Below are 86,126 nucleotides of genomic sequence, written 5' to 3'. Positions count from 1 at the left end.
CCCCTGCCTCCCCTGCTCCCCCTGCCTCCCCTCCCCTCTCTTATGCGTCTTCCCTTCCCCACCTTCTCAACTGCTGCCCGTTCTCAACAACATATTGGTGAGGTAATTGAAACGGCGACGACGGAATATTTAGCCCAATGTTTGGAACCGGAGGATTTGAGTTTTCCGGTGATGCCTGCCTTTGGCAGTTGGGTGAAATCTAGGGATGAGGAGTCGGGAAATCAGGTTTATGGGGTGGTTTATCATGCTACGACTAGCCCGATTGATTCCGTACATCGGGCGAGGGCGTTAGGATTAAGTTTAGAGGAATTGCGAGAACAGCAACCCCAAATTTTTGCCATGTTAAAAACGGAATTTCGGGTGGCAATTGTGGGGTTTGAGTTGGCGAGTGAAGATAATAGTTCGCAACCGCAACGGGGCAAAATTTATCAATATATTCCGCCCCGTCCGCCTCAAATTCATCAAGCGGTGTATGAATGCGAACCGGATGAAATTGTGGATTTTAGTCAGGAATTAGATTTTTTAAGAACTTTATTAGATGTAGGTAATGCTCCGGTTGATTCTTTGGTAGCAGCAGCAATTCGAGAAGTTTATAAGTTTAAAACCTCAGATAGAGCTTGGTTAGTAGAAGCGGGACGAACCCTGAGTATTTTATTAAAAGATGACTATGATCGCTTGCGAGTAATTCTCAAGCAAATTCATCCTTGATTATCGGAGACTTAAATTGATCCAGCTTCTGTCACTTTCCGAATTAAGCAAGTATTAAATAAACTAATTTAGCCAAATGTTATAGCAAGAGGCAATAGGGAATAGGCAATCTCGCCATAGGTAAATACTTACTGTGAGCAGCTTTTAGCTTTCAAGAATGTCCTTATAGATGTGGCGACTGCTATATCATCTATAGGTTTGATTGGGTTAAATTTAACAAGTCTAAACAAGAACAGAAAATCTCAGTTTGTTGCTGAAAAATTTCTTCAGCCGTCAAATTTGATTGAGACTCAGAAATAAAATTAACTTGATCAGAAGCACTTTGATATGTTGTTTGAATTGTCAACATTAGTTTGATAAAATCATCCAAGTTATCTTTATCTTTGAGTGCAGGGATAATTACATTGCTGGGTAAAGACTCAAGTATTTTAATAAAATCGGCATCTTTTAAGTTTAAGAATGCAGCCCGAAGTTTCCTGTATTTTTGGTTAATCTCCATGGCATCATTGTGTCTATATTCATTAAGCCAATCAGGTTTTACTGACTGTTTTTTCTGAAGAATAGCCAGGTGATGTCCTGATTCAATAATTTCTATATTAAAACTATCAGGATATACTGACAACCAATTTTTTAAAATAATCTTTTCACTTTCTCGATTGAAATCATCCAAAATGACAATACCACCAATACGGAGTTGGTTATAGACTTGATATAAACAGGCTTCTCTTCCTCTTAAGGTATAGAATGGTGGCCCATCTATAATTACGCAGTCAAAACTAAGGTTGTTTAAGGAAGTATCTTGAGTATAAGCAAAAATCGTACCCAAACCATATTCTTGAAAACTCAAAGGCTGATATTTTAACTCAAAGAGAGATTCTGGTTGAAGAAATTCTTTAGCAAGCTCTTGAGTTTGATGATAACAGTCTAAATCTGCATCTATTGAGATTATTTTGGTTTGAGGAAAACTTAAAGCTAGACGGATGGAACTTGCACCGCTACCAAATTCTAAAATATAATTTGGCAAATTAACTTTCTCATTGATCAAGTCAACAATTTTCAGGAATCCTTCTTCCCCAATTCGCCAAGCCAAATTAAGATTTAACTGATGATTATCAAAATTCATTAATGTATGGGATCATTAGATCATAAATAATTGCTTAATTGTATACAAAAAACCTAAATCGGTAATTTTATGGCAATTTTGGCGACAAGCTTTGATTAAAGCTTCCATTATGTTAACATGGATTCGTCTATTTTGGATAAAAATCTTGAATATCCTGTGCTGTTAGTTGTTGTTCTCCGATTCACTTGGGGTGATCAGCATCTGTGGCTCAATACTTCTACCTTTTTCAAAGCCAAAGATAACTTTATTTCGATAGATTAAATCAAGTTCTTACCGATAACCAACAAATCAAATGCCATGAAAAATCCTTTAATTTCTATTATTACTCCCGCTTATAAGGCAGAAAACACTATCAAGAGAGCCGTGAGCAGTGTCATACATCAAGATTTTATGGATTGGGAAATGATTATTATTAGCGATGATTACCAAAATTATTCTCAAATTCTTAAAGAAGATCATATCGTGGATGAACGCTTACAATTTATTTCAACAAATAAATTTGGTTCGGGTTCAAGTAATGCCAGAAATAAAGGGTTAGAGGTTGCTAGAGGACAGTACATGGCAACCCTAGATGCGGACGATGAATTTAAACCTCAAAAATTATCAAAGATGATCCCTTTGGTTGAGAGGTATGGTGCGGCTATTTCTGATATTGAAATTCGAGATCATGATTCTGATCTTTTACTAGAAAAATTCAATAAGTTACCTAATTATGAGTTTCTTTCTCCAAAAGACTTACCATGGGTTTCTCTTCATAGCTCTAGTATTTATTTATATGATGCCACCAAAATACCCAATTTATATTATGATACTGATTTTCCCAGAATGCAGGATTTTGTTTTTTTAATGTCCTTTTTTAATGACATTGAGTGTATTGGTTTTGAACATGAGCCTTTGCATATTTACTATAAGCGTAAGGGATCTGCTTGTAACTCTGCCGATACCCATGAAACGTTTCATAAATCTAGAAATAAATTGCTTGAAAAAATAAATAATGGTCAAATATCTATTCAAAACAATTTAGCCAAAGCTGAGTGCATAAAAATCATAAATTTCATATCGGAAACAGATAATATTTACGATATGGAAATTCTGAAAAATCCCCAAACTGATTGGCTGGAAATTTTTAAAACTAAAATTCAAGATCGGGATTTTTTAGGATATGTAAATTTTTTGAGAAACGAGGTTTAAAAAAGGCACAAGAACGGTGAAAATCGTGTTTTTTTACATCAACTTGACACTATTACTTTACCATGATAACTTTAGCTTTGGTTGCAAATTCAGCACAATTTACTTTTTAAATGAGAAAAAATTCAATGATTAAAACCTATGTAAGTAATGCTTTCTTAAAAATTGAAGATTCCCAACTTTATGCTATTTTTGCTTGGAGTCAACGCACAGCAGAAATTATTACTAACAAATCCTGGTTAACAATATTAGAAATATTTGTTCACGAACATTCTTTAGAAAAAGCTTACCTAATCTTTGAACAAATTCAATCAGCTTCAGTCCTAGAGAAGACGGAGGAGCTAGAACAATATCAACATCTGCTGGAAAATGCCATCGTGTTTTTAGCCGATGGAAAAATTACAATTTTCGGTAAGGGATTTCGCAGCTTTATCGAAAAGGAAATGTTATTTGAACTGGGTGATATCAGTCAAAAAAGTTACCAATTTCTGACACAATTATTTTTTAACTATCAATTAAAAGATGATTTCCAATCCATTAATACCCTAGAAGAATTTCGTAATTTAGTGGAACATTTAGAAAAACTGGGGTTGCTATCTCCTGCTACAAATTCCATAAATTGGGGGGATTTAAAAAAGACTGTTCCTATTTGTCAAGCATTTGGTTTAACCAGAGGTACACCAGTAGATAGATACTATCTCAGCCAATATTTAAAAGAAATTCAAACGCAAATTTATGGTAATATCCTAGAAATAGGAGGCATACCCAAAGATAAAGACTTCTATGAAGTCAATCCTGGAACATCCTATCAAATTATGAATATAGAACCCGGTTTGGGAATAGATATAGTCGGTGATGCTCACGATCCATCTATAATTAAACCGGAATCCTTTGATTCCATCGTAATTTTTAATGTTCTGGAACACTGTTATGCACCTTGGCAAGTAGTAGAAAATATTTATACTTGGTTAAAACCAGGGGGTAAATGTTTTGCCATGGTTCCCAGTTCTATCAGACTCCATGCTACACCCATGGACTATTGGCGGCCTTTACCTGATGCTTTTGCTTGGATGTTTAGAAATTTCTCTGACCAAAAGCTCTATATTTATGGTAATCCTATTACTGTTATTGCTAGTTATCATGGCATCGCCACTGAAGAACTAACAACCGCAGAACTAGACGCATATCATCCAGATTATCCTGTGGCTACCTGTATCGTAGCCCAGAAATAAAATTCACTTTTTATAACTCTTTATCAATTGCCATGAGTCCGATTAATTTTGATATCCAACCCGAAGTTAGCATCATTTTATGTACATACAATCGAGCCCAATATTTAAGTCAATGTATTGATAGTGTTATCGGTCAAACTTTTAAAAATTGGGAATTGCTAGTTGTCGATGATGGCAGCAATGATCAGACTTTTGAAATTGTCAACCCCTATTTACAAAACACTCAAAATATCCGTTATTTGAAACATAAAAATCGCAAGTTAGCCTACTCTAAAAATGTCGGTATTCAAGCCTCATTTAGCTCCTATATTACATTTTTAGATAGTGATGATACCTATGCCCCTCATCATATAGAATCTCGTTTTAATTATCTAAAATCTCATCCTGAAATTGATTTAATACAAGGCGGATTTTTTTCTGAGGAAGATATTATAGTAGCTGATTATTATAAACCTGGGAAAACCATTAATTTAAAAGAATGTGTTTTAGGCCCTACCTTTTTTGGTAAACGTCAAGTATTTTTTGAATTAAAAGGATTTGATAATATCGCCTATGGTGAAGATACAGATTTTTGGCAACGAGCAGAAAAAGTATTCAAAACTCAAAACATTACCAAACCAGAAACCTATATTTACACAAGAGCAGAAACAAGTATTACTAAGAGTGTTTTAGCAAATATTTATTTACATGAAAATTAATACTTTGTTTTGCCAAATTAGCTAAAAGCTAATAACATAAATCAACGAATTTTACCATTTTCAAAGGTTTTTATATGAAAAATAGAGGAGTTATCTATTGTGCAACAGGAAATGTTTTATATCTGGAAGCAACTTTTGATTTCGGCTATTATACTTTTATTTTGTATTACTTTTTTATCTGGCTGTCAAGAATATGTAAATAAAAATAACGGGGTAATTCATCTGACACTATGGCAATCAATTAATCCCCCTAAAAACCGCGATGTTTTTGAAAGATTGGTAGAAAAATTCAATCAAAAACATACTGATATTCAGGTAGAATCTATTTACGCAGAAGGATTACCAAAAGTATTAACGGCTGTCGTTGGTAATGCCTCTCCAGATATTCTGTCATTTTATCCTCAACTTACGGGTCAGTTTGTCGAATTGGGCGCAATTGTTCCCCTAGAAGAATGGTTTGACCAATTACCCGGGAAATCTGAAATTATTCCTAACACATTGGAGGAATTAAAATTAGATGGTCACTTGTGGTCAATTCCTCTTTCTACAAGTAATCTGGCTATTTTTTATCGTCCTACACTTTTTGAAGCTGCGGGAATAAAAGAAACCCCGAAAACTTGGGAAGAATTACGCCAAGTTGCTAAAAAATTGACAATCGATAAAAATGGCGATCAACTACCCGAACAACATGGAATATTACTGCCTTTAGGTAAAGGAGAATGGACTGTTTTTAGTTGGTTTCCGTTTTTATTAAGTGCCCCCGGTGAAATAGTAACTAATGGCTATCCCAATTTAACTAATGCTGGAGCTATTACCGCTTTAAAATTCTGGCAAGACTTAATTAAAGATGGTTCAGCCATTCTTTCTAGTCCAGAACGGGGTTATGAGGAGGATAATTTTCTGGCGGGTCGTGTGGCAATGCAAATCACTGGCCCCTGGACTTATATTACTAAATCTAATGTTGATTATCAAGTATTTCCTATCCCTGCTAATATTAAGAAAGCTACGGTGATTGGGGGTGGAAATCTTTATGTGATGAAGACTAAGCCAGAAAGAGAGAAGGCAGCACTGAGGTTTTTAGAATTTGTTTTAAGTGAAGAATTTCAAACAGAATGGGCTATAGGGACTGGTTTTTTACCCGTTAATATTAATTCTGTTCAAAGTCCGGCCTATCAACAATTCCTCAACTCCCAACCTTGGTTAAAAGTGTTTGTAGACCAAATGCCTGTAGCCCGCGCTCGACCCATTATTGCTGGATATAATCGTTTATCTAATAGTTTGGGTCGAGCCATTGAGTCCACATTACTAGGTAAATCTTCTGCTGAGGAAGCACTCAAAGAAGCTCAAGCCCGTTTAGAACTAATTTGGAATAGTAATTAATTACTGACAAATTCCCGTGATCTTTTAATTCTTTGATTCAAAATCCTCACGATATGGTATATTGGAAAGGTTGTCTAAAAATCACACATCCAGGGATTCGGGTGTTTCTAGGGTTAAAACCCTTAGCTGATACGCCTGGATGGAGGATTAACCCGAATTAGGAGTTATAAAGAATGGGCGTTATTAGTTTGGCAGAAATGCTGGAGTCTGGAGTTCACTTTGGACATCAGACCCGCCGTTGGAATCCAAAAATGTCTCCCTATATCTACACGGAGCGTAACGGGGTTCATATTATTGATTTAGTTCAAACCGCAGAACTAATGGAGGAGGCCTATGATTATGTCAGAAGTTCCTCTGAAGATGGGAAGAAGTTTCTGTTTGTCGGTACTAAACGTCAAGCTGCTGGAATTATCGCCAGCGAAGCCGCCCGTTGCGGGGGATATTATGTCAACCAACGTTGGTTGGGGGGAATGCTGACCAACTGGGCGACGATTAAAACCCGGGTTGACCGTCTGAAAACTTTGGAAGACCGCGAGTCCAGTGGTTATTTTGATTATCTTCCTAAAAAAGAAGCTTCGGTTTTACGTCGAGAATTGACGAAATTACGGAAGTATTTAGGCGGAATTAAAGCCATGCGTCGTGTTCCTGATGTGGTGATTTTAGTTGACCAACGCCGGGAATATAATGCGGTGATGGAATGTCGGAAATTAGATATTCCCATTGTGTCTTTATTAGATACCAATTGTGATCCTGATTTGGCAGATATTCATATTCCAGCTAATGATGACGCTATTCGTTCAATTAAGTTGATTGTCGGTAAGTTAGCCGATGCAATTTATGAAGGACGTCATGGTCAAGGTGCAGAAGCACCCGAAGACTTTGAAGATTACGAAGCCGAGTATGAAGACGATGAAGAAGTTGAAGATATCGGCGATTTAGATTCTGATTCGGAGTCGGAAGAATAAAACCTAAAACAAGTTCTCAGGAGTCTTTTTTTTGGACGGGTTTAAACTAAATTATCCCCTCGGGACTCCTGGAATATTAATCTGGAAAAACGCTCTTATTCATTTGTTATACTGGTGGTTAACAGATGGATGATAGCTGTAGCAAACCTAGAATAAATCTGAGGAAAAGATGGCGGAAATCTCAGCAAAAGTTGTGAAGGAACTGCGCGATAAAACGGGCGCGGGGATGATGGACTGTAAAAAAGCCCTGATTGAAAATGATGGGGATATCACTAAGTCCATAGAATGGTTGCGTCAAAAGGGAATTAGTTCTGCGGATAAAAAGACCTCTCGCAGCGCTACCGAAGGCTTGGTGGGAAGTTATATTCACACTGGCGGACGGGTTGGAGTGATGGTGGAAGTCAACTGCGAAACAGACTTTGTGGCGCGTCGGGAGGAATTTAAGGCATTAGTGAATAATATTGCCATGCAAATTGCAGCTTGTCCTAATGTGGAATATGTTTCTATTGATGATATTCCCCCCAGCATTACCGCTAAGGAAAAAGAGATTGAAATGAAGCGGGATGATTTAGGAAATAAACCTGATAATATTAAGGAAAAAATTGTTCAAGGACGAATTGATAAGCGTCTTCAAGAGCTATCTTTAGTTGATCAACCTTACATTCGCAATCAAGATATTACGGTGGCGGAGTTGGTAAAACAAAGTATTGCTCTGTTAGGAGAAAACATTAAAATTCGTCGCTTTGCTCGTTTTGTTTTGGGCGAAGGGTTAGAGAAGGAAGAAAAGAATTTTGCGGATGAAGTGGCTGAACAAATGGGTAAAGCCTAGGTTACTTCTGAAGTTAATTGATAGTTGGAACTCCGATCTGATAGGAATTTAATTATGATCGGAGTTCATTAATTCGTAATTCGTAATTCGTAATTCCTTTATGGCTGGATCAATAAATCGCGTTGATCAGGATATCGCTGCTTTGGAAGAAGCGATCGCTAAAATTGCCCAAGAGTTTCATCAGGCTTATGAAGTCTATTTGGTAGCCCTGGGGCAAGGGGTACGTCAACAATTAATTTTGGCGAGTTATCATCTCTGTACTCAAACCTATCCTCAAGCATTTTTAGAGTTATCGGTTTCACAACGACAAAAATTACAACAGGAGCTAAGAAATTTAGCCCGACAAATGCAGACGGATTTGTGCGATTCTCTGCACATTCTAGTTTCGTTTGAACTTGTAGATGGAGAGGAGGAGGATTTTACCTCTGAGCAGGGGGAGGCACAGCCCGAGGAAAATTTGCAGGTTTCTCGGACTCCACAACCGTTGGATTTATTGGCTTGGCAAGAAGGGATTGAAACTGAAATTGTGCGGCTGTTGAAATTGCTATCTAAGGATGCTAACTTGCTGTTACAACGGTTTGGACTGTTACCGAAAAAATTACCGGAAGCGATTTTGGAAGTGGCTTCTAAAGCTCAAGCGTCGAGTGATATGGTGGCTGGGCCAGCGAATTTGCTCCAGATCATGATTGAGACGGAGGATGATGACGAGTCCCAAACCTCTATGATGACCAAGTTAACGGCTATTCATTTGCGCCTGGGGGAAATTGAGTTTGCGGATGCTAATGTGATGGCGCGACGTCACCAACTCCGCCATTTATCGGGACAGTTGAGTGGTATCCGTCGGGACTATCAAAAAAAGTTACGGGAGAGGGCTATACTTCAGGCGGAAGACGCTTGGCGAGCCAGTTGGTATGAGGATTAAAAAGGGTTGTAATACTTGTGGGTTAAGGTTTTAGGGGTTTTGATTGACTAAAAAATCAAGAGTAGGGACGAACGACCCCCAGTAGCATCTACTCAAATTATAGCACCCGAAAACTATTCGTGTCAACCTTCTTTAAAATTCGCTTTGATTTTCCCCGAAAATTGAGGGGTGGGGAAATTCGAAAAGTCTGTAAGGCTATGGATAAAGGCTTTTAAGATTTATTGCTTAAAAAATCAAGTGCAAGTCCACAACCCCGCCACTAGCATTTGCTAAAATTATAGCAAAATCGATTTGTTATTGTCAACCCCTCTGAAATTGGCGTTAATTCCTATTATTAAAAAGCCGAGTAGAGCGGTTAAAGAAAAGCAAAGAAAATCTCTGTTCTGCTGACAATACAATATATTATAATAGGCTGTGGTGAGTCACAAAGACAGGGTAATTAGGAACTGAGATTAAGATGAAATCTTATCAACCGGACTGGTGGAGATTTAGTAAAGCGTTGTGCGTGGAAGCAGAACGGGGTTTTACGAATTTACAGGGGAGTCAATATCAGTTCCATGAATTTTTTTATGTGAGTTTAAAGGAATTGTTTGAAAATGCACCGCCGGAGACCCAACAACGGTGTCAAGATTTGGCGGAGGAGTTTTTACGCTATCCTGAATTAGCCATAGAAGACCGACAACATTTAATTGCCGATACGAGACGTTTTTTATTGCAATTACAACGGTTATTTGACTGTAGAAATAAGGTATCGGATATTCGGGAAAAAGAACACAATCGAAACCCCCAGGCTCGTAGTGCTGGAATGGCGGAAAAAGCCAAAAGTGTTGAGATTTCCTTAGAACAATCCTTAGAAAAAATTATCGGGCCGAGAAATAGCGATCGCATCGCTAAATTAGGAATTTTAACCGTATTTGATTTACTGTATTATTATCCCCGGGATCATATTGACTACGCCCGACAGGTAAAAATCAAAGAACTCGAACCTGGGGAAACCGTAACCCTAATTGCTCAGGTAAAACGGTGTAGTTGTTTTAGTAGTCCGCGCAATAAAAAATTAACCATATTAGAATTAGTATTAAGCGATAATACCGGACAGCTTAAAATTAGTCGATTTTATGCCGGAAATCGATATAGTAGTAAAGGTTGGCAACATCAACAAAAAAATAATTATGCTCCCGGGGCGTTGATTGCCGCATCGGGTTTAGTCAAAAAAAATCAATATGGGATTACCTTAGATAACCCGGAATTAGAGGTTTTAGATGATGCCGATGGTCAAATTGAATCGATGAAAATTGGGCGACTTTTGCCCGTGTATCCGTTAGCAGATGGCATCGGGGCGGATGTGGTGAGAAAAGCGGTAATTGCAGCCTTACCGGCGGCGAAACAATTAAAAGATGCCTTACCCCAAGAAGTATTAAATCAATATCAATTAATTGGGTTAACTAATGCCATTGAGAATATCCATTTCCCTCCAGACCGAGATTGTTTATCGGCGGCTAGACGGCGGTTAGTTTTTGATGAATTTTTCTATTTACAGTTAGGATTATTAACCCGAAGACAACAGCAGAAACAAGTGGAAACCAGTGCAGTTTTAGCCCCAAAAGGCAAATTAATGGATGAATTTTATCAAATTCTACCCTTTCAATTAACCAATGCTCAAGATCGGGTAATTCAAGAAATTCTCCAAGATTTATATTCCCCTGAACCGATGAATCGATTAGTACAAGGAGATGTGGGAGCCGGAAAAACCGTGGTGGCGGTGGTGGCAATGTTAGCGGCAATTCAAGCCGGATATCAAGCCGCTTTAATGGCGCCAACGGAAGTTTTAGCCGAACAACATTATCGAAAATTAGTCAGTTGGTTTAATTTAATGCACCTGCCTGTAGAATTATTAACGGGTTCAACGAAAGTGGGAAAACGGCGTCAAATTCATGCCCATTTAGAAACGGGAGAATTGCCAGTTTTAGTCGGAACCCATGCCTTAATTCAAGATAAGGTAAATTTTCATCGTTTGGGATTGGTGGTGATAGATGAACAACATCGATTTGGGGTTCAACAACGGGCTAGATTACAACAAAAAGGCGAATCTCCCCATGTTTTAACCATGACCGCCACTCCCATTCCCCGCACCTTAGCCCTAACCTTACATGGGGATTTAGATGTGAGTCAAATTGATGAACTTCCCCCCGGTCGCCAACCCATTCAAACCACTATTTTAACCGGAAAACAACGACGGGATGCCTATGATTTAATTCAACGGGAGGTAGCCAAAGGTAGACAGGTTTATGTGGTATTACCCTTAATTGAAGAATCAGAAAAATTAGATGTTAAATCGGCGGTGGAGGAACATCAAAAATTACAGTCTAAGATTTTTCCCGAGTTTAAAATTGGGTTGCTCCATGGTCGAATGAGTAGCGCGGAAAAAGATGAAGCTATTACTCTATTTCGGGATAAAGAAACTCAGATTCTGGTGTCAACAACGGTGGTGGAAGTGGGGGTGGATGTTCCGAATGCCACGGTGATGTTAATTGAAAATGCCGAGCGGTTTGGATTATCTCAAGTGCATCAATTACGCGGTAGGGTGGGTCGAGGAAAGGATAAATCCTATTGTTTATTAATGTTAGGAGGTTCTACCCCTGAAGCGCGACAACGGTTACAGGTTTTAGAACAATCTCAGGATGGGTTTTTGATTGCCGAAATGGATTTACAATTGCGGGGGCCAGGACAGGTTTTAGGCACTCGTCAGTCAGGTTTACCGGATTTTGCTTTAGCCAGTTTAGTTGAGGATCAGGAGGTGTTACAATTAGCCAGGGATGCTGCCCAAAATGTATTAGAAAAAGATCCAAAGTTACAGGGTTTACCTTTAATGCGAGATGAATTAAATCGTCGTTATATTAAGATTATGGGAGGCAGTATTTTAACCTAGTTCTCATTACCTATCGCAGATTTAAACGGATTACGCAGATTAACACAGATTAAAATCCGTGAAATCCGTGAAATCCGTGAAATCCTCTTAAATCCGTGTTCCCTATTCCCTTAAAAAATGAAAATAGTATTAACAAATGATGATGGTATTGATGCACCAGGAATTAAAGCATTAGGGAAGGCAATTTCTGGGGAAAAAATTTTGATTGCTCCCCAAAAAGAATATTCTCAATGTGGACATCAAGTCACAACTAATCAAGGCATTCATGTTGAAAAACGTTCGGAAATAGAATATGCGATCGGGGGAACTCCCGCCGATTGTATTCGGTTAGCAGTATCCCATCTTTGTCCTGATTTAAGTTGGGTGATTTCGGGAATTAATCCGGGGGGAAATATGGGGGTTGATGTGTATATTTCCGGGACGGTGGCGGCGGTGAGGGAGGCGGCAATTCAGGGAATTCCGGGGATAGCTTTATCGCAATATCGCAAAAAAGGAAAACCCGTGAATTGGAAAAGGGCAACCCGTTGGGCAAATTTAGTGTTAAATGAATTAATGCAGCATCCTCCGCAACGGGGGTGTTTTTGGAATGTTAATTTTCCCGACTTGGAACCGGAAGATCCTGAGCCAGATCTGGTATTTTGTAAATTAGGAATTCAATCTTTGCCGATTAATTATAGAGTAGAAGGAGATTATTTTCATTATCATGGAAATTATAGCGATCGCACCTACGAAGTCGGAACGGATGTAGAGGTGTGTTTTCGGGGTAAAATAGCTGTGAGTTTAATTAGATTGTAGGTGAGGGGTCAAGATTAATTTAAACACCCAGACACCCAGACATAAAGAGGTTGTAAATATAACTAGCCGATTGGTGTCAGGGGTGGATGTGACAATTCTTAACACCATTTCTCATGAAATTAGTTTAGTATCAGGAATTAGGCGGTTTTTCTTGGTGCTGTGATTAGCAAGACGCCTATTGTTGAATTTAGCTTTGGGATTAAAACTTTAGTATGAGCGTTAACTTAGCAACCCAACTGCGAGAAGGCACAAAGAAGTCTCACACAATGGCGGAAAACGTTGGTTTTATTAAGTGCTTTTTAAAGGGTACAGTAGAAAAGACGTCTTACCGAAAATTGGCAGGAAATCTCTATTTTGTCTACTCCGCAATGGAAGAAGAAATGGAGCGCCACCGTAACCATCCAATTTTATCTAAATTGTATTTTCCTGAACTGAATCGCAAACAAAGTTTAGAGCAGGATTTATGCTTTTATCATGGTGCAAATTGGAAAGAAGAAGTACAACCTTCTGAAGCCACAAAAGCCTATGTTGCTCGAATTCGAGAAATCTCTAATTCTGAACCCGAATTGTTAATTGCCCATCTCTATACTCGCTATTTAGGGGATTTGTCCGGGGGGCAAATTCTGAAGGGAATTGCTCAAAACGCGATGAACTTACAGGATGGACAGGGAACTCAGTTTTACGAGTTTAATGATATTCCCGACGAAAAAGCATTTAAGGTCAATTATCGTCAACAAATGGATAGCGTTGATATTGACCAAGAAATGGCAACTCGCATTGTCGATGAAGCCAATGATGCCTTTGGGATGAACATGAAAATGTTCAATGAATTAGAAGGGAATTTAGTCAAAGCTATTGGTCAAATGTTGTTTAATACCTTAACTCGTCGCCGGACAAAGGGCGCAACGGAAGGGTTAGCAACCGCCGCCGAATAATCAGTTATAGCAGGCAACAGGTAACGTCAGGTTTGCGAGATCAGTCCTTGTGCTAACCTTTCTGGAAACTGCTATAAAATACTATAAAACAAATTAGTCCTGAATGCAAGGATTTGTCTTGTGTTCAGGATTTTGTATTTTTATAGGGGAATGAAAGATCCATAAGAGGGTTGGAAGACCCAACCCCTACGATATATAGCACTACGCATTACGGTTAGGACATTTTTAAACCCTGAAACCCTTTCAATTCTGTTCCCTGTTCCGGTGTTCCCTTGCGCGTAGCGCTATGCTATTTAGGATTGCTATATTGGCTTACTGACTAACCACTTGCTGGGCGTTTTTTTGTCGATGGAGGGCATAGAGTTGGAAGAACACAATCATCCCTACAATAAAACTACCCGTCACAGCAATAGCTGTATTGATGGGTAAATTATTTTTGAATACTGCTAGTAAAACAATCACCAATAAAAGCACCGTTGGTACTTCATTTAGACTGCGGAATTGTTGACTGGTGAACATCACCTTATGGGTAGCTAATTGTCGCATAATCCGACCACAATAAAAATGATAGGCGACTAAAACCGCAACTAATCCTAATTTAATATGCAGCCACATATCTTGTAACAGGCTGGGTTGTGTAATTAAAAGGGCGATCGCCATTACCACCGTCACCACCATTCCTGGGGTTGTGATGATGCCATAAAGACGCTTTTCCATCAATTCATATTGTTCTTTTAAAATGCTACGGGCGGGTTCGGGTTTTTCTTCGGCTTCGGCGTGATAAACAAATAATCTCACCAGATAAAATAAACCTGCAAACCAGACAACCATTCCGATGATATGAAAGGATTTAAACCAAAAATAAGTCATAGATCCAATAAAATCCTCAACAATAAAGGTGGTATAAACCACCTTACTGGATTCTGGACAATCTGGCAATTAAATCGCCCTTGATAATCTTTGTTCCTGTTGGGCTAGAGTATGGGTATCAAATAAAAAGGCAATATTTCTCACTAAGAGTCTGCCTAAATTGGTGACGACAATAGAATCATAATTAGACTGAACTAACCCATCAGCGATTAAAGGACGCATGGCGATTAATTCCGGGGCAAAGTAACTGTCAAAATCGAGATGATATTTAGCTTCGATTTGAGATTTATCTAAGTAGAAACTAGACATAATTTGCATAATCACATCTCGTCTGAGAATATCATCCTTACTCAATTTAAACCCTTTACTTACGGGTAAAATTCCCTGATCAATGGCTTGATAATACTCTTTTAATCGCTTATGGTTTTGAGCGTAGGTATCTTCTAACATACTAATAGAGGTTAACCCAAAGCCATAAAGTTCGGCTTCCGGTTGGGTTGTATACCCTTGAAAATTTCGTTTTAAGGATGAATTTCGTTGGGCGATCGCTAATTCATCATTGGGTTTTGCAAAGTGATCCATGCCAATAAAAACATAGCCATTATCGGTCAATTCTTGGATTGACATTTGCCAAATTTCTAACTTTTCATGGGGTTGGGGTAGGGCAGATTCGGGAATATTTTTCTGGACTGGTTTCATCCAGGGAACATAGGCAAAGTTAAAAATAGCAATCCGATCAGGATCGAGTTTAATCGTCTTTTTAATGGTTTCTTTAAAGCTAGACAAAGTTTGATAGGGTAAGCCATAAATTAAGTCCACATTCACACTTTCAAATCCGGCTTCTTTAATCCAATCCATTACATCAAATAACAGAGCTTCCGGCTGGACTCTATTAACCGCTTCTTGCACCTGGGGATTAAAGTCTTGAATCCCAAAACTAATCCGATTAAACCCCATTTGTTTCAGGAAAAAGATATAGTTTCTATCGACGTATCGGGGATTAATTTCTATGGAAATTTCGGCTTTATCATCAAAGATAAACTGTTTATTAATGGTTTCCCATAAATAATCAACCTGTTCTAAGGATAAGTAATTCGGCGTACCACCGCCCCAATGCAGTTGGGTAACGGGGCGTCGAGTATCAATAAAACCAGAAGTGAATTCAATTTCTTTTGACAAATATTCGACATAAGTTTTAGCTGCATTTTTATTATTAGAAACAATCACATTACAGCCGCAGAAATAGCAAGCTGTTTGGCAAAAGGGGATATGGAAATAGAGAGATAAGGGAGATTGGCGTCGATTCGATTCAGTCAGGGAAAATTCCCAATCTAAAGGGGTAAATTCATCTTTTAATTCTGTGGCTGGTGGATAACTGGTATAACGAGGAACTGCATTACCGTATTTTTCAATTAAATCAAAATCAAACGCCACATTGGCAACTGAAAAAACCATTGATTTGTTCTCCCTAATCAGTTATAATTGTAGATAATAAATAGACAAAATTAAACCGTAGCTGGAGTTGGGGCTTCTCCCAAATCTCGCAACATAGCAATATTCAGGACAAAAGCGTTATTGGCTTCGGCAACAATTTGATCTTGGAGTTGTTCACTGAGGACTAATTCATTCAATCTTTGACGATAGAGATTTTTAAATTCATTGACATCTAAGATTTGATCGAATTCATAAAAACAAATTCCTTGATGTTCTTCTAAATGAAATACAGATTGGACAATTTTTTTCAAACTTTGTCCTCCCGATAAATCACCCATATAGCGAGTATAGGAGTGAGCAATTAATAAGGTGGGTTCGGTAGCAGAAAGTTCGTGAAGTCGAGAAACATAAGCTTGGGCGGCGGGAGAAGCGGTAATATTATCTGGCCAATGTTCTCCATAATAAAAGTTTAAGTCTTTCTCTAAATTGGCTTTTCGGTTGAGTTCGGGGAAATAAATTTTGCTAATATTGGGATGGGTTTGATGGGCTTGTAATTCTGCTTCTAATTGGCTATAAACAAAATATAAATTACTCAGAAGTTGACAAAAAGATTCTCTACTGATACCCCCGGATAAAAAGTTTCTCATAAATCCGGTATGTTCGGCATTACTATGAGATTGTTGGGTTCCGATTTTGAGTTTTTCAGCTAAGTTTGTCATAATTTTAGAGATGAATTAAGATTAAATTTTTCCTCAGACTAAAAACAGGGGAAATAGCAAGCCCGAGGTTCGGTTTTTCCTACTCGAATGAATCTATCACTATATCGCTGGTTAGTTATATAGTTGTTACAATTCTTTACTAACGCAGGAAATTTAGGGGAACCCCTAGACAAAATAAAAATTATATAGTTCAATAACTAGATAGTAATATTTAAGGAATCGCAGCGATGGTAAACACTATCCAAAACCCCGAAACTCAAGGACTGCGGCCCGGGATTAAAAATCCGGTTCAAGAGACATTGCTGACCCCTCGCTTCTACACAACGGACTTTGACGCGATGGCGAATATCAATTTATCCACTTGTGAGGAGGAATTTTCGGCGGTTTTACAGGAGTTGCGGGCGGACTATAACCGCCATCATTTTGTACGGGATGAACAATTTGACCAAAGTTGGGAACAAATTGATGAGAGAACCCGCTTGGCGTTTGTTGACTTTTTAGAACGGTCTTGTACTTCTGAATTTTCTGGATTTTTATTATTTAAAGAGTTATCACGTCAACTGAAAAATCGCAACCCTTTATTATCAGAAGCGTTTCATTTATTAGCCAGAGATGAAGCCCGTCATGCGGGGTTTATTAATAAGGCGATGTCAGATTTTAATTTATCGTTAGACTTAGGCTATTTAACTAAAAACCGGACTTATACTTTCTTCAAACCCGAGTGGATTATTTTCGCGGTTTATTTATCGGAAAAAATTGGGTATTGGCGTTATATTACGGTGTTTCGTCATTTAGAAAAACATCCCGAACATGAATATTATCCTTTATTCCGTTATTTTGAAAATTGGTGTCAGGATGAAAACCGTCATGGTGATTTCTTTAAGGTTTTATTGCGATCGCAGCCCAATATGTGGCAAAGTTGGAAAGGTAGACTGTGGGCACGGTTTTTCCTATTAACGGTGTTTGCTACCCATACTTTAACCGTTAATGAAAGAGAAGATTTCTATGAAACCTTGGGGTTAGATGCTAAGGAATATAATCGTCATGTGGTGAGGAAAACTAATGAAACTTCTTTAAGAGCATTTCCCGAAGTTTTAGATACAGAACACCCAGACTTTTTCCGTCGTTTAGAACAATGTTCTGAGAATAATGTCAAGAATCAAAAAATTGATGCTACCGAAAAACCAAAATGGGTTAAATTCCTATTAAAATTGCCCACAAATTGTTCAACTTTGTGGCATTTACTAAGAATTTATTTAGCTAAACCTATTGATGCAGAAGCATTACGGGCGGAAGTTCATTAATATTTTTGTATAAAAACGGGGTTTTACAATAATTTATAAAACCCTGTTTTTTAATTATAAATTAATCATGAATTGTGCCATCGGGCATCACCGCCCCATGAAGATTAGCGTGGGTTAAAATTGTCCGAGTTAAGTCCGCCCCTTGTAAATTAGCTCTGGATAAATTCGCCCCACTAAAATCGGCATAACTTAAATCGGCATCTTTGAAATTTACGCCACTGAGGTTAGTCTTATAGCTTTGTTCAGAGCTTAAAACCCCTAACCCTGAAACTCCAAAAATGGCATGACAGAGTTTAGCTTTTTCAAAGTTAGCCTGTTCTAAAATTGCTCCACTAAAATTAGCATAACTCAAATCAGCTTCCACTAGAATTGCATCAGTTAAATCCGTTTGTTGATTCTGGTTAGGGCGAAAATTAGCTTCAAAAATAATAGCTTGGGAAAGGTTGGCATTTTTTAAATTACATCCCGATAAACACGCTTTGATGAGTTTAGTTTCTTCTAAGGATGTGTGAATCAGTTTTGCTCCGGTTAAATCGGCTTCTCGTAACTGAGCTTGATATAAATTCGCTTCGCTTAAATCAGCCCCCCAAAGAATGGTTTCACTGAGGTTAGCATGAAATAAATTAGCTTGAGAAAGCTTAGCTTTTCCTAATCTTGCTTCTCGCAAATCGGCATAACTTAAATTGGCTCGGGTTAGGTTTAAATTAACTAAATTCGCTTCTTGTAAATCAACATAAGATAGGTCAATATCGGGAAAATTCCGCTCGGCGGCGGCATATCTGCGGAGAAATTCATCAACATTCATGATAATATTAAGTTAAATCAAGGATTAAAAAATAAACTAAACAGCAGATTTAACCGCTCGAAGTTGTTCTAACTGTTGGTTTTGTTGCTGCATTTGAACCACTAAAGATTCACAGACTAAATCACAAACTTCAAATAAAAGGGGATTAGCAATTTCATAGTAAACGCTGACACCTTGTTGGGTGCGGGTAACAATTCCTGCCTGGGCTAGTAGTTTTAAATGTTTAGAAACATTCGCCTGTCCTAACCCGGTGGCTTCAATAATTTGGGTGACATTTTTAGCCCCAGATTTTAAGCAGCAAATAATTTGTAATCGACTGACTTCTGATAATACTTTAAAAAAGTCTGCCATTAATGCTAGGGCGGCGGGAGATAATTGTAAATAATCGCAGTTTGAAGTCGATTGCATGGATTTTAGACTGGGGTGGGTGATGGGCAGTAGGACTGAATCGGATTATTAATATTACTTGTCTATTATATTACCACATTATCTAATCATTTAGGGAATGGGGAATGGGGAACAGACAGGAAAAGAGTTCTCTGTGCCCGGTTTTAGCATTAGTCTCTGGGCGACTGCTATAATATCTCTAATTGGGTTTTAATTGAGATTTTTGTTTCGTTTTCTCTCGCTCAGTCGCAGTAAAATATCGGTGTGAACCTCTTTTGTAATCGGATATAAAAAAGTAAAAATCATCCCAATTATGAGAACAAGGGTGGGTAAGGGGCCAATAGCAAACCGGACGGCTAACAGGGCTGAGTCTGGTTGAATGGGGGCGGGTTGACCGGGAACTGTAGAAAGAAATCCAGCAAAACTTAAGGCTTGTCCGACCAAAAATAACCCCACGGCTAACCCAATTTTTTGCAATAAAACCATAAAAGAATAGAAGACTCCTTCTCGTCTTTGTCCGGTATTTAATTCATCTAAATCGATGACATCAGGAATCATTGACCAGGGAACTAAATAGGCCGTTGAGACCCCACATCCAGCTAAAATTGCCAGAATATACATTAATCCAACCTGTCCGGGTTGGAGGAAAAACAAACCCGCTTGGGCAATAATCCACACCCCCATTCCCATAAAATAAACTGACTTTTTCCCATAGCGTTTACTAACAGAACTCCAGACAAATAACATCACTAAAGCGGTTCCCTGAACTGCGATTGCCACCTGGGGAAAAGCTGCTTCCGGCATCTGCATCCAATTGACTACAAAATAAGGTAAAATTGAAGCGGTGAGTTGAACTCCTAACCAGGAACAAAGATAAATTCCAATCACCAATAAAAAAGGCCGATTACTCAAGGCAATTTTGATTTGTTCTGCCAGGGGAATACTATCGGAATTATCCTGACTATCTGCGACTGAATTTCCCGACCATACCCGCTTTCGAGTTCCCAAGAAACACCAAAATATGGGAAGAACTGATAGAATCGCACAAACTGCCCCTAAAACTAAATATTTTTGATAGGGAGAATCAGGAAATAAACTAAAAATAATTTGTGCTAAAATCAAGGAGAAAATACTACCACTGATGGAAAAAGAAAAGCGAAAACTATTGAGACTGGTGCGTTCATTATAGTCCGATGTTAATTCGGGAGTTAGGGCAGTGTAAGGTAAATTAACGGCGGTGTAAGCGGTATTAAATAAAATCCCAATAATCACATAATACCCAAACAAAAACCATTGATTATTACTCGGAACAATCCACTGTAAAAAAAACAGAATCCCAAAGGGAATTGCACCAAAAACCATCCAAGGATAACGTCTTCCCCAAGGATGAACCGTGCGATCACTTAATACTCCCACAATCGGATCATTAATCGCATCCCAAATTTTTCCCACCATTAATACACTTCCGGCTAATCCAGCAGGTAAACCCGCAACATTAGTCAGAAAAACCATCACAAAAAATACAGAAATATTAGCGGTAATTGCCGGGCCTAAATCCCCTGCACCAAAGGCTAATTTAGTTGATAAATTTAGCTTTTCTCGAGGAGAAACTGTTGGAGAAGGAGTGGAGTTCATCTGTATTGATATTAAAGAGTATTGCCAACTTAGAACCAAAACCCGATGGCTAACAACAGGATAGCTTAAAACGATATGCTGATTAAATACCAATAATCATTCAGGAGTAATGTAATTATGGCTGCTCTAGGCGATCGCTTTAATCGGATGATGGGGAAAACCCGATTTGTCGTTAGTCGTTTGTTTCTACATTTGGGAGGAGATCAGGTCGCGCCCCTGCTGGGAATACTTAACCAAGCCGCCAGGGACGTGATTGATGCTGAGGGCGATTTACCAGTCACAGGAGAAGCCTTAGTAGAAGTCTGCCAAGGTCTGCTTCAGTATGACACCTATTGGCTCTCAGGCTCCAATGAAGGGGATGTGGTCTGGAGTGAGGGCGAGGCGGCGGACTACTTTAACGAACTGTTCACGGATTCGGGCCAACGGTATTTGAGTCAACCGGATTTTTCTCAACCCCTAGATGAAAGTTCATACCTATCTTTACCCATTACCCACAATTTAATTGTGATGATTACCATAGTTAGTGAAGGAGAAGTTCCTGAATTAGAAACGGATTTAGCTAGTTTGGAAGCCATGAATCAGGGGTTAAAAACATTAATTAATCTGCATTATCAACACCGACTCCGAGGGATTCAAGTGCATTTTTCCCCGGCTGTTTTAGGAGATGAATTAACCAACGACCAATTATTAGAGAACTTTCCCGAACTGATTCCCCTTTAGGGAATATTATCGGTTGATCTGGAAGTTAAAAAATAGTTACCAATTGAGGATTTTTTTGTTACAATAGGAGACACAAATGTTGACAAAAGTGAATGGATTTATGTGGAAAAAAATTTTAATTCTGTTGATTTCGGTAACGTTTTGTTGGACAACGGTTGCCTGTGGGTCTGCCACAACTTCATCGATTCCCCAACAATCGGCCCGCACCACGTCTGCCCCCCAAAATCAAGTGATGGAGGGTAAATATCCGGTTCAGCAAGCCCAATATAATGACGTCGATGGGGAGTATACCCTGATGTTATTAAATACTCCGGCGGGGAAATCTGCCACCTATCGGACGACGGATTTACAAATGGCGCAGTTAAGCGATGAACAAATTAAAGCCGGAGAAAAAAGCACCTTAAATATTACCAATGGTCAACCCATTTTGTATTTAACCGAAGACTTTCGGATTGAATATGTTCATAATGTTACCGAAACTCAAACCAACCCCGCCACGGGTCAACCGCAAACCGTTGTCGTGCGACAAGAATCGAGTTTCTGGACACCCTTTGCCGCATCTTTCGCCGGAAGTGCGATCGCTAATAGCTTATTTGCCCCCCGCTATTATGTCCCTCCGATGTATCAACCTGGCGGTATGATGACCGGATATGGCGGTTACGGTTCCAATTATAATCAAGCCGTCAACGACTATCGGACTCGATACAATAGCCCCCCAGCGGCGGTAAAAAATAGCACCACCCTCCGCACCACCGGAAATATTCGCAACTCCAACCGGAATTCCTCCGTCAACCGTCCCAACTCCCCCAATTCCAGCCGTTCAACGGGTTCGGGGTTCGGAGCAACGGATTTACGCACCTCCCCGAATAAAGGTTCAACTCAACAACGCAAACCCAGTTTCGGCAGTGGTTCCCGCAGTCGTTCCTCCTCTGGCAGTGGCAGCAGAAGACGCCGTTAAACCGTAGTGAGCCCGACCGGGCTCCTTCTTCCTTTCAACAAGTTGATTCGAGATCATTACAACTGATAGAGTTTGATTGGGAAAAAGCGATCGCTTCTTTGGAGAGTTACATTGAGTATTCACCCCCCAGAATTAAAACTAATATCAAATCCTAATCAGCAGGAGATAATTACCTCTGAAAAAGATTGGTACAACACAATTATTTTAGGTGATTGCTCAAAAGTTTTGCAGCAAATTCCTTCTAATATAGCCGATCTGATTGTAACATCTCCTCCCTATGCAGATAGCAGGAAAAAAACCTATGGCGGGATTAATCCAGATGATTATGTCCAATGGTTTCTTCCTATTTCTCTGGAATTGTACAGAGTTTTAAAAGAAGATGGAACCTTTATTATTAATATCAAAGAAAAAGTTGTTAATGGAGAAAGGCATAACTACGTTATTAAGTTAATTTTAGAAATGCAACAACAAGGATGGTTATGGACTGAAGAATATATTTGGCATAAAAAGAGAGGAATAACTCAGGAAATTGTGGCTGTAAATGGTTGTATGTATGGAAAAGATAAAAACCCTTTGAAAGCGGATTAAGATCCAGATAAAGTCTATTTTAAATATGCTGGCCAAGATTTTTGGAATTTTATCTCAGAAGATGATAATTTCTACCAGGAGATGATTGTACCCATTGACATAGAAGCCAAGAAAAAAGATGAAATTTTTAAAGCAACTTATTCTGCTAAAATCAATGAAATGACGCAAGAATTTATGCGTTATTTTATGAAAAATAATCAGATTGACTGGATTAAATTAGTTGATTATGTTTCCAAGCGGGAAGATGTGAAGTTAGAATCAGTAGAAGCCCAGTTGTCTTTAGAATTAGAATTAGAAGAATCCTTTGATTTAGAGGAATAAGCGATCGCATAACTCCATTTCAACCTTTATTTAAAAGGCAGAAGAATCGCTAGTAAAATAAATATGACCTAAAGTTTTTCCCTGATAAACTCGTTTGGTTAAACGCCAACCGGGTTCTAAAATTATTTTAGCGAAACCACTGGTAAATCCATAGGTTCTACCAATAATAATCGGTGGCGCGTAGGCATCGGCCCGGGACTGGGCAACTAACAAAATATCACTAGGCGTACTTTGAACACTCAAAGCATGGGACAGCACCAAATCCGTTCCAGCCATTCTCACCGAATAACCATTACTATCGGTAGCCCGTCCACAAATCCCAGTAAAATCAAAATTCAGCAGTAACGGATCAACAATCGTGGGCTGACTACCGCTTTCACTCCAACAGGGGCGACTATCCGAGACCTGTTCCACAATGACTAAAGTATGTCCAAAGGCGCGAGGCACAGCGATCGCCACAAATCGATCCTGATCTACCTCTTTTTGGTCAAAATTAACTGCGATCGCATTTAAGCTAAAACTCAGGACTGATATCCCGATTACCAAAGCAACTATAATTGGTTTTAGTGCTGATTTCATATGAATTTGCACCGTCTAATGGTGGCAGGAATTTACTTAATCGATTCTCTAAAATCCCACGGGAACCACTAACCCTTCCCGTGCCATAATTGCTTGGGGAGATATGGCCTGGACTTCCTTTTCTATCTGATCCAAAAAGTCATCGCTATGGCTAGGGTCATGGTGAAAAATCACCACTCGCTTGACTCCTGCGGCTTTAGCCATCTTTACGGCTTCTTGCCAAGTGGAATGTCCCCAACCGATTTTCGGAGATTTAGGATTATGATACTCCTCATCGCTATACATAGCATCGTAGATCAAAATATCGGCATTTTGAGACAGATTTAAGACATTCTCATCTAAGCCATCGGGGAGATGTTCGGTATCGGAGCAATAAACCGCCGTGCGTCCCTTCCAAGTCACCCGATATCCCATAGCCGTATTCGGATGGTTCAGTTGTCCGGTTTCAATCAGAATATCATCCAACATCATCGAGTCTCCGGGCTTAAGTGTATAGAATCTCAAGTCACCTTGCAGTCCCGTCAGGGGAACTGGAGAATTAGGATGCAAAATCCGGTCAATAAAATGTTGTTTCATCGACTCCCCATCCGGCGGAATTGCCCCATAGATATGAAAGCAATTGCCCCGCATAAAAGCCGGGGTAAACAGGGGAAATCCTTGAATATGATCCCAGTGGTAGTGCGTAAAGAACATATACGCCTCCACCGGGGCTTCTTTGAGTAAATCATCTCCTAGGAGTCGCAGGCCAGTTCCGCCATCAAAAATCAAGCGTTTACCAGCCACTCGCATTTCCAAACAGGAGGTATTGCCCCCATAACGAATCGTCTCTTTTCCAGGGGTGGGAATACTGCCCCTAACCCCCCAGAACTGGATCACAAAATCCTCGGGTTTAGAGTCGGGAGCAGATAAATTAGAGAGCTTCTGAGGGTTAGCCCCCACAGACGATAGGCTGGTTTCCATTTTATTCTTCAGGCTTCAAAGTTCCACACTGACCATGATGACGCAGCAAATGATCGCACAATACAAGGGCAACCATTGCTTCCACCATTGGCACAGCCCGAGGTAAAACACAGGGGTCATGCCGTCCTTTCGCCGATAACAACGTTTCCTCTCCCTCCTGGGTGACGGTGCGTTGCTCCTTCCGAATTGTAGCAGTTGGCTTAAATGCTACTCGGATAATAATATTTTCTCCATTGGAAATGCCACCCTGAATTCCACCCGATCGATTGGTTACGGTTCGGACGCCACCCACAGGATCAATATAAAATTCATCATTATGTTGACTGCCTGTGAGCAGAGTGCCAGCAAAGCCAGAGCCAATTTCAAATCCTTTACTCGCGGGTAAGGACATTACCCCTTTCGCTAGATCTGCTTCTAGTTTATCAAATACTGGAGATCCAAGTCCTAAAGGAACATTTCGAGCCACACATTCCACCACCCCACCAATGGAGTCCCCCTGATCTCGAACCTGTTCAATCCGTTCTATCATGGTTTCGGCACAATTGCCATCGGGACAACGGACAATATTACTTTCTACTTGATCTAGGGTAACGGTATTGGGATCAATCACTCCTTCGATATCTTGAATCCGTTTCACATAACCAATAATTTCTACCCCGGCATATTGTTTGAGAATTTGTTTAGCGATCGCCCCGGCAGCCACCCGTCCAATGGTTTCCCGGGCTGAGGATCGTCCCCCTCCTTGCCAATTTCTAATCCCATATTTCGCATCATAGGTGGCATCGGCATGGGAAGGGCGATATTTTACCGCCATATCACTGTAATCTTGGGGGCGAGTATCCTGGTTTCGTACCATAATCATAATCGGGGTTCCCAAGGTTCGCCCCTCAAACACGCCGCTGAGGATATCGCAGGTATCGGTTTCTTTGCGAGGAGTGGTAATCTTGCTTTGTCCGGGGCGACGTCGATCCAGTTCCGCCTGAATGTCTGTAATATCAAGTTTTAATCGGGGAGGGCAACCATCGATCACAACTCCCACCGCCCCACCGTGGGATTCTCCAAAGGTCGTGATCCGAAATAAATGCCCAAATGTGTTGCCCATAATGGTTGTGTTTATTTTGCCAAACTTTCTATTCTACCCCAGACGCGCTATTAAAATCCTCAATTCCCCTCCCCCATTCTCAACTGTTGGGTTTGGAGGGACGCCACCCCTACGATAAAAGATTACAACCTCGTTACCGATTGCTGGTAGGGGCGAGGTCTTCTCGCCCATATAGTTGCTGTTTATATCTGTATCACAGGTATATTATGCCAAGGCGAGGTTTCCTAGCCCATTTAGTCCTCGTGTTCTTCAAAGGGGTCGCGCAGGTCGGTAGAAGCGGGGCCGAAAGCGGTGTAAATTGCATATCCCGTCAGGGCGATCACAACCACAGCGATAGAAATACTCAGAGTTAATGCGGGTTCCATGATGATTAGTCCCTTGTTATTCGTATGCTTCTATAATAAAATACTCAGAAAACTTAAGACAATTTAACAATTGTTTGGGTACTGGAGCCAGGATATTATGTTTAACCCGAGATGGGGACACCTAAATCGGGTAACATTAGCCTAAGCCTCCCATCTCTTCCCTGGCTTGAAGCGGTGAGAGTGTCCAAAATCCAGAAAAAATTTTGTTGACGTAAAAAATTTAGGTGAACTATGGCACAACGGACTTGGTTAGGAGATTTACTAAGACCTTTAAATTCCGAGTATGGTAAAGTTTCTCCAGGTTGGGGAACTACCTCTTTAATGGCAGTGTTTATGGGTCTGTTTTTCGTGTTTCTGTTAATTATTTTACAGATTTATAATTCCTCACTGCTACTCGAAAATGTGGATGTGAACTGGGCTAATTTAACCCGCTAATCAAGTTTAAAATCCAGTTAATCGTGAACTGTGAGGAGTAATTTAGGCAATGAGTTTTAAGTATAATAACTAAAAATACTTAACTCAAGTCCTAGATTTCTACTTCTGGAAAGTTAAAAATCACAGTTCACGGTTTTCTATTGGTAACAACTATCGATTATTTTTTTGTAATTTAGGAGACTATTTTAGTGAATATATTTGGCATTGGTTTACCCGAGATGGCAGTAATTTTGGTACTGGCACTGTTGATTTTTGGCCCGAAAAAACTACCGGAAATTGGCAGTAGTTTAGGCAAAGCCCTAAAAGGGTTTCAACAGGCTTCTAAAGAGTTTGAAGATGAATTTAAAAAAGAGGCTCAAAAGTTAGAAGAAACGGCTAAAATTAAACCAGAAAATAACTCAACTGTCGCATCCACTTCTCAAGAAAATTCCATCAAAAATACCCTTGATTAATTAATGGGTAACATAGAGAAATTAACGTTATTTAGTTATATTAATGATTATGATTACGGAGGTTACACCTGCTAAAACATTAATTGTGCCTCAATTAATTGTGGGTTTAGGAAATCCTGAGAACAAATATGAACAAACCCGACATAATATTGGTTTTGAGGCGATAGATGCTTTAGCCAAGGCTTGGCGAATTCCCGTTTCAGAAAATCGCAAATTTAAAGGTAAATTTGGGGAAGGGGTAACATCTTCTGGCGAAAAAATTAGATTATTAAAGCCTCTGACCTATATGAATTTGTCGGGACAGGCAATTCGGGCTGTCGTTGATTGGTATAAACTTCCTCCGACATCGGTATTAGTGATTTATGATGATATGGATTTACCCCTAGGACGGTTACGACTGCGGTTGTCCGGTTCCGCAGGAGGTCATAATGGGATGAAATCTACGATTTCCCATTTAGGAACCCAAAATTTTCCTCGGTTGCGAATTGGCATTGGTAAACCTAAGTCAATATCTGGAACAATGGAACGGGAAACGGTTTCCTATGTGTTGGGAAAATTTTCTGCAACGGAAATGCAAATCATGGAACAAGTTCTAAAATGGGTGGGAGAAGCGATCGATTTAAGTTTGCATCAAGGTGTGGAAAAAGCCATGAGTTTATATAATAATCGCAGTCTTGTTGATAACCCAGAGTGAGTTCTAAAAGTTTACCTGAAACAACAGCGTATGTGCGAATTACGCGACAATCTTGGCACCAGGGTCTACTCGAAGGGGAGGTGAGTGCTGGGGATTATGAGTGGCGATTTCAGTGGCGATTTCGACATACCAAAAAACTCACGATTCAACCATCCCAAGGACGAGCTTTAATTCAAGAACCCCTAGGACGGTTTTTAGAAAAGTATGATTATCAATTAGAACCGGGTGGAGATTATTGCTTTACGGTTCGCGCTCAATTGTAGCAGTAGCAGTACCAATTTCTAGCGATTAAAATCGCAGCTACACAAACAAAGTCCGCCTACGCGGACTAATTTTAATCAAAATTCACCAGTATTGTCTCAAGTTAATTCTATCATTTAGGAAGCATTTTTTGAGTTGGTTTGCGTCAATTATCTTGCACTTTATTTTCTGGTTTAGGAGTTGGGGATTTGTGTGGATTTGCCCAGTTTTGAAAGCCTCGGAAGATATCAGTATAGCTGATTATTCCGTCTAAGGTAAAATTCCCACCATTAGGGTCTTCTGTGCAAACTACAAGAGCCGTAGGTCTATCCTTGGAATTAGGTGGAACAAATGTTTCAATCACCCTAGATGTCACAGTCCCAGGACTTACACTATTCCTCTTATTTAGCGGAAGCATAATATGTTTCAACGGCAATTCTGAGTATAGATCAAAAATTTTATCGTGTAAGAAAGTATTAACAATCACATCATCAACTATTCCTGTCACAAATCTACCATCTGGTGTTGTGATAGGAATATGAGTGAAGTCATTGTCGTTCAAAATCTTTCGGGCTTGGAGCAAATCTTCATCCTCAGTTAATACGATAAGATCCGCTCTTTTCTTAAATAGGCTATTTTGATCTATAGTTTCCATTAAGAACTGTGTACGACTTGGAGCTGGATCGTTGATTTCACGCAATACATCCGTGTAAGATATTGTTCCTACAATAAGCTGATTGTGCCCATATACACATAGAGTCCGATATCGTCGAGTAAAATTTTGTCCTTCGGGTTTTACAGGATTGATTAAAGCGTCAAATACATTACCAACTGTACTATTGCCAAGAGAAAGAGTTTTAACAGGTATCGTCATAAGTTGTACAAACTCTGGAATTTGATTAATACGTTTTGCACTAATATCTTTACTAAAGCTTGCTACTGCCAATTTTTCTTGAGGTGTAAGAGGAAATTGGGGCGGATATAGTTCATTAGGAGGAGTGAAAATTTTTACTAAATCTGTTTTGTTAATAACAGTTAATAACTCTCCTCTTGGTTGAACGCTTTGATCAATAGGCTCAATAATGGGGACGTGTCTGATATTCCGTATATCCATCATAGCATCTAACTTGGCCACTTTGTCAGTTGGCTTTAACCAGTATAATGGTCTATTCTGTGAAAGTCTAGGAAAAACCTGACTAATAAGTGAGTTCATATTATTAATAGACATGATTAAAATCCTCCATTATTGTTTAACTTTGACGGTAAACTTGTAAGCGTAATTGTAAAATCTCAATTGGCGTTACTACCATTTTTGGGTAAAATTTTTCTGCCAATTGTTCAATAATAACTACTTCCTTAAATGCCAAATTTAAGCAAGCATTAATACACTCTTGCAACGGTTGACTTTTATCGACCAAACATAATTTAGTTAAAGGTTTCATTATTTTCAATAATGATATACCCATTAAACTAAAATACATCGGATGAGTCAGTTTCGTCACCTGCTTTTTATCAACTATTCCTAGCAAATTGCCATCTTTATCGCAGATAGTTATATAGTCTATCGGCAAATATTTCATCGCAAATCGAGCTTGAGCTAGGGTATCTGATGGTAATAGAGTATATGGTTGTTCCATACCACTCTCTTCCGGTAACGCTAAAAAGCGTTCGGCTTTCAATTGACAAAATTTTTGATTAGATTTAATGTGACTTAAGATGGTTTCGGGAGAAGCTACGCCATAAACTGTTTCGTCCTCATTGATAATAGGTAAAACTCTGATTGCTGAAGTTGATTTATAGGATTCGACCAATTTATCCATCGCATAAATTAACCTCTGATTTTTAGATGTATAAGGCTTAATTTTTTCTAGTTCAAATACCTCTTTTATCGGCTTTTTTAAACTATTAACTAATTCCTCATTTAATTGTTTGCGAAATTTAGGGTTTTTAATTCTAAACTTAACAGGTACATCTAAAACTGGCGGTGGTAATGATTGTAAAATTGATAAGTCAGTTAGGATACCCGCAAATTTTTTATCCTCATCGACAATGACAATTTCACTTGCATTTTGCACAGTAACTAGAGCTAATGCTTCTGCTACTGTATCTGTGTCTTTCAAGATACAAAAATCATGAGTTATGACTTTCGTATCTTCTAAACTGACTGCATCGCTATTTTCCATATTGACATTGATTTCAAGAGTTGATTCGATAGTTTGAGACTCCGACTTACTTTTGTTTTCTAGGTTAGAATTTTCTGTTTGTGTTTCTGATAAAAAATCATCAACCCAAATAACAACTTGGCCAAAAATTGACTTAAATTGTTCAAATATTACATATAAGTTACAGATTGAGATAGTTTTTGAATCACTTTCCAGTCATCACTATTTTTGATTTTGCCATCCTTATAGTAGGTAACTATAAAGTCTATTAAATTTCGATCTTCTAAGAATTGTGCAAATATTGGATATTCATCCTTAAACTTGATTAAATTATCTATGCCATTATCTATGTCATTATCTGTTCCACCTTTACTTTTCCAAGCCGTGTATATTTGATCCATAAGTTTATGATTGTTAGCTAAACGATCATAAAACTCAGGAAAATTTAACTGGAGTAAAATTATTTTGCAAAATTTATACTTGTTATCTGTATTCCAGTCTATTTTTGTCTTTTCAATTATGCTTTTCTCCTCGGTGGTTAATCGTTTTTCCTCCAGCTTATTGGCAAGGGTAGAGTTGTGTTTTTTCACAATCTCTTGAATCATGTAAAAAGCTGTAATAAATTGCTGCATTTTACGGATATTTGAATTAGTAGCTTTAGCAACCATTCCCCATATTTGATCAGCATTATTATACTCGAAAGTTAAATCACCTTGAAGCAGTCTCTTTTTAACTTCCTCTTGATCTTTATCAGAGAGAAAAAAGTTAAGATTGATGATTTTTTCTATATATTCTCTACCAGTAATACCAAGCTCTTTAGGATATCTTTGTCCCACCGCTTGCTCAATAATTCTTTTATCAATTCCAATGACAAAAATACAGTTAGACTGATCTAAATGTAATTTCAAGCATTCTAGGACAGATAAAGCATTTTCTGGTAAGCAACGATCCAAATCATCAATAAATATCATCAATCGACCATCGTTACCCACATAACTTTGCACTGCATTTTTAAAGACATTTTCAAAGTTATTGATAAATTGATAAGGATTAATGAGGTGAGGGTTTTCATCAGGATTAACTACCATTTCAAATTGTTTAGCTATGGCTTGTGTATTAATAAAACCTGCTGTTTGAGCATTAACATATCCTCTTGCTAAAATTCCCGCTAATTTAATAGCGCAAACTGAATAGGTTAAAGCCGCTTTTCTAATATTTTTACGATCTTCTAAAGCAATAGTTTTGTCTTCACATATTTGACTAAGAATGGTCTGGATCAGAGCATTTTTAATATCCAGTTTATCGTCATATTTCCAAGCATTAAACCAAACGGTTTTATATTTTTGGTTCTGAGTTGCTAATTTTTCAAAATCCCCTTTCATCCGCGCCATAAGGCTGGTTTTTCCGCTCCCCCAAGAACCAAAAATACCAATGGTAAAAGCGCCTTCTTTATGATGTGAATTTTGATTTTGTTGGTCAAGTGGTTGTGTAGCCTTGATCGCCATATCACACAGTAATTCAGCGTAAATATCATAATTAAGCTGACTGCTACTTCCTGGGCCGCCGCGAATGATATTTCTATCGGCTTGATTAAAAGACATAACTTGTTTACGCCTTGATTTATTAATTAGGACTTAGTGGACTTTTTTACTTCTGACAAAACCTCTTTAATTGCTGATGTAACTGCCTCTTTAGACATAAAACCATTGATGGTTTCTAGCAACAACCACTCACTATATAAGTTGATTAAAGGTGCAGTTTCTTCCTGAAAAATTTGGATGCGCCGCCGAATAACTTCTGGTGTATCATCTGTACGATTTTCCTTGATAGCCCTCTTTCTCAGTCGCTGAACTAAAACTGAGTCTGGCACGTCAAAGTTGATAACGCAATCACAACCTGCCTGATCTAAATCCCTTAATAATTTATCTAACGCCCCTACTTGAGCGACGTTCCGAGGAAATCCGTCTAATATCCAACCTGGTTTTGCTTCTTTTTTAGTCAATTGTTCTCTGACAATATCTAGCACAATGCTATCAGGGACTAATGCCCCTTTATCTATATAAGATTGTGCTTTTTGGCCTATCTCTGTTTTGGCCTTTCGCTCCTCGCGCAGTAGTTCGCCCGTTGAAATGTGATGAATTCCGAAGTCCTTGGCTACGATCGCAGCTTGAGTACCTTTGCCTGCCCCATTCGGGCCTAAAAATATAATTCGCATACTTTTTATGATTCAACAGTCTATCGCTTTACTCATCAATATCCTAAACGATCGCTCCAAAACTAAAAAGCGGAAAAAGACGGATCTTTTTAACTTTTAGTTACAAGTCGGATCGAGACGGATAAAGTCGGATAAAGTCGGATATAATAACTTCAGTTCTCTCACATACCTGGCTGATGGACATTCGCGAAGTATTGCAATTTGTAGAGCAAGTTGTTTATGCTAAGACAGGCCAACATCTAAATGACTTGCAGCGGCGCATTATCGAGGGAACACTGAAACGACAGAAATATATGGACATTGCAGAAAATTATGGTTGTTCTTTCGGTCATGCTAAGGATGTAGGTTACGAGCTTTTACAAATGTTATCAGATGTTTTTGATGAACCTGTTGATAAATATAATCTTAAATCAGTCTTAGAACGACAGGGAAATTTGAATATTAATTTTGGTAATAATAGTATTAATAGCAATAGTATTGGATACATTAATGTTTGCTTCGATCAGCGTGGTGATACCCCAGATAAAAGTCAGCCTGTAACTCCCGACTTCCAGCAAGGTAAGTATCAAACTAAGATTGAAACAGTTGGTAAGTTACGGCAATTTGGCTTGAGCGATGAGCAAATTGCAGAATTGCTAGGGTTAAGCTTAGATGAAGTTAAGCAGGTAGACTCTGATTTTTATTAATATCATATTATTATTCTATTTATGGGAACTATGGAAAATTTAAGAACATTGAAATTGCTGACAAACAAATCAAGCTGGGAAAACACACGATTGATGTTTCTGTTGAGTTAATACCGAAAATTGGCGATCATAAAGTAAGTTTATTGATTCGGGTAAAAACAAGAGAAACAGAAGGGGGCGGTCATTCTCATCTGTTTACTCGTGACAGCTTAATATATTTAATCTACTTTCTTAACCTCTGATGATTGCTACGAAAGAAAAACAGATGATTTCAAAATAATACAATGACGACCCGGACGTTGAATTAATTCATCCTGTTCAAGTTTAATCATCATGCGGGTGACACTGACCCGAGTCATCCCAATTAAATCAGAAATATCAGCATGGGTTAAACGTAAATCAATTAATAATCCTTCGGGTGTTAAACGACCAAATTTTTTTCCCAGCCATTTTAAACAATTTAATAAACGCTGCTCTGTCCCTTGGGTATGGAAAATAGTTTGCAATTCCTCGATTTGGCGCAGATGGGTCAAAATTCCATCGGTATAATCTGACCAAAGAGTTGAGGGGATAACGCTAACTTCAACGGAGCTAACACATTCAATTTGATATGGGTCAAGTTGAGACAGGGGTCTACCGACAATATCATTCTGTCCCCAATATCCTAAACTAATTAAGGTTCCGTCTTCTTTCCAGGTGAGGGTACGCACGACACCCCGTTCGATTTTCCATAGGGTATTAGACCAGAGGGGGATTTGTTCCCGGGGGTTAAAGGTACGGGGTCTGGAGGTTAACGCAGGATTAACAAGGGTTGAAATATTCACAGGAGATTCCTTGAATGCTTACTCCCAGCCTAAAGGCTTGAGGTTAAATTTAGGTTTAGTCTCGATTAAAATTCTCCGACATTTCTAGGAATACTGCACTACAATACAACCTGATTGCCTAAAAAATAATCGGGTACAATCCAATACATTAATTAACTATCAATTTGATATAATGTTAGAATTATCTGCCCTCGGACTATTACAACAAGAACCTTTACATGGCTACCGACTTAAACAACAGCTGGAGTTATTTCTCAGTAGTTGTATGAGTGTTAACTATGGAGCGATTTACCCCTTGCTCAAACGTTTAGAAGAACGGGGTCAAGTCCAGGTGTTGTTGGAGGAGTCTGGGCGTGCAGGAGCGAGTCGCAGAATTTATGCCGTTACTGCCGCTGGATGCGCTCGTTGGCGGGAAAAAATGTTGGAACATCCGCAAGAAAGCTGGGTTAAAAGTCGCGCTCGATTTTTAGTGAAGTATTTCTTTTTCGGAAGTTTAGAACCTGGGGAACGAGTCCAACTGATTCAGATCCGTTTAAGGGTTTGTCACCAACGACAAACTTATTTAGATAGTCAAGAAATGGAAAAGTTAGTAACGGACTCTTTTCAATCCGCCACTTGGGAACGGGCCAAGTTCATGCTAAAGTCAGAAATGGATTGGCTTCAGGAATGTTTAGAAAAAGAACAATCTAGTGCTTTTGCATCTACCTCTGGAAAGATGTTAACTGAGTTTAATATATTGTAACTTTAGACTATAACCCTAATTTTGTCTCAATTTAATGGTCATTTTGCTCCGTAAAAACAACCTCAATCTTGGCTGAAAAATGTCTGATTTACAATTCCCTAAATCTACGGTGAAAGAACAGGATCAAGAATGGATTGAGTCGGAAAATCAACAAGAAATAACTGATTTTCCAGCTAAATCTTTACCCATAAAAGTTGCTCCAGAACCCTCGGCTTATAAAACCGGAGGGTTCCAAATTTTACTGGTTACTTTAATGGCGTTGGGGGTGGGTTTCGTCGGAGGACAATGGTGGCAAGCTACCCCTGAAAATAGGGATAACCCAACCTCGGAAAAAGCTAGTAAGCCGAGGGGAAATGCTGTTAAAATCGCTGCGGTAGAAACTTTTGATTTTGAAGAAACCTCTGATTTTGTTGGGACATTAGAGGCAAAACGGGCAGTGGATATTAAGCCAGAAATTGAAGGTAGAATTACCCAGATTTTAGTGGAATCGGGGCAGGTGATTGAACAGGGAGACGCGATCGCTCGCCTCAAAAGTGATAGTGTAGAATCAAGTTTAAATCAAGCTAAAGCCAATTTAGTTCGGACTCAAGCCCGTTTATCAGAATTACAAGCCGGAAGTCGTCCTGAAGAAATTGCTCAAGGAAGGGCAAAATTAGCCGAAGCAAAAGCTAGATTAGCCGATGCGGAATCCGGTAGTTTATTAGCAGAAATTAATCAAGCCAAATCTCAAATTGATTCAATTCAAGCCGATGCCGAATTAGCTCAAAATCGAGTGAATCGCTTTCAAGATTTAAGCGAATCCGGGGCAATTTCCCAAGATCAATTTGATGCGTTATCGTCTCAAAGAAATAGTGCTAATGCGAATTTGCAAGCCGCTAAACGCCGTTTAGAACAATTACAAAAAAATCGACAATCAGAAATTAATCTCCGTCAAGCCGTTATTGAACAGGAACAACAGGCTTTAAATCAATTAGAAAGTGGCACTCGTATCCAAGAAATACAACAGGCGGAAGCCCAGGTTGCTGAAGCAGTGGCTCAGGTGCGGAATATTGAATTGGATTTACAAGAAACAGCCGTTTTAGCACCCTTTACTGGGGTTGTTGGTGATGTGGGAATTAAAGTAGGAGATTATGTTAGTAAAGGAGATATTCTCACCCGTTTAACTGCGAATGATCAGTTAGAATTGCGCTTACCAATAGCTTTAGAACGTAAAGAGGATTTAAAGTTAGGATTATCGGTACAAATGGTTGATCCTCAAGGTAAAATATTAGGAACAGGACGAATTAGTTTTATCTCGCCTTCGGTAAATCAAGACTCCCAAACTATTTTAGCAAAGGCTAGTTTTGATAATAGTCAAGGATTATTTAAAGATGGTCAATTTGTGCGGGCTGAAGTAGTTTGGAAACAAAAACTAAATGCCGTTGTGATTCCGATGACCGCCGTTAAATTTGAAGGTGATCAGCGATTTGTATTTATTGCGGAAGGGGAAGAAAAATTAACGGCTAAAAAACAGACGATTAAATTAGGTTTAATTCAAAATGATCGCGCCGAAATTTTAGAAGGACTTAAACCAGGACAGAAATTGATTATTTCCGGTACACAAAAACTATCCGATGGTGCGGCTATTAATATTTTACCTGCTAATTCCGATCAGACTTCAAAGGGTAAACGTTAGGGAGGGGTGTTTACTGCTGATTGAAGCCTTGAAGGGCTTACTACAAACATTCAATAACCTAATAATATGTTTACTCATTTTTTTATTAAAAGACCTGTTTTTGCTTCGGTTTGTTCGTTGCTAATTATTATTTTAGGAATAGTCGGTTTTACTCGGCTTCCGGTGCAGGAATATCCTAAAATTGATCCGCCCATTGTTACTGTTAGTACCAGCTATCCGGGGGCAAGTCCCCAAGTAGTAGAAACAGAAGTTACGGAGATTTTAGAAGCACAAATTAACGGTATTGCTGGGATTAAAACCCTAACTTCTAGTAGTCGAGAAGGAAGCAGTTCTATTTCTGTTCAATTTGAATTAAATCGAGATTTAGAAGTAGCTGCCCAAGAAGTTAGAAGTCGGGTGGCGAGGGGGGCGGGAAAATTACCCGATGATGTTGATATTCCAGTGGTAGAAAAACGATCTGGAGATGATGAACGAATTTTATGGATCGCCTTTTTTAGTCAAACTTTATCAGCTTTAGAGTTAAGTAATTACGCCGATCTTTATATTAAAAATGCTTTAGAAACGGTTGATGGTGTTAATAGTGTTTCTATTTCAGGAGAACGCCGTTATGCCATGCGATTATGGTTAGATACCCTGAAAATGGCAGCCCGTCAAATTACCGCTTTAGATGTTGAACAAGCCCTAAGACGACAAAATATTGAAATTCCCAGTGGTCGAATTGAAGGAAAAGAAACAGAATATCCCGTGAGAACTTTGGGAAGACTGCAAACTCCCCAAGATTATGAAGACTTAATTATTAAACGTAATGATAATGGCTCGCAAGTTAAAATTAGAGATATTGGACGGGCAGAAATTGGGGCAAAAGATGATCAGGTAATTGCCCGTTTTAATGGCAATCCTGCCGTGGGATTAGGAATTAGTAAACTTGCCGATGCGAATTTAATAGAAGTTGCCCACGGAATTAAAGCTAAATTAGCGGAACTCAAAAAAAGTTTTCCTGAAGGACTCAGCTATGAAATTGCGGTAGATTATTCCGAGTTTGTAGAACTTGCGATTGAAGAAGTTTGGATCAGTCTGTTAATTTCGATTGGACTGGTGGTTTTAATTATCTTTTTATTCTTGAGAAATTGGAGAGCTACTTTAATTCCAGCCGTCACGATTCCCATTTCTTTAATTGGGGCATTTAGTGTGATGTTTTTTCTGGGATTTTCGATTAATACCTTAACCCTATTTGCCTTAACTTTAGCCACGGGTTTAGTCGTGGATGATACGATTGTAGTCTTAGAAAATATCATCCGTTATATGGAAGAAAAACGGCTAGATGCCTTTCCAGCGACCTATGCCGCCGTTGGAGAGGTGGTATTTGCTGTGATTGCCACAACGGTTGTTTTAGTAGCAGTATTTGTTCCCGTTGCCTTTGCCGGGGGAACCAGTGGACGATTATTCAATGAATTTGCCTTAACTTTAGCCGCTTCTGTGGTTTTTTCAAGTATCGTTGCCCTAACTTTAGCCCCTCCTCTTTCCGCCCGTTTATTGCGTCACGAAACCCAGCCCCAAGGATTGATGAAAATTCTATCTTTCCCCTTGGATTTATTTGAATGGGTTTTGCATAAAATTACGGCTATTTATGGTTGGACATTACGGCTATTAATGACAATTAAACCCGTCGTTATTTTAGGATTTATTGCCAGTTTAGGATTAACAGTTTGGTTGTTTTTACAGTTACCCCAGGGCTTTTTACCGAGTGAAGATCGGGGTCGGATTTTTACTACGATTACGGCTCCAGATGGGGTAAGTATTAACTATACTAACCGGGTGGTTAAACAGGTTGAAAATATCTTCAATCAAGTACCGGAAATTACCAGTTATTTTGCGATCGCAGGTTCTAGTCGAGGGGCATCCCAAGCTAATACAGGATTCTCTTTTGCCCGTTTAAAACCTTGGTCTGAACGCCCGGAACCCGAACAAACTCAACAATCTCTTGTTAAGAAATTATTGGGTAAATTTTCAACAATTACCGATGCCTTAGTCTTCGCTACAAATCCAGGGGGATTACCCGGAGGCGGTCAAGGTCAACCCATACAATTTGTCTTACAAGGTAATGATTTAGAACAATTGGCACAAGTTTCCCAAGACTTTGTAATTCGCGCTAGAGATTTACCAGAGTTAGTTAATATTGACACCAATTTAAAACTGAATAAACCGGAATTAACCATCAGTGTAGATCGTTCTCAAGCCGGAAATTTAGGGGTTTCTGTACAAGATATTGCCCGAACCTTACAAATTTTAGTGGGCGGTCAGGAAATTACCAGTTTTAATCAGGGAAATCAACGTTATGAAGTTGTAGTTCGCGCCGATGAGAAATATCGAGCAAATCCCGAGGATTTAAAGCAATTATATGTGCGTTCCCAACAGGGAGAAATGATTGCTTTAAGTAATTTAGTCACCATTTCCACCGCCACCACACCCCCTCAAATTAACCATTTTAATCGCTTTCGTTCTGCCACTTTAGAAGGCAGTCCAGCCCCGGGAGTTAGTTTAGGCGTGGCGTTAAATGCCTTGGAAAATTTAGCTAAAGAAATTCTACCCCCGGATATGCGTACCGCTTTTTCTGGGGAATCTTTAGAATTTAAAGAAGCGGGTCAAGCAACTAATTTTATTTTTGCCCTTGCCTTAGTGTTTATTTTCCTAACCTTAGCTGCCCAATTTGAAAGTTATATTGACCCTGTGATTATTCTATTAGCGGTTCCTCTGTCTTTATTAGGGGCATTTGGGGCGTTATGGATAGCACAATTAGAGTTAAATGCGTTTAGTCGGATTGGGTTGATTATGTTAATAGGATTAGCAACAAAAAACTCGATTTTAATTGTGGAATTTGCTAACCAATTACGGGAACAGGGATTATCAATTCAAAAGGCAGCCATTGAAGCCTGTCGGTTACGATTTCGCCCGATTATGATGACGGCTTTATCAACGATTTTAGGGGTGATGCCCCTAGCTTTTGCCACGGGGGCAGGGGCCGCGAGTCGGGTCGCCATTGGTATGGCGGTAATGGGTGGAATGTTTGTTTCTACGCTTCTAAGTTTGTATATTATTCCAGTTTTTTATGTGATTGCCACCAGTATTCAATCCCGTTTGATGGGGCACAATTCTCCAAAACAACATTTAGAAAATGTCGCTTTGAATACAGACAACGGATCTTATTCTAATGGAAATGGTCATAATAATGGTAAGAGCACTGTCCCACCCCATGGGGATCAACTTACAAAAGCTTTACAAAGTTCTGATAAAAGTCGGGATTTGTAAAGGCATCCTATAGATAATTCGGGTAACGGACTTTTGGTTGTAACTGAGATAATGGGTGTATAATTGAGTTAACATAACTTAATTTATAAATTGTTAAGTTATGATGATTTGATAACATTACCAGATTAATGATTCTTATGGAGGTTGCACAGAAGTATCAGGAAAAGTCTATCTAACGTCAGAAAGATAGATTACTGACCCAGTGCCCCAACCCTTAGCTGAAAAGTTAAGAAATTTCCAAATAGTTCTTTAAAACCTAACTTTAATAAAACATCATGCAAACTGTAAACTTGTCTGTAGATTCGATGAAGACTGAAATTTTATGCAGCTATAAAAACCCCACTAAACAGGTGCAAATTCTGCGGATGGAAACCACAGTTCGAGGTTATTTTGAACGAGTTATTTTTCCAGGGGAGTATTGCTTATTTGTCGGAGAATCTAATATGGATTTGGAGGTTTATTCTAGTGGAGATCCTACTCGGATAGAACTAGAAAAAATCCCTTGTGATGCGTTAAGAGTTGAAGAAACTGAATAATTTTCTAACTTCGTAGTAAGGCGTTTACGCCTCAATTCTTACTCAAAGATCAAGATGAGGCGTGAGCACCTAACTACGCGGCGTTTACGCCTCAATATCTTACTCAAAGATCAAGATGGGGCATAAACGCCTGACTACGGAGAAATGGGGTTATATTATAAAAGTTGATATTTTGAGCGAGCAAATTGATAAAGTCTGCGCCAAACTAAACGATTGGTTAAAACAACTAATAAAGACATGACCACAGTAGAAGCAAACAACAGAGGATAGTTCCCTGTTTCTGTTGCTTGAGAAATTAGTGATCCTAACCCTGGTGTTGTTAAAGTTTGGCTTTGAAACTGAACATATTCGCTGACAATACTAGCATTCCAGGCTCCACCAACTGCCGTAATCATCCCGGTAATTAAATAGGGAAAAATTCCAGGTAAAATCACTGTTTTCCATCGCTGTACTAAAGAGAGTTTATAAATACTGGCTGCTTCAAATAACTCTGAGGGAATAGCCTGGGCACCCGCAATTACATTGAATAAAATATACCACATCGTTCCTAACATCATCAGTGCCACAGAACCAATTTGTAAACCCCCTCCTAAACGGGCTAAAAATAGTAATAAAACGGGAAATAAAGCCGTTGCTGGAACTGATGCCGCAATTTGAACTAAGGGTTGTAAACTTTGGGCAAGTCGAGGATTTCTCCCAATGGCAACTCCCACAGGGACAGTCCATAATAGGGATAGACATAGGGCGATAACTACTCGTAAAGCGGTTAAAATAGCACCGATCATGATGTGTTTCCAGTCTTGAAACTCTAATTTCTGTAAGAGTAAAACCGATTCCCAAGTTCCCCATACAATCATAAATCCAAACCCCGTTAACAATAGGCGATTCCACCAACGTTTATTGGGTTTTACTGATAAATTTAAGGTTGAATTACGATGGGATTTTCCGATAGGCTTATCAATTTTTTCTGACCAAAAATATCCCAAGCGTTCCGTTAAAATTCTCAGAGTTGGAGAACGTCGCAGGAAATCTAATACAATAGATTGGGGAACATTTTGGGATTCAACGGTTTCTAACTTGAATTTTTCCGCCCAAGCAATTAAGGGCTTCCATACCAAAAAATCGAGGATGATAATAATTCCAATTAAAACCGCTACTCCCCAAGCAATGGCAGTGAAATCTCCCTGATCGGAAGCTTGGGCTAAAAATGATCCCAGCCCGGGAAGTCGAAAACTGCGATCGCCCAGGGTAAAGGATTCAATTGCCATCAAAAAAAACCAACCTCCGGCAACGGACATGACACTATTCCAAACTAATCCTAAGATTCCCGAAGGTAATTCTACCGACCAAAACCGTTGCCAAAAACTGAGATTATAGACCCGAGCGACTTCTAATAATTCTTGGGGAATACTCAATAAAGATTGATAAAAACTAAAAACTAAATTCCAAGTCATTCCGGTAAAAATCAAGATAATAGCAGCAAATTCAACTCCAATTCTTTGACCGGGAAATAAAGCAATCAAAGCCAGAACAACCCCGGGTAAAAAAGATAAAACCGGAATCGATTGTAAAATATCTAATAGGGGAATTAAAATTTTTGCCGCCCATGCAGAACGATAGGCAAAATAGGCATAACCTAAACTAAAAATCAAGGATAAAAAATAAGCTAACCCCATTCTTAATAGAGTTTGGGCTGTATAACTTGGCAGTTGATCTAAATTCGTAGAGATGATCACATCGGGTTCATAATCCCCGACTAATTGAGAAGCAGTGCGAATAATCACTAAAATTACTGTAATAATGGCTAAAATCAATAAGCCATCCTGCCAGGTCAAGCGAGAGCGATCTAAGGTTTTATTTTCAGGAATCAAAGGACGAGCCATGCTATTTATTCCTCCGGTATAGTTAAATTAAAATCAGATGTTTCTAAAAAGATTTCGCCACTGGGTTCATCATAGGCATAGAGTTCTGCATAACGTCCCCAGTCAATGGCAGTGTTTAACTGTCTTTGAGCTTCTTTTGGACTAAAATGATTATTCAAAATATCTAAGACTAAATCTTCAGGAATCCGATGATTTTGTTTGGATTGACAAAGAGTATAGATTTGTTGAACAAGACGAATATGACTGAGTAATTGTTGTCGAATAATTTGTTTTCGATCATCAATATTTCCCTGAATAAATGCTAGGGCGATCGCCGTCAGACTCAAATCTCCCTCTCTAATTTTGATTAAAGCCATGAATTCTGCCGCTTCAACAATGGGGAGTAAATCATCAACTTCCAGTTGTAGTTCTTGTCCCAAACGGTATAAATCAGGGTTTTGTCTTCCTTCTAAAAGTTCTAATAAGCCGGCAACAGAGCCGATACGAACATGGGGTAAAGATTGATATTTACTGGGAGTATTAGTAACGTTTTTTTGAGGTTCTAAGGTTTCTAACTCGGGGTTAGTTAGAATTTTATAAACTTGATCGACTAAGGCTTGAAAACTGGGACTTTTCCGATCGCGATAATGGCTTAATTTAATCGGTAAATTTGCTCGAATTCGTCCGGGATTTCTACCTAAAACAATCACTCTATCCGCTAGGGTAATCGCTTCTTCAATCCCATGGGTCACAATTAAAATTCCCTGGGTAGGAATCCGTTTTTCTAACCACAAATCTAATAGTTCAATTCGCAGGTTTTCTGCGGTTAAAACGTCCAGGGCAGAGAAGGGTTCATCCATACATAATAATTCCGGTTCAACGGCTAAAGCCCGGGCAAAGCCAACCCGTTGTCGCATTCCCCCGGATAGTTCTTTAGGATAGGCATTTTCAAATCCATCTAAACCAATAATATCAATCATTTTTAAGGCTCTTTGTCGTCGCCAGTCTACGGGAAATCCCCTGGCTTTTAATCCTAATTCAACATTTTCTAAAACAGTTAACCAAGGGTAAAGGGCAAAACTTTGGAAGACAATTGCCACCCCTGGATTAATTCCAATTAATGGTTTTCCATGACAGAGAACCTGTCCTTGGGTGGGAGAAATTAACCCGGCAATAATTCGCATTAGAGTGGATTTTCCTGAACCAGAAGGCCCTAATAGGGCAATGATTTCACCTTGGCGCAATTCTAAGTTGATATTATTGAGAATTGGAATTTCTTGACCATTGGGCTGTTGATAGGATTTACCAACGTCTTGAAGGATGATCAAAGGTTCTGTTTTGGAATCACGCATATCTCAATAATTCCTGTTGAAATTTCTTTTATTGTGGCATTTTTGTTAACTGGAGAATCATCTTAACATGAATTATGATCCTTGAAAAATATTTTTAAGTTAATAATAGGTTAGGTCTACTAATAATGTTAATTGATTAAAAAAAGTTAATTAAATGTTTTTTGTTTTAGATTTTATTGAAAGGATATAACTGGTGATAGTTGTCTGATTAAGAAAGCCCTCGTCTTAGGCAATAGATAACAATTAAGATAGACTCTCCCTAATGCTTGATTCAAAAAATATTATTCATCGATAAAATTATTAGGGATAATCAAAAGGGGAAAACTGAATCGGGATGATTACAACCTTGCCTGATTCCCCTAATAATGGGAGAGTCAATCTTGTTGATTTTTAGCTTTAAACCTGAGAAAGTTTTTGTGCAAAAATTCTTTCAATCACTTCTTCTACGACTTTATCAGGGGTTGATGCACCGGAAGTAATTCCGACTATAATCTCCCCATCAGGAAGCCAGTTTTCTTGAATTTTTAAAGACTTGCCTAACGGTTTATGTTCAATCTGGTTATTATTTGAAATTCGTTCAGCACAGTCAATATGATAAGAAGGAATCCCCTTTTCTACCGACATTTCTTGTAAATGGGTCGTATTGGAAGAATTAAAGCCCCCGATCACAACCATTAAATCTAACGGTTGATCTAATATCCCAATCATGGCATCTTGACGTTCTTGGGTAGCATCACAAATGGTATTAAAACTTTGAAAATGAGCATTTAATTGATCGGGGCCATATTTTTTGATCATTGTATGCTCTAACAGTTTGCCGATTTGTTCGGTTTCACTTTTTAGCATGGTGGTTTGGTTAGCAATCCCAATTTGTTTTAAATCTTGATCGGGATCAAAACCTGCGGAATAGGATCGACTAAATTTCGCTAAAAACTCTTGACGATCGCCTCCATTCAGAATATAATTAGACACATATTCTGCTTCTTTGTAGTTCAAAATCACTAAATATTTATCGGCAAAGGAAATGGTAGCAACGGTTTCTTCATGGTTATATTTTCCATGAATAATAGAGGTATAATCTCTTTTTTTATGTTTCTCAACGCTATTCCAAACTTTAGACACCCAAGGGCAAGTGGTATCAACAATTTTACAGCCTTTTTCATTCAAGGTTTGCATTTCTTGAATACTCGCCCCAAACGCAGGTAAAATTACCACATCCCCAGAATTCACCACTGAAAAATCCTTATTCCCATTTTCGACAGGAATAAACTCAACTTTCATATCCTTTAAATGTTGATTCACCGAAGGATTATGAATAATTTCGTTGGTAATCCAAATATTTTCCGTGGGAAAATGTTGACGAGTTTCATAGGCCATGGCTACAGCCCTTTCTACACCCCAACAAAACCCAAAGGATTGAGCCATTTGAATCGTAACATTTCCCCGTTTAATACTATAGTTATTCTCTCTAATTTCTCGAATTAAAGAACTTTGATAGGCTGAGTGCATGACATTTGCCACTTCCTCCTGATGACCAAAGCCTTTGCGATGATAGGTTTCTGAATGTTGCAAGGAACGTCTAAATGCTTTTGTATCCATTTTTTTAATCTTCAACTCGGGTGCATTATCATTGATGATCTTAAACTACCACGGTCTCAGAAAACACGCCCCAATGGGTTGAATACTCAGCTTCAATGGTCTGCAATTCCGTATCTGAGAGGGCTTGTATCACCCATTCTCCCCCGAAGCAACAACGCGCTGCTACCCCCAAAGCATCGATAACCGTTGAAACCAACTCCTCTGCTGACGGTAAAGTGGTTAAGTTGGGTGCGGGCATTTCCAGACCAAACACCTGACGAAATAGTTCCGCATCAGGAGTTAACCGAATGGAGCCATGTTGTAGAATTGTCCCATTTCCCTTGAGTTGGGCACTCCCAATTAATTTAGTGCCATCGGATAGGACTAAATCGGCGGCGGTGGCGGTGGCAAAACAGTTGGGGCTGTGAATATATCCCCGTTCAGCAGAACCATAGTGGAGTTCATAGCCGAGCGATCGCCATCCTTCAATTAAAAATTGGCATAATGTTTGATAGGCTGCCCTAGAATTTTCAGGCAATCCCGAAGCAATCACCGCATAGGTTAAATCCCCTTGATGTAAAACCGCCCGACCTCCGGTGGGACGTTTAACTAACTCTAAAGGTTGGTTTTGCCAAGTTAACCGTTGCCAATGTTCTGGCCAAGATTTCTGATGATAACCTAAAGAAATACTCGCAGGTTCCCAAAGATAAAACCGTAAAGTGGGGGGATGTTTTCCCTGTTGATGTTGACGAAACAACCAATGGTCAATTGCCATTTGTAAATGTCCCGAGGCTTTAAATACAGGAATTAAACGCCAAATATTAGACTCCGAACTCGGCTTGTAAGCTATCATCGTTATTATCGGCAATTGTCGCCACAATAGTAATCAGGCGGGAGATTTCAGTGGCAGATATTTCTGCTAAAGTGCGGTTCGATAAAACTACAACTTGATCATTCGTAATTGCAAAATGGGATTCTAAAGTAGATAACCAGTTCATTTCTAATAATTTTCGCATTAACTGGTTTTCATTTTTAACGGGAAATTTTAGTACCGTCGCCCAAACCGTCAAGGTATCTTCATCGGTTTCTCCGGTGAGTTGCACAAAAACTTCCACACTACCATATTCAAACTGCCAAACCCTACCCGCTTCAGACTGTCCGACCATTACCTTTTGGTCTTGAGCTAACCCAACGAGGACGTTTTCAATTTCTTCTGAGGGTCGGACGGTGGCCATAGCATTATCAATCAGTTCTGCGTCAGTCTCGGTCGTTAATGGTGCTTGTTCTGTAGTTGTCATAATACTTGATACTAGCTTTTAATTGAATTGTATCGTAACTAGCCCTGCCTTTGTGAAGATTATTTAACTCAGTAATCTTTCAACAGATATCTCAATATCTGGAAAAGCCAAGGAGGTAATCATCCCTTGATTAATCATTTGTTGACTCAAATAGGTGTTATTTTCAGGATTTATAAATACAATTAATTGTTTTTGGGATAAATCTAAAACCCAATATTCCTCAATTATAGCTTGAGCATAAATTGATAATTTTAATTCTAAATCTTTTTTTAAACTACTTTTAGCCACTTCTATGAGCCAAAAAATATCCTCAGCATAGGGATGATGATCTTGATAAGTTGACTCTGGTAGTCGGACAATAGCAATATCTGGTTCGGGTTCAGAATCAGATAAGGTAATGGGGCCATTAAAACGAATATCAGCTTTACCCGTTAACAAGGTTTCTAAGTATTTTGTACCTTGCTTGGCAGTATAATAATGAATGGGACTTTCGGGACTCATTTCAATAATTTCACCTGCTAATAGTTCAACTTGGCGATCGCACAAAATCCCCGCATTAATCATTTGGTGATAATCCTCTACAGACCATTTTACTAAGGTTTTCATGGCAGAATTACCTATTTTAATTATAGAGTTGAGTTATTCCTATATTAACATTTTTTAGAGAGTTGCCACAAAATAGAGTAAAATTTTATGTGATCATTTACTCTGGTAAAAATTCATCGGATAAAATCTCTGTTAAGGTATAGAGACAAGTTTCAGGAAATAAAGATAACCCGGTTTCTCTTTCCGCGCTCAGAGTCGCCAAAGGATACACATCTTCTATCGCTTCAGTCAAATTAGGTTGAAGACTAGGGTTTTTTTGTAGAAGCTTTTCTAACCGGAGGCGTTGCTCTTTAATCGTTAATTGCCAACTCCGAGAGCGTAGGTTTGGCTGAAATTGCCATTTTAATAAGTGCATAATTAAGACTTCTAATCGGCTTTCTAATTGTCGTTGTTCCGAGCGTCCCATGTCCTCTATTTCTTCAGCAATGTTTTGCCAATCAATTTGATTAAGTTGTCCGGTTTTTAATAGCTGTACCTGTTCCTGTGTCCAAGCATAAAAGTCTGTTTCATGGGTGGTTGAGTTCATGGGTTCTCCTGTAATTCAAGATACTATTTACTTTGTTTTTTAAAATGAATCGGACTTTCTGGACTCATTTCAATGATTTCACCTGATTAATAGTTTAACTTGGCGATCGCACAAAATCCCAGCATCAATCACATCTGGTGATAATCCTCTACAGACCATTTTGCTAACGTCTTCATGGCAGAATTACCTGTTTTCGTGATAGAATTGAGTTGTTACTATATTAACATTTTTTAGAGAGTTGTCACAAATCTGATAAGCTGTTAATTATCTAAATTTTCGAGACGATCCAAGCCAGTAAGGGGTTTCAGCCTCTAAAATATACAGTTTAAATGCTCAACAGCTTAACCGTCTTACAATTAAAGTAAGTTTAGAATCTTAATTAACTGATCATGCAGCAACTTTCTATATCGTTCAAAAATATTGATCAATTTCCTTATCACAACTATATTTCTAATCAATCAGATCAAAAACCTTGCTTTATTTCAAAACAGGGAGTGCTTTTTGAAGAAGATTGTCTAACGCTTTTAAAACAGATCAATAACAGTGTAGCTGATGTTATTTTTGCTGATCCTCCCTTTAATTTAGGGAAAAAATATGGCAAAAAGCATGATGATAGTCTCGAAGATAGCGAAAACATCCAGCAAGAACTCAGTCAGTAGAGTAAAAAAGCCAGCAATCTCCCAGATATTTGAGTGGACTTACCCGAATATAACCCTGTAATGTTGAACTGACTGTAAATTGTCCGATTGTATAAGCAGCAACAGCTTGCGTTCTCGCTATCGGGGATATTTATACAGGCGGTGCGTGCGAAGAATGCTTACACACCCTAAAACTTCAGAAGATTGAATGGTAGTATAAGATTGTAAGGGATAGAAGGATTATCCCGATCAACATGGTATATCTTGTAACGGTGAAATAATTACGTCTTCAAATGAAACTGCCTGATTACCTGCGAGTTATTTATCAGCGCACTCCCTTGATCGAGGTTGTGGGACAATTACGCTTCCCTACAATCCTCAAAATCAATAATCAAGAGCCTTATGAATTTCAGGAGAGAATTAGTTCTGATTACCCGATTTTTCAACGATCTCAATCTCTAAATCTCCCACCTGAAATAGTCTCATTATTGCCACAAATAAGCTCTATTTTGCCCAAACATAACACTTATAACTTTCTATCTGAAAATTCAAAATGGAAGTTATCTTTAGACCAAGAAAATCTAATATTAGCCACCTTTGAATACAAGCGATATGAAGAATTTAAAGAAAAATTATTCAACATTGTTAATATATTTAAAGATGTATATAATCCCTCTTTTTACCTAAGATTAGGATTAAGGTATAAGAATTTGATACTTCGCTCTAAATTGAAAATGGAGGATAAAGACAAACCTTGGTCAGCATTAATCAGTCCACAAATTGCTTCAGAGCTACATAGTAGCGAGTTATCTGGTTCGATTTTGACTTCAGTTAAAAATCTGGAAATTGAACTAGAAACAGGCAGAGTTAATTTTAATCATGGTTTAGTCATATCACAAGATCCGTCAAGAGGTAATGTTCAGGAACCTGGTTATTTGTTTGATGCTGATTTTTTTGTAGAAAGCAAAATCAATAAGGAGGAGATTGGGAATGTCTTTGACACCTTTAATCGAACGGGAGGACAGTTATTCCGGTGGAGCATTACAGACGAACTCCACAGAGCAATGGAACCTATTCCGATCACCAATGATTAATTTACTGACTTTTTCTAGTCTGCAAAATACAACTGTAACCATAAAAAGCTCATACCAAAATATTGATGATACTGCCTTTGTTTCAGCAACAATAAAACCTAATATTTTTCAGGAATATCTATATAATTTATCTCCCAGAATAGAGTCGAATGATCAGTCATATCAGAAAATAGCCTGCTTGTTACAGTGCATCTTAATCTTAACTACACTTTCTCAAAATGGTTTGGAGGAAGCTTATCAGAAGTTGGAGTCTATTCAGCAAATAGACAAAATTACTACCGATAATTACTCCATCGAAAGTAAGCTAGAACTCGAAGCCAAATTTAATACCCTCGCAGAAGAATGGCGTGCCGAGACAAGAATGCTGTCATTAGTTACACAGAAGTCAATGCACTCCGCTTATCAGAGAATTATTGGCATGGGGCAGCCTGTTGTACCGTTAATTTTGCGCGATCTGGAACAAAAACCTGACCATTGGTTTTGGGCGTTGAGGGCAATTACTGGTGATAATCCAGTAAAATCTGAACAGTGCGGTCGAATGAAACTTATGGCTCAAGCGTGGATACAATGGGGAAAAGAACACGGTTATGAGTGGTAGACTGGAATACCGCAAAATCTTCAGATTTCCTAATTTAGAGCGTAGTGAATATGAAGTCACAAGTGAAGAAACTGTGGATTATAATTGCTTTGCTTTCGCTGCTGATGAAGATGAATGTAGATGGGATCCGGTAGACCCTGATGGCTACTGGCCTGATGGCGTGCCAAGAGAGTTAACGCTGGACGCTTTTATCAAGGCTTATCAAACTATGGGATATGAATGTTGTGATAATTGCAACCTTGAACCGGGTTTTCAAAAGATAGCAATATACACCTATAATGGTGAGCCACAGCACGCCGCCAGACAAGAAGAAGATGGTATGTGGAAAAGTAAATTAGGAGATTGGGAAGATATAAAACATGAATTACAAGGGTTAGAAAATCCTAATTATTATGGGGTTGTTGAACAAATTTTAAAACGACCGATAAGTTAAGTAATAGAAACCTTAGTCTAAGATGATATTAATTTTAACCGCTAAAATCAAAAAATAAATCTATAAAACCTTAACCTAACCCATGACCCTAACACCCTCAGTAGAATTTTTAGATGAATTTGACATTATTGTAGTCGGGGCCGGACATTCGGGCTGTGAAGCAGCACTAGCAACGGCCCGCTTGGGATGTCGTACTCTGCTCCTAACCCTCAACCTGGATAAAATCGCTTGGCAACCCTGCAACCCGGCCGTTGGAGGCCCTGCTAAGTCCCAACTCGTCCATGAAGTCGATGCTTTGGGCGGGGAAATTGGCAAAATGGCCGACCGCACCTATTTGCAAAAACGGGTGCTGAACATTTCCCGTGGCCCGGCGGTGTGGGCTTTGCGCGCCCAAACTGATAAACGGGAATATGCCGCCGTGATGAAAAATATTGTGGAAAATCAGGATAATTTGACTGTCCGAGAAGGGATGGTAACGGATTTAATTTTAGGTAAAAATCAAGAAATTATTGGGGTTGAAACTTATTTTGGAGTGGCTTTTAAATGTCAAGCGGTAATATTAACAACTGGGACATTTTTAGGGGGAATAATTTGGGTTGGTAATAAATCAATGGCGGCGGGACGGGCGGGAGAATTTGCCGCCGTTGGGTTAACAGAAACCCTCAACCGTTTAGGCTTTGAAACTGGACGCTTAAAAACCGGAACTCCGGCGAGAGTGGATAAACGTTCTGTGGATTATTCTAAGTTAGAACCGCAACCGGGAGATACAGAAGTTCGGTGGTTTAGTTTCGACCCAGAAGTACAAATTGAACGGGAACAAATGTGTTGTCATTTGACTCGAACTACGGCGGAAACCCATCGAATTATTCGAGAAAATTTGCATTTATCTCCGGTTTATGGTGGCTGGGTGGATGCGAAAGGCCCCCGATATTGTCCGAGTATTGAAGATAAAATTGTTCGATTTGCGGATAAAGAAAGTCATCAAATTTTTATTGAGCCGGAAGGTCGAGATATTCCTGAGTTGTATATTCAAGGATTTTCTACGGGCTTACCAGAAACCTTGCAATTGCAAATGTTAAGAAGTCTTCCCGGGTTAGAAAATTGTGCCATGTTGCGTCCGGCTTATGCGGTGGAATATGATTATTTACCTGCAACTCAATGTTATCCCACCTTGATGACGAAGAAAATTGAGGGGCTATTTTGTGCCGGACAAATTAATGGTACAACCGGATATGAAGAAGCCGCAGCCCAGGGTTTAGTGGCGGGAATTAATGCGGTGAGATTTGTTAAACATCAAGAGATGATTGTCTTTTCCCGGGAACAAAGTTACATCGGAACATTAATTGATGATTTATGTACAAAAGACCTGCGAGAACCCTATCGAGTGTTAACCAGTCGGTCGGAATATCGCTTATTATTACGGTCAGATAATGCCGATGAACGGTTAACGCCCTTGGGTCGAGAAATTGGGTTAATTGATGATCGTCGCTGGGAGTTATTTGAACAGAAACAAGAGAATATTATTGCGGAAAAGGAACGATTATATGCTACTCGAATTAAGGAGAATGATCAAGTAGGAATGGCGATTGTTAATGATACCCAACAAAAAATTAAAGGGTCAATTACCCTGGCGGATTTGTTGCGCCGTCCTGGGTTCCATTACGTTGATTTAGAACGGTATAATTTAGGGAATATTCTTTTAAATCAAGTGGAAAAAGAAGGGGCAGAAATTGAGATTAAATATTCAGGATATCTGCAAAGGCAACAAAACCAAGTTGACCAAATTAGTCGCCAATCTAATCGGCTTTTATCGGAAGATTTGAACTATCTCAAAATCGAAACTTTGTCAATGGAAGCGCGAGAAAAGTTAATGAAAGTTAAACCATTAACCATTGGTCAAGCGTCGAGAATTGGGGGAGTAAATCCGGCGGATATTAATGCGTTATTGATTTATTTGGAGGTGAGAAATCGTCAAGAAACGGTGAGTCTTAATTCCCAATCTTAATTGATGTTTGTGGGTTGAGTTAAGCGATTGCTCCACTCAACCCAGGAATATTCTATATTAAGTAGGTAGGCAGGAAGAAACGAAAGTATGTAAAGATAAATAAAGAGGAAGAAGAAATCTACCGAGGTCATGAAAATATGGGTGCTCGTTTAAGGGTATTTCTAACTCGTGAGCAAGACAAAACCCTGTTCAACCTGAGAACAGCAGATATACCACAGAAAGTTAAAGACCGAGCCGAAGTGATTCGCTTAAACTCACAAGGTTGGTACGTCGAAAAAATAGCAACTTATTTCAATTGGACGGCACAGACTGTCAGAGAAGTGTTGCACAAATGGGAAAAGTTGGGGCTAGAAGGGTTATGGGAAAAACCAGGTCGCGGGGGGAAAGCCAAGTGGAAAGAAGAGGACTTAGTATTTTTAGAAGAATGTCTCAGAAGAGAACCCCGGACATACAACTCTGAGCAATTAGCCCAAAAATTAGAACAAGAACGGTCGATTAAATTGAGTCCCGATAGATTAAGACGGGTGCTCAAAAAAAGGGGGTGAATTGGAAGCGAGCCAGAAAGAGCCACAAAGGAAAACAAGATCCGATAGTCCGTGCTCAGAAACAGGCAGATTTAGAGATGTTGGAATTATCGGCTGCGGCTGGAGAAATTGACTTAAAGTATTTAGATGAATCGGGTTTTTGTCTGTGGAGTGAACCGGGTTACACCTATTATTTTAGAGGGGAACAAAAACGTTTAGAACAAACACATCGTCGGGGTCGAAGATTAAGTATTATTGGGTTTTTGCAACAGCAAATCAGTTTTGTTTACGGCTTGGTGATTGGAGGTGTGAATCGCAAGTGTTATATCCAAATGATGGAACAAGAAGCAACAGAGGCTGAAAAAGCCGGACGGATGAGAGTTATTGTCCAAGATAATAGCCCGATACATCAATGCCATGAGGTGAAAAAACTCTGGCCAAAATGGGAAAGTATGGGTTTGTATATTTTCTGTTTACCTAAATATTGTTCCGAAATGAATCCGATTGAATTAGAGTGGCAACATCTCAAAAAAGATGAACTATCAGGACAAACATTTGAGGATGAATTAGACCTAGCTTATGCGGTAATTAATGGTATTCAAGCTAGGGCAGAAAGAGGAAACTACACCACACAACGGATGAAATTTCACTCGGAGCAACAACCAAGTTAACTTTTCGTTACATACTTGTTGATTTTCTCGCCCACCTACTTAATCATCTGCCTAACTCTACGAGGGGGAGGATGTCAATGTTAAGATCAAGGAATTATTGAATTAGGGATTTAAGCCCATCGCAGCTTAGACTATTGTAATGGGACAAGCCTATCTTGTTGATTCTATTAAGGGTAAAGGATTTGAAGGTGCAGCTATCTTACCCGCAGTTTAAAGTTTAGTTCTACCAGCCGTTAATCAACTATGCCAGGTGTACGAGTCGGGTTACTGCATTCTCTGAGTGGAGCGATGGCTTATAGGGAAAAGCCGTTGCTAGAAGCAGAATTAATGACCATTGCCCAAATCAATGATCAGGGGGGGGTTTTAGGGCAAATCATTGAACCCATGATTGAGGATGGTGCCTCAGACTGCTTCACCTTTGAACAAAAAGCCCAAAAATTAATTCAACAGGATGGTGTTACGACCCTGTTTGGCTGTTGGACTTCGGCCAGTCGTCACGGGGTTAGACCGGTACTTGAAGCCTTTAATGCTCAACTTTGGTATCCGGCTTCCTACGAAGGGTTAGAAAATTGTAGCCAAATTTTCTACACGGGGTTTTGTGCGAATCAACAGGTTGAATTAACGATTAGTTGGTTATTGCGAAACCAGAAAACCCGATGTTATTTATTGGGTTGGGATCAGGTGTTTTCCCATACCATGAATAAATTGATGAAAGTCCACCTCAAACATCATGGTGGGGAGGTAGTTGGAGAAGCCTATGTTCCGTCTTCAACGATGGATTTTGAACCTATTATTACTCGGATTCGACAGGCACAACCGGATATTATTATTAATACCCTCAGAGGCGATCGCAATTTAAGTTTTTATCGCCAGTTTTATGAAAGTGGAATTAGGGCTTCTGATTTACCGATTTTAGCCACCTCTTTCTCGGAATCTGAAGCGCAAAGACTTCAAGAAGCCGCCGTTGGTCACTTCAGTTGTTTTCATTATTTTCAAAGTTTAAATACCCCAGAAAATCATCAATTTGTTCAATCTTTTAAACGCTTTTATGGAGAAGAACGGGTTATCAATAACTCTATGGCAACCGCCCATACTCAAATTCATCTCTGGAAACAAGCCGTTGAATTAGCTGAATCTTTTGATGTAGAACGGGTGAGAATTGCAGCCTATGGACAGCGTTTTTTGTCTCCTGGAGGGTTAGTTCGTTTAGAATCCAATCATCATGTTGCTAAGGTTTGTCGTATTGGTCAGGTATTACCCAATCAGCAATTTGAGGTTTTATATACCAGCGAAAAACTGATTAAACCGTTGCCTTGGTTGGGGTTTAATGAAGATAATTTTAATGCCTCTGGCATTGTTTTTGAGTTATTATCTGAACTGAGTCAAGGCATTGAAAGAGCCGAACAATTAGAACAAAAATCCATTGAGTTGCAAGCGACAAAGGCGCAACTCCAGCAGGAAATTGAAACTCGCAAACAGTTTGAATTAGCACTCCAAAAGGCTAATGAACAATTAGAAAAAAAGGTAGAAGAACGCACCGCGGCATTAAAAGAATCGAATGATAATTTAGTCCAAGAAATTGTCCAGCATCAACAATCAGAAAATGCCCTGCGCATGGCTAGAGATCAACTGCAAACGGTTTTAGATGCGGTTCCAGGAACGGTTTCTTGGATTGACTCAGACTTGTGTTATATCGAAGTGAATCAACGATTAGCGGATATGCTTAACCTTCCTAGGGAGCGTTTTATCGGTCAACATATTGGATTTTTAGGAACCAGTTTAGAATTCCAAGATTTTGTTCAAGATTTATTTGATAGTCCTGAAATTGACGCCTATCGAGAAGTCAGGAATCAGGTGAATGGAGAGTGGCGATATTATTTAATTGTGGCTCAAAAGTATAATTATAATCGAGCAGCTTTTGTGGTGGGAATTGATATCACCGAACGCAAACAAGCTGAAGAATCTTTGAAAAATGCTAAAAATCAATTGCAAACAGTATTAGAAGCTGTTCCGGGGACGGTTTCTTGGATTGATTCCGATTTGTGTTATATCGAAGTAAATCAGCGATTAGCCAATATGTTAAACCTCCCTCGGGAGCGTTTTATCGGTCAACATATTGGATTTTTAGGAACCAGTTCGGAATTCCAAGATTTTGTTCAAGATTTATTTGATAGTCCTGAAATTGACACCTATCGAGAAGTTAGAAATCAGGTGAACGGGGAATGGCGACATTATTTAATTGTGGCTCAAAAGTATAATTATAATCGAGCAGCTTTTGTGGTCGGAATTGACATTACTGATCGCAAACAGGCTGAAGAATCTTTGAGAAATGCCAAGAATCAATTACAAACAGTATTAGAAGCAGTTCCAGGGACAGTTTCTTGGATTAATTCAGATTTACGTTATATCGAAGTTAATCAACGCTTGGCAGATATGTTTAGTATGCCTAGAGAAACTTTTATTGATCAAGATATTGGTTTTTTAGGCAATCATTCAGGGTTTACCGAATTTATCCAGGATTTATTTAATAGTCCTGCGATTGATGCCTTTCAAGAGGTTTCATTTTTCCTGAATGAAAAGTTACGATATTATTTAATTGTTGCTCAAAAATATAATGATAATCAAGCTGCCTTTGTCGTCGGAATTGATATTACAGAACGCCGGGATGCCGAAGAAGCATTAAGACTCACCCAAGATCAATTAGAAGCGGTATTAGATGTGGTTCCAGGGACAGTTTCTTGGATTAGTTCAGATTTACGTTATTTGGGAGTCAATCGTTATTTGGCATCAACTTTTGACCTCAAACCCGAAGATTTTGTTAATCAAGATATTGGGTTTTTAAAAGCAAGTTTTCAGTTTAATAATTTCGTCCAAAACTTTTTTGATCATCCCGAAAAAGACTCCTATCAAGAAGTCATGTCTGTAATTCAAGGTAAACCTCGGAATTATTTAATTGTTGCCCATAAATATAACCAAAATCAAGCGGCTTTCTTTGTGGGCATTGATATTACAGAACGTAAACAAGCAGAAGAAGCCCTAAAACAAGCAGAAGCTAACTATCGGAGTATTTTTGAGAATGCTGTTGAAGGCATATTTCAAACCACACCTACAGGGATTTATTTAAGTGCAAATCCGGCTTTAGCTCGAATTTATGGTTATCAATCTCCTGAAGAATTAATCCAAAATCTAACTAATATTCAAGACCAACTCTATGTTCAACCTCAGCGTCGCCAAGAGTTTCTTAAACTATTAGCAGAACAGGGTGCAATTGTCGGATTTGAGTCTCAAATTCGACGCTTAGATGGACAGTTAACTTGGATTTCAGAAAATGCTTTTGCTGTCCGAGATGAAGCCGGAAACCTACTCCATTATGAAGGAACCGTCGAAGATATTAACGAGCGAAAACAAGCAGAAGCCGCCCTACAAAGGGCTATGGAACAGTTGGAAATTCGGGTGGAAGAACGCACCGCTGCCCTGAAGGAAGCCAACCATCAATTAGTCAGAGAAGTTGCCGAAAGAACCAGAATTGAAAATGCCTTACGAGAGTCGGAAGCCGAACTGAGAGCTTTATTTGCTGCGATGACGGATGTAATTACAGTGTTTGATGCAGAAGGAAGATATAAAAAGATTGTCACCACAAATTCAGAGGTTTTATATAGTCCCACAGAAGAACTGCTTGGGAAAACTGTGTTTGAAGTTTTTCCAGCTAGTCATGCCACTTTATTTTATAATCAAATTCAAGAAGTATTAAACACCAGGCAAACTTTAAATATTGAATATAGTTTAGTTTCTGCTGAATATCAACCCGGACATCATGGAACTAATTCATCTCCTTTGAATCCGGGAGATGAAGTTTGGTTTGCGGCAACGGTGTCTCCAATGCCGGATAATTGTGTGATTTGGGTGGCGAGAAATACAACCGAAAGACGCCGGGTTTTAGAAGCATTACAAGCAGAAAGAGAAAAATCGGAACGGTTATTACTGAATATTCTCCCTCCGTCCATTGCCGAACAACTGAAACAGAATCAGCATTCTATTGCTGAACGTTTTGAAAAAGCTACGATTATGTTTGCGGATATTGTAGATTTTACCGGATTTTCTGCTCGCATTTCTCCCTCAGAATTAGTTAATTTCCTGAATCAAATTTTTTCCGCTTTTGATGAATTAGCCGAAAAACATCATTTAGAAAAAATCAAAACCATTGGAGATTCCTATATGGTGGCGGGCGGTTTACCCACTCCTCGCCATGACCATGTGGAAGCTATTGCAGAAATGGCTTTAGATATGCAGGCAGAAATTCGCCGATTTCAAGGACAAATGGGTCAATCTTGTAATTTAAGAATTGGGATTAATACCGGGCCAGTGGTGGCGGGTGTAATTGGCACGAAAAAATTTATCTATGATTTATGGGGAGACGCCGTTAATATTGCGTCGCGCATGGAATCCCAAGGAGAAGTGGGTAAAATTCAGGTGACAGCTGCTACTAAAAACCTTTTAAATGGCAAATATGATTTTGAAGAACGGGGTTTAATTGATGTTAAAGGTCGAGGAGAAATGCTGACCTATTGGTTAACTAAACGCCGATTGTCATAGAATTTGAAAACTTCCAACTCTCTGCCTAAAACCGCCTGGTTTATGGGGTATTTTTTCTCAAAAATTAGTTTTCAGATTCAACTTTTTCTGTGTTTCCACCTTTAATCCATCCCGTGCGATCTCTATCAGTAATAACCCGCACTTTTTGCCATTGTTTATCATCACTTTCTCCCAAGACAACCACTTTTTCTTGATAGGCAATGCCACCAATTCGGTTAGCCTCCGTACTGGGAGTATCGCGTAAAATCAAACCAATCGGCTGGGTGACAATCGCCTGATAAGCACCGGGTTCAAGTTTTTCTGCCTCTGGAGTTGGGATCGGGGTTGGCGTGACCGCTGCTTGGGGAGTAACTGGATTTGCTGCTATTTTTGTTTGGGGGTTATCATTGGGAAAGGTCGGACGTTCTGGAAGTTCTGATAAACGGGCTGCAAAATATAAGGCGGTAGCGACCGTTGCACCCGCTAAAATCAAAATTGCCAGGAAAAAACCCACAATAAATTTAAAAACACCATAAAGACTCATAGTTTTTGGAACCGTTCTATACATAGGTTTTAAACCCCGATCAAAGATACCTATAATACCATCAACCGGTTGACACTCTCAGATCTGAAGACGCTGAGTTTTCAATCTCCCAGACCTGTCTTATAAGCGACGATGTAAACTACTCTGTCGAGAAGCTAAACGGGCTTTCCCCGCCGCCGCCCACTCTTGCAGAAACTCAATTTGTTCTTTAGCAGTTCTGGCTAAGGGGACAATTTGACTCGCTGCTTCTAAAATATCATCGGTTGTGAAATCTCGGTTTTGACTAAAACCAATGTGCATGGCTTCAATTAAGGTCTGTTCAATTTCTGCCCCAGAAAAATCCGGGGTTTCATAGGCTAATCGTTCTGTATCATAGTTTCTAATATTTTGGGGACGTAGTTTAGACAAATGCACTTCAAAAATGGCTTTTCGTTCTTCTTGATAGGGTAATCCCACAAAGAAAATTTCGTCAAATCGTCCCTTTCTTAACATTTCCGGGGGCAAAGATTGAATATTATTTGCCGTTGCGACCACAAAAACCGGGGAGGTTTTTTCAGCTAACCAAGTAATAAATGTTCCAAACACTCGATTACTGGTTCCTGAATCTCCTCTACCATCTAATCCCGAAAAGGCTTTATCAATTTCATCAATCCATAACACACAAGGGGCTAGGGCTTCGGCTAATTGAATCATTTGTCGGGTGCGAGATTCCGATTCTCCAACCAGTCCCGCAAATAAACGCCCCACATCTAATCTTAATAGGGGCAAATGCCAATGATGGGCGATCGCTTTTGCCGTTAAGGATTTTCCCGTTCCTTGAATTCCTACTAATAATAACCCTCTGGGATAGGGTAAGCCATATTGTCTGGCCCGTTCTGAAAAGGCTCCTCCCCGGAGTAATAACCAATCTTTTAAATTATCTAATCCCCCAATATCCGAGATATTTTCCTGGGCAGAATAGAAGTCTAAAATTTGAGTTTGACGAATGGTTTGGCGTTTTTCTTCTAATATTAATTCAATATCATCAGCCTGTAATTCTCCATGGGTAGCGATCGCCTTAGCCAAAATTCGGCGAATCCTTTCCATCGAAAGTCCTTGACACGAACGCACCATTTCATCTAACAAACGAGGATCTAAAGGATTTCCTGTTGTGATTAATAGCCGTTCAACTTCCGTTTTAATTTCTGCTAGATTAGGTAGGGGAAATTCTAAAACCGTTAACACTTCACTCAAATCAGAAGGAATCGAAATTTGGGGAGAAATAATCACCAAATTCTTAGGTTGAGATTTTAATTTTTTCGCCAAATTTCTTAATTTTCGCGAAATAGCAATATCTTCTAAAAATCGATGAAAGTCTCTTAAAATCAAGACAGCTGGCATCGCCTCGGGTAGTTTTTCTACAAATTCTAAGGCTTGTAACGGATTGCGTTTTCCGGCTCCTAAATCATTGGGATTTCCCTCCTGATATCCTTCCACAAAATCCCAGACATAAACCCCACGGTTGCCCTGATCTTTTGCGGCTTGTTTAATTAGGGTTTCGACTCGTTCTTCTTCTAAAGTCGGAATATAGATAATAGCGTAGCGCGATCGCAATAGCAGTTTCAATTCTTCATTGAATTTACTCATAGAAAGGGGGAGTAGGGAGGCAGGGGGGGCAGGGGGGGCAGGGGCAGGGCTGTTTCAAAGTCGGGTGAAAAAGAGTAAAGAAAGAGCGATCGCCACCTGATAAAATGGAGAGAGATCGCCATTTTTTTCTAAAATAAAGATGCTAACAAGTTTAATAGAAAATTCAAAAGAAGTCAAGGATTTCCGAAAAAGTCAGGGAAAAAGATATAGTTTAAGAGCAATTAATTTAGGAAAAATAGACAAAAATCGGGTATGCAAGTCTTACTCAGTAGGGAATAAGAATATTTATGCTACTTAAATGATATCTCCTGTAATTAATATTAATATAGCAATTATATGAAATATTAATTATTCAGAAAATAGCTATCATGTTTGAGAATTATGGCCCAAAAGTAGGCTATAATTTTCAAACATGAAACAGCCCTGCCCTGCTCCCCATTCAACTGAATACAAAATCAAAGACCAATTACATACTTTTGCCACTCTTTATTCATACCGCTTTTAACGTGCCGAGTCACCTCAAAATAGAGGCTGCTATGGGGTTTACGCGGTGGGGTACGCAAAGTCATTCCCGCCTCTTTGGGGGTGCGACTGCCCTTTCTGACATTACAGCAAACACAGGCGGAAACCAAGTTTTCCCAGGTATCCCCGCCCCCACGAGATCGGGGAATAATGTGATCTAGGGTTAAATCCTCGCCGCCGTGACCACAGTATTGACAAGAGTGGCTATCTCGGTGCAATATATTCCTTCGGGTGAGGGGAATGTCTTTATAGGGAACCCGAACATAGTGGCGCAGTCTAATCACGGTGGGCAGTGGAAAATCGGGGAGAAGGAATTTTCCATTATGCTCAACCTGCTCGGCTTTTTCTTTGAGTAATAAGACAACCGCCCGTCGCCAAGTCGTAATATTGAGTGGCTCATAGGAGGCGTTCAATACCAAAACACTACCCATTGGCTGGATTTTGCGATAAGATTTGACCGATATTAACACAGCTTAACGCCTTCAGGGGTTAAACGGCAAAAATATGGTGAGTGGAAAATCTATTTCTATTGGAAACACGACTTTGCTCAATTCGGAGATAGAAGTTGGGATTCGTCAACGGGCGTGGGTGGAAGTGGATTTAGAGGCGATCGCCGAAAATATCCGTCAGCTTAAACGGTTATTATCCCCCCAAACAAAATTGATGGCGGTGGTCAAAGCCGACGCCTACGGACATGGGGCGGTTTCCGTGGCGAAAACCGTTGGTCAGGCGGGGGCGGAGTGGTTAGCCGTTGCCACCCTCCCAGAAGGGATAGAATTGCGGGAAGCGGGTATTAAGCAACCGATATTACTCTTGGGGGCGATCCATACGGCCGAAGAAGTGCAAGCGATCGCCCATTGGCAACTTCAACCCACTTTATGCACACCCCAACAAGCATTATTATTTTCAGAAACTTTAAATCAATTAGAGCAATCTTTAGCAGTTCAAATTAAGATTGATACCGGAATGTCACGGTTAGGAACTCCTTGGCAACAAGGGTTAGAATTTTTTAAATTAGTTCAACGATTACCTAATTTAGAATTAGCTGGAATTTATTCCCACTTTGCCACAGCCGATAGTCCCGATCCCACGGTGATGCGCCAACAACATTATCGTTATGAAAATGTAATTAATGAAATACGAGATCATTGGCAATCGGATTCCGATCTGAAATTCCCTTTATTACATATTGCCAACTCGGCGGCGACCTTAGCCGATCAGAATTTGCATTATGATATGGTGCGAATTGGATTAAGTCTTTATGGTCTTTATCCTGCAACTCATTTAGCATCTGTAGTTACTTTAAAACCCGCGATGCAAATTAAAGCCCGGGTCACACAAGTTAAAACCATCGAAGCCGGAACAGGAGTCAGTTATGGCTATCAATTTATTGCCAAAAAACAAACCAAAATTGCCGTGATTGGAATTGGTTATGCCGACGGAATTCCTCGCAATCTTTCTAATAAAATTAAAGTTTTAATTCGGGGTCAATGGGTTAATCAAATCGGCACAATTACCATGGATCAAATTATGTTAGATGTGAGTGAAATTCCCAATTTACAAGTCGGGGAAGTTGTCACCCTATTAGGTCAAGATGGAGAATATGCGATTTCTGCCGATGATTGGGCGAACACCATTGGTACAATTTCATGGGAAATTCTTTGTGGATTTAAACATCGACTTCCCCGTGTTAATATTATGAATAAATAGTCATTTAGGATATCTGTTGTGGTTCATCATCACTCCCATGATCATTCCCACAGTCATGCTCCAAAAACCTATACCCGGGCGTTTCAAATCGGTATTGGTTTAAATATTGGCTTTGTGTTGATAGAGGTTGCCTTTGGATTAATTACCCAATCCCTGGCACTACTAGCCGATGCCGGACACAACCTGAGTGATGTTTTGGGGCTGTTACTGGCCTGGGGTGCTAGTTACCTGGCCCAGCGTCCGCCCAATCAAACCTATACCTATGGTTGGCGGCGATCATCAATTTTAGCCGCCCTACTCAATGGAATTCTGCTGCTGCTGGCGATGGGAGGCATTACCTGGGAAGCCCTGCGCCGACTCCAAGAACCCACTCCCGTGCCGGGTATGACCCTAATTTGGGTCGCTGGGGTGGGGGTCGTGATCAATACCCTGACCGCCCTCTTGTTTTTCTCCGGGGGTAAGAAAGACATTAATATTCGGGGTGCGTTTCTGCACATGGCGGCTGATGCGCTGGTTTCCGTGGGGGTGGTGTTCGCGGGCATAGCTATTTTACTCACGGGGTGGCTATGGTTCGATCCCGCCATCAGTTTAGTGATTGTGGTCGTGATTGTGGCAGGGACTTGGAATCTACTACGGGATGCCCTAGGATTAATTTTAGATCGGGTTCCCAAGCACATCGAACCCCTGGCAGTACGGACTTTTCTGCAAGAGTTACCTGGGGTAGCACAAGTCCATGATCTTCATATTTGGGGCATGAGTACCACAGAAACAGCCCTGACTGCCCATTTGGTGATGCCCGAAGGCTGTCCAGGAGATGGCTTTTTAGCCCATATCAGTGAGGAATTGCATCATCACTTTGATATCGACCATCCTACCCTACAAGTGGAAACCGGGGATGAGCAGTATCCCTGTCCCCTGGAGCCTGACAATCTTGTTTGAGGGTAATGGGTAATTACGAATTACGAATTACGAATTACGAATGGGTAAGAGGTAATGGGTAATGGTAGGGACTTGAGTTATGGCAGTTGCTCCATCTGTCTATGTCTTTACCGTTTTAAATGGGGTTGATTTTGTAACCAATTTGCGGCATCTATTCCCGATTTTAACGACCCTTCAATTTGATTTCCGCCACACCAGTCCCCCGCACAAACTAAGGGTAATGGAGTTGTATTGGTTAAGCAAGAAATGCTTAAAGGTGTTCGACAAAAAGCATAACGCCAGCGATGAATTTGCATCCATTCAGGAGTATCTAACCATGGTAACAAGGTATTTGCAGCTTGATCAATTAATTTTTGTCCGACGGCGTTTAAATCACTTGCTTCTAAATATTGTTGAGCAAAATTACTATTGCTTTGAATAACAAAAACAGGCTGGGTAGGATGCAAGCGTTTACTGCTATCTATTCCCACCCAAGCTAATATAGGATCATCGGATAAAGTCACTGCTTTCCAATCTGGAATATCTGGATTATGTTCTTTAGAATAACCTGCTATTACCGTAATACAAGGCTCATAATCAACGGATTTTATCAGATTTAAAAAAATAGATTTAAACTCAATATTAGAGGATTCTAATAACATCAATGCTTGGGGGGCAGGAATGGCAATAACCAGAGATTTTGCCGTTACTATTTCAGGTAATTCTGGATTGTTTTTATCCGTTAATTCTATATGACATTGCCAATTATTTTCCGTTGTAATTGTCACAGATTCAACTCGACTATTCAACTGAATATTTAAGCCATCAGCCATAATTTTGCCAACGGTACTCATACCAGAAGGCATGATATAATATGGTTGAGAAATAGCTTGAGGTTGGAGTTGATTTTGTTTAAACTCATAGAGAGTATTTGTCCAAACTTGTAACTTATTTTCTAAGGGTTCACAGGTGATTAATTGTTGAATTAACTCTTGTAATAGTTCTCCTTTCGGTTCCAAATAACGCACCCCATGATCTGCACGAGTTCCTGATACTCGTCGAGTCGCCATCCGTCCTCCCACCCCCCTTGATTTATCTAAAACTATAACGTTATATCCGGCTTTTTGTAATTGTTGAGCGCAGGTTAAACCCGAAACTCCCGCACCAATGACCGCGACATCAAATATTATTGAATTCATGGGTATTGTTAATTCCTTATATCCCTCTTTAGAACTTATATCTATTACCCTATATTCCATAGTAGAAGGGAAAAGCTAAAAACAAATACTTCCCCCTCACTTCTAGGTTTAACCCGGAAAGTTTGTGAAGGAGGAAATAATCCCTTGATGCCTTCCCTCCTCCATTTATTAGCCTCTTAATTTCTTTGTGTTTATTCTTATTTCACTAGATTTGTGGGGGTATTTTATCCCCTAAAGTTATAACTGAGCCCGAGCTTCTTTAGCAACAATCTCGACTTCATCCTCTGCTAATTGTTTTAACAGAGTTTCAACTTCCCTCCCCCCTAAACGACTCAACGCTTGAGCGACCCGATAACGAATTTGCCAGTCTGAATTGGTGATATAGGGAACTAATAAAGGAACTGCCCGTCGGTCACCTAATTCTCCTAATGCACTAATAGCAACGGTTTGAATTAAAGTATTATCATCTTGAAGGGCTATTTCTAATAAGTCAAAAGCCCGAGGTTCTTCTATGACTCCCACCGCCGCCACAATACTCAGTTTAACTAACCATTCTGGCGTAGTATTATAGAGGTTTTGTAAATCATCAAAGGCATCCTTAAGTTTTAAAGCCCCTAACGCATCCGCCGCCGCTGCTTGCACATCAATTTCAGGATCATTTAATAGGTGATGGTGTAGGATTTGATAGGAGGTTTCTAAATTCTGCTCTCCCAAAGTTGCCATCTGACTCACCGCAGCATATCGTACCCGACTATTACTATCTTTAATCGGGACTTGAATTAACTCAAAAGCGATCACCGGAGGCAGTTCTCGGAGTTGATTGACACCGCGTAAGCGATCGCCAAAATCGTCAGAACTTAACAACTGCTGAACAGATTCAGGGGTAATTGTCATAAAAATTAAGGTTTTGAAATGAAGACTCTAAATAGTTTTGAAATGATCAGGATAATATCATATTTTTTGATATGAATAGATCAATATTTTCTTGAAAACTTGGCAAAAACCAATATCAAGCCGGAGTCGAAACCTCCTGTCCCGACCAGCCCTGTTTTTATTAACGAAATCCGATTAAATTTTAACTCTGTGCCGTTGCCATCACCCGCATAATATCGCCACAGGTAAGAATCCCAATCACTTGACCGGAATCATCCACCACAGGTAAACGATGAATGCGCTTTTCATTCAATAACCGGGCGGCATCGGATAAAGATTTATGGGGGGTAATCGTAATAATCGGGGCAGGAGTCATCACTTCCCCGACGGTTTGGCCTAATGCCTTATGCAATTCCTGTTCATACCGGGAAAAGTTTTCCAGGTAGATAATACTATCAAGGAACGTAATATAAGTAGGTGGAGTCACACCACTTTCTTGCCACATCAAATCCGTTCCCGAGATAAAACCCACCAAATGACCGGATTCATTTACCACAGGTAAACAACCAATATGTCTTTCCACCATCAGTTGCAGCGCTTCTCTGAGTGGCATCTCTGGCTTAACCAGGATGGGATTCAGGGTCATCACCTCAGCAACAGTCTTGGGCATGATTTCTGCGTGTTTGTTAAACTTTCCAATCCCCATCATATCAGTTATTAGCTGCAACCGCCGCATCCCAAGCTAAGACAAAAATCCGCCCCATCAAGCCACTAAGCCTGTCGAGATAAGGACGGAGCTTTATTCCCCCATTTTTGGGAAATTGGATTGAACAAAAATTGTCCAACCTATTCAGGACTAGATTCGGAAGTCGGATTACGAATTTGTTCCGCTTCGGGGCAGTCTTCAGAAATGGGCAGATCAAAATAGCACTTGGGAACAGAGGCTAATTTCTGACTCACTGATCCAATACTATCTATGCGGATCATTTCTTCCCAAGAACAGACCTCATCCTCCTCATCTGTTTCATAACGTAGCGTGACTAGATCTCCCTCAATGTCTGTAATTCGAGCTTTCTCAATCCAACGTTGCTGATCTCGTAAGAAAATGGAGATTTCCCGACCGTCACAACAAAGTTGATAAATCTTGCGATGTAGCATTTTTTACTTTTCCTGAGAAGTTCGCTGGCTGATCTGAATTTTACTTGTGAACCTAAATATTTAAAAGGTTTAGCAGGATACCCAAGCACCTGGAAGTATACCGGATTACAAGGTGATCAGTCTAGACTTCATTAAAGATAATTATAAACCATTTCCTGTTCCCTAGCGCCATAACACACTCTACGGATCTAATTTTTGAACACCATGCACACAGAAACCGAATTTGAATCGGTCATAAATTTTCCTCATTTCTCGCTATTTACCAAATAAGCTCAATTTCTAAATCCAAGGAAGGGAGATCCAAATAATCATTTTATAAGGATAAATCCCTTGAGAATTAAGTCGAATCTTCCCAAGGGTTCACCGAGGGAAGTCAAGGACAATAAATTTCTACCCTGAAATATTACAATCTTGGCACAGATTATCCTATACAGGGTTTAAAATAGGGATTGTATTGCAGTTGGTAGGAAAATGGTGTTGGAATATCCCCTTTTGCTTTTAGTTGATGGTCATTCGTTGGCGTTTCGTTCCTATTATGCCTTTGGCAAAAGTCGCCAGGGGGGGTTACGAACTTCGACGGGTATTCCCACCAGTGTTTGTTTTGGGTTTTTTAAGTCCTTATTGGATGTGATGGCGAGTCATAAACCCGATTATTTAGCGATCGCATTTGACTTAAAACAGCCCACTTTTCGCCATGAATCTGATGAAAATTACAAAGCAGATCGGACAGAAACTCCTCAAGATTTTATTGAGGATGTAGAGAATTTAAAACTATTATTACAAGCCTTTGATCTAACAATTATTACCGCCCCAGGTTATGAAGCCGATGATATTTTAGGGACGTTATCTTATAGGGGAAGTCGGGAAAACTATCGAGTTAAAATCCTATCGGGAGATCAGGATTTATTTCAGTTAATTGATATTGAAAAAAATATTAGTGTTTTACATTTAGAACCAGGTAAAGGTAGCAACCCTACGGAATTTTTAGCTGAACAGGTCTATCAGAAATTACAAATTTATCCCCATCAAGTGATTGATTATAAGGCATTATGTGGGGATAAATCCGATAATATTCCGGGGGTAAAAGGTATTGGGAAAACTACGGCGGTTAAGTTATTAGGAGAATATGGGTCTTTAGAAAATATCTATGCCCATATTGAAGATATTAAAGGAGCGACTCGCAAGAAATTAGAGGAAGGAAAACCGGATGCGGATCATTCTCAAACCTTAGCGCGAATTATTCAAGATGTTCCCTTAGAAGTGGGTTTAGAAGATTTTAAATTACAAGGGTTTGATCAAGCTAAAATTCAACCGATTTTAGAACATTTACAATTACAAACTTTTTTAGATAAAGTTAATCAAATTCAAAAACAATTTAAAGGAAATATTCCAGTACAAACATCAGAAATTTCAGTTGATACCGACGAAGATGCCAGTTTTTTTACCCGGGAAGAAACCGAAATTGATCAACAACAAAAAATAGCCAATCATCCCGTATCTCAACTTCAACTGCGTTTAATTCAAACCCCAGAAGCCCTAAAACAATTAGTTGATATTTTACAAGATCATACTGATATTAATTATCCCGTGGCTTGGGATACGGAAACCACCTCTTTAGAGCCTAGAAAAGCGGAATTAGTCGGAATAGGTTGTTGTTGGGGAACAGCACCAACAGAGGTGGCTTATATTCCTTTAAATCATACCCAAGGAACCAATTTAGATAAAGCCGAAACCTTAAATATTTTACGTCCAATTTTAGAAAGCGATCGCTATCCGAAAACCTTTCAAAATGCCAAATATGATCGATTAATTTTTAGAGTTCAGGGAATAGAATTAAAAGGCGTGGTTTTTGATCCGATGTTAGCAAGTTACGTCTTAAATCCTGAAAACACGCATAATTTAATTGATTTAACTCGTAATTATTTAGGTTCAGAATTAATCGCCCCAAGTTACACGGAATTAGTTCCTAAAGGAAAAACCATTGCTGATATTAATATTGCTCAAGTGGCCGAATATTGCGGAATGCAGGTGTATGTTACCTTTCAATTAGTCGATAAAATTAAAGCAAAATTGAGCGATAAACCCCAATTAATGAAACTTTTAATAGAAGTTGAACAGCCCTTAGAACCGGTTTTAGCCGATATGGAATATTGGGGTGTACATCTGGATATTGACTATTTACACACCTTAGCCGAACAATTAGATAAACAGTTAGAAATTACCGAAACTCAAGCCTATCAAGTGGCGGGAGAACAATTTAATTTAGCTTCTCCCAAGCAACTGAGTAAACTGTTATTTGAAACCCTAGAATTAAGTACAAAAAAAACCCGACAAATTAAAACCGGATATTCAACGGATGTGAATGTTTTAGAAAAATTACAAGGAGATCATCCGATTATTGATATTATATTAGAACATCGAACCCTAGCCAAACTCAAGTCCACTTATGTCGATGCTTTACCCACATTAGTCGATGCAAACCAACGCATTCATACCAGTTTTAACCAAACTATTACCGCCACGGGACGGCTATCTTCTTCTAATCCTAATTTACAAAATATTCCGATTAAAACCGAATTTTCGAGTAAAATTAGAAAAGCCTTTATTACTCAACCCAACTGGCTATTAGTTGCAGCCGACTATTCTCAAATTGAACTGAGAATTTTAGCTCATTTAAGTCAAGAACCGATTTTATTAGAAGCCTATCAAAATAATCAAGATGTTCATACTGTTACCGCTAAATTATTATTTGAAAAAGAAACTGTTACCCCAGAAGAAAGACGGTTAGGAAAAACCATTAATTTTGGGGTAATTTATGGAATGGGGGCGCAAAGGTTCGCCCGGGAAGCTAAAGTTAGTAGTGCGGAGGGTAAGATATTTATTGAACGATTTAACCAACGGTATTCTCGGGTTTTTGACTATTTAGAACGGGTCAAAAAACAAGCCATTGCTCAAGGATATGTCGAAACAATATTAGGACGAAGACGCTATTTTAATTTTCAAGGCGAGAGTCTACAAACCTTAAAAGGAGTTGATATTAATGAAATTGATTTAACCCAATTGAAGAAAAAAATAGGTCAAAATGATTCCCAACTCTTGAGATCCGCCGCTAATGCCCCCATACAGGGTTCTAGTGCTGATATTATTAAAATGGCGATGGTACAAGTTCATCAACTTTTAAACCCCTATAAATCTCAATTAGTGTTACAAGTTCATGATGAATTAGTTTTTGAAATTCCTGAAACGGAATGGGAAGAACTTCAACCCAAAATTAAGACTATTATGGAACAAGTGCTGCCCTTAAGTGTGCCTTTGGTTGTGGATATTCATGCTGGACAGAATTGGAAGGAAGCCAAATAAATTGAATACAGGACTGACCTATATAGGAATAATTCATGAATTACCCCTACGGATAGGATTATATTCCGAAATTTACGGAAGTAATGAAGTAGGAATTGTTGTTAGGTGTTAGCCCTTATATCTTGGGAATAAGGTCTAATCACCCAATCACAACTTTTAAAACCATGAAAAAACCCGCTAAAAAACCTTGGCAAGTTGCCTTTCTTCTCTATTTTCTGTTATTATTTTTAATTGTAATTACAGCCAATGGGGGAAATTTACCCTACAATTTCTTAGGGAAAATTCCCAATTATGATATTTATGGACATTTTATTTTATATGGAATAGCCTCTTTTTTAAGCCATTTAGCCTTGGGAGGAAAAAAGATTGTAACTGCTCAGATTTTCATTCCCCTAGGGCCGTTTTTATTTACCCTGGTAACCATTGCTGAAGAAATCTCACAAATTCATTTACCCCATCGTACCTTCAGTATCATTGATTTGAATGCCAGTTTAATTGGGATTATTCTATTTTATTATTTGGCAGAATTATGGATTTTTTATCATAAAAAAAGACTGAGGGAATAAAATTACCCTTGCTTATTCAACTTAATTGTGAGAAAATTCAAAACATCCCAACCGGGGAATTTAGTTTTATTAAAATAGCATTATCCCTTAACCCCATGACCCATTCTAGCCCGATTAACAATATTCCTGAGTCTACCTGGAGTCGCCCCATTGGTTTAGGGTGGGAAAAACCATATACCGTCCGCTACGCCAGTAATTTAGATGATGGCCCTTGGCACGGAATGCCTCTGGGGGGGTTGGGTGCGGGTTGTATTGGACGCTCCTCTCGGGGGGATTTTAACCTTTGGCATTTGGACGGGGGAGAACATATTTTTCAGACACTTCCTGCTTGTCAATTTAGCGTTTATGAAGAAATAAATGGCAAGAAAAAAGCATATTCCTTATCAACAGAATCCCCAGAAGATGGTAGTTTATCGGCTTGGAATTGGTATCCTAAAACCACAACTTCTGGAGAATCAACGGGAACTTATAATGCTTTATATCCTCGCAGTTGGTTTGTCTATGAAAATGTCTTTTCCGCCCAATTAACTTGTGAACAATTCTCTCCCGTTTGGGCAAAAAATTATCAAGAAAGTAGTTATCCGATCGCAATTTTTGAATGGACTGCCCACAACCCCACGGATGAACCGATTACCTTAAGTATATTATTAACTTGGGAAAATACTATCGGCTGGTTTACTAATACTTTATCGAGTCCTGAAGTAAAGGTTAGAGATGATGGAAGTCCGGTATATGAATATGAACCAAATTGGGGAAATAGTGTCGGATGTTGTAATCATTTAGTTGAAGACTTTCATCGGATTGGGTGTTTGATGACTCGCCTCAGTGTCAATGAAGAAATCCAAGAAGGAGACGGACAAATTGCGATCGCAACGATTACAAATCCCGCCGTTGAAGTGTATGATCAAACCCGTTGGAATTCGACCGGAAATGGGGAAGATATTTGGCAATGTTTCTCAGAAGATGGCACACTTTTAGATCAAGAAAGTGATCAACCCGCCAAAGAAGGCGAACGAATTGCGGTGGCTTTAGCAGTTAAATTTACCATTAGACCAGGGAAAACCAGAAAGATTCCCTTTTATTTAGCTTGGGATTTACCGATTACTCAATTTGCATCGGGAGTTAATTATTATCGTCGTTATACTGACTTTTTTGGTCGCAATGGTCGCAATGCTTGGTCAATGATTCGTACAGCGATGAAACATTCTGACACCTGGCGAGAAAATATTCAAGCATGGCAAAACCCCATTTTACAGCGTCAAGATTTACCGAATTGGTTTAAAATGGCACTATTTAATGAGTTATATTTATTAACCGATGGGGGCGCAATTTGGAGCGCGGCGGATGAGCGAGATCCCATGGGACAATTTGGGGTTTTAGAATGTTTAGATTATCGCTGGTATGAAAGTTTAGATGTGCGATTATATGGATCATTTTCTCTATTAATGTTGTGGCCGGAGTTGGAAAAATCTATCTTAATTGCCTATGCCCGGGCTGTTTCTCAAGGGGATGATACCCCCCGAATTATTGGTTATAATCAGGCTTCAGCTATTAGAAAAGCCGCAGGTGCAACCCCCCATGATTTAGGTGCGCCCAATGAACATCCCTGGGAGAAAACAAACTACACCAGTTATCAAGATTGTAATTTATGGAAGGATTTACCCTGTGATTTTGTACTACAAGTTTATCGAGATTTTCTATTAACAGGGGCAACGGATTTTGAGTTTTTAAGCGATTGTTGGCCAGCAATGGTTGAAACCCTCAATTATCTCAAAACTTTTGATTTAGATCAAGATTCAATTCCCGAAAATAGTGGCGCACCGGATCAAACTTTTGATGATTGGAAATTACAGGGAATTAGTGCTTATTGTGGGGGCTTATGGTTAGCGGCATTAGAAGCCATGATTGCCATGGGAAGACTCTTAGAAAAAGAAGCGGTTACACCCCATCCTAATACGGTTATTCCTATCTATAAAACATGGTTAGAAACGGCAAAACCCTTGTATCAAAAAACCCTCTGGAATGGTGAATATTATCGTTTAGATAGTGGGAGCGGTTCCGATGTGGTAATGACTGATCAACTCTGTGGTCAATTTTATGCTAAACTATTAGGATTACCCGATATTGTTCCCCCAGATTGTACGATTTCAGCTTTAAAAACCGTTTATAATTCCTGTTTCAAAAAGTTTCATAACGGACAATTTGGAGCCGCCAATGGAGTCAGACCCAATGGAGAAGCGGTTAATCCCAAAGATACCCACCCCTTAGAAGTTTGGACAGGAATTAATTTTGGTTTAGCTGCCTTTTTTCTGCAAATGGGAATGGAAGCCGAAGCCTGGGAATTAACCGAAGTTGTGGTTAAACAAATTTATGATAATGGCTTACAATTTCGTACCCCCGAAGCCATAACCGCCGCCGGAACTTTTCGCGCCAGTCACTATTTAAGGGCGATGGCAATTTGGGCAATTTATAATCAATATAACAATCCTAATTGAGTTTAAAAAACTGTAGGGGTTTGGTCTCCAAACCCAACGCCGAATAGGGTTTAGAGACCAAACCCCTACGATAAATAAATCTTTTTCGAGATGAGGTTTTCCTATGATTCAAGCTATCCCCAAAACCGTAACCTTTGATGAGTTTATTAATTGGTATCCAGAAAGTTCAGGATGTCACTATGAATTACATAATGGAGCTATTATAGAAATGCCTAAACCCACGGGCAAACATTCACGAATTGCTGGTTTTTTGATAGCTGAACTTAACTTTGAAATCAGACGGCTCCAACTTCCCTATTTCATTCCTAAAGAATGTGTGATTAAATCTGTCCGTGATCAGTCTGGGTATGAACCAGATTTGATTATTATTGATGAAAAACGGGTTAATAATAATTCTCGCTGGGAAAAAGAATCGATTATTACTCAAGGTAATTCTATCCCTTTAGTTGTGGAGGTAGTTTCAACTAATTGGAGTGATGATTATGCGTTAAAACTAGAAGAATATGAAATCTTGGGGATTGATGAATACTGGATTGTGGATTATTTGGGGCTGGGGGGAAGACGATTTATTGGTAATCCTAAACAACCGACTCTTTCTGTTTACCAGCTTAGGGAAGGAGAGTATCAAGTCCAACAATTTCGAGACCATCAACGGATTGAATCGCTAATTTTTCCAGAATTAAGTTTAACTGCTTCGCAGGTTTTTCAGGCGGGTCAGCTTTAAATAAAATTATGAAAATGTTGTGCAAAAATATGATAAGTTAAAAAAAGTATTTTGGCGATCGCAACTTGAAACAGAAACAACCCTCTAGTTACAAAAAATTAATTCCCTATATTCGTACCCAAGGTCAAACGATTACTAAAGCCTTAATTTGTACGATTGCTTTTACTGTATTTTGGCCGTTATTAGCCTGGTTAGCCGGACAAATGGCGGGTTATATTGCTAGGGGAGATGTGAACGCTATTGCTCAATTAGCAGGAGTAGCTGCGGTGGTTTTCTTCGTCCGAGGAACGGTACAATATGGTCAAGATACCCTAATGGCGAGAGCCGCCCTCACGATTTCTTTAGAATTAAGAAAACAAGTTTATCGTCATTTACAACAACTGAATATTGGGTATTTTGAAACCGCCAAAACCGGGGATCTTTCCTATCGCCTCACGGAAGATATTGACCGCATTGGGGAAGTGATTAATAAATTTTTTCATCAATTTATTCCCTGTATTTTGCAGTTAATTGTGGTTTTGGGATATATGATTTATCTCAACTGGCAATTAACCTTAGCAACTCTAATTATAGCCCCATTTATGGCGGTCTTAATTGGTTGGTTTGGGGAAAAATTATTAACCTTTACTCGCCATAGTCAAAACCGAGTTTCTAATTTAGCCTCTTTATTAACGGAAGTCTTTAGTGGTATTCGCTTAGTCCAAGCATTTGCCGCCGAAGAATATGAAATTCATCGCTTTAGTCTTGAAGCCGAACAAAACCGCAAAGCTAAATATTTAGCCGAACAAATTAAGGCTTTACAATTTGTAGTCGTGGGCTTTTTAGAAGCCATGAGTGTGATTTTATTATTCTTTTTGGGGGGATGGCAAATTTCCCAAGGGAATTTAACGGGAGGGGGATTTATTAGCTATATTGCGGCGGTAGCATTATTAATTGATCCGATCTCATTAACTACCAGTAATTATAGTGATTTTAAACAGGGTCAGGCTTCGTGCGATCGCATTTTTGAACTCTTAGACGTGCAACCAACGGTTTTAGAAAAACCCGATGCTTTTGTTTTACCCCATGTCACCGGAAAAGTTGAATATGCTAACGTCAGTTTTACCTATCCTAAAACCGATTTTTCCCAAAGCTCAGAGGAGAATAAACCTGTTTTAGAAAATTTGAATCTATTCGTTAAATCGGGGGAAATGGTCGCCTTAGTGGGGCCATCAGGAGCCGGAAAAACGACTTTAGTAACCCTATTACCTCGATTTTATGATCGCCAATCGGGAACCATTAAAATTGATGATATTGATATTCAAGATGTCACCTTAAAAAGCCTGCGGCGACAAATTGGCATTGTCCCCCAAGATATTACTTTATTCTCAGGAACTATCGCCCAAAATATTGCCTTTGGTCAATCCTATTATGAATTAAATGACGTGGAAAATGCCGCTAAAATTGCTAATGCCCATGCCTTTATTATGCAGTTTCCTAATGGATATCAGACCTTAGTGGGGGAAAGGGGCGTTAATTTATCGGGGGGACAAAGACAACGAATTGCGATCGCCAGAGCCGTATTATTAGACCCTAGAATTTTAATCTTAGATGAAGCCACATCCGCCTTAGATTCCGAGTCAGAAGCCCTAGTTCAAGAAGCCTTAGAACGACTAATGCAGGATCGAACCGTATTTATTATTGCCCACCGTTTAGCCACCGTCAGACGGGCGACTCGCATTCTTGTCTTAGAACAGGGTAAAATTGTGGAATCAGGAACCCATCAAGATCTCTTAGAAAAAGGTGATCGCTATGCTCAATTTTATGCTCAACAATTTGATTCATCAATTTAAAATAGGAGCCATAAATGGAACAAAATCCTGCGCCGGATGATTCAAAGTTTAAGAATCAAGTACAAAAATTACATCAAATTACCGTTGGCACGCGATGGCTGGTAATTGGACTTTTGTGGATAACCGTTGCACCCTTAAGTTTGTGGGGACTGCGGGAAGAAATCGCCCTTTGGCAAATCTATTTTACCTGGAGTGCGGTGCGCTATGGTTTAGCCTATAACCGTTTTGCGGCGATGGGTTTAGGGTTATGTATTGGTACAACAACAGCCACATTAGTTTGGCATAGTCGTAACATTTTATTCGGGGTTTCTCCTGCCTATCAAAAACGTTTAGAACAGCAGATTTTTAAAATCTTGAAACAGGGGCCAAGTCATCCGCTTTGGAAGTGGATTATGGTGACAGAGAATCACTAATCGCCTCTGTATCAAATTAAATCAGTAATTCCTATTCCTTTTATTTAAAACTTTGAACCAACCAGTTAAACTTCGCTTGAGCTAGGGCTAGAAATTCCTGTGTTTGTGAACTTAATTCATCGGGTTCCGGTTCATATTCCATCAGATCTTCGTAACCCAAACGCCGAATTGTTCCTCGCATCCGACTAGCTAAACACAGGGATAAACCTTGATAAAATCGGGCAGCAAATTTAGAATCACTGTGTATTTTACTATTAAGTTCAAATCGAGAAATAGCTAAAACCCGAGTAGTTTCTAAGGCTTTAACCGTTGCCAAAGGAGGCCGACTATCAATAAAAGAAATTTCTCCCACCACTTCCCCCTTTGTAATTTGGGCTAATTCTCGATCTTCATTCGTACCGATCACCACACTTAACAATCCACTTAATACAAAATATAACGCATTAATCGGACGGCCTTCATAAATTAGCCTTTCCCCGGGGGGAATTTTTTCTACCTTGGCTTTATGGACAACCCAATGTAGATCATCATCGCTTAATCCACCGATAAGAAACAGTGCTTTTTCTGTTTTGTGAGTCATTTTTTAATGATATTTATAGTGTCTTTTATGAAGTAGATACAACCCGTTTTTTCTCAGAAAATAGTCTGCCCACTTAACATAAAATGTTAAGGTAACGCGAGATAATCCCACGGAACAATTCTATCATTACTTTCCCTAGATCGCGACTATCAGATAATAAATTTATGGCACATCTTCTGATATCTAAGGTCTTGTGAATCGGAGAAATAGCCATAAATTCCCTTAAACGGTCTAAAGAAGAATCCGTTCCATTATAATCTTAGATTAGAGTTTTGTCTAAACTTTAATCGGAATTGTCAAAGATTAGTTTTCCCCTTTTGTTGTACCAACTCATATTCTATGAAAAGTAGTGATTCCTCGGATCAATTGCCCTCTACCGATACCCTGAATGCTCAACCCCTACCTTCGATTAACGTATTGACCATGTTTCGGTTAGGTCTGTTTCAAATGGGGTTAGGGATTATGTCTTTGTTGACCCTGGGGGTAATTAACCGGATCATGATTGATGAGTTAAAAGTTCCGGCGCTGGTGGCAGCAGGGGCGATCGCTATGCACCAATTTGTTTCTCCTGCTAGGGTATGGTTTGGTCAGATGTCCGATGCAAAACCCCTATGGGGATATCATCGCAGTAGTTATGTTTGGATTGGGTTAATTTTATTTACCAGTATGGCATTTTTAGCCCTGCAAGTAGTTTGGCCATTAGGTGCAAGTATTCAAAGCAATGGATTCAATGGGATTGCCTATTTATGGGCGGGTTTATTGGCATTAATTTTTGCCGGATATGGTTTAGCTTTAAGCGCGAGTTCCACCCCCTTTACTGCCCTATTATTTGATATTTCCGATGAAAATAATCGCTCTAAATTAGTCAGTATTGTTTGGTCAATGCTAATGGTAGGAATTGTGATTGGGGCGATTATTAGTTCTAAAATTCTCCATCGTCCCGAACTCTGTGGTGCAGATCTTTTAGTTGATAATCCCATCACCACACCAACCACTACAAATTTAACCCAATTACAAACCTCTGTTAATCTGTTATTTATTGTTATCCCATTAATAGTCATTGGTTTATCTTTTCTGGCAACAATTGGTATTGAACGCAAGTTTTCTCGCTACAAATTGCGCTCAATTATTGTTGAACGAGAAGATCAAATTACCTTTAGTCGTGCCCTTAAAGTTCTCACCGCCAGCCGACAAACCGGATTATTTTTTAGCTTTTTATTGGTGATGACTGTTAGTTTATTTATGCAGGATGCTGTATTAGAACCCTATGGCGGTGAAGTGTTTGGAATGTGTGTCTCTGAAACCACCAAATTAAATGCGTTTTTTGGCATCGGAACTTTAATTGGGATTGCCTCAACGGGATTTTTAATTATTCCTCGGTTTGGTAAAAAAAATACGGTCAAAATTGGGTGTGTTGGAGTCGCAATTTGTTTATTGTTTTTTATTGTGGCGGGTTTTTATGCTAATGCTGGATTTTTAAAAGGAGCGTTATTATTGTTTGGTTTAAATTCGGGTATTTTGACGGCAGGGGCGATTAATTTAATGTTAGATTTAACCTTAGCTGAAACTGCCGGAACGTTTATTGGAGCCTGGGGTTTGGCACAGGCCATGGCGCGGGGGTTAGCCACGGTTTTAGGGGGAGCTATTTTAGATTTAGGACGGGCAATATTTCAGGTTCCTTTCCTAGCCTATGGTTCAGTTTTTGCGGTACAAGCTGTTGGTATGATTCTGGCAATTGTATTATTAAATCGGGTGAATATTCGAGAATTCAACGAAACAGCCAAACAAGCGATCGCCAATGTATTACAACAGGAAATGGATTAATCAGTTAACAGTTGTTAGTTAACTGTTAACTGATAACTGTTAACTGTTAACTGATAACTGATTCTTACCATAACCCTCGTACGGGTTTCTCTCCTCCTACCTGGCGACAGTTACCATAGAGGACTTTACAAACATCGTTAATTTTATCTTGATGGAGCAGAGGAGTTTTAAACCCTTGGAATAATGGCCCTATAATGATTGCCTCATATTCTTGTTTCGTCATTTTTTCAATCGAAATTTGGGACAAGGTTAAATCAGGCGTTAAACTGGAAACTTTTTGTCCGGCTTCAATAGTGAGCGGGTTAGGATTATTCAGATCATTTTTTGATAATAATTTAATTTTACCTTCTAAAACCCGAATCGTTCCCGTACTAACATTGGTTTGATTATTTTTATCGACATTTAACACATAAGTTGTCCCTTGAACTCCGGTGGCAAACCCTAAAATACAACCATTAGCAGGGCCAGAAGCAATTAAAACCCCTTCTTGGACTTCCGCACATTGACCAACCGTAATCTTAGAATTTTCTCCCATTCTGCCATTAGCACCCGTATTAAAATCAATTTGAGCGCGGGCTTTTTCGGTTCTAATTTCCTGTCCTAATGTCGCTTTTTCGTTGACTTCAGCCACTTGATCTTCAATAAATACTTGATTATTATTACCAATAATATCCGTCAAAATAGCCAGATTAATTTGCGCTAAAGCTGGAAAATTAACTAAATAAAGTCCTCCAATTAAGCTCACAATTTTGCATAGCTCTAACAGCCGATTATGATGATTAACTTCTGGTTTTAAATCCAACTTGAACTTCATTTTTCTAGTCCTTGATTCAAAAATACATTACTTTTAGTCAACCATCCATAGCCTTTAAATTAACCCCTTCACCCGATTAAGAATAAAAGGAGCAATATCATTGACCGATAGAATATGTTGGGCTGCCCCTAAAGCGATCGCCTCTGCGGGCATTCCAAAGACTACACAACTATCCTGATTTTGGGCAATCGTTAATCCACCCTGATCGGAAATAGCTTTCATTCCATCGGCTCCATCCCGGCCCATTCCGGTTAACAAAACTCCCATCGCACTGGCTCCATAACAGTCAGCAACAGACTTTAAAGTAGTTGTCACCGCCGGACGATGACCCGCCAGTGGAGGGGCATTAGAATAGGCAAAGCGACCCGTATGGCTAAATTCTAAATGGTGTCCGTCTGGGGCAAAATAAACCGATCCCGCCTGGGGAAGTTCACCGACCATGGCGATTTTAATGGATAAATGACATTCCCCATTTAACCAACTGACTAACCCGGGCAGAAATCCTTCACTAATATGCTGAACACAAACAATAGGAACGGGAAAATTACTGGGAAATTGTGTCAAAATTGTATGTAAAGCTTGGGGGCCACCCGTAGAAGCACCAATTGCCAGAATTTTAATTGTTTGAGAAGATGCACCGAAAACCCTTGAGGGTTCTACTACAACTTTGGGCTGGGGTGAGGACAAAAGAGTTTTACTGATTAGTGGAGGTGAGGTGATCGACAAATAGTTATTGCTGACATTGGGTTGGGATTTACGATGTTTAGTAAAAACTTTGACACCCGCAAGCACTTTGATTTTTTGAATTAATTCCTGTCCGATCAATTCATAATCGGAGGCTAAACCCGTTTTCGGTTTAGGAAATACATCAACGGCCCCAGCATTTAACAGTTGAAAAACATTTTGAGTATCATCGGATTGAACCGAAGCGCTGATCACCAAAATCGGACGAGGATAAAGTACCATGACTTCCTGGATAAATTCCAGTCCGTTCATTTGGGGCATATGAAAATCTGTACAAACAACATCCGGTTGGACAGTGGGAACTAATGTTAATGCTTCCTTACCTGTTCGAGCAGTTCCCACAATAGTAATGTCTGGAGATGTCGATAAAATTCGTTTCAGAATAATTAAAGCAACGGCGGAATCTTCAACTAGGAGAACTCGAATTGGCATTTTACAGTGAGTAACTTGTTAGATGTGGGATAACTACTATTAAAATTAAGAATATCTGATTAAGACGGTGCAAGGGTTTGTACTAAAATTTGATGGCAATTCGCACTGCAATTATTTTTTATTAGATTAACTTTTAATGAAATCTTGATGATCAACAGTAGCAATTCCCTGTTGTAATATAGTTAAAACCTGCGCCATATTTCCAGTTAATAATGATTGTTCATCTAACCATAAACCCGGAAATATTTCACTTTTTAGGATGCCTTCTGAATCTGCTAAAAGTTTAATATATTGTCCTTCTCTTAATCTAAACCAGTCTAATTGTTGTTCATAAACTCGCCAAATTAAATATTCTTGGACATGATTACGACGATAAACCTTTAACTTTTGATGATAGTCAATAGAAGCACTAGAAGCGGCAATTTCAACAATTAATTCCGGCGCACCTTCGACATAATCATCTTCACTAATTATAGATTGTCCCCCCTGTTCAATTCTTAATAAAGCATCCGGTTGAAGTTCATTATCATTATCCAGACGAACAGTTGTATTATCTGCTAAACCGACGCCTGGTGTTGCGGCTTCATAAGTTCCCAACCAAGTCATAATAGAAGCATGGGGTTTTCCATGACTTTTGTAACGTAATGCAGCCGCCATATAGACAATTCCTTCAATTAATTCTGCTTTTTTTACATCAGACATCGCTGCACAACGACGTTCAAATTCAATCCGAGTCAATTGATCACCGTTTTCTAACGGTAGATTTATTAAGGAGGATACCATACTATCAGAGATAAGTATTCACAATATAAACAAGTTTAGCATATTTTAGAAAAATCCTTACGTCTTTTGATACAAAATTTAATTATTTTGCTATAATTAGATTGATTCAATTTTTTCTATATCCTCCAGGCAAGAAATGAATTTAACAGAAATGTACCATTTTACATAATCAATACTGATCAGTTTAAACCCACTAAAGCCACTTTTTAAGTTATTATTATTCTTGTAGGTATAGATTAAAGCTATTTAACAATGAGTCCTCAACACAAAATTCCTCGTCAACCCGGAATTTATGGAATTATTAATCAATTGACAAAAAAATTTTATATCGGTCAAACAGCCAATTTATATAATGCTTATAAAAATCATGCTCGTGCTTTTGAAAATAATGGCAATCCTGGCAATCGATACCTAGTTAAAGATGTTATTAAGTATGGCAAAGAAAATTTTGTTTTCCAAGTTTTTGAAATTATTCCCTCAGAAGAAATAGTTGATAATCAATATTTGAATGATTTAAAAGATATTTATCTTACTTGCGTTTATTTTGGAGTCTATAACCATAGCCATCGCAAGCGGTTAAAAGCTAAAGGAATTCACTTTACATTCGATCAAGAAACAGGATTATATTCGTGGTCAAGAAATCCTGAGACAGAAAACACTAAAAAAGTAAATCCTGATAAAATTCCTTCACAATTAGTAGAAAAACAAAAAAAATTAGAACTTCCTATTACTCCAGAAGCTAGAGAAAAATTAGTTAATTCTTTGCAAACTTCTAAAGGAGGATGGACAAGAAAAGACCTAGAAATAATAGGTGTAGATTGGCCTCCTCCGAGTGGATGGAAAGCTGCTTTTATCAAGTATGGTGAAAATTGGAAAAACTTCTTATAAATTTTTTATAGGAAGTTTATGAAATAAATTAATCCTAATTGATTTACAGATGTTACCGAATACGTTGGGACGATTTTTCCCTCGTTTCTAGGTTCTACCTAGAAATGATATTAAGGAGGCTCTGCCTCCTGATATAATTTGAGGCAGAGCCTCAAAATTAGCATTCCAATGCAGACCATTAGAACGAGGAAAAATTAAGGTGTTTGTACTAAGATCTGATTGCGATTTGGATCACCAATCCCCGGACGACGACCATCAATATGAGGTTGAATTAATTCTGGCAAGCTATCAGGAGAACCCCATTTACTCAACAATTGCTGTAATAATAAATCCTGATCCGCCCTTAACCCATCTAAATCCGTTCCCCGATTAATAATAGCAAACCAAACTAAACCTCGGTCACGGGTTGGTAGAACACCCGCTAACGCACTCACATCCGATAAAGTTCCAGTTTTCACTGGAGTAGAAACGGGAATTTTGCGATCTTCTAATGTACCTTGAGTGTCTATCCCGGCAATCGGAAATAAATCAGCAACGGTAATATTTGTATCTTGTAAATATCGGGCTAAGGCCATAAACATTCCTACAACTGCCCTGGGAGAAATTTGATTTTCCGGTTCTAAACCCGAACCATTAATTAACCGAATTTCATCGATAGGAACTCCCGCCGCTTGTGATGCTAATTGTCTAACATTCGCAGCCCCGCCTATATTGGCAGCTAAAATTTCAGCCATGAGATTATTACTATAAATATTCATTTGTTTGATAATTTCAACTAAAGCCAAAGACTGATGACGAATAATTGGGGTTGAATTTACCGCCCCAGGTTGAGCAATAATATTTCCTGAAATCACAACTTGAGGTTTAGCTGTTCCGGGTGCCATCCGAGAATGCTGACCAATAATTTCTTCCTTCCAAGATTGAGAATTGAATGCCTCTTTTAATAATTGACCCACTTTCAGCGGCTCAACTTCATAATTCATATAAAAACGATCCGTAATAATTAAATTCCCCGCGACCCCACGAATTCCCATTTGATTTAAACTATTTCCCAAAGCGATCGCTTCTTCCCAAATAAAAAACGGATCACCATTTCCCGTAACTACTAAATCCCCCTGTACCACACCCCCAACAATCGGCCCAGTCACCCCTATAATCGTCTCAAACCGATGTTCAGGGGGAAAAACCTGTAAACAAGCCAAAGAAGTGGCTATCTTCGTTAGAGAAGCCGCAGGCAGGGGTGTAGTCCCGGAATTCTTTGCCAAAGGAACCCAACTTGACTGAACCCAAACCCCTTGGACATCCTTAGAAAGTCCCTTAGCCGCTAACCGATTCAAATATTGCTGCACCACCGCTTCCGCCACGGGATCAGGCTGTTGGGGAAACACCACCTGGGATAACTCCGTTTCCAAATTCTCCAATACAGAAGTATTGAGTCCCGCCCGATCCATCCCCGCCATTTGCAACCAAACACTAACTAATCCCGAACTCAGAATATCAATCATTGTAAATCGCTAAACACTATCAAATAAACCCAGATTGATCGTACCAGTGCCAGATCAAGATTGACTTGATCACGCCAATTAAAAAGCCATCCCCCGCATAAGCGAGGAAAAGACAGGGCTTTAGAGCCGTTTTTTTGGTAAAATCCTGAAGGTTTCTCAAAAGTTGGTCAATGAGTTCAACTCGCGCACGAATTGCAATTGACGCTATGGGCGGAGATCATGCTCCCGCCGAAATCGTTGCTGGAGCGCTAATGGCCCAGGAAAAATGGGATGTGGAAGTCTTTTTGGTTGGCGACCCCGATCAAATTGAAGCAGCCCTCAAACACCACCATAGCAAGCTCCCTCTGTCTCAAATTATTCCGGCTGAAGGCACGATCGAAATGCACGAAGAAGCCTTGGGAGCCTTAAAACGCAAACCCAAAGCTTCAATTAACGTGGCTATGAATCTAGTTAAGCAAAAAAAAGCCGATGCCGTCGTCTCGGCGGGTCATTCCGGTGCAGCCATGGCCTCAGCCCTGTTGCGTTTAGGACGTCTGCCGGGGATTGATCGTCCGGCGATCGGAGCCGTTTTACCCACCATGAGGCCCGACTCCCCGGTTCTGGTGTTAGATGTGGGGGCAAATGTCGATTGTCGCCCTAAATTTTTAGAACAGTTTGCCGTGATGGGAACGATTTACAGTCGTTATGTTCTGGGAACATCTGAACCCAAAGTGGGGTTACTCAATATTGGTGAAGAATCCTGTAAAGGTAATGATCTAGCCATTCGCACCTATCAACTCCTAGAAAATCATCCTGAAATTGCCTTTGCCGGAAACGCCGAAGGGCGGGATGTCCTAACGGGGAAATTTGATGTGATTGTCTGCGATGGTTTCGTGGGGAATGTGCTTTTGAAATTTGCCGAAGGAGTGGGAGAAGCGGTTTTACAAATGCTCAAGGAGGAATTAACATCGGGATTACAGGCTAAATTAGGGACTACTCTGCTCAAACCCAGTTTAATGCGGTTTAAACAACGGGTGGATCATGTTGAACATGGGGGCGCCTTACTCCTTGGGGTGGCGGGGGTTTGCATTATTAGTCATGGATCTTCTAAAGCGGCAACGATTGCGAATGCGGTTCGTTTGGCAAAAGAAGCGATCGATAACCAAGTCCTAGAAAGGATTCAATCCCAATATCAAAAACACCCGCAACCGGATGAAAAGGTGATCAGTGGTTAATCTCTATTTCAGGGAATAGGGAACACCGGAACACTGGATGCAGCCTATCGGTTTGGGCATTAGTCCATGTTCTAACCGTGTTTCCACGACTGCTATAAAACAGCAAAATGTTCTTGTTTTCAGCTTTTTCCTGGTTACTGCTCGCTATTTTTAAGATCAAGACAAAGAACAGAGCATCAATGATAACAACAGGCATTGCAATTACGGGTTGCGGATCGGCTACACCCTCGGTTTTACTTGATAATTATGGACTCTCTCAACGGGTCGAAACCTCCGATGAATGGATTACTTCCCGCACCGGAATTTCTCAACGACGTTTAGCTGATTCTGATACCTCGTTGAGTCAATTAGCAATAGCGGCGGCTCAAAATGCGATCGCCATGGCAGCCATTGACCCGGTGGATATTGATTTGATTATCTTAGCCACATCAACGGCCGATGATTTGTTTGGTAGTGCCAGTTTTATTCAATTTCAACTGGGTGCAACCAAAGCGGTGGCTTTTGATATGACGGCGGCCTGTTCGGGATTTGTGTTTGGGTTAGTCACCGCCTCCCAATTTATTCGCACTGGAGTTTATCAAAATGTTCTTTTAATTGGGGCGGATGTCCTCTCTCGTTGGGTTGATTGGTCGGATCGCAGAACCTGTATTTTATTTGGGGACGGAGCCGGGGCGGTGGTTTTACAAGCGGATGAACGTGATCGCTTTTTAGGGTTTGAAATTAGAAGTGATGGCAGACAAAATCAGTCTTTAAATTTATCTTATCAACCCCAACCCCTGGAAATAGTACCCGGTGTTACCATTGGTCAAGGCACCTATCATCCGATTACGATGAATGGTCAAGAAATCTATAAATTTGCGGTTAAAAAGGTTCCAGAAGTCATTGAAAAAGCATTATTTAGGGCAAATTTAACCGTTGATCAAATTGATTGGTTAATTCTGCATCAAGCCAATCAACGCATCTTAAATGCGGTCGCAGAACGATTAAATATTCCCCATGAAAAGGTGATTAGTAATTTAGCAAAATATGGTAATACTTCTGCGGCTTCGATTCCCTTAGCTCTTGATGAAGCGGTGCGAGAGGGAAAAATTAAACCGGGCGATCGGATTATGACCTCCGGTTTTGGCGCAGGACTAACCTGGGGGGCGGCTTTGTTTGAATGGGGGAGATAAGGGTACTGGGAGCAGGGGGAGCAGGGGAGGCAGGGGAGGCAGGGGGAGCAGGGGA

At 39.4% G+C, this 86,126-nt stretch carries 78 protein-coding genes and 1 pseudogene; 44 read left to right on the top strand and 35 right to left on the bottom strand.

Annotation, left to right across the window (positions count from 1 at the left end; genetic code table 11):
• Nucleotides 1–42: 42 nt before the first annotated feature.
• Nucleotides 43–708, top strand: coding sequence for an HAS-barrel domain-containing protein (locus tag PL11201_RS13285; protein ID WP_079679604.1), 666 nt, complete (start codon nucleotides 43–45; stop codon nucleotides 706–708).
• 190 nt (nucleotides 709–898) lie between these two features.
• On the opposite strand, the gene PL11201_RS13280 is transcribed toward PL11201_RS13285, so the two are convergent.
• Nucleotides 899–1,831, bottom strand: a complete 933-nt coding sequence (locus tag PL11201_RS13280) for a class I SAM-dependent methyltransferase (RefSeq protein WP_079679302.1) — start codon at nucleotides 1,829–1,831, stop codon at nucleotides 899–901.
• A 297-nt stretch (nucleotides 1,832–2,128) separates the two neighbouring features.
• Here PL11201_RS13280 and PL11201_RS13275 point away from each other — a divergent pair, with 297 nt between their 5' ends.
• From PL11201_RS13275 to PL11201_RS13230, 10 genes are all read left to right on the top strand, one after another.
• Nucleotides 2,129–3,022 (top strand): glycosyltransferase family 2 protein, encoded by an 894-nt coding sequence (locus PL11201_RS13275; RefSeq protein WP_079679301.1) that lies wholly within the window; start codon nucleotides 2,129–2,131, stop codon nucleotides 3,020–3,022.
• A gap of 125 nt (nucleotides 3,023–3,147) precedes the next feature.
• Nucleotides 3,148–4,251, top strand: a complete 1,104-nt coding sequence (locus PL11201_RS13270; protein WP_079679299.1) for a methyltransferase domain-containing protein — start codon at nucleotides 3,148–3,150, stop codon at nucleotides 4,249–4,251.
• 32 nt (nucleotides 4,252–4,283) lie between these two features.
• On the top strand, nucleotides 4,284–4,949 hold the full coding sequence (locus PL11201_RS13265) for a glycosyltransferase family 2 protein (RefSeq protein WP_079679297.1): 666 nt from the start codon (nucleotides 4,284–4,286) through the stop codon (nucleotides 4,947–4,949).
• A 99-nt stretch (nucleotides 4,950–5,048) separates the two neighbouring features.
• Nucleotides 5,049–6,329: an ABC transporter substrate-binding protein gene (locus PL11201_RS13260; RefSeq protein ID WP_234996690.1), complete on the top strand. Its 1,281-nt coding sequence runs from the start codon at nucleotides 5,049–5,051 to the stop codon at nucleotides 6,327–6,329.
• Between the two features lie 173 nt (nucleotides 6,330–6,502).
• Nucleotides 6,503–7,294, top strand: coding sequence for a 30S ribosomal protein S2 (rpsB, locus tag PL11201_RS13255; RefSeq protein ID WP_079679295.1), 792 nt, complete (start codon nucleotides 6,503–6,505; stop codon nucleotides 7,292–7,294).
• Nucleotides 7,295–7,463: 169 nt separating this feature from the next.
• Complete coding sequence (gene tsf / locus PL11201_RS13250; protein ID WP_079679293.1) at nucleotides 7,464–8,123, top strand: translation elongation factor Ts; 660 nt, start codon at nucleotides 7,464–7,466, stop codon at nucleotides 8,121–8,123.
• 100 nt (nucleotides 8,124–8,223) lie between these two features.
• Nucleotides 8,224–9,045: a hypothetical protein gene (locus PL11201_RS13245; RefSeq protein ID WP_079679291.1), complete on the top strand. Its 822-nt coding sequence runs from the start codon at nucleotides 8,224–8,226 to the stop codon at nucleotides 9,043–9,045.
• A 457-nt stretch (nucleotides 9,046–9,502) separates the two neighbouring features.
• Nucleotides 9,503–11,974 (top strand): ATP-dependent DNA helicase RecG, encoded by a 2,472-nt coding sequence (gene recG, locus PL11201_RS13240; RefSeq protein ID WP_079679289.1) that lies wholly within the window; start codon nucleotides 9,503–9,505, stop codon nucleotides 11,972–11,974.
• Between the two features lie 117 nt (nucleotides 11,975–12,091).
• Nucleotides 12,092–12,769: a 5'/3'-nucleotidase SurE gene (surE, locus tag PL11201_RS13235; RefSeq protein WP_079679288.1), complete on the top strand. Its 678-nt coding sequence runs from the start codon at nucleotides 12,092–12,094 to the stop codon at nucleotides 12,767–12,769.
• A gap of 212 nt (nucleotides 12,770–12,981) precedes the next feature.
• Nucleotides 12,982–13,704: a biliverdin-producing heme oxygenase gene (locus PL11201_RS13230; RefSeq protein WP_079679286.1), complete on the top strand. Its 723-nt coding sequence runs from the start codon at nucleotides 12,982–12,984 to the stop codon at nucleotides 13,702–13,704.
• A gap of 312 nt (nucleotides 13,705–14,016) precedes the next feature.
• Here the strand turns inward: PL11201_RS13230 and hemJ are convergent, their stop codons facing one another.
• From hemJ to PL11201_RS13215, 3 genes are all read right to left on the bottom strand, one after another.
• Nucleotides 14,017–14,574, bottom strand: coding sequence for a protoporphyrinogen oxidase HemJ (gene hemJ / locus PL11201_RS13225; protein ID WP_079679602.1), 558 nt, complete (start codon nucleotides 14,572–14,574; stop codon nucleotides 14,017–14,019).
• A gap of 69 nt (nucleotides 14,575–14,643) precedes the next feature.
• Complete coding sequence (hemN, locus tag PL11201_RS13220; RefSeq protein ID WP_079679284.1) at nucleotides 14,644–16,029, bottom strand: oxygen-independent coproporphyrinogen III oxidase; 1,386 nt, start codon at nucleotides 16,027–16,029, stop codon at nucleotides 14,644–14,646.
• A gap of 50 nt (nucleotides 16,030–16,079) precedes the next feature.
• On the bottom strand, nucleotides 16,080–16,727 hold the full coding sequence (locus PL11201_RS13215) for a biliverdin-producing heme oxygenase (RefSeq protein WP_079679282.1): 648 nt from the start codon (nucleotides 16,725–16,727) through the stop codon (nucleotides 16,080–16,082).
• A 227-nt stretch (nucleotides 16,728–16,954) separates the two neighbouring features.
• Here PL11201_RS13215 and acsF point away from each other — a divergent pair, with 227 nt between their 5' ends.
• Entirely contained in the window at nucleotides 16,955–18,031 is a 1,077-nt protein-coding gene (gene acsF / locus PL11201_RS13210) for a magnesium-protoporphyrin IX monomethyl ester (oxidative) cyclase (protein WP_079679280.1), read from the top strand.
• A 61-nt stretch (nucleotides 18,032–18,092) separates the two neighbouring features.
• Here the strand turns inward: acsF and hetL are convergent, their stop codons facing one another.
• The 3 genes from hetL to PL11201_RS13195 all read right to left on the bottom strand — a co-directional run bounded on the left by hetL (nucleotide 18,093) and on the right by PL11201_RS13195 (nucleotide 20,858).
• The gene (gene hetL / locus PL11201_RS13205; RefSeq protein WP_079679278.1) at nucleotides 18,093–18,836 is read right to left on the bottom strand and encodes a heterocyst differentiation pentapeptide repeat protein HetL; all 744 of its coding nucleotides are present in this window, start codon (nucleotides 18,834–18,836) and stop codon (nucleotides 18,093–18,095) included.
• A 36-nt stretch (nucleotides 18,837–18,872) separates the two neighbouring features.
• Complete coding sequence (locus tag PL11201_RS13200) at nucleotides 18,873–19,244, bottom strand: ArsR/SmtB family transcription factor (protein ID WP_234996689.1); 372 nt, start codon at nucleotides 19,242–19,244, stop codon at nucleotides 18,873–18,875.
• 189 nt (nucleotides 19,245–19,433) lie between these two features.
• Nucleotides 19,434–20,858, bottom strand: coding sequence for an MFS transporter (locus PL11201_RS13195; RefSeq protein ID WP_079679277.1), 1,425 nt, complete (start codon nucleotides 20,856–20,858; stop codon nucleotides 19,434–19,436).
• 117 nt (nucleotides 20,859–20,975) lie between these two features.
• On the opposite strand from PL11201_RS13195, the gene PL11201_RS13190 reads away from it, so the two are divergent.
• The 4 genes and pseudogenes from PL11201_RS13190 to PL11201_RS26800 form a co-directional block, all read left to right on the top strand.
• Nucleotides 20,976–21,578 carry a DUF1517 domain-containing protein gene (locus PL11201_RS13190; RefSeq protein ID WP_079679275.1) on the top strand — a complete coding sequence of 201 codons (603 nt, stop codon included), beginning with the start codon at nucleotides 20,976–20,978 and terminating at the stop codon, nucleotides 21,576–21,578.
• Between the two features lie 76 nt (nucleotides 21,579–21,654).
• Nucleotides 21,655–22,536: a hypothetical protein gene (locus PL11201_RS13185; protein WP_234996688.1), complete on the top strand. Its 882-nt coding sequence runs from the start codon at nucleotides 21,655–21,657 to the stop codon at nucleotides 22,534–22,536.
• Between the two features lie 111 nt (nucleotides 22,537–22,647).
• Entirely contained in the window at nucleotides 22,648–23,124 is a 477-nt protein-coding gene (locus PL11201_RS26805) for a DNA methyltransferase (RefSeq protein ID WP_234996687.1), read from the top strand.
• A gap of 18 nt (nucleotides 23,125–23,142) precedes the next feature.
• A pseudogene (locus tag PL11201_RS26800) lies at nucleotides 23,143–23,445 on the top strand (PmeII family type II restriction endonuclease); the annotation flags it as partial.
• 30 nt (nucleotides 23,446–23,475) lie between these two features.
• Here the strand turns inward: PL11201_RS26800 and PL11201_RS13175 are convergent.
• The 4 genes from PL11201_RS13175 to psbN all read right to left on the bottom strand — a co-directional run bounded on the left by PL11201_RS13175 (nucleotide 23,476) and on the right by psbN (nucleotide 26,451).
• Nucleotides 23,476–24,024 carry a DUF3747 domain-containing protein gene (locus PL11201_RS13175; protein WP_079679274.1) on the bottom strand — a complete coding sequence of 183 codons (549 nt, stop codon included), beginning with the start codon at nucleotides 24,022–24,024 and terminating at the stop codon, nucleotides 23,476–23,478.
• Nucleotides 24,025–24,072: 48 nt separating this feature from the next.
• Complete coding sequence (locus PL11201_RS13170) at nucleotides 24,073–24,984, bottom strand: MBL fold metallo-hydrolase (RefSeq protein ID WP_079679273.1); 912 nt, start codon at nucleotides 24,982–24,984, stop codon at nucleotides 24,073–24,075.
• Nucleotide 24,985: 1 nt separating this feature from the next.
• On the bottom strand, nucleotides 24,986–26,086 hold the full coding sequence (aroC, locus tag PL11201_RS13165) for a chorismate synthase (RefSeq protein ID WP_079679272.1): 1,101 nt from the start codon (nucleotides 26,084–26,086) through the stop codon (nucleotides 24,986–24,988).
• 233 nt (nucleotides 26,087–26,319) lie between these two features.
• Nucleotides 26,320–26,451: a photosystem II reaction center protein PsbN gene (gene psbN, locus PL11201_RS13160; protein WP_079679270.1), complete on the bottom strand. Its 132-nt coding sequence runs from the start codon at nucleotides 26,449–26,451 to the stop codon at nucleotides 26,320–26,322.
• 231 nt (nucleotides 26,452–26,682) lie between these two features.
• Here psbN and psbH point away from each other — a divergent pair, with 231 nt between their 5' ends.
• The 4 genes from psbH to PL11201_RS13140 all read left to right on the top strand — a co-directional run bounded on the left by psbH (nucleotide 26,683) and on the right by PL11201_RS13140 (nucleotide 28,295).
• Entirely contained in the window at nucleotides 26,683–26,886 is a 204-nt protein-coding gene (gene psbH, locus PL11201_RS13155; protein WP_042151338.1) for a photosystem II reaction center phosphoprotein PsbH, read from the top strand.
• Between the two features lie 188 nt (nucleotides 26,887–27,074).
• Nucleotides 27,075–27,338 (top strand): TatA/E family twin arginine-targeting protein translocase, encoded by a 264-nt coding sequence (locus tag PL11201_RS13150; RefSeq protein WP_079679269.1) that lies wholly within the window; start codon nucleotides 27,075–27,077, stop codon nucleotides 27,336–27,338.
• 49 nt (nucleotides 27,339–27,387) lie between these two features.
• Nucleotides 27,388–28,032: an aminoacyl-tRNA hydrolase gene (gene pth, locus PL11201_RS13145; RefSeq protein WP_144017744.1), complete on the top strand. Its 645-nt coding sequence runs from the start codon at nucleotides 27,388–27,390 to the stop codon at nucleotides 28,030–28,032.
• Nucleotides 28,029–28,295, top strand: a complete 267-nt coding sequence (locus tag PL11201_RS13140) for a DUF3146 family protein (protein WP_079679267.1) — start codon at nucleotides 28,029–28,031, stop codon at nucleotides 28,293–28,295. The genes pth and PL11201_RS13140 overlap by 4 nt, the downstream gene beginning before the upstream one ends.
• A 143-nt stretch (nucleotides 28,296–28,438) precedes the next feature.
• On the opposite strand, the gene PL11201_RS13135 is transcribed toward PL11201_RS13140, so the two are convergent.
• The 4 genes from PL11201_RS13135 to PL11201_RS13120 form a co-directional block, all read right to left on the bottom strand.
• Nucleotides 28,439–29,500 (bottom strand): CBS domain-containing protein, encoded by a 1,062-nt coding sequence (locus PL11201_RS13135; RefSeq protein WP_079679265.1) that lies wholly within the window; start codon nucleotides 29,498–29,500, stop codon nucleotides 28,439–28,441.
• Nucleotides 29,501–29,522: 22 nt separating this feature from the next.
• Nucleotides 29,523–30,455, bottom strand: coding sequence for a CBS domain-containing protein (locus PL11201_RS13130; protein WP_079679264.1), 933 nt, complete (start codon nucleotides 30,453–30,455; stop codon nucleotides 29,523–29,525).
• 149 nt (nucleotides 30,456–30,604) lie between these two features.
• Nucleotides 30,605–32,035 carry a KAP family P-loop NTPase fold protein gene (locus PL11201_RS13125; protein WP_079679262.1) on the bottom strand — a complete coding sequence of 477 codons (1,431 nt, stop codon included), beginning with the start codon at nucleotides 32,033–32,035 and terminating at the stop codon, nucleotides 30,605–30,607.
• A 26-nt stretch (nucleotides 32,036–32,061) separates the two neighbouring features.
• Nucleotides 32,062–32,649 (bottom strand): adenylate kinase, encoded by a 588-nt coding sequence (locus PL11201_RS13120; protein WP_079679261.1) that lies wholly within the window; start codon nucleotides 32,647–32,649, stop codon nucleotides 32,062–32,064.
• Between the two features lie 176 nt (nucleotides 32,650–32,825).
• On the opposite strand from PL11201_RS13120, the gene PL11201_RS13115 reads away from it, so the two are divergent.
• The gene (locus PL11201_RS13115) at nucleotides 32,826–33,335 is read left to right on the top strand and encodes a hypothetical protein (RefSeq protein WP_079679259.1); all 510 of its coding nucleotides are present in this window, start codon (nucleotides 32,826–32,828) and stop codon (nucleotides 33,333–33,335) included.
• Between the two features lie 248 nt (nucleotides 33,336–33,583).
• On the opposite strand, the gene PL11201_RS13110 is transcribed toward PL11201_RS13115, so the two are convergent.
• Nucleotides 33,584–34,159, bottom strand: coding sequence for a Crp/Fnr family transcriptional regulator (locus PL11201_RS13110; RefSeq protein ID WP_079679258.1), 576 nt, complete (start codon nucleotides 34,157–34,159; stop codon nucleotides 33,584–33,586).
• A gap of 172 nt (nucleotides 34,160–34,331) precedes the next feature.
• Here PL11201_RS13110 and PL11201_RS13105 point away from each other — a divergent pair, with 172 nt between their 5' ends.
• The 4 genes from PL11201_RS13105 to PL11201_RS13090 all read left to right on the top strand — a co-directional run bounded on the left by PL11201_RS13105 (nucleotide 34,332) and on the right by PL11201_RS13090 (nucleotide 40,418).
• On the top strand, nucleotides 34,332–34,901 hold the full coding sequence (locus tag PL11201_RS13105) for a PadR family transcriptional regulator (RefSeq protein ID WP_079679256.1): 570 nt from the start codon (nucleotides 34,332–34,334) through the stop codon (nucleotides 34,899–34,901).
• Between the two features lie 79 nt (nucleotides 34,902–34,980).
• Complete coding sequence (locus tag PL11201_RS13100) at nucleotides 34,981–36,576, top strand: efflux RND transporter periplasmic adaptor subunit (RefSeq protein ID WP_079679255.1); 1,596 nt, start codon at nucleotides 34,981–34,983, stop codon at nucleotides 36,574–36,576.
• Between the two features lie 66 nt (nucleotides 36,577–36,642).
• A complete protein-coding gene (locus tag PL11201_RS13095) occupies nucleotides 36,643–39,882 on the top strand; it encodes an efflux RND transporter permease subunit (protein WP_079679253.1) in 3,240 nt (1,079 codons plus the stop codon).
• 275 nt (nucleotides 39,883–40,157) lie between these two features.
• Nucleotides 40,158–40,418 carry a DUF1830 domain-containing protein gene (locus tag PL11201_RS13090; RefSeq protein ID WP_079679251.1) on the top strand — a complete coding sequence of 87 codons (261 nt, stop codon included), beginning with the start codon at nucleotides 40,158–40,160 and terminating at the stop codon, nucleotides 40,416–40,418.
• A gap of 155 nt (nucleotides 40,419–40,573) precedes the next feature.
• Here the strand turns inward: PL11201_RS13090 and PL11201_RS13085 are convergent, their stop codons facing one another.
• The 7 genes from PL11201_RS13085 to PL11201_RS13055 form a co-directional block, all read right to left on the bottom strand.
• Nucleotides 40,574–42,301, bottom strand: a complete 1,728-nt coding sequence (locus PL11201_RS13085; protein WP_079679250.1) for an ABC transporter permease — start codon at nucleotides 42,299–42,301, stop codon at nucleotides 40,574–40,576.
• A 5-nt stretch (nucleotides 42,302–42,306) separates the two neighbouring features.
• A complete protein-coding gene (locus PL11201_RS13080; RefSeq protein WP_079679248.1) occupies nucleotides 42,307–43,632 on the bottom strand; it encodes an ABC transporter ATP-binding protein in 1,326 nt (441 codons plus the stop codon).
• Nucleotides 43,633–44,028: 396 nt separating this feature from the next.
• On the bottom strand, nucleotides 44,029–45,231 hold the full coding sequence (locus tag PL11201_RS13075) for a 4-hydroxy-3-methylbut-2-enyl diphosphate reductase (RefSeq protein ID WP_079679246.1): 1,203 nt from the start codon (nucleotides 45,229–45,231) through the stop codon (nucleotides 44,029–44,031).
• Nucleotides 45,232–45,271: 40 nt separating this feature from the next.
• Nucleotides 45,272–46,063, bottom strand: a complete 792-nt coding sequence (locus PL11201_RS13070) for a lipoate--protein ligase family protein (protein ID WP_234996685.1) — start codon at nucleotides 46,061–46,063, stop codon at nucleotides 45,272–45,274.
• Nucleotides 46,032–46,508, bottom strand: coding sequence for a YbjN domain-containing protein (locus tag PL11201_RS13065; protein WP_079679244.1), 477 nt, complete (start codon nucleotides 46,506–46,508; stop codon nucleotides 46,032–46,034). Before PL11201_RS13065 ends, PL11201_RS13070 begins: the two co-directional genes overlap by 32 nt.
• Nucleotides 46,509–46,571: 63 nt before the next feature.
• On the bottom strand, nucleotides 46,572–47,114 hold the full coding sequence (locus PL11201_RS13060) for a Uma2 family endonuclease (RefSeq protein ID WP_079679242.1): 543 nt from the start codon (nucleotides 47,112–47,114) through the stop codon (nucleotides 46,572–46,574).
• A 97-nt stretch (nucleotides 47,115–47,211) separates the two neighbouring features.
• Nucleotides 47,212–47,640 (bottom strand): DUF29 domain-containing protein, encoded by a 429-nt coding sequence (locus PL11201_RS13055; protein WP_079679240.1) that lies wholly within the window; start codon nucleotides 47,638–47,640, stop codon nucleotides 47,212–47,214.
• 389 nt (nucleotides 47,641–48,029) lie between these two features.
• On the opposite strand from PL11201_RS13055, the gene PL11201_RS13050 reads away from it, so the two are divergent.
• From PL11201_RS13050 to PL11201_RS13020, 7 genes are all read left to right on the top strand, one after another.
• Nucleotides 48,030–48,299: a hypothetical protein gene (locus PL11201_RS13050; RefSeq protein WP_079679239.1), complete on the top strand. Its 270-nt coding sequence runs from the start codon at nucleotides 48,030–48,032 to the stop codon at nucleotides 48,297–48,299.
• Nucleotides 48,300–48,571: 272 nt separating this feature from the next.
• A complete protein-coding gene (locus PL11201_RS13045) occupies nucleotides 48,572–49,372 on the top strand; it encodes a TIGR04255 family protein (RefSeq protein ID WP_079679237.1) in 801 nt (266 codons plus the stop codon).
• The gene (locus PL11201_RS27085) at nucleotides 49,365–49,970 is read left to right on the top strand and encodes a hypothetical protein (protein WP_234996684.1); all 606 of its coding nucleotides are present in this window, start codon (nucleotides 49,365–49,367) and stop codon (nucleotides 49,968–49,970) included. The genes PL11201_RS13045 and PL11201_RS27085 overlap by 8 nt, the downstream gene beginning before the upstream one ends.
• Nucleotides 49,960–50,403, top strand: coding sequence for a DUF7689 domain-containing protein (locus tag PL11201_RS13035; protein ID WP_079679235.1), 444 nt, complete (start codon nucleotides 49,960–49,962; stop codon nucleotides 50,401–50,403). Before PL11201_RS27085 ends, PL11201_RS13035 begins: the two co-directional genes overlap by 11 nt.
• 82 nt (nucleotides 50,404–50,485) lie before the next feature.
• Entirely contained in the window at nucleotides 50,486–52,408 is a 1,923-nt protein-coding gene (gene mnmG, locus PL11201_RS13030) for a tRNA uridine-5-carboxymethylaminomethyl(34) synthesis enzyme MnmG (RefSeq protein WP_079679234.1), read from the top strand.
• Between the two features lie 137 nt (nucleotides 52,409–52,545).
• A protein-coding gene (locus PL11201_RS13025; RefSeq protein WP_144017631.1) for an IS630 family transposase occupies nucleotides 52,546–53,603 on the top strand; the annotation gives its coding sequence in 2 pieces (ribosomal slippage) (nucleotides 52,546–52,938 and nucleotides 52,941–53,603; 1,056 coding nt in all).
• Nucleotides 53,604–53,846: 243 nt separating this feature from the next.
• The gene (locus PL11201_RS13020; protein ID WP_079679233.1) at nucleotides 53,847–58,196 is read left to right on the top strand and encodes a transporter substrate-binding protein; all 4,350 of its coding nucleotides are present in this window, start codon (nucleotides 53,847–53,849) and stop codon (nucleotides 58,194–58,196) included.
• 64 nt (nucleotides 58,197–58,260) lie between these two features.
• On the opposite strand, the gene PL11201_RS13015 is transcribed toward PL11201_RS13020, so the two are convergent.
• The 3 genes from PL11201_RS13015 to PL11201_RS13005 all read right to left on the bottom strand — a co-directional run bounded on the left by PL11201_RS13015 (nucleotide 58,261) and on the right by PL11201_RS13005 (nucleotide 61,298).
• Nucleotides 58,261–58,719 (bottom strand): SH3 domain-containing protein, encoded by a 459-nt coding sequence (locus tag PL11201_RS13015; RefSeq protein ID WP_079679596.1) that lies wholly within the window; start codon nucleotides 58,717–58,719, stop codon nucleotides 58,261–58,263.
• A 120-nt stretch (nucleotides 58,720–58,839) separates the two neighbouring features.
• A complete protein-coding gene (locus PL11201_RS13010) occupies nucleotides 58,840–60,345 on the bottom strand; it encodes an AAA family ATPase (protein WP_079679232.1) in 1,506 nt (501 codons plus the stop codon).
• Between the two features lie 455 nt (nucleotides 60,346–60,800).
• A complete protein-coding gene (locus PL11201_RS13005; RefSeq protein WP_079679230.1) occupies nucleotides 60,801–61,298 on the bottom strand; it encodes an HNH endonuclease in 498 nt (165 codons plus the stop codon).
• A 73-nt stretch (nucleotides 61,299–61,371) separates the two neighbouring features.
• Here PL11201_RS13005 and alr point away from each other — a divergent pair, with 73 nt between their 5' ends.
• Together alr and PL11201_RS12995 are read left to right on the top strand one after the other, a co-directional pair.
• Nucleotides 61,372–62,577, top strand: coding sequence for an alanine racemase (alr, locus tag PL11201_RS13000; RefSeq protein WP_079679228.1), 1,206 nt, complete (start codon nucleotides 61,372–61,374; stop codon nucleotides 62,575–62,577).
• An 18-nt stretch (nucleotides 62,578–62,595) separates the two neighbouring features.
• On the top strand, nucleotides 62,596–63,516 hold the full coding sequence (locus tag PL11201_RS12995; RefSeq protein WP_079679226.1) for a cation diffusion facilitator family transporter: 921 nt from the start codon (nucleotides 62,596–62,598) through the stop codon (nucleotides 63,514–63,516).
• A gap of 107 nt (nucleotides 63,517–63,623) precedes the next feature.
• Here the strand turns inward: PL11201_RS12995 and PL11201_RS12990 are convergent, their stop codons facing one another.
• From PL11201_RS12990 to PL11201_RS12975, 4 genes are all read right to left on the bottom strand, one after another.
• Nucleotides 63,624–64,694, bottom strand: a complete 1,071-nt coding sequence (locus PL11201_RS12990; protein ID WP_200816763.1) for an NAD(P)/FAD-dependent oxidoreductase — start codon at nucleotides 64,692–64,694, stop codon at nucleotides 63,624–63,626.
• A gap of 237 nt (nucleotides 64,695–64,931) precedes the next feature.
• Nucleotides 64,932–65,588 carry a phycobilisome degradation protein NblB gene (gene nblB, locus PL11201_RS12985; protein ID WP_079679225.1) on the bottom strand — a complete coding sequence of 219 codons (657 nt, stop codon included), beginning with the start codon at nucleotides 65,586–65,588 and terminating at the stop codon, nucleotides 64,932–64,934.
• Between the two features lie 181 nt (nucleotides 65,589–65,769).
• Nucleotides 65,770–66,237 (bottom strand): CBS domain-containing protein, encoded by a 468-nt coding sequence (locus PL11201_RS12980; RefSeq protein WP_079679594.1) that lies wholly within the window; start codon nucleotides 66,235–66,237, stop codon nucleotides 65,770–65,772.
• Between the two features lie 176 nt (nucleotides 66,238–66,413).
• Entirely contained in the window at nucleotides 66,414–66,725 is a 312-nt protein-coding gene (locus tag PL11201_RS12975) for a DUF6679 family protein (RefSeq protein ID WP_079679223.1), read from the bottom strand.
• Nucleotides 66,726–67,202: 477 nt separating this feature from the next.
• Here PL11201_RS12975 and polA point away from each other — a divergent pair, with 477 nt between their 5' ends.
• From polA to PL11201_RS12945, 6 genes are all read left to right on the top strand, one after another.
• Nucleotides 67,203–70,085 carry a DNA polymerase I gene (polA, locus tag PL11201_RS12970; protein WP_234996683.1) on the top strand — a complete coding sequence of 961 codons (2,883 nt, stop codon included), beginning with the start codon at nucleotides 67,203–67,205 and terminating at the stop codon, nucleotides 70,083–70,085.
• Between the two features lie 164 nt (nucleotides 70,086–70,249).
• Nucleotides 70,250–70,651 (top strand): VanZ family protein, encoded by a 402-nt coding sequence (locus tag PL11201_RS12965; protein WP_079679219.1) that lies wholly within the window; start codon nucleotides 70,250–70,252, stop codon nucleotides 70,649–70,651.
• Between the two features lie 95 nt (nucleotides 70,652–70,746).
• Nucleotides 70,747–73,146, top strand: a complete 2,400-nt coding sequence (locus PL11201_RS12960) for a GH116 family glycosyl hydrolase (protein ID WP_079679593.1) — start codon at nucleotides 70,747–70,749, stop codon at nucleotides 73,144–73,146.
• A 103-nt stretch (nucleotides 73,147–73,249) separates the two neighbouring features.
• Nucleotides 73,250–73,870: a Uma2 family endonuclease gene (locus tag PL11201_RS12955; protein ID WP_079679217.1), complete on the top strand. Its 621-nt coding sequence runs from the start codon at nucleotides 73,250–73,252 to the stop codon at nucleotides 73,868–73,870.
• Nucleotides 73,871–73,935: 65 nt separating this feature from the next.
• Complete coding sequence (locus PL11201_RS12950; protein WP_079679215.1) at nucleotides 73,936–75,702, top strand: ABC transporter ATP-binding protein; 1,767 nt, start codon at nucleotides 73,936–73,938, stop codon at nucleotides 75,700–75,702.
• A 14-nt stretch (nucleotides 75,703–75,716) separates the two neighbouring features.
• The gene (locus PL11201_RS12945) at nucleotides 75,717–76,115 is read left to right on the top strand and encodes a hypothetical protein (protein WP_079679213.1); all 399 of its coding nucleotides are present in this window, start codon (nucleotides 75,717–75,719) and stop codon (nucleotides 76,113–76,115) included.
• A gap of 40 nt (nucleotides 76,116–76,155) precedes the next feature.
• Here PL11201_RS12945 and PL11201_RS12940 read toward each other — a convergent pair whose 3' ends face one another.
• A complete protein-coding gene (locus PL11201_RS12940) occupies nucleotides 76,156–76,695 on the bottom strand; it encodes a cyclic nucleotide-binding domain-containing protein (protein ID WP_079679212.1) in 540 nt (179 codons plus the stop codon).
• Nucleotides 76,696–77,034: 339 nt separating this feature from the next.
• Between PL11201_RS12940 and PL11201_RS12935 the strand changes: the two genes are divergently transcribed.
• Nucleotides 77,035–78,519, top strand: coding sequence for a BCD family MFS transporter (locus PL11201_RS12935; RefSeq protein WP_079679210.1), 1,485 nt, complete (start codon nucleotides 77,035–77,037; stop codon nucleotides 78,517–78,519).
• 64 nt (nucleotides 78,520–78,583) lie between these two features.
• Here the strand turns inward: PL11201_RS12935 and PL11201_RS12930 are convergent, their stop codons facing one another.
• The 3 genes from PL11201_RS12930 to PL11201_RS12920 all read right to left on the bottom strand — a co-directional run bounded on the left by PL11201_RS12930 (nucleotide 78,584) and on the right by PL11201_RS12920 (nucleotide 81,292).
• Nucleotides 78,584–79,333, bottom strand: coding sequence for a hypothetical protein (locus PL11201_RS12930; RefSeq protein ID WP_079679208.1), 750 nt, complete (start codon nucleotides 79,331–79,333; stop codon nucleotides 78,584–78,586).
• Nucleotides 79,334–79,387: 54 nt separating this feature from the next.
• Complete coding sequence (cheB, locus tag PL11201_RS12925) at nucleotides 79,388–80,509, bottom strand: chemotaxis-specific protein-glutamate methyltransferase CheB (protein WP_079679207.1); 1,122 nt, start codon at nucleotides 80,507–80,509, stop codon at nucleotides 79,388–79,390.
• Nucleotides 80,510–80,635: 126 nt separating this feature from the next.
• Complete coding sequence (locus PL11201_RS12920) at nucleotides 80,636–81,292, bottom strand: Uma2 family endonuclease (RefSeq protein WP_079679205.1); 657 nt, start codon at nucleotides 81,290–81,292, stop codon at nucleotides 80,636–80,638.
• Between the two features lie 252 nt (nucleotides 81,293–81,544).
• Here PL11201_RS12920 and PL11201_RS12915 point away from each other — a divergent pair, with 252 nt between their 5' ends.
• Nucleotides 81,545–82,180 carry a GIY-YIG nuclease family protein gene (locus tag PL11201_RS12915; RefSeq protein ID WP_079679204.1) on the top strand — a complete coding sequence of 212 codons (636 nt, stop codon included), beginning with the start codon at nucleotides 81,545–81,547 and terminating at the stop codon, nucleotides 82,178–82,180.
• Between the two features lie 194 nt (nucleotides 82,181–82,374).
• Here the strand turns inward: PL11201_RS12915 and PL11201_RS12910 are convergent, their stop codons facing one another.
• Nucleotides 82,375–83,685, bottom strand: coding sequence for a D-alanyl-D-alanine carboxypeptidase (locus PL11201_RS12910; RefSeq protein WP_079679202.1), 1,311 nt, complete (start codon nucleotides 83,683–83,685; stop codon nucleotides 82,375–82,377).
• A 170-nt stretch (nucleotides 83,686–83,855) separates the two neighbouring features.
• Between PL11201_RS12910 and plsX the strand changes: the two genes are divergently transcribed.
• A complete protein-coding gene (gene plsX, locus PL11201_RS12905; protein ID WP_079679201.1) occupies nucleotides 83,856–84,899 on the top strand; it encodes a phosphate acyltransferase PlsX in 1,044 nt (347 codons plus the stop codon).
• 179 nt (nucleotides 84,900–85,078) lie between these two features.
• Nucleotides 85,079–86,071, top strand: coding sequence for a beta-ketoacyl-ACP synthase III (locus tag PL11201_RS12895; protein WP_079679197.1), 993 nt, complete (start codon nucleotides 85,079–85,081; stop codon nucleotides 86,069–86,071).
• The last annotated feature ends 55 nt before the right edge of the window (nucleotides 86,072–86,126 follow it).

The sequence above is a fragment of the Planktothrix sp. PCC 11201 genome (assembly GCF_900009135.1).
Taxonomy (GTDB): Bacteria; Cyanobacteriota; Cyanobacteriia; order Cyanobacteriales; family Microcoleaceae; genus Planktothrix.
Note: the sequence above shows the minus strand (reverse complement) of the source record. Positions and strands in the feature narration are given on the sequence as shown.

Excerpts from the sequence above, each read along its gene's own strand:
- PL11201_RS13285 (WP_079679604.1), top strand. The coding sequence starts at position 43 with ATGCGTCTTCCCTTCCCCACCTTCTCAACTGCTGCCCGTTCTCAACAA.
- PL11201_RS13280 (WP_079679302.1), bottom strand. The coding sequence starts at position 1,831 with ATGAATTTTGATAATCATCAGTTAAATCTTAATTTGGCTTGGCGAATT.
- PL11201_RS13275 (WP_079679301.1), top strand. The coding sequence starts at position 2,129 with ATGAAAAATCCTTTAATTTCTATTATTACTCCCGCTTATAAGGCAGAA.
- PL11201_RS13270 (WP_079679299.1), top strand. The coding sequence starts at position 3,148 with ATGATTAAAACCTATGTAAGTAATGCTTTCTTAAAAATTGAAGATTCC.
- PL11201_RS13265 (WP_079679297.1), top strand. The coding sequence starts at position 4,284 with ATGAGTCCGATTAATTTTGATATCCAACCCGAAGTTAGCATCATTTTA.
- rpsB (WP_079679295.1), top strand. The coding sequence starts at position 6,503 with ATGGGCGTTATTAGTTTGGCAGAAATGCTGGAGTCTGGAGTTCACTTT.
- tsf (WP_079679293.1), top strand. The coding sequence starts at position 7,464 with ATGGCGGAAATCTCAGCAAAAGTTGTGAAGGAACTGCGCGATAAAACG.
- PL11201_RS13245 (WP_079679291.1), top strand. The coding sequence starts at position 8,224 with ATGGCTGGATCAATAAATCGCGTTGATCAGGATATCGCTGCTTTGGAA.
- recG (WP_079679289.1), top strand. The coding sequence starts at position 9,503 with ATGAAATCTTATCAACCGGACTGGTGGAGATTTAGTAAAGCGTTGTGC.
- surE (WP_079679288.1), top strand. The coding sequence starts at position 12,092 with ATGAAAATAGTATTAACAAATGATGATGGTATTGATGCACCAGGAATT.
- PL11201_RS13230 (WP_079679286.1), top strand. The coding sequence starts at position 12,982 with ATGAGCGTTAACTTAGCAACCCAACTGCGAGAAGGCACAAAGAAGTCT.
- hemJ (WP_079679602.1), bottom strand. The coding sequence starts at position 14,574 with ATGACTTATTTTTGGTTTAAATCCTTTCATATCATCGGAATGGTTGTC.
- hemN (WP_079679284.1), bottom strand. The coding sequence starts at position 16,029 with ATGGTTTTTTCAGTTGCCAATGTGGCGTTTGATTTTGATTTAATTGAA.
- PL11201_RS13215 (WP_079679282.1), bottom strand. The coding sequence starts at position 16,727 with ATGACAAACTTAGCTGAAAAACTCAAAATCGGAACCCAACAATCTCAT.
- acsF (WP_079679280.1), top strand. The coding sequence starts at position 16,955 with ATGGTAAACACTATCCAAAACCCCGAAACTCAAGGACTGCGGCCCGGG.
- hetL (WP_079679278.1), bottom strand. The coding sequence starts at position 18,836 with ATGAATGTTGATGAATTTCTCCGCAGATATGCCGCCGCCGAGCGGAAT.
- PL11201_RS13200 (WP_234996689.1), bottom strand. The coding sequence starts at position 19,244 with ATGCAATCGACTTCAAACTGCGATTATTTACAATTATCTCCCGCCGCC.
- PL11201_RS13195 (WP_079679277.1), bottom strand. The coding sequence starts at position 20,858 with ATGAACTCCACTCCTTCTCCAACAGTTTCTCCTCGAGAAAAGCTAAAT.
- PL11201_RS13190 (WP_079679275.1), top strand. The coding sequence starts at position 20,976 with ATGGCTGCTCTAGGCGATCGCTTTAATCGGATGATGGGGAAAACCCGA.
- PL11201_RS13185 (WP_234996688.1), top strand. The coding sequence starts at position 21,655 with ATGTTGACAAAAGTGAATGGATTTATGTGGAAAAAAATTTTAATTCTG.
- PL11201_RS13175 (WP_079679274.1), bottom strand. The coding sequence starts at position 24,024 with ATGAAATCAGCACTAAAACCAATTATAGTTGCTTTGGTAATCGGGATA.
- PL11201_RS13170 (WP_079679273.1), bottom strand. The coding sequence starts at position 24,984 with ATGGAAACCAGCCTATCGTCTGTGGGGGCTAACCCTCAGAAGCTCTCT.
- aroC (WP_079679272.1), bottom strand. The coding sequence starts at position 26,086 with ATGGGCAACACATTTGGGCATTTATTTCGGATCACGACCTTTGGAGAA.
- psbN (WP_079679270.1), bottom strand. The coding sequence starts at position 26,451 with ATGGAACCCGCATTAACTCTGAGTATTTCTATCGCTGTGGTTGTGATC.
- psbH (WP_042151338.1), top strand. The coding sequence starts at position 26,683 with ATGGCACAACGGACTTGGTTAGGAGATTTACTAAGACCTTTAAATTCC.
- pth (WP_144017744.1), top strand. The coding sequence starts at position 27,388 with ATGATTACGGAGGTTACACCTGCTAAAACATTAATTGTGCCTCAATTA.
- PL11201_RS13135 (WP_079679265.1), bottom strand. The coding sequence starts at position 29,500 with ATGTCTATTAATAATATGAACTCACTTATTAGTCAGGTTTTTCCTAGA.
- PL11201_RS13130 (WP_079679264.1), bottom strand. The coding sequence starts at position 30,455 with ATGGAAAATAGCGATGCAGTCAGTTTAGAAGATACGAAAGTCATAACT.
- PL11201_RS13125 (WP_079679262.1), bottom strand. The coding sequence starts at position 32,035 with ATGTCTTTTAATCAAGCCGATAGAAATATCATTCGCGGCGGCCCAGGA.
- PL11201_RS13120 (WP_079679261.1), bottom strand. The coding sequence starts at position 32,649 with ATGCGAATTATATTTTTAGGCCCGAATGGGGCAGGCAAAGGTACTCAA.
- PL11201_RS13115 (WP_079679259.1), top strand. The coding sequence starts at position 32,826 with ATGGACATTCGCGAAGTATTGCAATTTGTAGAGCAAGTTGTTTATGCT.
- PL11201_RS13105 (WP_079679256.1), top strand. The coding sequence starts at position 34,332 with ATGTTAGAATTATCTGCCCTCGGACTATTACAACAAGAACCTTTACAT.
- PL11201_RS13100 (WP_079679255.1), top strand. The coding sequence starts at position 34,981 with ATGTCTGATTTACAATTCCCTAAATCTACGGTGAAAGAACAGGATCAA.
- PL11201_RS13095 (WP_079679253.1), top strand. The coding sequence starts at position 36,643 with ATGTTTACTCATTTTTTTATTAAAAGACCTGTTTTTGCTTCGGTTTGT.
- PL11201_RS13090 (WP_079679251.1), top strand. The coding sequence starts at position 40,158 with ATGCAAACTGTAAACTTGTCTGTAGATTCGATGAAGACTGAAATTTTA.
- PL11201_RS13085 (WP_079679250.1), bottom strand. The coding sequence starts at position 42,301 with ATGGCTCGTCCTTTGATTCCTGAAAATAAAACCTTAGATCGCTCTCGC.
- PL11201_RS13080 (WP_079679248.1), bottom strand. The coding sequence starts at position 43,632 with ATGCGTGATTCCAAAACAGAACCTTTGATCATCCTTCAAGACGTTGGT.
- PL11201_RS13075 (WP_079679246.1), bottom strand. The coding sequence starts at position 45,231 with ATGGATACAAAAGCATTTAGACGTTCCTTGCAACATTCAGAAACCTAT.
- PL11201_RS13070 (WP_234996685.1), bottom strand. The coding sequence starts at position 46,063 with ATGATAGCTTACAAGCCGAGTTCGGAGTCTAATATTTGGCGTTTAATT.
- PL11201_RS13065 (WP_079679244.1), bottom strand. The coding sequence starts at position 46,508 with ATGACAACTACAGAACAAGCACCATTAACGACCGAGACTGACGCAGAA.
- PL11201_RS13060 (WP_079679242.1), bottom strand. The coding sequence starts at position 47,114 with ATGAAAACCTTAGTAAAATGGTCTGTAGAGGATTATCACCAAATGATT.
- PL11201_RS13055 (WP_079679240.1), bottom strand. The coding sequence starts at position 47,640 with ATGAACTCAACCACCCATGAAACAGACTTTTATGCTTGGACACAGGAA.
- PL11201_RS13050 (WP_079679239.1), top strand. The coding sequence starts at position 48,030 with ATGCAGCAACTTTCTATATCGTTCAAAAATATTGATCAATTTCCTTAT.
- PL11201_RS13045 (WP_079679237.1), top strand. The coding sequence starts at position 48,572 with ATGAAACTGCCTGATTACCTGCGAGTTATTTATCAGCGCACTCCCTTG.
- PL11201_RS27085 (WP_234996684.1), top strand. The coding sequence starts at position 49,365 with ATGATTAATTTACTGACTTTTTCTAGTCTGCAAAATACAACTGTAACC.
- PL11201_RS13035 (WP_079679235.1), top strand. The coding sequence starts at position 49,960 with ATGAGTGGTAGACTGGAATACCGCAAAATCTTCAGATTTCCTAATTTA.
- mnmG (WP_079679234.1), top strand. The coding sequence starts at position 50,486 with ATGACCCTAACACCCTCAGTAGAATTTTTAGATGAATTTGACATTATT.
- PL11201_RS13020 (WP_079679233.1), top strand. The coding sequence starts at position 53,847 with ATGCCAGGTGTACGAGTCGGGTTACTGCATTCTCTGAGTGGAGCGATG.
- PL11201_RS13015 (WP_079679596.1), bottom strand. The coding sequence starts at position 58,719 with ATGAGTCTTTATGGTGTTTTTAAATTTATTGTGGGTTTTTTCCTGGCA.
- PL11201_RS13010 (WP_079679232.1), bottom strand. The coding sequence starts at position 60,345 with ATGAGTAAATTCAATGAAGAATTGAAACTGCTATTGCGATCGCGCTAC.
- PL11201_RS13005 (WP_079679230.1), bottom strand. The coding sequence starts at position 61,298 with ATGGGTAGTGTTTTGGTATTGAACGCCTCCTATGAGCCACTCAATATT.
- alr (WP_079679228.1), top strand. The coding sequence starts at position 61,372 with ATGGTGAGTGGAAAATCTATTTCTATTGGAAACACGACTTTGCTCAAT.
- PL11201_RS12990 (WP_200816763.1), bottom strand. The coding sequence starts at position 64,694 with ATGAATTCAATAATATTTGATGTCGCGGTCATTGGTGCGGGAGTTTCG.
- nblB (WP_079679225.1), bottom strand. The coding sequence starts at position 65,588 with ATGACAATTACCCCTGAATCTGTTCAGCAGTTGTTAAGTTCTGACGAT.
- PL11201_RS12980 (WP_079679594.1), bottom strand. The coding sequence starts at position 66,237 with ATGCCCAAGACTGTTGCTGAGGTGATGACCCTGAATCCCATCCTGGTT.
- PL11201_RS12975 (WP_079679223.1), bottom strand. The coding sequence starts at position 66,725 with ATGCTACATCGCAAGATTTATCAACTTTGTTGTGACGGTCGGGAAATC.
- PL11201_RS12965 (WP_079679219.1), top strand. The coding sequence starts at position 70,250 with ATGAAAAAACCCGCTAAAAAACCTTGGCAAGTTGCCTTTCTTCTCTAT.
- PL11201_RS12960 (WP_079679593.1), top strand. The coding sequence starts at position 70,747 with ATGACCCATTCTAGCCCGATTAACAATATTCCTGAGTCTACCTGGAGT.
- PL11201_RS12955 (WP_079679217.1), top strand. The coding sequence starts at position 73,250 with ATGATTCAAGCTATCCCCAAAACCGTAACCTTTGATGAGTTTATTAAT.
- PL11201_RS12945 (WP_079679213.1), top strand. The coding sequence starts at position 75,717 with ATGGAACAAAATCCTGCGCCGGATGATTCAAAGTTTAAGAATCAAGTA.
- PL11201_RS12940 (WP_079679212.1), bottom strand. The coding sequence starts at position 76,695 with ATGACTCACAAAACAGAAAAAGCACTGTTTCTTATCGGTGGATTAAGC.
- PL11201_RS12935 (WP_079679210.1), top strand. The coding sequence starts at position 77,035 with ATGAAAAGTAGTGATTCCTCGGATCAATTGCCCTCTACCGATACCCTG.
- PL11201_RS12930 (WP_079679208.1), bottom strand. The coding sequence starts at position 79,333 with ATGAAGTTCAAGTTGGATTTAAAACCAGAAGTTAATCATCATAATCGG.
- cheB (WP_079679207.1), bottom strand. The coding sequence starts at position 80,509 with ATGCCAATTCGAGTTCTCCTAGTTGAAGATTCCGCCGTTGCTTTAATT.
- PL11201_RS12920 (WP_079679205.1), bottom strand. The coding sequence starts at position 81,292 with ATGGTATCCTCCTTAATAAATCTACCGTTAGAAAACGGTGATCAATTG.
- PL11201_RS12915 (WP_079679204.1), top strand. The coding sequence starts at position 81,545 with ATGAGTCCTCAACACAAAATTCCTCGTCAACCCGGAATTTATGGAATT.
- PL11201_RS12910 (WP_079679202.1), bottom strand. The coding sequence starts at position 83,685 with ATGATTGATATTCTGAGTTCGGGATTAGTTAGTGTTTGGTTGCAAATG.
- plsX (WP_079679201.1), top strand. The coding sequence starts at position 83,856 with ATGAGTTCAACTCGCGCACGAATTGCAATTGACGCTATGGGCGGAGAT.
- PL11201_RS12895 (WP_079679197.1), top strand. The coding sequence starts at position 85,079 with ATGATAACAACAGGCATTGCAATTACGGGTTGCGGATCGGCTACACCC.